The sequence below is a fragment of the Desulfosporosinus meridiei DSM 13257 genome, assembly GCF_000231385.2.
In the GTDB taxonomy this organism is placed as follows: Bacteria; Bacillota; Desulfitobacteriia; order Desulfitobacteriales; family Desulfitobacteriaceae; genus Desulfosporosinus; species Desulfosporosinus meridiei.
On the sequence record NC_018515.1, the window covers coordinates 373187 to 488529 of the forward strand.

Consider the following 115343-nt stretch of genomic DNA (forward strand, 5'->3'; position numbering starts at 1 on the left):
AGTCCAAGCAATATTATCTGGTGGCTTATGATGAAAAGAATGACCTGGAAATCCTTCGTCATGCTGTCGTCATGGATATTGCCTTTGGAGATGACTTTGGGTTTAACCTATAAGGCGGTGATAATGTGAGCGAATTAGAAATGGGAATTAAAAACGTTTCAGAACTGTTGGAAAAGCTGAAAACACATTTTTCCGGGAAGATTGTCCGTAAAGATCTGACCAAGAAAATCAAAGAAGGGGCCAACGTTCCGGTTTATGTTTTGGAATACTTGCTGGGGATGTATTGCTCTTCGATGGATCAAGAGGAAATCGACGCTGGGGTTCAGAACGTAAAGCAGATACTGGCCGAGAATTATGTGCGCCCAGATGAAGCCCAAAAGATTATTTCCAAGCTTCGAGAAAGAGGCAGCTATACGGTTATTGATAAAGTATCAGTGAAACTGAATTATAAGAACGATATTTATGAATCTGAGTTTTCCAATCTCGGCATAAAAAATGTCCCGCTTGCCGAGAAGTACGTATCTGATTTTGAACGACTGCTCTGCGGCGGTATATGGTGTATCGTACAGATGGAATATTTCTATGATGAGGCCGATAAAAACCGCTGTCCGTTTATCATCCGCAAGCTAACCCCGATCCAGATGCCCAGTTTGGATATTGATGAAGTTAAGTCTGCCAGAGCGAATTTCTCAGATGAGGAATGGATCGACCTGGTGCTAAGAAGCACCGGGATGGAACCGTCCCAGTTTGATAAGCGAGTTAAATGGCTGCACCTAGCCCGTTTGATCCCCTTGATTGAGAACAACTACAACTTCTGCGAATTGGGGCCGAGAGGAACCGGTAAGTCCCATATTTATAAGGAGATCAGCCCGAATAGCATTCTCGTTTCCGGCGGTCAGACAACAGTGGCTAACCTGTTTTACAACATGGGCAGCAAGACGGTTGGACTCGTGGGCTTATGGGATTGCGTAGCCTTCGATGAGGTTGCCGGGATCAAGTTCAAGGATCAAGACGGAGTACAGATCATGAAGGATTATATGGCTTCTGGTTCTTTTTCGCGCGGAAAGGAAGAAAAGAACGCCTATGCTTCGATGGTGTTCGTCGGAAATATCAATCAAAGTGTGGATGTTCTTTTAAAAACGTCCCACCTCTTTGATCCATTTCCAGAGGCGATGTCTAATGACTCGGCCTTCTTGGATCGATTACACTGTTATTTACCTGGCTGGGAGATTCCCAAATATCGGCCGGAATATTTCACCGACGACTACGGCTTTATTACGGACTATTTCTCGGAAATTATGCGAGAGTTGAGAAAAATATCCTATGCCGATGCCTATGATAAATACTTCAAGCTGGGGAACAACCTGAACCAGCGGGATGTCATTGCTGTGAAAAAAACAGTATCTGGGCTGGTTAAGTTGATCCACCCAGATGGCCAGTTTACGAAAGAAAATGTCGAAGAAATTCTGCGCTTTGCGCTGGAAATGCGTCGTCGTGTCAAGGAACAACTGAAGAAGATCGGAGGCATGGAGTTCTATGACGTAAACTTCTCTTATATTGACCATGAAACATTCAATGAGGACTATGTTTCTGTTCCTGAGCAAGGCGGGGGCAAATTGATTCCAGAAGGTATGGGAAAACCTGGTCATATTTATACGGTTTCTCGTGGCAAATCCGGTATGATCGGCGTTTACAAACTGGAAATGCAGATGACTGCCGGTAATGGTAAGTTTGAGAGAACTGGTATTGGATCGGATCGGGAAGCGAAGGAGGCTGTCGATACAGCCTATCGTTATCTCAAAGCCAATGGTAAAAATATCAGTGGTTCCATTAGCACGACGACTAAAGATTATCTCATGCACGTTCAGGATTTGAATGGTATCGGCATGACCAAGCGTTTGACCTTGCCAACTGTTGTGGCTATATGCTCAATAGCTTTGCATAAGCCGGCTTTGAGTAGTGCGGTCATACTTGGAGATCTTAGTATTGGCGGCACAATTATAAAAGTTGAAGAGTTGGCCAACACTTTGCAGGTTTGTTTGGACAGTGGAGCCAAAAAGGTTCTGATTCCTATTACCTCTGCTGTCGATCTTGGAACCGTGCCTTCGGAACTGATTGGCTGCTTTAATATCATCTTCTACCAGAGTGCCGAGGACGCAGTGTTTAAAGCATTGGGAGTAGATTAGGGGATAGAGAATGATGTAGTGATGCAAGACATCAAAACAAAAGAACAACCCTGTATACACTGCTTTGTTCCTGAAGTAGTATAGTAGTAGTAGCTTCCAAGAATACAGTATATTACAAAACGGGACAACACAGTTAGTATCGCTCGGTCAGATTCGATATTCCCTAATAAAGTTTACTTTGACGCTTGAAAAAGGCGTCAATTTTTATGAATTACAATTAAATGTCTGCCAGCAATGTTATGCTAGTTATCAAAGATAGAATTGAAGAAAGGAGTTAGGTGTTAAGTACAAATAAGTTGGAGCAAATTACCTATGTTATTAGGTAGGTATTTTGTAGTTTTATCGCGAATCTAGCTAACGGATAATATATTTCAGCATTACCTTTTGAATGAAGGAATTACACTGCCAGTTTCTATGTCGATAATATGATTGGATCAGGATTAAAGGTGATCCCCAAGTTTGGAAGGAGATTAAGATTATGGATGAATTAATTGCTATTATGAGTGAAATAAGAGATCAGCTGGTCGAATTAAATAGTAAGATTGATAGTTTAACCGGGTATGGAATAAATGATATTTCAGATATTATAAATGCAGTGGATGGAATTAAAGGAGCTCTTGGTTATGACCTAACCGATGTATGTAGCAAACTCGATCAAATCGATAGTTCCCTAGGTTCAATAGATTCTACAATAATGATGAAAGACTGATTTATACCGATATGAGAGAGTTGTTTGATGATTAAGAAGGAATATTTATATAAAGTGTTGACTATTAAATAAGCGCGGGCAAATTCAAAATACATTTTTAGTCTGAGAATAAGTTATTAGGAATGACAAGTTGTTTGGATTTGATTTGTGTGGGGGCGGTAGGACATGGAGAAAACGCTACAAAAACTTAAAGATAGGCTAAGCGATTTAAGTAAACGCAACCGATCATTAAGACTTTTAAAGTTATACGATAAGTGGACCTTTGACCTGGCTCAGCTTAATTCAAAAGAAATTTTAGATAAGTTAATTCATAGCCAAGGTCCTATTTACCTTGTCTCAAATCAGTCTTCAGATGAAAAAGAGCAAAGACTAGCTCATCGTTTGCAGTCACTTTATAGAAATGTTACTGCCCTTGAAGAAGAAACGGGTTCATACAATGTCTATGTGGGCTACCCTTTTCTAACCGGAAGGTTTCCTGATGACACTTATATTCAGGCCCCGGTGTTTCTCTTCCCTGTAAGATTAGAAAAAAGAACAGATCGAAGCCCTGGATGGGTTTTAATCGTAGATTCTAATGATGATATTACTATAAACAAAACGCTGCTCTTAGCAATGAGGAAGTATGCCCAAATATCGGTCGATGAACAGATTAATGATGATGCTAAACAAATTCCGCAAAGTGGATTTGCGGACTGGACTTGCCGCTTATTCAATAAATACGGTGTAAAATGTTCCATGAATTCCGATAAGTTAGCACCCTTACCTCAATTTACCCAAAAGGAGATACCCAACTGTCCAAAAGGTAATCTAGAGATTAAGGAACACCTGGTGCTGGGCCACTTCCCACAAAGCAATTCTGCGCTATTGAAGGATTATGAGGATCTGGTGGGGATTTATCAGGAATCAGGTGAACTGGGTTTGGTCAATGATATTTTGCTAGAAACGGAAGAGGATTCGAGTCAAACAGAAGGAGTCTGGGATGAACCTATTGATTTAGACTTGGTCCCGCAGGCAAAGACCTTTAACATCTTAGACCTTGATGCTTCGCAGGAAGAGGTTATCCACTCGGCAGAGATGCAAAAAGGAATTGTTGTTCATGGACCTCCCGGTACAGGGAAATCGCAGGTTATTGTGAACCTTATAAGCAATGCCATGGCTAAAGAAAAGAAGGTTTTAGTGGTCTGCCAAAAAAGAGCTGCGCTATCTGTAGTCTACCAGAGATTAGACGCTCTTTCGCTGACTACTCAAGTCGCCCTAGTTCATGACGCAGCAATGGACCGAAAAAATCTCTATTTCAAAATATCGAATATTATGGATAACCAGTTTATCTCTCAAACCAGACAGGAGGAGTCTGAATACGAAAATCTTTCCCAAGAACTTGATCAAAAGACAAAGTACCTCAATAAAATTGCGTCAGGACTCTGGACTAAACAAAAATGTGGTTTAACAGCATTTGAACTTTACACCCGATCTAAAAGTTTAAAGACAAATGAAATTCTACTCAACCTTGGTTCAATTCCGGAAAAAGTCGATTACACGCATATGCTTAAGCTGCTTCCTATGATTAAGCGGCTAGGTAATTATTTCGGGAAGTTCGGACATGAGGGATATTCATGGGTAGATAGACAAAGTTTTGCAAGGATGGAAAATGCAACTCTTTATGAGTTACGGCAAATGTTGAATAAGGTTATTGGCCAAGCTGAAGTCGCTGCCAATCAAAAAATCCTTAACGGAGGATTTAATCCTTCGGATTGTTGGGCGAATGAAGAAACTTTATCCAAAGGAATTCGTTTTATTGAACGCTACAATCAAAAGGCAATTTTAAGCAATATTAGCTTGTGGTTCTGGACAAAGTTTTCTGGTAAAGATATCCTAGCCAAATTGAGCAATGATGCGGCATCTGTTGGCTTTAAATCCGAACAGTGGAAAGAAATAGAGAAGGCAATTGTCGATATCTATAAATTTGGCACTGATACACAGACACTTAACGCATCATTAGAGGTTTTAGGAAGGTTTCTTAAACCCAACGTTATTAGTAGGCTCAATCAATCCTTGAGCAAAGGCGATATTCCTCTCGACTTTTTGCAGAAACTGCAGAAAGATCTTGATAATGATTTTGATGAGCTGGAAGAAATGGATAGCATTATCGCCCAGTTAAATGACATAGAGTCTGATGTTCTGGCAATTCTACTTCGGGAACTGCCGGTGATTCCTAATCCGACTTTAGGGGATCTTTGGCAAGGGATAGTTGAGAAGTCATTTTATACACGTTGGGTAGACGAATGTGAGAAGGCGTGCCCAGAGATAAAGCAATTGAGCGCAGGTAAATTTGACGAAGTCCTTAACGAATACAAGAAGCTGCTAAAATTGAAAAAGGGACTTACGCCAAAACTTTTAAGTCTGAGGTTAAAACATAAAGTATTAGCTTCTCAGCAAAATCAACCAAAGAACTTTCGTGAATTACGGCACCAAGTTGGAAAGATGCGTCAAGTTTGGCCACTTAGAAAGCTTATGGCAGAGTTCTCACAAAAAGGCTTGTTAGAAATTCTCCCTATTTGGTTGGTGTCACCAGAGACAGTTTCGACAGTCTTTCCCTTAATTAAAGAAATGTTTGACCTAGTAATTTTTGATGAAGCATCCCAATGTCCGGTGGAAAATGGAATACCGTCGTTTTACCGAGCAAAACAAGTTGTGGTCGCAGGAGACGAAAAACAACTCCCTCCTTTTGATCTTTTCAAAGTATCAATCCAGGAACAAGATGAGGAGGAGTATGCTGAAGGAGTAGCTGATTCAGACAGTTTGCTTAATTTAAGTAAACGCTGTTATCCTTCAAAACTTTTAGCATGGCATTATCGCTCTAAATATGAAGAATTAATTAACTTTTCTAATCATGCATATTATGGTGGTCAAGTACAGATAGCTCCCAATGTAACCCCTAATGCTGATCCTCCTGCTATTGAATGGATACCGGTTAATGGATTATGGGAAAACAACTGCAATGTGCAGGAAGCGAAGCAAGTAGTTAGCATACTAAAGCAAATTTTTATAAATTATCCTGAAAAGACTGTTGGAGTAATTACTTTTAACAGCAAGCAGCAAGAAAAGATTCAAGAATATATAGATCTCTTTGCAGAAGATGATGCAGAATTTAATGCGCTTTATAGTCAAGTTATGTCTCGGGAAATCGATGCGCGACTTTTTGTTAAAAATATCGAGAACGTCCAAGGTGATGAAAGAGATATTATCATTTTCTCTATTGCATATGGAAGAAATCTGCAAGGCCGGGTATCGGCTAATTTTGGAACCTTAAATCTTCAAGGTGGTGAAAATCGCTTAAATGTCGCGATATCTCGGGGGAAGGAGAAGGTTATCATAGTATCAAGTATTAAACCCGTAGATATTGAAGTTAGCGGTTCTAAAAATCTTGGGCCAGTTTTGTTCAAACAATACTTGCGCTACGCTTATGCTGTTGCCAATAAAGACCGGGATACGGTTCTGAATGTTTTACAGGAAGTCAATCAGTCTCAACAATTCAGTAATAGGGCGGATAGTCAAGGACTAAATTTTGATAGCCCTTTCGAAGAGGAAGTGTATAAACACCTTAGTGCTAGAGGCTATACAGTTGACACCCAAATTGGTTGTTCGGGTTATAGGATTGATTTGGCTGTTATTCATCCTGATGAATCAACCCGATATGTCCTAGGCATTGAATGTGATGGGGCTATGTATCATAGTGCAAAAAGTGCCAGGGAAAGGGATGTTTATAGGCAACGGTTTCTGGAAAGTAAAGGATGGAATATCACCCGCATTTGGAGTAGGAACTGGTGGCAAAACCCAGAAAAAGAGATTAATAGAATTGAACTTTTGCTCAAGGAATTATGTGGCCGGGAAGATAAGTCGGAGTTTCAAGTAATACAAGCTACAGATGATGAAGTGGGAAATATAGAACTAAATGTGATTTCGAGTAATGTTGATAAACGTGAAGAGTATCCAGAAAAGCTTGATTCAAAGCCTCCTCAAAGAGCAAATAAACCTAAGGAAATTAAAACTCAACATAGAACCAGTCAATCAAGCAAGCCTGCAGAAGTTGTTAAATTTGTGGCTAAGCAGCAAGAATTTAGCGGTTATAAACAAACAGCAAAGACCCATAATCAAGGTGTGAAAATTGTGAGCTTTGGTGACAGGGTGACGATTGAGGATTCTGTAATAAAGGATACATTTGAAGTGAATATTGAAGAAAATCCCTATAACAGGCATTTAATGAAAGAAATTGAGAAAACGCTTTTTGGTAGAGAGGAAGGAAGCATTTTTAGTTTCCAAGGTAATAAATACAAAATATTAATGATTAATAAATCGGGAAAAAGGGCTGAAACTTTACCTACGTAAAAAATATACGAAAGAAATACATTCTCATATTGTTTGTTTTCGCTGTTGAGCAAGACTTAAAGAAGTCTACAATTGAAATGAATCTTAGTACAGATATAAAGAAAAGGCCCCGAACTAAAATATGTTTAGGGCCGTTTTTGAAGCTTTATACCTGTCGATTTCCTTTTGTATACTTCGACTGGATATTAGATGGATTTTAGACAGCATTTAGACGAGAAATACCGCTGCACCAAGGCTTCGGCGTATGTTTATATTTCATTAGCTATATAATACATGGAATCTGGATCTTTTTCCAGGGCCGGTGCCGGAGGTGAGATCACCGGAGTCGCTTCCATCATTCTTAATGGTAATATCAATCAGCCAGTCGAGACGGTTCTTCAGACCTCGCACTTGTTTCAGACTTACAGATCCCGGTTGTGCAAAATTGAGATCAATCTGCAGTAAGCACTTTAGAGTATAGGTAGGTAAACACTGAATGGAAAATCGGAAGTATTGAAGATTGACAAACAAATAGTAATTATCTATTATATATAGTGAATAATTCGAATTGAAGGTAGAGATGCAAATGAATGTTATTCTAAGAGAAGTTAAAAATAATGAATGCGAAAAAAGACCGACTAGGAAAGAATCCTAGTCGGTTTTTTTTATAATGGTACAATACAAACAATTACAAAGGAAAGATTAAATAAAAAGTATTAAAAAGGCTAAGATATCACTTCAGAAGATTCTATTAAAGAATATTTTAATAATATTTTGAATTTTATGTTTTAATTTTAATGAAGGAATTTATTTAATCAAACCGTTTAGTTACAAGAGTTGAAGGGGTACCATTTTTTATTAATCTATGGACTTATTATTTTTAATGGCTCAACTTGAATATTACGGGTCAAGAGAACCGCAGACTTGGCATCCGCACTCCGGAATTATGGCTCAATTTGCTCCGGATTATTCACAACTCTTTACAATCTGTTCCAGAACTTAATTTTGTTTATCCAAACTACCCTTAAAACAATGCGTTTTCTGAAATAAAGATCAATCATGCATTCTAAACGGGGTATTTAGAGTTTTCCATCTTTCGAGGCACGAAAAAAAGTAGGGTCTTACATGAAATGGAAATATAGTTATAGGTCCTTAAAAATGATGTTTTCAGGAATTCACTAAAATTATCAAGAAGTATCGAAATGGAGGACGAACTATGATTCATAATATTAAATTAGAAAAAGCTCATGCAGTGTTATCACACCAGATTCTTTACTTTAAGAATATAATTTATTATCCATACGAAGTTGACGTGTTTGAAGAACAATTAACGACGACAGTTGAGGTGTGGTACGATCCTTATGACTTTTCATATATTTATATCTTCGATTCTAATAATTCAAAGTATATAAAATATATGCATTTAGGATAGGGGGGCCTGGAACAAAAAAAGATTCGAATTTTGACTTTAAAAAAATAGGTTACAATGCACGGTCATTTAAGAGAAGATACTTAGATTTACAAGTTAAAAAAAGGAGTCTAAACATGAGAAGACTTTTAGTTCCTTCCAAAATAAATTCAGGAGAATCACTTACCACTTATTTATTAAGAGCATCTCAAAGAAATTTAGTTAGTATATTAGATATTTATAATATTGTTAAAAATGGAACGGTTTTAAAAAAGTTTAATGTAAGATTCTTTCAACTAGATATTTATCCAAATAAATTAGTAAATATTGAAAAACTAAGTGCATTACTTGGGGTATCCGTTAGCCAAATTGAAAAAATGACACTTACTTCCGTTTTTAATAAGTATATTGAAGAAGAAAGTATACAACCTAGTTCATACAAACTCCTGCTATCTCTAATCAATAATAAGACAAGAAGGTTTTGTCCGGTGTGTCTAAATGAGAATAAATACTTTAAATTGATCTGGCAAGTTAAGGAACTAGAAATATGTGACAAGCACTCGACGAAATTGACAGATATATGCCCAATTTGTGGGTGCATACAACCATATATACATGAAAAGTTAGGACAAATTAAATGTTTAAAATGTAACTCACAACTTGATCAAAGCAATTTGAACTCTGTTAATCAGAATATAGTATCAGAGCAATTATCCAAATATTCCGATTGGTATTTTTTGATGGATAACTCTAGATCATTTCAGAATAAAAAAAACCTAACTAAAGTACAATCTTTAGCATTATCAATACTTTATGTTGCTCAGAATCTTGAACCTGAGTTTTGTTTAGAGAAAATGAATGGACTCAAAAGATATTATGCTCAATCCCTTAGAGCAATGGTAAACGGTGGTGTTCTTCACAGAGTTAATCTGGCCGAACTATTTAAACAGATAAGAAGTCAAAAAATATCTTTGGAAGATTTCAGTAGGGTTGAAGTTAGTGAAGACTTCATAAAGTCACTTTCCAAACCAAAGAACGAACTTGTTTGCAAAGCTCATTGGTGCCCATCATACGGAACTTCAAAGAAAATAGTAGATACAAAGCATAGATCTAGCAAGTATACAAAAATATCGATATGTACTGACTGCGGAATCAAATATGGCATAAGACATCTTAGTAATGAGTGGGAGGATATGGGAAACCATATCATGATAATTGGACAAATATTGATCAATTTAGAAACTGTAGTCAGTGAGACCAAACTCCGAAAAGAAATAGGAATTGATGAGCTAAAATGCAAAAGAATTTTGGGTTATTTAGCATATCACAATTTGTTGCCTAAACGCTGGACTGGGAAATATGTCCCAAAATCAGTTGATAATGACGTATCTGTTATTAGGAAATTCAAGGAAATAACTGATCTTACATGTTCAACTAGGGAAATGCTCAAATATGCAAAAAAAGAGTTTAGCTGGGGGGCAAATGAGTATTTTTTTTACTTAGCATATCGGGAAGTAGAGTTTATGCTAGCAGTTAAGATAAAGAATGGTGGTAATAGGAAAAAAAAATACGCTAAAGATGAATTGCGAAAACAGGTATTTGAGGTGATTAGTAAATTTCACAATGAAGGGGTAAAAATTAATCATGATAATATTTCTGAGCAACTTGGTCTATCGAAGAATATGCTTCGTAGATATGGATTTAGTCCGTTAATCGAATCAGAACGAAAAAATCAAATTATTAATATAAAATCCATTAAAATCAAGAATACGACCCCAAGTTGTAAACTTGAATAAGCAAGTCAATAAGAAATTAATTATTGAAAAAGTAACGTATTTTATTTTAGAAGATTGGAATAATATAATTATTTACTCTTTTATAAGGGTGGTAGTTATTATAAACCGTCTTCTTATAACTCCTAAACCAGTTTTAACTGAATGCCTTACAGGATACATTAGCCGAGTTGCCAGAGCCAATTTTGTATCATCACATGACCTTTGGAGATTATTTTTAGTACCATCATCTCACTATCCTCAGTCGAGTATGTCAATAATCTTAGATACTTATCCAGCTTCAACATTTAACTACATACAATTTGGTGAAATGCTCAATGTAGAACATATAGAACACCTAACTCTTATTCCTGTATTCAAAAAAATAGGAATTACTGATACAGAGATACTGAAGAGTAGGGCTTTAGGGGGGATGATTGAAAAGCATAGGAAGTATTGCCCTAAATGCCTCAAGGAAAATGACTTTTATAAATTAATGTGGCAAGTCGCAGAAGTTAAATGGTGTGATATACATTGTGTCACTTTACTAGAGGAATGTTGGAATTGTCATAAAAGGATTCCATTATTGCCATCCGCAGGTCAAGTCGGTAAGTGCCCTTATTGTGAATGTAATTTGGCAGAAGCCACTACTAAACATGTTAATATTGGGGAAAAAAAAGAAAGAATTTTGAGGGACTGGCAGTACCTCTTAAATCCAGAAATGCCAGGGTTGACACCGGCAGACAATTTATCAAATCAACAACAATTAGCTATCCTGATTATTCTTGCATTACAAAATAATAGTGAAAAAATTAAGATACCAACTTCTATTATGCAATCAGCAAGAAAGAGTCGTGTTTATGAATCGTATACTCATTTAGCGTTATTACTTTCCATTTTAAGAGATGTGCAAATATCTTTAGATGATTTCTTTAAACTTCAGATTTCAGAGGAATTCGTCTATAGGATCTTGACAAGGCCAGCAAAAATAATACATAGGACAGCATGTTTAACTCCTTGGTGTAAAGGTTATTTAAAAACTGGAACGCTTCAGCGTACAGCTACGTCAACTAAAATGGACAAAAATGGAGAGAAATTGAATTATTATATGGTTTGTACTGAATGTGGCATAGAGTATTGTTTAAGTGGCCCTGATAAAGGAATTCGGGAGAGAGGGTATTTTCTGTCATTTGCTTATAACAAAATATTACCACTGTTGCGTAATACCAATTGTATTAAGCAATTAGCAAAAGCAATAAATGAACCGGAAGATAAAATTAGAAGATCAATTATATATCTGGCAGCTAATGGTTTAATAAGGGAAAGTAAACTGCCATTATCGATACCTCCTGAACATGATGAAGAAATAATCAAAGTTATTTTAAACAAGATCCGTATAGGTACCCAGGCTAAGCAAATCCGAAGGGATCTTAATATGAAATATAATGATTTTCTATTTTACTGGTTTGAACCAAGAATTCGTATTGCAAATGTTTTAAATAAACCAATAAATAGACCCCAAAGGATGCAAACCACATCGTCAAAAGACTTGTTAAGGTTACGAGATGCGCTAGCTTACTGCAAGGATAATAATATTCGAATCAGCATAAAGCTTATCTCAAAAATCTTAGAAGTTTGTCCGGAGACTATTCGTTTATGGGGTATGTTGCCCGAAATTAAGCAGGCTAAGGAAGTTCAAAGACTTGCTTTGAAAGAGAACAGGAAGAAAGAGTTATTAAAGAAAGCCGAGGAAATTATTAAGTTTAATAAATCAATAGGAAAATTAATCTCAATTGAACTAGTTTATAAAGAACTGGGGTATCATCGAACAAGTATGTGGAGAGATCATCCTGAAGTTGCAAAACATATCAGCCAACTAGTAAATAGAATTAATGATGATTCGGTGATAGGTTGGTCGGTGCCTTAACATAAAAGGGTTAATGTTGGACTTAAGGAAAGGTGATAGATAATGCCAGTTAGGAAGATTCAAAATACAAGCAGTAAAAAACATACAGGTATATTTCCAAGTGAGAAAAATGGAAGACTAATAGAGTGGGAATCGTTACTCGAAAGAGATTATATATATTTATTGGAATTTGATCGTGGTGTTAAGTCGTACACTGAACAACCATTAACATTAAAGACTAAGCTTAATGGTAAAACTTATAAGTATACTCCTGACGTTTTAGTCGTTAGAGATAACATCAGTATGCTTATTGAGGTTAAGCCTAAAAATAAGCTAATAAAACTTAAGGAAGATGAGAAATTTAGGGCTAAAGTAACCGCAGCAAATAGTTATTGTAAAGAACAGGGTTATAAATTTGTGATTGTAACAGACGAAGATATCAGGACTGGGGAGTTATTAAATAACGTCAAAAGAATGTTTAAATTCTCTAGAATTGTTGTTCCAAGTGCAGATTTTTTAACAATTCGTAACCAACTAATGACTTATGGACCTATGCATATTAAAGAACTATCCCAAAAATTGTATGATAATGAGCGACAACAAAAAAGAATTCAAGCAATGGTTTTTTCGCTTCTCTATTCACAGAAATTAGTATGTGACTTAATGAAGGAAAAAATTAGCCTTGCAACTTACGTAGAACTTCCATGAAATAGGAGGGTTATCTTTGTATAAAGTCAAAATTAAACCTGGACTGAAATTTAAGATAGACCGTATTGAGTATACAATTGTCAAATGTTTAGATGGTGTAAAAATCCAAGTTTTAAGGGAGGGGTATCAGAAAGGGGAAATTTTCACAAAATATGAGATGATCAGTCTTATTGATCAAGGTAGGTTGGAGTTTGAGGTTAAGGGGAAAAATATTCGCCCACCTGATAAAGGTTCGTTTTCAACTTCCTATCTTGTAAATGATTTTGAAAAAGTTCAGCGTAAAGATGAAACGATTTTTCGCTTTAAGGTAATAGAGCCTTTGCTAAAGGGCAGAAGGACTAGATTAGATGTAAAAAATCGAGTTTTGGAGATTAATGAATTAAGTGGAAATCCTAAAAATGCTGAAAAACACTTGCAAATCAGTTTTGTAAAAAGAATTAGTATTGCTAGCGTTTATCGCTGGATTTCAATATACAACGAAAGTGGCGGTGATATTCGATCTTTAACTCCTAGTTACTCAAGTTGTGGCGGCGCTGGCAGTTATAGAATAGATCCAAAAGTTTTGGAAATTATTGAACAATGTATTGAAGATACTTACCTAAATCAGCAGCGTGTTACTATTGATGAACTCCGTTGGGCTGTTCAATCAGAGATTATTAATGAAAATGAATATCGACGGGGTGACAATATTATCTATTGTCCATCCTATTCTACGTTTACCCGCATTGTTTCTAAAATTCCTGAGTTTGAATTAGTATGGAAACGAATGAGCAAACGTAACGCAGAAGTCAAGTTTAATCCCATTGGGCAAGGGGTTAAGGTGAGTTACCCACTTGAACGCGTTGAAATAGATGCAACTGTTCTAGATATAATAATTATCTTTGCAGATGGTACATTTATCGAACGTCCACATTTAGTAATGGCTATAGATAAGTTAACTAGGGATATACCTGGCTTTTGTATTTGTTTTGGCAGTGTAGGTTGGGCGGAGGTTAGTCAATGTCTTCGCCATATCTTAAGTGATAAATCTTATATAAAAGATAAATATCCATTTATCGAAAATGAATGGAATACATTTGGGGTTCCGCAAGCATTGGTAATAGATAATGGTTTAGCTTTTAAGAACCATCCGATGAAAGATGCTTGTTACCAGTTGGGTGTCGTGTTGGAGTATGCGCCTCCTAAAGTGCCTGAATGGAAAGCTTCAATTGAGCGATTCTTGGGCACAACAACAGTCAACTTCGTGCAAAAAAACCCAGGAACAACACGGTCGAATACACAAAAATTAGCAGAAGGGGAAAACCCAAAGGAAAGAGCAAGAATACCATTTAATATTTTCGTTGGTCTTATGCACAAATGGTTAGTTGATGTTTATAGACAAGACATTAATCGAGGAGCAGGAGGTATACCTGCAAAGCTTTGGGAAAAGTATACGGATGACTTCCCGGTCGATTGGCCGAACAGTTCGCATGAATTACCAATTTTGCTTGGAAGAGTTAATGAGCGCATGATTACTAACAAAGGCATCGAGCTTAATAATCTTAGGTATAATAGCATGGATATTAATGGAATTTTGAAAAAGTTCTCTAAACAAAATAAAGGAGCAGAGCAAAAGTTCAAAGTCAAATATGATCCACAAAACATCGGAAGCATTTTTTTATATGACCATATGTTTATACACGACTGGATTAGAGTACAATGTACTAATCCTGATTATGCGGAGGGTCTCTCGGAGTGGGAACATGATGAGGCTATAAAACTTGCAAGAAAAAAATATGGTACTATTGATGTTGTCTCTCTAGCAAAATCAAAAGCCTTTCTTAGGAATAAAGCCTCATTTTGGGAATCGAAAAATAGTCGAGGAAAGGCCGCAAAGCTAAATTCCGATCATGAGATTTTTAGTGATAATACGGGGATTTTCAATAATAGTGAGGTTAAGGTCAATTATAGTTTACCAGAGGCCACGGAAAATATGGGTAAACTAAACAATATTTCAGACATAGGAACTAATTTTGATTTTTCAGAGATACTTCCTCCTTTACCTGTTTCATATTCAGTAAACGACTTTAATGAGGAAGTCAAACCAGTATCAAAGAATAGTAAAGCGAAACAGAAAAATTCTTTTCAAAGTAAATGTGATAAAAGTAGTATACCATCAAATACAATCGATGATACTGACTTCTCCCCTGAGGATCTTGAAGGCTTCGATGTAATATATCGAATAGGAGATTAATTCATAATGAATAATGAGTTATCTGAGAAAATAACTGAAATTCAAAGATCTCCCATAGATAAATCACTGCTAATAAACATGACTCCAGAAGCAAAAGAAAAATATGTTAAAAATATTATGATCGTGCATCCTATGATGAACGTAGCGCTAACTGTTCTTGAAGATTGCAAAAAAAGCTGGAAATCGGCAGAACCTATGTGTGGTTGTATATTTGGTGATACCCGAGCTGGAAAAACTGCAGTTGCTAAGGAGTTTATGCGAAAATTTCCTGAGGTACAACATGAAGATAGGGTAATAAAGCCAGTATTTTATTCAAGTGTTCCAAGCTCGTCTCATATAGGCCCTTTAGTTACGCAATTATTGCGTGACTTTAAAGATCCTTTCTGGGATAAAACCTATCGTAATTATAATATTCCTACTGGAAGGTTTATTGAACTTCTTAAAGAATGTAGAGTAGAACTTATAATTATTGATGAGGTTCAGCAAATTGTTGATAGAGATAAAAAAAGGCTCATTATGGAATCTGCAGATTGGTTTAAAGATCTTTATAATTCAACTAAAATTCCTTTGGTTTTTTTAGGTCTTCCAAATGCATCAGATATATTTCAAGAAAATGAGCAATTGTCTGGACGTGTTTTGAGACGTGAAACTATAGATTGCTTTAAATTTGGGGATAAAGATTTTAGAGCTTTTTTATATACTTTTGATAAACAACTTCCTTTTAAGGAAGTATCAGGATTGGCGAATAAAGATACCTGGGAGAGAATTTTTATTGCTACGAATGGTCGTATGGGCTTCATGAAAGTCCTTATATCCGAGTCAACAAAAATAGCTGCAGAGTCTAATTTACAAGCTATTACGTTTCCGGTATTAGCCCATGCTTATAATGCGGTACTTAAACAGGAGGGTCCAAATCCGTTTTTACCTGGTTTTGATTTGAAAAAAGCGATAGAAGGATTGAAGAAATAAAAAATCTGCGAAATCCTATCATAATACAGAAATTGAAATATTTATCCACACACCTTCCAAGACCAATTTTATTAACTCAACTTTTGCACCGCAGTTGAGCGAATAAAGCCTTGATATAACTGGGCAATTCACCAATCCAGTTATGTAGTTGACTAAGCGATTCTTTGTTCTTGGGTTTATTCGGTAGTAGATCTAGTACAAATGCCATCAATCGACGCAATGCTGTCTTTAAGTCTAAATCCATTACTTCAACCCTTACTCCTTTCCCGTCCTATGACAGAATCATCGACGATAAACGGATACGCTGGTGTGCCAAAGTAAGTGCGTTTTTCAAATTGCCTGACGACCTTGACTAAGTAATTGATAGAAAACCGATAAACGACTTCTTTACCCGGGAGAGATTTTGCTCGGGTGCCTTCTAGTAATCGGTACAAGTTACGGCCCTGGAAAACTAACTGAAATATGATTTGGAAGACAGCGAAGCTTGAGACGCCATAGGATTTGCGGATTCCTGTTGTTCGAAGAAGTTGACTTAATTTGAGAGAGGAAAAAATTGCAGAAAGTTGATTTTAAACCTGTTCAGACAGAGAGTTGTGTTATAACATTTAGATACGCACCTTTCTGGTTGGATTTAATGGTTGTTTTGTCACTTCCATTTTACCAATTGGAAAGGTGCTTTTCTGTCGATAAATAAAAATATTTTGTTCTAACCTAGATTCATACTGGGTTAGAGGTAACTTTCGCTATGCGAAAGTTGAGTTATAAGATATAAATGGAATGAGAAAAACTTCATAATGAGTTAGACTGAATCAGTACTAGGTAATCGCTACAAAATAAAGGAACTCTCAATACCCGTAATTCTTTTTAGGGTATTGAGGGTTCCTTTATTGTCACGAATACTCTTCCGTATTTTCAATTTTCGTTGTATAGATAACAACATATATGTTGTTATAAATTTAATAGTTTATACAATTCATAAAAACTTTATTCATGATATTTTCTAAAATTCCCTTGAAAATGTATTAAATCCATAAATACTGTTAATGCTTTTGGGTGAGCTCATAATAATGGACTTATAAACTGATTGTGGAGGCTGTATATGCAAGCAGTTATGGATCAATTAAGGGAAATCGTTATGAAAAATCCGTTAAGCGAAAAGGTTCTCATATCTCTGAGTTTTTCCGCTGGGCGACAATTGCTTGAAAGAGCAACGCGTCAAGGCTTGACTATCCTTAACTTAAAAACTGAAACCATGAGGAATTTAGCAGAGCAAGTTTGCCAAAAATCACTTTTAAACAGCGGACGCTCAATTATTCCTGATATCTTGGCAATCGAATTTACAATTCAGGTTCTCGAAAGACTTCGTCAGGCAGGCCGGTTGACGTATTTTAACAGTTTGGAAATAACACCTAGCGTAGGTAGCATCATAACTCATTCGATCATAGATCTCAAAATGACTGGAATTGATGTTAATGATATCACTACAGAAATGTTTGTTGATTCCTGTAAGTGCGAAGATATAAAAATTATATGGGCTGAGTATGACAAAGAGTTGCAAATCCGAAAGTACATAGATCAAGCCGATTTACTTCAACTTGCAGCCAGGGAGGTAAACCCGTCACATTGTATCTACATCGTTCCGTCGAATTTAAAAATGCACCCGTTGGAACGCAACTTTTTAGAAGCTCTAACGAAAAACAATTTCCAAGTGATCAATTTTAGTAGACCAAAAGGGATTATCACTCTACAAACATCTCTAGAAAACGAAATATCACCGCTAAGTATCGAGCTTAGTGAACCCTATAGCAGTTTACTTTACCTCAATGACCTAACAAATGCGCCGGTAACTGAACTTCCAATACAAATGTTCCATGCCTACGGGGAATCCAATGAAATACGTCAAGTGTTGCGCAAATTGAAATTGGAAAAAATACCATTTGACCAGACAGTTATTTTTTATACTGTGCAAGATCCTTATAACCATCTCTTATTTGACCTAGCTCAAGGAATCGATCAACTCCCTTTGACCTTTGGCCAGGGAATAGATATTTGTGCCACAAATCCTGGCAGGTTATATTTCGGGTTGTTGTCTTGGGCTGAGAGAGGGTTTAAAGTTTCCGACATAGTTCCACTCATCAGAGACGGAGTGTTTAAGATTCCGGGCGAAAAGTCCCCTCCAAAATCAACCATCACCCACTACTTAAGAACTACAGGAATTGGCTGGGGAAAAGAGCGTTACTTAGAGACCATAGACAATGAAATAATCAATATCAAGAACCAAATTAAAGCTGATGTAGCTTTCGAGGACGACAATGATTCGTATAAAGCAAGATTTGAGAACTTTCTGTGGTTAAAGAAATTTTTTACTCAGCTTTTTACCTCTTTGCCGGACCTAGATTCTGAAGGGCGTATACCCTATGCCCAACTAGCAGCATGGTTAAATACTTTAGTAGATCAATTCAGCTCAGTTGTTAGCCAAGCAGACCATGAAGCAAAAAATGTCATTTGTAGAAATCTAAAACTCATTGAAGATTCGGTTGCTATTCATCTTAAACGAGATGATATATTTGCAAGACTTAAATTTTTAATTAAGGGAATAAGGGTAAGTGTATCGAGCCCGAAACCAGGCCATCTACATATCGATCATTACAACTCTGGATTATGGATATCACGTCAGAATGTATTTATCGTTGGCCTTGATGCTAACCGCTTCCCAGGGACAATGAGAGAAGACCCAATTTTACTGGATATAGAACGTGAAAAAATTGGTCACGGTCTTCCTTTGCTGGGTAATAGGCCAAAAGAAAAAGTACACGACTTGGTACAGTTTTTATCGTCTGTTCAAGGAACCCTTACGGTCAGTTATTCTGCCTTTGATACCTTGGAAAACCGTGCTGTTTTTCCAAGCTCTATCCTTTTGCAAATGTATAGATTGAAAGCTCATGATGAAACGCTGGATTACAGCGATCTTATTGAAACGCTTGGTACTAGGAAAGGCTTCACACCCTCAGATATCGACGAGTCCTTAGATGATCAGGAATGGTGGCTTAGTGTTTTATCAATGGGAAACAAAAAGCCAGATCTTGATACTTTTAAAACCTTGTATCCAGCGCTCCTTGATGGATTAAACGCTGAATCAAATCGCCAGCAAATAGAAGAACTTACGCCGTTTGACGGAAAGGTCAATTTTGACCCATCAATAGTGGACCCTACGGTTAGCAAAGATTTAGTAATGTCCTGCAGTCAACTTGAAATGCTTGGGAAATGCCCGTTTGCGTACTTCTTAAGGTATGTGTTAAAAATTCAGCCCATTGAAGAATTAGTCTTTGACCAAGGCGTATGGTTAAATGCAAAGACAAAAGGGGATCTATATCATGGCATTTTTGAGCGGTTCTATAAGAAACTTGCCAATCAAGGTGAACCTCTTAACGCTGCGAGACATGCACAATTCCTTTATGAAATTGCCGATGAGTTAATGAGTCAGAAAAAAGTGAGTGTGCCACCTCCGAGTGAGTTAGTATACGATTATGAACGCAAATCAATTCTTGATTCCTGCCGTATTTTTTTGAAGTCTGAAGAAATTGAGTCATGTGATGATGTCCCTAAATATTTTGAGTTAACTTTTGGAATGCATCCAGGAGGAACTAAAAACAACGAGAACTTTGAAGCGGTCACGATTGAGTTGCCGAACGATAAACGGTTTCTCCTCAGAGGGAAAATTGATCGGGTCGATGAATCCGCAAATGGGTTAAAGATCTGGGATTATAAAACGGGCAGCACCTTTGGTTATAGTGATAAAGAGTATTTCAAGGGTGGGAGGCAACTCCAACATGGGTTATATGCGTTGGCCATAGAACGTCTCTTTTCAGAGAAAGAACTTCATACCAATCCAAAGGTAATTCTTAGCGGTTACATTTTTCCGACTCGAAAAGGTGAAGGGAAAAGGGTAGTCCGGCTACAAGTCCGGCGGGACAGTTTATATGAAATTCTCAATCGTCTGTTTACGTTATTATCCGAAGGGACGTTTGTCATGACTGACGATGAGAACGACTGCCATTATTGCGACTATCGCGATGCATGTAACCGCCATAGCCGAAGCAAAAAAGGCTTAGATAAGATGATGATCGATATATTTAGGGGGTTAAGAAATTATGCCTAAATTGGCTAATCCACTGGATCATGAGGAAAGACTTAAACTTCAGCAAGAGCTATTCGTAAATTTTTTGGTTGACGCAGGCGCTGGCTCGGGAAAAACAACAACCCTAGTTGGTCGTATGGTAAACCTAGTAAAAAGTGGTTGTGTTACAACCCAACAAATTGCTGCGATTACATTTACACGCAAAGCTGCCTGTGAACTTAGAGAACGATTTCAAACAACTATCGAAAAGGCCTATCGGGAAGAAAAAAATTCATGTATTAAAGAAAAGCTTCAACAGTCACTGGTTGATTTAGACCAGTGTTTCCTAGGAACCATCCATTCCTTTTGTGCGTCTCTTTTGACGGAACGACCAGTTGAGGCAGGGCTTGATCCGGAATTTGAAGAGCTCGCTCCCGTTGAAGAAATCGTTCTTCAACAGGAGGCCTGGGAAAGTTATTTAATGGATGTTAAATTGAATTCTTCTCATTTGCAGGAAACGTTAGATGATATCGGCGTACCAACCGGTGAATTAAAAGAAGCCTTTATAACTCTTTCTCAATATCCTGACGTAACTATGGTTTGTACAGAGGTACCTAAACCAGACTTAAAGCCTGCCGTGGAAACTCTGAAAAACTTAGTTGAGCGAGCGATAAATGATATTCCCAATGAAGAACCTGAAAAAGGATGGGATCATCTTCAAAAAGCCATTCTCAAGGCAAGTCGCTTTTTTAAGTTTTTTGACCTTAACAAAGACGTTAATATTGTCAATTTGCTAAAGGCATTTGATAAAGAATTTAGTGTTACTCAAAACCGCTGGATTAGTAAGGATGAAGCAAAGCGGTATAGAGATGAGTTTAACGAGTTCGCGGTTAATATTTTAAGCCCTATGCTGCAAACATGGAGAGAATATTGTCATTACATATTAATGGAGTTTACGATTCCTGCTGTGAAGTTTTATGAACAGGTCAGGTTTAAACAATCTAAACTCAATTTCCAAGACCTGTTGTTGAAAACGCGCAACATGCTGCGTGATCACCCTGAGGTCAGGGCTTACTTCCAAAGTAAGTATCCAAGGTTATTGATAGATGAGTTTCAAGATACCGACCCGATTCAGGCGGAGATCTTGTTCTACTTAACGGGTCAGGACATCTATCAAAAAGATTGGCACATACTGATTCCTTATCCCGGTTCCCTCTTTGTGGTTGGCGATGCCAAACAATCAATTTACCGTTTTCGTAGAGCAGATATAGATACCTATAACCTCGTAAAAAACCTTATTATTCAGAGCGGGGGAGAAGTTGTTCAACTCACGACCAATTTCCGGTCGGTTAATGCGTTGGGCCATTGGATCAACCCCATCTTTGAAACGATCTTTCCGGTGCAAGAATCATCCTACCAAGCGGAATTTAGTCCGCTTCGAACCATAAGACCAAATGGTAAAGGGTCTGATTATGGCGTTAAAGTTTTAAATATCCCCGCAGAGTTCACGAAAAAGGACGAGATTCTAAATGCTGATGCAGAAATGATTGCCCAGTTTATTCGTTGGTCGCTGGATGGAAACTTAAAACTTACGCATCCAAGTGATCAAACGAATAAAGAGGAAATTCGTCAAGCACAACCTGAGGACTTTATGATTTTACTGCGATTTAAAGATGGAATGGATCTTTATGCACGTGCGCTCGAAAAATTCAAAATTCCGTTTAGCATGACTGGAGGTAGTTCGTTAGGAGACTCTCTAGAATTAGCAGAGCTTTATAAACTGCTTCGATTATTGTCTGACCCGGACGATCAACTACTAATGGTAGGTGTACTAAGGGGATTGTTCTTTGGCATAAGTGACGATGACCTTTTTCAGATCAAGCAGGCCGGCGGTTACTTTAGAATTTATAGTAATGTACCAGAAGGACTACACGAAGATTTAGAAACACGCTACGGAAAGGCATTAGACAAGCTCAAAAAATACCTGCAATGGGCCGGAAAAATGATGCCTTCGGTTGCCATCGAAAAGATAATTGCAGATCTCGGCATGATCCCTTATGTTTTAGGGTTCGCGAAAAGCGAAAGCGGAGCTTCCTATTTCTATCAGGTATTAGAGTTTTTGAGAGAAGCTGAAAGAAATGGTAAAACACGCTTCGATCAGATTGTTACAGAGTTTAATATGATCATGAGTAGCTCGATTGAAGAAGAACTGAGTCTTACGTCAAAGGAAAAAAATGTTGTTCGTCTAATGAATGTACATAAAGCCAAAGGTCTTGAGTCATCTGTGGTTTTTCTTGCTCAGCCGTTTAAAGAAGTCTCTCAGAAGGCTGATATTCATATTCGCCGTCACGGAACTGAACCAGAGGGATACTATGTATTCAATCGTAAGCTGGGTTATCACTCAGAGTGTATTGCACAACCTGACAGATGGAGTGTTTATGAAAACGAAGAGTTGCGATATCTGCAAGAAGAGGAATGTCGATTAGTTTACGTTGCGGGGACTAGAAGTAAAAACTTACTTATTATAAGCCGAAGTCTCAAAGATAGGGACTTAAGAAAAAATCCCTGGGCATTGTTGCTGCATGGTTCTTCTGTTGAGAACGAACTTAATGCATCCGAGATTGATATAGTCGGTGTAAATATTCCTGATGATATCGGAACCTATGTTAAACCGCAAGAACTTATTGCTGCTCGTGAGCATTTTTCCGAGTGGGTGTCTGATTTGGCAAAACCTAGCTACCAAATCGTATCAACTACAGGCTTAAAAGAACAGGTAATCGATTTAAGTGTTAAACGTGGAGCAGGAGGTGGTAAAGCTTGGGGAACTGTCATTCATCAAGTATTTGAAGAACTTATCAAGGGTAATGATGATATTGATTCTGTAATAACCCTAGCTCTACAAGAAAATGAGGAATCTCTTGAGCGCAAAGAAGAAGTTTATACGGTCGTCGAAGAATTTTGCAGAACCGATTTGTGGCAAAGAATTACTCAGGCTGAATCAAAATATACTGAGGTACCATTTTCGTTGCAAATTGACAATGGTCATCCACTCAATGTTTATGTTAAAGGAGAAAATGAAAAACCAATTATTCTATCAGGTATTATAGACTTGGCCTTTAAGGAAAATGGCGAATGGGTGATTGTTGATTATAAGACGGACCGAGTCAACGAAGAAAGTGATTTGGATCGATTAAGAGAATTTTATGAACCACAGGTGAAGATGTATTGTGAAGTTTGGGATTCTATCATTGGCGAAAGTTGCCAGGAGGGTCAACTATATTTCGTGGAGAAAAATCAAATCAAAAATGCCTTCTCTTAATTTAAGCGTAATGGTTTTACCTTTCAGAAATTCAGTCATTATTTCACTCACTTAAGATTGAGGTAACTCAATGAATTAATGTGGTGTTTATAATGGCTACTCGTTATATATACTGGGTTAGGGGTGAAGTTTCGCTATGCGAAAGTTGCGTTATTAATAATACTTAACGGAGAATAAGCAAAAGTTTCTTGGCCATTATTATTCAAAGCCGTCACAAAAGAGAATATATTGAGTGGACCTTGGTGTGATGACAGACAGCGGATATTGTATTTCAGAGGTGTAAATGTAAAATTTACTTAATGAATCAGAGTAAATTGAACATTATTCCGGAACACGAGCCAGTGTTCCGGATTTTTGAGCTATCTGTAGGGATGGAGAGCCACTATGATATACCGATAAGGTCAACCTATCACTCTAAGTAAATATAACGACAGAAAAAGAACAGTAAATAATTACTATACGTTTTTTGGACACTTGATATGATATAATCTTAGCATAAAATGGTATTGTTGTGATTTTTGCGTAACAGCATACTGATACATACGGAATAACAGCGCATTCTTTGCGAAACTGAAAAGGCTTCAAGAATTAAAGGGGGTGAAGACAGGTGGTCAACAAAACAGAAGAAATCAGAAAGTACATCTTACGCATTCTGCAACAGGCCAAGGAAGATGGATATGCAACAAAGGATATTCGTGCTGGAGATATCAAAAAGGAAATGGGCTTGGGCAACATACCCCAATCGATTTGTAATGCAATGCGTAGCATCCACTGTTTTTCAAAATATGATGTGCTGGTTACACCCCCAAGCGGAAACAGCACCACATTGGAACTCAGGTACTACTTGGACAATGAAGCCCCCACGCAGCCAGAGTGCCCAGCAATTTTTACAAAAGGACGAGTTGATTATCGAACGATTGCAGGTCATAAATCAAAGCTGTGGGAGCAAGTTGATATCGCCTTTCTCCTGAATAATGCACTTGAATACCATAATAAGCTGGCCAAAATAGAGAACCACAGATATCGGTCATGGGAGCACTGCTATTCATTTTTTACCAAGCATCAATCCACAACTGACGACGAAGTCATCGACTTAATGTGTTTGCATCTCTCTAACTATTTGGCAAGTTGGGGAATGTTCCGAGGCGCAGCATTCCTGCTTCAAAAGGATTATAAGGTGCATCTTGAGGTTGTGCATTTAATGCTTAACGAGCGATTTCGCATTTTAAGAAGCACAAACATACGAGAAATTACACACAATGACGAGTACATAAATCGTATATTTGAACTCAACCAAAAAATCCCGGAAATTTATCGCAGAAAAACAACTGATTTCGAAAATGAAAATGGTCGAAACTCCTCCGATACGTTGATCACAAAGATATTGCTGGGAGTGTTTGGCTGTGTACCGGCGTATGACCGGTATTTCAAAAATGGACTTAGCAGCACAGGGGTTTCCTCTGCGCAGTTTTCCAAGCGTTCTTTCGTAGGACTGCTGCAGTTCTATGAGCATTATTATGATGACTTTGAAGCTGTACGCCTGAAGATAAGTGAACACGGTGTGGAGTACTCACCGATGAAAATGATTGATATGTGCTTTTGGCAAATTGGCTTTGACGGCGATACACAAAAGGTAGAATCAGAGCAGGAGTGATCGCCATGCCTAAGTCATCGAATCAAAAGTTAAAATTACTATATCTCCACAAAATTTTGCAAAAGAAAACAGATGAGCAGCACACCATGACAGTACAGCAAATGATCGCTGAACTTGCTGCACTTGGAATTAAAGCAGAGCGCAAAACCATTTATGATGACCTCGAAGCCCTTCGGCTATTCGGGGTTGATTTGATGTGCAGAAAAAGTAAAACCCATGATTATTATGTGAACGGAAAAACCTTCGAGTTCCCGGAACTGAAACTGCTGGTAGATGCGGTTGCGTCCGCTAAGTTTATTACAGAGAAAAAGTCCGGCGAGCTGATTAAAAAGATTGAAACTCTTGCAAGCGAATACGAAGCAAAAGACCTGCGCAGGCAGGTACTAATTTCAGGTCGGACAAAAACCGAAAATGAAAAAATATACTACAATGTAGATGTTCTGCATCGGGCAATCGCTGATGGAAAGCAGATCTCATTCCGTTATTTTGACATCGGTGTGGACAAGAAGAAACATTACCGTGACGGACACAGAACCGCCTCACCCTATGCCCTGTCATGGGAAAATGAAAAATACTATTTAATTGCGTTTTATGAAAAGTATGATGGTATTTCTCACTTTCGAGTGGAACGCATGGAGGAAATTGCGATCCTCGAAAGCGATATCCTCCAGCCGCCTGAAGGTTTTAGCCTGAGAGAATATTCGAAAAGAGTGTTTTCCATGTTTGGCGGAGAGGAGCATGAGATAACTTTGTGCTTTGACAACAGTTTAGTTGGCGTTGTTTACGATAAGTTTGGTCAAGACGTGGCGATCAAAAGTCCTGGCAAAGATAATTTCAAAATAACTGTAAGGGTAGCAGTCAGTCCGTCCTTTTATGCGTGGTTGTTCCAGTTCGGAAATTTAGTAAAGATTGAGGCACCAGCATGGGCAAGACAAGAACTGATTGGCATGGCTTCAGATATTGTCAGTGAGGTGTAAAGATAAAAATTTTATTTTGCAACATCGCCTATATGAAATATTACAAAGGCATCATTAAAAATGTGGACGAGCCGCGCTATAGCGGCTAAATATTCTGCGAACGGTGATGCCCATGAAAAATATAACTTTATGCCTCATGATACACAGGATGGCGAGCTTTGCTTAGGTTTTTTTGAAACTAAGAGCACTAACGGCGAGTTTTCCAAACAGCTTCACATCGAAAAGATTGAAGGGATTTCCAGACGTGATGAGCTTGCGGAAAATGTGTTGGTTGTTTGGTACGCCAAGTTTCATGACAATAGAACTGTCTTTGTGGGATGATACAGGAACGCTACCGTTTACAGGTATTATGAAAGCTTTGAAGTCAACTTGGAAGATGGCAGCTTATAAACCCAAAACTTTAACATAGAAGCCGCATTGGATGATTGTGTTCTGCTGTCTGAAGGCCAAAGAAACGTCCATATCTGGCAAGTCCCCCGAAAAACAAAACTCGTTCCTATGGTTTTGGACAAGCAAATGTTTGGTTTGCGTCCGAGGAATCTGCTGCGGGCTATGTAAAGAAGATCGAAACGCAAATCGAAAATTTTGATGGTGAAAACTGGCTTAGAAAATATCCAGATATAGAAATGGGGTTAGACTAGGTGCAAATCGGCTTTATCGATTTTTCTAAAGAAGAAAGAAATAAAATACTGGCTACGCTGAAGCTGCTCGGAACACAAACAGCATTGGATGAGCTTGGCATCGGAGTCATTCGGGATGCCTATGCAGATATTCTCTTCCCTGGTATTTCTACCATCCAAACAAGGGCAAAGTACTTTGTGCTCATTCCATACCTGTTTAAAAGAGCAGCAAACCAGAAACTATCTAGCGGTAGAGCGGTTCATAAATGGCTAACTGCCAATGAAGATAAAATGGTGGAGACGCTAGTACGCAATAGCGACAGCAAGGAAACCGGCATTATCGGAAAGAATGCATTAAAACAAAAACGGGCGGTCAAGATGAAGCCATCCAGCATTTATTGGAACGGCCTGCGAACCTTTGAAATTGTACGCAGTGCAGGTATTTCATTCAGTGCGGCCTGCAATGTCACTTGGTCGTCCGCTCAGAAGAAAAATGAAGCTGAACCTAAAACCGATGGTGATAGCTTTGATGATATGACAGCAGGACAAGGAAATTCCGTTTTATTTTCTCCTATCCTGCCGGATTACGATTTTGAGAAAACAGCCGCTATTACACTCACGCGCAAAGAAGCAGAGTTTTTAGCGGATAAAATTACAAAAGCCTTACTGTCCCAAAATACACTGTTTGCATTTTTAATCGAGCATAAACTTAACTGCAACAGCTTTGATGAGATTCCAGTGGATATTCTGGCGCATGAAATGAGGCATGATTATCTACTGGCAAAAGATTTTTCCGATTTTATCATTGGTGCGCACATCCGCTACAACATTATTTTCTCCAATTATCAGGATGAGGAAATGGTGGATGAGTTTAATTCCTGGAGAACTATGTTTGTAAATCGCGATTTTGATCTTGCTGCCGTTTTGGATCGCATTTCGTGTAACTATGCAACCGTAAAGTTCTGCGCAGACTTTCTTGATAGTGTTTATAAAAATGACTTGCAGGCGATGGATGAAATGATTATTGCAAGGGAAAAAGCCGTCAAGGGCGACCGCGCCAAGCTCTGCAAGCCAAATGAGTATCAGTATAACTTTGACAGGCCGGTGCATTTTTACAGGCTCGATTTTCGTTTTGGTACAGCCAAAACCATCATAGACGACATCATCAAAGGATTGGAGGGATAAGCATGGCAATGTTTGATACAGCACACAATAGATTAAGTTACGGAGAGCTTCTGCAACCGGAGTTGGGATATAAGCTTGATTTCGCTGTTGGCCTTACCTATTCCCTTGATCTCGAAGCTTTACTCGGCGTCCCCGTGTCGTTGGGCCTGCTGGATGAAGCAGATTCGGAACTAATGCGAAGCCCCTTCTACTTGCTGGAAGCAATTCGCAAAAGCAGTGACAGCCTCGCAATCTTCTGTAATGCGGGAGGCATTGCTTTACCGCAAAAAATACAGAGTATTTATTCGCTTTTAGAAAACAGTGTGTTTGAAATAAAACTTTCGAACAGACAGAACTTTCATCCAAAGCTATGGTTTATTAAATACACAAATGATGACGGTCACTCTTACATAAGGCTCCTTGTGCTCAGCCGTAATTTGACCTTTGATAACAGTATCGACCAATGTGTTGCGATGCAGGGTGAGATTACACGGACAAAACGCAATAAGAACAAGCCCCTCGCTGACATGTTGACCTTCGTTGGCGGGTATGCAGATAAAACAAAGAAGCAGAAAATTGCAAAGCTTGCAGATGATATTTTGCATGTTAAGGCGTTTGATATAGAACATCCCTTTGAAGATTATGAGTTCCTGCCTCTCGGCATAAGTGGGTACGATAAGGAAAAAACCAAACTGTTTAACAGCAAATATGATATTTTCGTTGTCTCTCCGTTTTTGAGTGACAATGTAATTAACGAGCTGTCAAAATGCCCCTACAACAAGGTGTTGGTAACGAGAAAAGCATCGGTTAGTCCATCGGTAATCAATAGTTTTAACAGCGTTTACATCACAAAGGATATTCTAAATGACAACGAATTTGGTGTAAAACAGGACATTCATGCTAAGCTCTATTTCACCATAACCAATGAAGGAAATTTCTTATACATAGGTTCAGCCAATGCCTCTCATAATGCGTTTCACAAAAATGTAGAGTTTCTGCTTAAGCTCAAATATAAGCCGAATTGCGTTGGATTCAAAACCTTTTTTAGTGACTTTATTCATGATGAAAACTGCCCGTATGAAAAAATCGAAGCTGCGCCCGAAAAGATACCAGCGGATGCGGTGCAGGATGCGATTGATAAAGCGTTCAAAGAAGCCATCTATGCCTTGAAAGGCGCAAAGGTAGTTGTAAGCGGCGACTCTTATGACATCCAAGTGGACTCAAAGGAGCTGAAAACAGAAGAAGCGGTGAAAATTGCTCCGCTGCAGCGGCAGGATCTGCTTCAGTCGCTTCTGCCGCAAACGCTGTTTAAAGGGATGTTACTCAGAGAACTGAGTGAATTTTATATTTTGTGGGTGCAAGGGCAAAAGATCGTCATAAAAATTGAAACCAAGGGCATTCCGACAGAGCGTGACAATGCGATATACAAAAGTATTATCAATACCGAGACAAAGTTTTTATCCTATGTGTCGTTTATGCTCTCTGAAGATTACGCTGCTGGGGTGCTGGAGGAATCGGAGTATCTGCGTCTGATGCAGAGTGACGAAAATGAATCGGCAAATGCACCTTTCTTTGCTGCTGTATATGAAAAGATGCTCAAAGTGGTTCATCAAAACCCAGCTCGGCTAAAAGAGGTTGCAGACGTGATAAAACGACTTGATAAGGACATCGTAGGCAATGAGTTTTTAGAGATGTACAAGCAGTTTGAACTTGCGGCAAGGAGGCTAAAAAATGATACCAAAGGATTTTCAAAAGGCTACCGCCAATCGGATACTAGCAGTGTTTCGAGGCGGTCAAAACAGAATACTGCTTGCCGATGAGGTTGGACTTGGAAAAACCATCATTGCCAGTGATGTCATAAGACAGGTTTCGGACTGGCATAGGCATGAGAAAAACGATGATCACTTTAAGGTGATTTATATCTGTTCTAATATTAATATCGCCAATCAAAATGCGAGGAAGCTTGGCATCAGAGACTTGATGAATGTTTCTGAAAGCCGCTTGTCCATGCAGCACCTCAAAATCTATCAAAACAGAGGGCGAGATCGCAGTTATGAGCAGCTCATTCCGCTGACGCCGGCCACCTCCTTTTCTATGACCTCCGGCTGCGGCAATCAAGAGGAACGTGCTTTGATGTACGCTCACCTCAAGCGACTGATTATGTTTAAGGGATACACAGCAAAACTGTTTCAGTTTCTTGCTTATGATGCGGAAAAGTATTGGCAATGGTATGTGGATACATATGAAGAAAGGGTGCAGCAGTGCGACAGCAACGGCAGCAGTTATCTCTATGAAATAGGCATGGAGCTTACGAAACGGCTTGAAGCTGATAGCGAGCTTGTAGATAACATCCTTTCAAACTGCACATCGAGAAGCCCGTCCAAAAAGTACGAGAGTAGATCACTGATCAACGCTCTTCGGAGGATCTTTGCTCAAATCAGCCTTGATAAGCTGGAGCCTGATCTGGTTGTCATGGATGAGTTTCAACGCTTCCGCGATTTGATTGTCCCCACCGATGATGAACAAGGAATGCTTACTCGGCAGTTTCTGCAAAATACCGACACCAAGGTACTGCTGCTGTCGGCAACGCCCTACAAGCCGTACTCTACATTGGAAGAAATTAGTGCCGATGAAAATGCGGAACATTACAAAGAATTTATGGACGTAATGCGGTTTCTTTTTTATGATGACGAAGCGCATCAAAGCTTTCAGAAGGTGTGGCAGGATTACTCCAGCTCTCTTTGCGAAATCTCGAAAGGTGATTTTACGGTACTGCTTGCAAGGAAGAATACTGCTGAAGATGCGCTTTATAAAAGCATCTGCAGGACAGAGCGTTTTAACAGCGGGATTATCGATGACAGCGATGCAAGGGAGGTTTCAATCTCAGACGGGGATATCCTGTCTTACAGTGAGATACAATCCCTTTTAGATGAAATCAGTGCCCGAAGCAAGCGACCCCTTCGTTATCGCAATGTTCCCATGGATTATGTAAAATCCTCACCCTACTTGCTCTCGTTCATGGAAAGCTATCAGCTCAAAAAACAAATTACAGATTATTTTTCTAAATATCATGACTTTGGACTGGTAAAAGGCCCGAATTCCAAGTGCCTGCTTCTGAAGAAAAGCACCATACATAACTATCAGCCTATAGCTGCAAATAACGCACGACTGGTAAAGCTAAAGGATGTTGTATTTGAAGGCGGTAAAAACAGTACTGAAAATTTGCTTTGGATTCCACCATCAAAGTCGTACTACAGAACAGGAAGTATATTTGATAAAAACAAAGACTATTCAAAGATACTCGTATTTTCCTCATGGGAAATGGTGCCGCGAATGGTATCGGTTATGCTTTCTTATGAAGCGGAACGGCTGACGATCGGCAAGCTCTTTCATAACGCAAAACTGAAGCGTGGCAGAGGATACTTTGCGACTAGGGAAGAACGTCGTTTTGGTATTACAAGGCTTAAAAACGAGACGGAAGATATTGTTTGCCATGTATCCGGCACTCTTGCACGGCTTTATAATCCAGATGAGCACATCGGCAAGGATATTAAGCAAATCAGGAGAGAGCTTGCCGAAAAGCTTCAGCCAAAGCTGAATGCAGTCAAAGCTAAATACAAGCTTTCCGAAAGCGGAGCTGCCGGCGCAAAGTCGCTGATAGAGCTCATAAAAGCACTGGACAGCAATCCATCAGCGACACCTTCGACTATCCCAGCTGGAGCTGTTGGCATATTAGTCAACATGGCAATTGGTTCACCTGCCATTTGTGCGTACAGGCTTTTTAATTCTAACGAGGTGATAACCAGGGCGCTTGCTAAAAAAGTATTTGTCAGCTTATTTAATAAAGCCGAAAGCTCGGCTGTTCTTGACTTGCTGTATGGCAGCAAGGGCGACGATTCCTATTACGAAAATGTCTTTCGATATTGTGTGGATGGTAATCTGCAGGCCATGCTGGATGAATACGCTCATATACTTGGCGAACATGGAGAAGCTCTTGCGGATGCGATGATCGATGCCTTTTCGGATACGGCCTCTCTGCAGGCAGATACGCTGGAATCCTTTACAGGAGCAGAAAAAGAAAAGCCGCGTCTGCGCACGCACTTTGCTGTTGGATATTTCAATGCTCGCGTTAGCAACGAAAATGTGCAGAGAACTGAAAAAATCCGCAAAGCGTTTAATTCACCATTCCGTCCGTTTGTGTTGTCTACTACATCAATCGGGCAGGAAGGATTGGATTTTCACTTCTACTGCCGCAAGGTCATGCACTGGAACTTACCGTCAAACCCTATAGACCTGGAGCAGCGTGAGGGACGTATTAATCGGTACAAGTGCCTTGCGGTGCGCCAGAATATTGCACACAAGTACAGCAGTGAAAAAACATGGGATGCTATGTTTGAAAAAGCCGCACAAACAGAAAAGGGAGATCTGCCGGATCTTGTTCCGTATTGGTGTTTGACGGATGGAGAAGCAGCTCCTGTCAAGATTGAACGTATCGTTCCGATGTATCCGTTGAGCCAGGACCGCTTGCGATACAATCGCTTGATTAAAATACTGTCGTTATATCGACTGACATTAGGCCAGCCGAGACAAGAGGAGTTAATTGAGGTAATTAGCAGAGAAATTGCCGGCAAAATCGACAATCAGCTATTTATTAATTTAAGTCCATTTTACAAATAGAAATATAAATGTGTACAAGTTGTTTTATTAGTGGTATTTTGCACCGAGGTCAGATGTCAATGACTTCAGTCAATGATATATGTGCCATCCTCCCAGCTCAGTGCAAGTGGCAATAATAAACGTCCCGGAAAATGGTTCTATAAAAATAAAGAATAACTTAAATTTAAAAAATCTACAAAGGCTAGGGGAGAGATAGAATGAATAACCCAACTTCAATGGAAAAAATAAAGGCTTATCATAGCATTAAGAACTTTCTTGATGAAGAACAACAGAAACAAATAGCGGAAATGTTAAAATTAACATCACTCGATATTGAGAAAAGATTATGGGGAAAAGATAATGAGGTTGAATTTATTTTAATGATATATCTATTGCAATGGTGTAAAAATATTGTAGGATTTGAAGAAGGTATTGCTAAATTGACTGATACCGTTGCATCTGACTTGTATATAGAATTAATTTCAGGTGAAAAGATTGTTGTTGAAATAAAATCCTCCGAGGACTCGAAGTATAAAATTTCTGAGAATATATTTAATAGGAAAGAAGAATTCGCAAAGAAATTTAATGCAAAACTCTACTTTGCAATAAAACTTGCAGGCTATTGGACTTTATATAGTAGTGATTACTTGAAAAGCCAAAATCGCAAAATTACTATAGAACAAGATTTTTCAAATTCGGAGTTCAATAAAATATTCGGCGATAGAACATTCATATTTCCTAAAGGTCTCAAGATAATAAGTTTATATTCAAAACAGGCAACTGAGCACATGGGTATTACTAATGATAATTTCGGTAACCTTATTAAATATAGAATTGAATATTTAGGTCGAAAAATATTAACCGTTAACAGTCCTAAGAATGATAAGTATTTTATGGTTTTTCTGTATGAGAATTTACAAGATATAATGTCTAATGATAAACAAACTATTTATCAGATTGATTCTGATAGAACCATGATAGAAGAGGAATTTACCAATGAGGCAATGATGAACTTATCGGGGTTTATTTTATCACCTATAAAACATATGATGAGTGAGCTCGGACATGCTTATAACTTTAGTGAATATCTTACAAATCTTATTGACAGCAAGGAACATTTCTTAACACGGCAACATATTTTATATGCATTAAGTTACTTAGCTGAATATGATTACCCTATCATGGAAAAAAGAGAAAATGAAATATACTTGTTCAAAGATATGATAATATAACAAAAATCTAATTAGAACGGTATAAAATAAAACCCACCGTATGAGTAGCAACTTCAAATGGTGTACCGTTACCAATGCCCCTTACTTACAAATTGTAGAAAATAAACCTTTTGTTGACTTTGAAAGAGTTAAATATGAGTGGGTAATCGTAGTGGTGTTTAATAGATTTTTCTTGTGGTTATACCGACTGAGAATATAGGCCATGGTTTGAAACGACTATTATTACTTTTAGAGCTAAAAAATTGACATGAGATAGTCTCAATTTACTTGAAAAATAATGAGATAGTCTCAATTTATTTGAAAGCTAGTCTCAATCCTTATAAAAATTTTCAACGAAATAATAGGCTTTTTTCTGTTTTCAGTCTCAAACTATTTGAGAGCTCACATCCAGTAAGAAGAAAAAGAACTGTTTTCAAGATTTAATTTATATAAGAATTAAAGATACCGTAGAATAAGTGAATTTTTCTTTACTTGAATATTTTTAGGCTTTTAGGGGCTATTTCCATAACAATGTTTTGGAATAGCTCCTTTTGCATTAGGTTAAGAAAGGATCGGTTCCCGCACTTGCCAGAAGAGTAATTCTTGATGAGTTAAAGAGAAAAAGGAAATAACTAATTTTTCAATTAGAGAAGGTTGGGGATCTTTATTCCAGGCAAATAGATAAATTTATAAATGATCAGGACTAGCGTTTATTTTTTCAACACATTATGTTAAAGTAATTTTGCTATACTTTAGGGTTTTCTACAAAATACTTGGCGATAGGAGATTGGATTAATGGAAAACGAACTACAAAAAAAATATGGTCTAATGACAGCAATAGCAATGGTTATTGGTATTGTAATTGGCAGCGGAGTATTTTTTAAAGCGGAGAAAGTATTGACCGCTACTGGCGGAAATCTTCCACAAGGTATCTTGGCGTGGATTATTGGTGGAATTATAATGATTGTCTGTGCTTACGTTTTCGCAACCATGGCCACCAGATATGAGAAAGTTAATGGTGTCGTTGACTATGCCGAGGCTGCTCTCGGCAGTACGTACGGTTATTTTGTAGGATGGTTCATGGCAGCTATTTATTATCCAACTCTAACTTCAGTACTGGCTTGGGTATCAGCCAGATACACTTGTGTTTTGCTGGGATGGAATATAGTTGGCGGTGAAGCTATGGCCATTGCTGGATTCTTTCTGGTTGGAAGTTATGCCTTAAACGCCCTCTCACCAAATCTTGCTGGTAAGTTCCAAGTCTCCACAACTGTGATCAAAATTATTCCGTTAGCCTTGATGGCGGTAGTCGGAACAATCGTTGGTCTAAGCAACGGAATATTGGTTAGTAACTTTACTAGTGGTGTTATTGCTGAAGTGACTAGTAATAATCCACTCTTTACCGCTGTTGTGGCTACTGCCTTTGCTTATGAAGGATGGATAATTGCAACTAGTATTAATGCTGAATTAAAGGATGCCAAGAAAAACCTGCCCTTAGCACTAACATTTGGAACACTGTTTGTTGCCCTCCTTTACATCCTCTACTACACAGGTTTAGCAGGGGCTGTCAGTAACAGCGTTATGATGAAAGGCGGCGAAGCGGGGGCAAAGCTTGCATTTTCAACAGTCTTCTCTAACCTAGGAGGTACTGTTCTGTTTGTTTTTGTTGTAATCTCTTGCTTGGGGACGTTAAATGGTTTAATGATGGGCTGTACACGTGGTTTCTACTCTTTGGCAGCTAGAGATATGGGTCCGGCACCAAAGGTTTTAAAATGTATTGATGTAAACACAAATATGCCGACCAACTCCTCTATTTTAGGCGTTCTGCTAAGTGGCGTTTGGTTACTATACTTTTTTGGTGCGAATTTGACCCCAGTCCCTTGGTTCGGTCCTTTTAGTTTCGATAGTTCAGAACTTCCGATTGTTACCATCTATGCTATGTATATTCCCATTTTTATTATGATAATGGCAAAAGAAAAATCTCTGCACTTCGTTAAACGTTTTATTATGCCATTTCTCGCCATTTGTGCCTGTGTCTTCATGGTTATTGCCGCAATTTATGCACATGGTAAAGCAGTACTCTTTTACCTTATTATTTTCTGTGTCATTATGATATTTGGAATGATGGTTAACTCCAAAAAGAAATAGTATTTTCTGTTCCTCAATCATATTTAAAGTTGAAAAAGTGCATAATCTAAGAGAGGAGAGATGAAAACAAAAGTAGAAAAAGGAGATGCAATGAAAAACCTTACAACAGCTAGAGAAACTGGATGGAAATTTGATAACAGTTATAGCCGACTGCCAAAAATTTTTTTTACTCAACTAGATCCAACCTCTGTAGGCTCCCCAAAGTTAATCGTTCTTAATAATAAGTTAGCAACGTCCTTAGGGCTGAATACGGAAGAGCTGCAAAGCAAAGATGGGATAGAGGTGCTTGCCGGCAATCAGGTTCCTAAAGGTGCCTCACCACTTGCTCAAGCCTACGCTGGGCATCAATTCGGGCATTTTGCCATGTTAGGGGATGGACGGGCTCTATTGCTTGGAGAACATCTTACTCCTCAAGGTGAGCGGGTAGATATTCAGCTTAAGGGCTCAGGGCGAACGCCATTCTCGCGTCGTGGGGATGGTCGTGCAGCGCTTGGACCGATGCTCCGTGAATACATCATCAGCGAAGCAATGCATGCACTTGGCATTCCTACCACACGCAGCTTAGCGGTAGTGACAACCGGAGAGTCAGTAATTCGGGAAACTAAACTTCCGGGTGCAGTTTTGACTCGTGTAGCTGCCAGTCATTTGCGAGTTGGTACCTTTGAATATGTAGCTAAATGGGGAACAGTTGAGGATCTCCGAGTGATTGCTGATTATACATTGCAACGACATTTTCCAAATGTTAGCGATGGGGAGAATCGCTACCTTTTGCTCCTTTATGAAGTAATTAAACGTCAAGCTTTATTAATTGCTAAATGGCAATTAGTTGGATTTATTCATGGGGTTTTGAACACTGATAACGTTACTCTAAGTGGAGAAACCATTGATTATGGCCCTTGCGCCTTTATGGATACCTATGACCCTGCAACAGTGTTCAGTTCCATCGACCTTAATGGACGCTATGCCTATGGAAATCAACCACCTATTACTGAGTGGAATCTTGCGCGATTTGCTGAAACCCTATTACCGCTCTTACATGAGGATCAAGTGCAGGCAGTCAAATTAGCTGAGGATGCGCTTTCTAATTTTGTTAAACAGTTTCACAGCAATTGGCTCACGGGAATGCGAGCTAAACTAGGAATAGCTAATGAAGAAATAGAAGATGAGTCTCTAATAGAAGACCTGTTAAAAATGATGGAAAAATATCGGGCAGATTACACTAATACCTTTCGTGCTTTGACCTTCGATACTCCTGAAGATACGGCGTTATTCGGTGCCCAAGAATTTAAAGAGTGGCGTATGGCCTGGCAGGCAAGGTTAGAAAGACAGAAAGAACCAAAGGCTGCCATCCTTGAGTTAATGCGAAAATCTAATCCTGCTCTAATCCCTCGCAACCATCGTGTAGAAGCTGCTTTGGAAGCTGCAGTAAAACAAGAAGACTATAATGTGATGCAAAAGCTTCTTACTGTTCTTTCAAATCCCTACGAACACTCCGCAGAACAAGTCGAATACTCGAAGCTACCTGAGTCAGCAAACTGTTCTTATCGAACCTTTTGTGGTACCTGATAGGGAACTCTATTCTGCTATATTGAACAAATTGATTTAGAAACCTCTCGCTTTTGTACCAATATATTAAAAATCATTGATTTATGAAGCAACGATGGTATTAAATCAAATCCATGAATAATAAATTAATATTTAAATAAAATAATAGTTGACATTATATCTTAAAAGGTGTAATCTAACAAAGCGCCAACACGACGCACTGATTGAAGTAAGAAACGCCTCAAAGGCTTTTAAATGACAATCAAAAAAAACAAATCTTCTTATTGACAACGCAAGTTGAAAATGCTAAGATGTGATTCCGGCCCAAACGGGTCAAACAAAATCCATGGTCTTTGAAAACTAAACAACAAGGACAGCCAATGAGAGAAACTCTTAGGAGTTTCAAAATAAATCATGAGTCAATCATCTTCTTCTAATGAGAAGTTTGAAATAACTTTTTTTGGAGAGTTTGATCCTGGCTCAGGACGAACGCTGGCGGCGTGCCTAACACATGCAAGTCGAACGGAGAATTTTGAAAAGTTTACTTTGAAAAATTCTTAGTGGCGGACGGGTGAGTAACGCGTGGGTAACCTACCCATAAATCCGGGACAACCCTTGGAAACGAGGGCTAATACCGGATAATCTTAGAGCCTGGCATCAGGTTTTAAGGAAAGATGGCCTCTGAAGATGCTATCGATTATGGATGGACCCGCGTCTGATTAGCTAGTTGGTGGGGTAAAGGCCTACCAAGGCGACGATCAGTAGCCGGCCTGAGAGGGTGAACGGCCACACTGGGACTGAGACACGGCCCAGACTCCTACGGGAGGCAGCAGTGGGGAATCTTCCGCAATGGACGAAAGTCTGACGGAGCAACGCCGCGTGTATGATGAAGGTCTTCGGATTGTAAAGTACTGTCTTTGGGGAAGAACGGTGGCTTTGAAAATATTGAGGCCACATGACGGTACCCAAGGAGGAAGCCCCGGCTAACTACGTGCCAGCAGCCGCGGTAATACGTAGGGGGCAAGCGTTGTCCGGAATTATTGGGCGTAAAGGGCGCGTAGGCGGATTTTTAAGTCCGGTGTGAAAGATCAGGGCTCAACCCTGAGAGTGCATCGGAAACTGGGAATCTTGAGGACAGGAGAGGAAAGTGGAATTCCACGTGTAGCGGTGAAATGCGTAGATATGTGGAGGAACACCGGTGGCGAAGGCGACTTTCTGGACTGTAACTGACGCTGAGGCGCGAAAGCGTGGGGAGCAAACAGGATTAGATACCCTGGTAGTCCACGCCGTAAACGATGAGTGCTAGGTGTAGAGGGTATCGACCCCTTCTGTGCCGCAGTTAACACAATAAGCACTCCGCCTGGGGAGTACGGCCGCAAGGTTGAAACTCAAAGGAATTGACGGGGGCCCGCACAAGCGGTGGAGCATGTGGTTTAATTCGACGCAACGCGAAGAACCTTACCAAGGCTTGACATCCTACGAATCTTTAGGAAACTAGGGAGTGCCCTTCGGGGAGCGTAGAGACAGGTGGTGCATGGTTGTCGTCAGCTCGTGTCGTGAGATGTTGGGTTAAGTCCCGCAACGAGCGCAACCCCTGTATTTAGTTGCTAACAAGTAAGGTTGAGCACTCTAAATAGACTGCCGGTGATAAACCGGAGGAAGGTGGGGATGACGTCAAATCATCATGCCCCTTATGTCTTGGGCTACACACGTGCTACAATGGCCGGTACAGACGGAAGCGAAGCCGCGAGGTGAAGCAAATCCGAGAAAGCCGGTCTCAGTTCGGATTGCAGGCTGCAACTCGCCTGCATGAAGTCGGAATCGCTAGTAATCGCAGGTCAGCATACTGCGGTGAATACGTTCCCGGGCCTTGTACACACCGCCCGTCACACCACGAAAGTCTGCAACACCCGAAGCCGGTGAGGTAACCCGAAAGGGGGCTAGCCGTCGAAGGTGGGGCCGATAATTGGGGTGAAGTCGTAACAAGGTAGCCGTATCGGAAGGTGCGGCTGGATCACCTCCTTTCTAAGGAGAACGGTTTAGAGCTTAGGCTTTAGACGAACATCCTAGTGGTCGATTCTTTCAGAGGACGAGGTTGAAAACCAAATCGACTGTAAAGATCAATAACGAGTCGCAAGACTCACGCCGAGGGATCGGCAACTCATTGGAAACAGCTGTTGTTTAGTTTTGAGAGACCAGGAAACATCGAAGGAATTCGATGAATTATGGAACCTCACTCACAAAGGATTGAGGAAAGGCAGTTATGCCTGACTAATATCCTATATTTTTGACGGGTAAGAGTCTTAACAGACTTAAACCAGAACTGTTCTTTGAAAACTGCATAGAGAAAACTAGTAAAGTCGAACGAATTCACATCAATACGGACGTATTGAGTAAACCTAAAAGTAGCGACCAATAGGTCAAGCTATTAAGGGCGTACGGTGGATGCCTAGGCGCTAAGAGTCGAAGAAGGGCGCGGTTAACAGCGAAATGCCATGGGGAGTCGTAAGCAGGCTTTGATCCATGGATACCCGAATGGGGCAACCCAACCGGAGTCATGTCCGGTTATCCTCAACTGAATACATAGGTTGAAGAAGACAACCCGGGGAACTGAAACATCTAAGTACCCGGAGGAAAAGAAAGAATCATCGATTCCCTGAGTAGCGGCGAGCGAAACGGGAAGAGCCCAAACCGAATCCTTCGGGATTCGGGGTTGTAGGACCCTCTTTTAAGAATGGAATTCTAGTCGAACAGATCTGGAAAGGTCGAGCAAAGAAGGTAACACTCCTGTAGACGAAAGAAGGACATTCTGTGAGGGAATCCTGAGTACCGCGGGACACGTGAAACCCCGTGGGAAGCAGGGAGGACCACCTCCCAAGGCTAAATACTACTTAGCGACCGATAGCGAACCAGTACCGTGAGGGAAAGGTGAAAAGCACCTCGGAAGAGGAGTGAAAAAGAACCTGAAACCGTACGCTTACAAGCAGTTACAGCACAGTTATGTGTAGTAGCGTGCCTTTTGTAGAATGAACCGGCGAGTTACGGTATGTAGCAAGGTTAAGGCGAGAAGCCGGAGCCGAAGCGAAAGCGAGTCTGAAAAGGGCGAAAGTTACATGCTGTAGACCCGAAACCGTGTGATCTACCCATGGCCAGGGTGAAGGTGGGGTAAAACCCACTGGAGGCCCGAACTCACTGTCGTTGAAAAGGCAGGGGATGAGCTGTGGGTAGGGGTGAAATGCCAATCGAACACGGAGATAGCTGGTTCTCCCCGAAATAGCTTTAGGGCTAGCCTCAATTGATGATCGATGGCGGTAGAGCACTGAATAGGCTAGGGGCCTTACCAGGTTACCGAACCTTATCAAACTCCGAATGCCATCAGATTTAGATTGGGAGTCAGACTGTGGGGGATAAGCTTCATAGTCGAAAGGGAAACAGCCCAGACCATCAGCTAAGGTCCCCAAGTATACACTAAGTGGGAAAGGATGTGGAATTGCACAGACAACCAGGATGTTGGCTCAGAAGCAGCCACCATTTAAAGAGTGCGTAATAGCTCACTGGTCGAGTGGTTCTGCGCCGAAAATGTAACGGGGCTCAAGTGTATCACCGAAGCTATGGCTTGCGCTTCATGCGCAGGGGTAGGGGAGCGTTCTATCAGCAGAGAAGTCATTTCGTAAGGAATGGTGGAGTGGATAGAAGTGAGAATGCCGGTATGAGTATGCGAAAAGGAAGGTGAGAATCCTTCCCGCCGAAAATCTAAGGATTCCTGGGGAAGGCTCGTCCGCCCAGGGTAAGTCGGGACCTAAGCCGAGGCCGAAAGGCGTAGGTGATGGACAACTGGTTGAGATTCCAGTACCACCTAGAAATGTTTGAGCAATGGGGTGACACAGAAGGATAGGTTAAGCCAACCGTTGGTTGAGTTGGCCCAAGCGAGTAGGAGGTAGGGTAGGCAAATCCGCCCTGCGAGACTCTGAGACGTGATGGGGAGCGAAAATTAGTAGCGAAGTAACCGACTCCAAGCTGTCAAGAAAAACCTCTAGTGAGTGACTAGGTGCCCGTACCGTAAACCGACACAGGTAGATGGGGTGAGAATCCTAAGGCGCGCGAGAAAACCCTCGTTAAGGAACTCGGCAAAATAGCCCCGTAACTTCGGGAGAAGGGGCGCTCTTAGCAATAAGAGCCGCAGAGAAATGGTCCAGGCGACTGTTTAACAAAAACACAGGTCCCTGCTAATCCGAAAGGAGATGTATAGGGGCTGACACCTGCCCGGTGCTGGAAGGTTAAGAGGAGAGGTTAGGGGCAACCCGAAGCTTTGAATTGAAGCCCCAGTAAACGGCGGCCGTAACTATAACGGTCCTAAGGTAGCGAAATTCCTTGTCAGGTAAGTTCTGACCCGCACGAAAGGTGTAACGATCTGGACACTGTCTCAACGAGGGACTCGGCGAAATTGTAATACCCGTGAAGATGCGGGTTACCTGCGACAGGACAGAAAGACCCCATGGAGCTTTACTGTAGCTTGACATTGGATTTTGGTATAAAATGTACAGGATAGGTGGGAGACTAAGAAGCTAGGGCGCCAGCCTTGGTGGAGTCAACGGTGGGATACCACTCTTTTTGTACTGAAATTCTAACTAGGTCCCCTGAATCGGGGATTAGGACAGTATCAGGTGGGCAGTTTGACTGGGGCGGTCGCCTCCTAAAGAGTAACGGAGGCGCCCAAAGGTTCCCTCAGCGCGGTTGGAAATCGCGCGAAGAGTGTAAAGGCAAAAGGGAGCTTGACTGCGAGACCTACAAGTCGAGCAGGGACGAAAGTCGGGCTTAGTGATCCGGTGGTACCGAGTGGAAGGGCCATCGCTCAACGGATAAAAGCTACCCTGGGGATAACAGGCTTATCTCCCCCAAGAGTCCATATCGACGGGGAGGTTTGGCACCTCGATGTCGGCTCATCGCATCCTGGGGCTGTAGTAGGTCCCAAGGGTTGGGCTGTTCGCCCATTAAAGCGGTACGTGAGCTGGGTTCAGAACGTCGTGAGACAGTTCGGTCCCTATCCGTCGCAGGCGCAGGAAATTTGAGAGGATCTGTCCCTAGTACGAGAGGACCGGGATGGACGAATCCCTGGTGTACCAGTTGTCTCGCCAGAGGCATAGCTGGGTAGCTATATTCGGAGCGGATAAGCGCTGAAAGCATCTAAGCGCGAAACCGACCTCAAGATGAGATTTCCCACAGCGAAAGCTGGTAAGACCCCTGAAAGATGATCAGGTTGATAGGCCAGGTGTGGAAGCACGGTGACGTGTGGAGCTGACTGGTACTAATCGGTCGAGGGCTTGACCTAAATCGAGACGCTAGGTGAGTGGCTCAAATTCTTAGACAATACTAGATAGACTCTGTGCAGTTTTGAGAGAACAGCAATCGAAAGAAAGCGATATCTCAGACATCTGGTGATTATGCCGGAGGGGTTCCACCCGTTCCCATACCGAACACGGAAGTTAAGACCTCCAGGGCCGATGATACTTGGGGCATAGCCCCTGGGAAAGTAGGTTATCGCCAGGTAAAACAAGCGAAAGATCATCTCGTTAGAGGTGGTCTTTCTTTATGTTCATCCTTCCACCTCATCTGGGGTGTCTTAAATTCGCCCACGTGGGCGAATTTGGGGAGCCGGGGTTCCACCGGTTCGAGATCCACACTGCAGGAGAATGCGTCACGGGACGCAGTGTGGCGAAAGGCTCATTCCTTCGCCGCTAAGGCGATACTGTCCACCGGACACTATCGTGCTTTTCGTATACCGAACACGGAAGTTAAGAATCCACACTGCAGGAGTGTGCGTTACGAGTCGCAGTGTGGCGAAAGGCTCATCCGCCTTTCGTATCGCTAGGTAAACAAACGACGGATTATCTCTAACGAGATAGTCCGTCGTTTGTTTTTTACCATAATAAAATTTTTTGCAATCTTCGAACGGAATGTAACATCTCTTCACATGAAACCTTATTTCTCATATCTTATAGAGGAGGTGGAGAAATGCCTAATGGAGAACAACTAACGGGCCCTGTAACTCAATGTGTGTCTCGAATTAACAGTGTTGACGGGTTTTTGAATGCTGTAGATAAAGTGTTCCAGAGAATTTGTCCTATTGGAAGATGTGAATTATGGTATCGTGGTCAAAACCAACCTGCGAATCCAACTGGATTTAATCTAACACCAAGTATTGCTCGATCTGGCCGCAATCCGCTGATGGAGATTATCTATCTATCAAAGTTTAAATCCTATGCTATTCCTAGTGTTCAGGGATTACCCTCCTTTCCTATACCGAATGGCTCGGATGCCTATTGGCACTGGCTCTTTATGATGCAGCATTATGGGGTACCAACCCGGTTATTGGATTGGAGCCGTGATGCACTAACTGCGCTATTCTTTGCTTTAGATGGTCGAGGGCCTAATGATGCCGGAAAAGATGCTGCGGTTTGGATTCTTAATCCTGTTCGGCTCAATGAAGCCTTTTCCTTTCATAGTTTTGTGAACCCAGGATATATTCCTAATGTCAATGAAAGAATTGTTAATCTATACTTTGGTCCAAATGCTGAAATCCCTTCGAATAAGAAACCGGCTGCAGTAATCGGACCTCTGAACAACACCCACATTGTTGCTCAACGTGGAGTTTTTACTCTATTTCCTCATGATAAGGAGATTAAATCTTTAAATCTCTTCTCAGACGCATCCAATTATCTTGTTGAGATTTGTATCGCTGCTGAAAGCATTTCCTTAATTTCTGAGCAGTTAAAACGATACGGAGTCACACGGTTTACGCTTTACCCAGATATCACGGAGGTCAGAAATCAAATTGCTCTTGAAGGCGAAGAGGAGGGACAGCTTCCCGTTGCAGCTCCTGATACTACTCAGGAAATTGCAACACAATCAGTAAAGATTAACCAAGGGAAGCCACATTTCACTGGTAGTGCATTCAATGAGACAGGGTCTTCCTTTCTTTCTGTAAAAAGTCACGAATGAAAAGATTAAATGATTAAAGGCAAACTCTAGCATAGAGCTAGAGAGTTCATGGGAGATATGTGAGGAGTTATGCCGTCTTCTTATGAAGTTCATAGGTATATTCACAACTTAGGAGCCTCATAAAGACTATGCGAGGATCATATCTTAATCATAGAGGTGCTTATGGTATGGTAATAATCTTGTCTAGTCTTTTTAGCAGCACTGTAAACAATTTTTTGATTTCCTTTGGGGTAGTAGTTGGAGCTAGCATTTTTGGCGGAATAGGGGCTGTCATAACGAATGATCCACCACTTAAGGCTATGCTTGATATCGCTAGTTCTATTAAAATATGGGCCGTGGCAGTGACCTTGGGAGGTACATTTGATTCTTTCGCGGTAATTGAAAAAGGCTTATTTGAAGGAGAATTTAGATCCATCATAAAGCAAGCGATATATGTTTTGACCGCTCTCTTAGGGGCCAATATGGGCTATAAAATTATTAAGTTAATCCAAAGGTGTAGCGAATGAATCCATTGAATAATAAAGGATTAAATGGAAAATCCTGTTTTTTTACTGGGATAATCATTGGAATACTAGTTGGTGCGGCGGCCTTTAATATTATGGTAAGTTATAGATTGGATTCATTATATAAAAGAATTGCCTACTTTGAACAGATTATTGATGATAAGAACGCTGTACTTGAAAAATTCGAAAAGAATATAAATACTAGAAGTCTTCGAATTAAGCGTATTGAAGTAGCATTAGTTTTCGATGGAGATGAAATTGATCAAATTAACATCGAAAAGAGCGTTAAGGATAGGTATAGCGAGCTATTAGGTAAAGAAGTTAATAAAGTTGATTCTGATTTAATTGTTGAAGTAGTTGATAAAAGAATTTTAAAAATTGAAGATAAGGAATTTAAACTAAAGGTTAACAAACTAATTCTTACAGAGGTAATGAAAATATGGATTAGTGTTGAACCAGTAAGTCAATAATGAGGATTATTTCGTAGTAAAGAATCCTTGAACTTTACTGCCAGAACTGCTATAGTTCTGGCAGTTTTAAATACTTTTGAGCATTGCTTTTGTGTAATTTTAAGTTTGATTATGTTCTAAGAGAATGTATGGTAGTTTTACCATTTTTTGAACCGGTTGATAAATGAAAAAACTGATAGGCTTGTACTTTAGCATCAAAATGGAGTATCAAGCCTATCAGTTTTTCATGGAACTTTTGTGTGAATTTGTCAAAAGTACTATAATGATTAGAGAGAATCATAGGGCGGGAAGGGATAACCCATGCAAAGTATACAAATAGATCCTACTCTTTATAACACAAAACCTGACGAGGCAGACCGTACCCGAAAAGAAATGGATACTTACGACCAATTAGATAAGTTAGGTATTTCCTATTTCCGGTTAGACCATGAAGAAACACCATCTATTGAGGCTTGTGATGAAATAGAGAAGCTATTAGGAATTGAAATCTGCAAAAATCTATTTCTTTGTAACACCCAAAAAACAAGGTTTTATCTGCTAATGATGCCGGGCCGCAAGAAGTTTAGAACGAAGGATTTATCCAGACAAATTAATTCTTCCAGATTATCCTTTGCTGAGGCGGATGATATGGAGAAGTACCTAAACATAGTTCCAGGATCAGTCAGCGTATTAGGTCTTATGAACGATGTAAACAAATGTGTAACTCTGTTAATTGATAAAGATGTATTACGGGATGAATTTCTTGGATGCCATCCCTGTGTCAACACATCAAGCTTAAAAATCAAGACTGCAGACCTTTTATCCAAGTTTTTGCCTTATACCGGACATGAACCTACTCTCGTAGAATTGTGATAAGGCAAGCCCTTAAACCTCTTTAAGTAAAATCTGGCTTAACTCGATTCGAGGGCGAGCATTTGGGTCTTGGTCAGGGTAGCCGACAGGCAGTAAGGCTACAACATTGTAGTTCTCGCCTAGTCCTAAAATCTGCTTTACCTTTTCTTGATCGAACATCATAACCCAGCACGTGCCAAGGCCCAGGTCGACAGCACGCAATGTAATATGATCGATAGCAATGGCGGCATTTAAGCGTAAGTAGGCTTCGGCAGTGGCTTGATCCATCGGTCGGCGTTTGGCATAGCTTTCGGTGTCCATTTTTTCGAGGGGAGTATCTTTAAAGGCTCCTGCCTCCATGAGTTCGCGTGCGCGGGTTCCTATGCCACTAAGGGATTCTGTGTCTATACAGCAGGCGATGATAACTGGTGCCTGACTTACAAAGGGTAAGGGAGTAGCTTCGCTTAATTGTGCACGAGCGGTTTCACTTTTAATCACGACAAAGCGGGTGGGTTGTAGATTACTGCCAGAAGGAGCTAGTCTTGCAGATTCAATAAGTTGAGTAATCTGAGATTCTGGGATTGGGTCTGATTTGAATTTACGAATACTACGTCTGGCTTTCATTGCTTCTAGTAATTCCATTTTAACAACCTCATTTTTCACAAAAATTTAAGAATTTATTATGGGGTTAAGAATATGGTCTGAGCATAACGGTAGTAGTCACTGCCGGTTCAAAGATAGTATGAGAAATGAAATGTTTCTTATACCCTCTTATTAAATATAATTTACCATAACGTTATTGTATCAAATTTCTTATCAGTATTGACATTAGGGGCTAGAAGAATATATATTTAGAACAAAAGACAACATGTGTATATACACATGTTAGTGCTACTAGAATTTATCTAGCTAAGGAAGGCGATAGTGCCATGACGCAGCAGCTTAATTACAATTCGAAATCTCCCAGCCCTTGTCACTGCTTAAATATAAGGAGGGCGTCCAGGTCGGTAACCCAATTTTATGAGAGGGTGCTAGAACCGAGTGGGTTAAAGGTTACTCAGTATTCATTATTGCGAAATCTTGAATGGGCTAAGTTAGTTAGTATGACTGAGCTGGCCAGAATTATGCGCATTGATCGGACTACCTTGAATCGTAATATAAAGCCCCTGGTGAAAGCAGGTTTAATAGAAGTTAATGCTTCGGGAGAAGACTCACGTTCAAGAAATGTGACGCTCACCGAGGCAGGGAAGGTTACCTTAGCTAATGCCGGGGTGTTGTGGAGGGAGGCCCAAGAAGCTATAGAAGAATATTTGGGAATTGAGGAATTAGATACTCTTAGGAATTTACTTTCGAAGCTTGAGGCTTTGGTTTAATTGGCTAAGGATATATTAAATATACTATTAGTAAATTTAAACTTAGTGAATTTAAACTTAGTGAATTTAAACGAAAATAAGTGTATATACACATTTGTATGAACAATAGAGGGGTGAGCACGTTGAAAATATAACGGGTTTGGTGAAGGGTTATAAATCGAATACACCTTAGTGGTTTAGAGAGGAGAGATTGGGAATGTCTTTAACAACCCAAATAAAGGAGTTTGCCTTGGATATAGGCTATAGCAAAGTTGGGATTATACCTGCTGAAAGCTTTCCGGAATACATAGCTGATTTAACTAATCGACAGGAGATGTATTCATTCTATATCAAGGGAGCCTATCGTCCGTTGCTTGGAGCAGAACCACGTTCACTGATGCCCAAGGCAAAGTCGATCATTACAACAGTCTATGATTATTCGCAAAAGAACTTCCCAAAGGAATTGACGGAAAAAGTTGGCAGAGTATATCAAGCTAGGTGTTATAATGCTCCTCCTGAGCGGATCAATGGAGCCAGGCCACAATTGATGAAGAATTTTCTGCGTCAACTAGGATGCGAAGTTGGAGAAAAAATCAGTTTGCCGGAAAGATTAGTCGCTGCCAAAGCAGGCATCGTGAATTACGGAAGGAATAATTTTGCTTATGCAGAAGGTATAGGCTCTTTCATCTATCTTACTTCTTTCGTAGTCGATAAGGAGCTGGACTATGATAGCCCTAGTTTTGTGGTGGGTTGCCCGGAAGGCTGTTCAGCCTGCATGAAAGCTTGTCCGACCCAAGCCATTTATGAACCTTTAAAATTGAACCCCCGCCGTTGTATCGCCTTTAATACCTTCATAACTCAAGATCGTATGGCAGGAAGTTACATTGAACCAGAGATTCGTGATAAAATGGGCACAAAGATTCATGGGTGTGACATCTGTCAAGAGGTCTGTCCCCGAAATCAGGCAAGGTTAAAGGAAAAACTTCTCGAAGATGAGTTTTTGGTTAAAGTGGCTCAGGATTTTAGTCTCGCGAAAATCCTTAATATGACAGACAATCTTTATTTATCGAGAATACAACCATTAATGTACAATTATATAAAAGAGAAGAAATATTTTCAGCGTAATGCAGCCATTGCCCTTGGGAACCTAGGTGATCCGGCATTTATACCTGATCTGTCAGTTGCCATGCATGATCCGGAAGAGCTGGTACGTGGTTATGCAGCTTGGGCTTTAGGGAAAATTGGCGGCCAGTTAGCCAAAGGAATTCTTACGGAAGGTAACCGCAGGGAAACATCCGAATTTGCCAAGAGAGAGATTAGAGATGCCTTATTGAGGATTGAATAGGAGGGTAAATGATGGAAACAAATTACCGAATTGCCTATAATAAATACTGGCAGGACTTAAAAAAGATGGTTCCAGAAGAAATTGCCACACACCTGGCGGTGACCTATTCTAGCGATACTCAACAATTCATTGTAAGCTTCTTCAATTCAGAGTATATAGTAGATTATAGTACCGAAAGAATCTACAGGAAATCAGACGGACATGTACCTGAGATAAACGCCTCAATAATAATGCTTAACTACCTGGCCTATGCTAAAAAGCCTCAAGACATGCCTAGAAAATGGGTTAGCCTCAAAGAGCTTCCGAAGGGTGGAATGTTGTTCTATCCTGCCTTTCATAAAGATTCGATCTTAGGTCTTGTTAAATCCTTCGGGCAACAGCCCAAAGGATTGTTAGAGTGCGCTGCTGCCTTAGGTGGAGTTCCGGCATCCTTTGGTGATGCGTCAGCTGTTTTTCAAGCCTTTCCCGAAATCCCTCTATGTGTAATAGTTTGGGAAGGGGACGAAGAAGTTCAGGCAAATGCTACCATCCTATTCGAGCCTTCTATTGAACATCTACTGCATATTGAGAGTGCAATTGGGTTGGGGATGTATCTGGCAAGTAAATTAAGGCGGGAAGCAAAATCCTTTTTATAACATAGGAAGTTACAAATAATAGATATACACATTAGGAATAATCTGAGGACTGAAGAAGAGGAATATTACTTAAGGAATAAAAGCAATAATATAATCTAGTAGACTTTAGATGTCTCCCGTTTACTTAATACACAGGTAATTCGCCTGTGTTTTTTGTTTATCTGAATATGGGCAGAAAGCAGGTCTCCATTGTCCTTCCTCCCTTTACTGGACATTGGTATAAATTCAGTGTAGTTTACAAGTGGTATGTTGAATGTCTATACTTCAAATCCTAAAGAAGTTAAGAAGTTCTTAAGAATTGGGTTAAGATTATTGTAAGATTTAGTTGATATCATTCCTTTAGAGCAAAATAATAAAGGGTGTGATATTAATTGTCTAGATTTATATGTAGGAGTGATACATCTTGAATATCTTAGTTTGTGACGATGATAAAGAAATATCGGATGCCATAAAAATTTATTTAGAAAATGAAGGGTATCAAATATTTAAAGCTTCTAATGGCCTAGAAGCGTTGGAAGTCATAGATGAAATTGAAGTACATCTGGTAATTATGGATATTATGATGCCCCGAATGGATGGTTTAAGAGCTACTCTGAAGATCAGAGAAGATAAGAATATACCTGTAATAATGCTCTCAGCAAAATCTGAGGATACTGACAAGATAATTGGGTTAAATATGGGAGCTGACGATTATATCACTAAGCCATTTAACCCTTTGGAATTAATTGCCAGGGTGAAGTCGCAGCTTAGAAGATACACAACTCTGGGAAGTCTGGAAACCAAAACTAATGTCTATAAAACAGGTGGGCTTGTAATAGATGATGAGTTGAAGACAGTAACAGTTGATGGCGATGAAGTAAAATTAACTCCTGTTCAATACAAAATGCTGAAACTGTTGACTGCTAATGCTGGAAGAGTGTTTTCCATTGATGAAATATATGAAAAGGTATGGAAAGAAACGGCCTTTTGTCCGGAAAATACTGTGGCAGTTCATATCAGAAAAATTAGAGAAAAGATAGAAATAAATCCTAAAGAACCTAAATACTTAAAGGTGGTGTGGGGAATTGGATATAAAGTGGAGAAACTATAGTCATTCAGTGGTAGCTAAGGTTGTGGCTTTTATAATCGTGATCCTTTGTTTGACTAGTTCCATAACAATATTTGCAAATATTGAAGTTTTGCATAATGAAGATTTTGATATTGTTTTTGAAGAAAGTTATTATCAAGGTAAGGATTACTTAAGCAACTGCTCAGAAGTCATTGAAAATATCAAGAAGGTGCAAAAATATAAGAGCAAAGAGAACATTTTAAATGGTGGAACTTTGACTGAAAATGTCATAGCAGAGCAAGAAGACAGATTGTTTTGGGATTTTCAATATAACTCAAAAAGCTATAATCCTAATTTAACGCCTGAGGAGAATCATAAGATATTTAAAGAAGTATACGCTGATAAACTTGTGCAAGCAAAGAATAGTCAAATCAAACAGGATCTTAATGATTTTAATATGGCCTTGCAAAGATTAGCAGGATACGAAGGCCTTGTTTATTATGCTAAGAATGGTGAAACGGAATTCTCTAACAGCACAGATAAAGCTAAAGAATACTTCAAAACTTTTCCAGCTTATATGATATTTGAGGGCTATGAAAATGAAGTATTTCCTCAAGAAGTGAACCAAAATACGCGGTATTACTGGCTTTCATCAAGTACAAATAATATAGAGCAACAAGATGCTATTTATATCGCTTTTACTCAGGATTATTTGAATCCCAGAATTGTCGAATGGCAAGACAATAAGCTGTTGATAACAGATAGTCTCTATCAAATAGCTGCCTTGTTAATAGTATTAATTGTCGCTTTCATATATTTAATAGTTGTAGTAGGAAGGAAACCCTATGACAATCAGGTGCAGCTGAATTTCTTCAGCAGAATCTTTAATGATTTCAACTTAGTTATGTGCATTTTGCTGGTCGCTATATGGGCAATTGTCATCTCTGAATCAGAGCAGTTTAAAAGCCTTAACCTTATATTCCTAATAACTTTATTTGCTGCAAGTTTAAGTCTATTATTGGTTCTTTCTTTAGTGACGCATTTTAAAAACCGGACTTTAATGAAGAATACCTTGATCTACAAAATATTTCATAGACTATTTAGCTTCTTCAGAGATATCTATAACAGTGGAAGTGTAGGTTTAAAGGTTGTCTTAATCGTTATAGGCTATCCAATAATCGTAGCCATAACATTTTTTATGTTTCCGATAACTCTTGGAGCTGCAGCCTGGATAGCGCATAAGAAGGTTAAGGAATTTAACGCTATAAAAGAAGGGGTGAAAAAAGTAAAAGACGGGGATCTCCACTTCAGCATAAACGCCTCCGGAGATGGAGAGTTTGCCAAGCTGGCGGCAGATATTAACAGTATCGCAGACGGGCTATCTAAAGCTGTTGAAAACGAGATCAAAAGTGAACGGTTAAAAACAGAATTAATTACTAATGTCTCCCATGACATTCGAACTCCCTTAACTTCAATCATTACCTATGTTGACTTATTGAAACACGAAAAAGATCAATCAAAGGTAGATAATTATTTAGAAATAATCGATCAGAAGTCACAACGGTTAAAAGTACTAACAGAGGATTTGTTTGAAGCTGCTAAAGCATCAAGTGGGAATATTCAAGTTAATTTAGAAGCAATTGATCTTATGTCTTTAATAACCCAAGGGTTAGGCGAGCTTGACGACAAAATCCAGGAGAGTGAGTTAGATTTCAAAATCAGTCATCCAAAGGATAGACTGGTCGTTAAAGCTGATGGGAAGTTATTGTGGCGAGCTATCGAGAATTTGTTATCAAATATATTTAAATACGCCCTGCAAGGGTCAAGAGTCTATATCGATGTTACCAATGTAGGAACTGTAGCAACACTAACTATTAAAAATATTTCAGCCTATGAACTAAATATCTCTTCTGACGAGCTTATGGAGCGATTCAAGAGAGGGGATGAATCTAGAAGCAGTCAAGGCAGCGGGTTGGGATTATCAATTGCTAAGAGTTTGCTAGAAATTCAAAGAGGCAGTTTTAATATTGAGATAGATGGAGATTTATTTAAAGCAATAATTCAAATGCCCCTTGTACAGACAAATTAGACAAAGAGATTATTAAAAAGACAATATTAAGTAGAGGGCAGCAAACTGAAGTTTGCTGCCCTCTACTTAATAAGGGTTATAGACAACAATTGTAAAACTCTGATTTTAGCAGAAAAGAATCGGAATAATATAGCTTGTGCTCAAAAAAAGGATTACTTATGTGTGGGGATATTACAACCAGTGTCATATATTTTAAGTTTGAAATCAATAATTTTCAGGTTTTCTCTTAAATCAGCCATTTGCTTTAGAACCTCTTTGCGGTGATCGAGAAACAATTGCCGACGAATTTCTAACGTCTCATCACCTTGCAGACACCATTCGATATATTGCTTAATTTGTTTTAAAGGCATTCCGGTATTTTTTAAACAACAAATGAGTTTTAACCACTCGAGGTCACTATCCGAAAACTCTCTGCTTCCAGATTTGCTACGCTCAACAAAAGGAAGCAGCCCCTCCTTGTCATAATAGCGTATTGTGTGTGCAGTTAAATCAAATTTCTCAGCTACTTGACTGATGGTGTAACTCATAGCAATTCTCCTCTAAGGTTCCTCAATAACAAAAAAATTTAACCTAGAGCTAAACTTGAAGTTTTTTTCAGTATAAACTACTTAATATTGAATTACAATCAGTTTAGTAATACAGTGATAGAAGCCGGGTCAATAAACAAAATTAAATTAATGCTTTTATGAAGGGGTCAGGGGATTGATTTGAAGAATATCGATGCTGAACAAAATCATTTTGAATTAAGAAGTTCTTTGGTGTTAATAATGGCTATAGCCAGCGGTATAACTGTGGCTAATTTATATTATAGTCAACCGTTACTTGTAGAAATTGCGGAAAGCTTTCATGTAACTCAGGTTAGTGTTGGTATTGTAGCTATGCTTACTCAGATCGGATATGCCCTAGGTATGCTGAGTATTTTACCTTTAGCGGATATTAAGGAAAAAAGGTTTTTAATTGTTTTTATGCTCCTGTGTTCTGCTTGTGCATTGTTAGCTATGTATTTTTCTTTTAATATAACTGTGATTTCCATTGCATCCTTTGCTGTTGGCTTTACCTCTGTGGTTCCTCAGCTAATTGTTCCCTTTGCTGCACAGTTAGCCAATCCCCAAGAGAGAGGAAAGATCATTGGAACTGTCATGAGTGGCCTTTTTATAGGCATTTTGGTCTCTCGTACCTTTAGTGGTCTTGTAGGTGAATATTGGGGGTGGAGAAGTGTTTATTTAATTGCAGCTGTTTTAATGATTATTCTAGCCGTTTTCTTAAGCAAATTGCTGCCATTATGTCCACCGACTTCGAGTATGAAATATCAAGAATTGTTCAAATCTATGGTGAGTTTGACCAAAGGTCTTCCGGTATTAAGGGAGGCATCTTTGAATGGAGCACTGATGTTCGCCTCCTTCAGTGCCTTTTGGACATCTTTGGTTTTCTTGCTCGAGAGTTCACACTATAATATGGGAGCTGATGCTGCCGGTCTCTTTGGATTAGTTGGTGTGACGGGCGCTATGGCTGCTCCGATCGTTGGCAGGATAGCGGACAAACGAAGCCCGAAATTCACAGTAGTAATCGGCATGATCTCAGTAACAATGGCTTATATTTGTTTTATTACTTTAGGCTTTAAACTATGGGGATTGATTATTGGAGTGGTATTTCTTGATTTAGGGGTTCAATCTTGTCAGATTTCCAATCAGGCTAGAGTGCATTCTCTTAACGATGAAGCGCGTAACAGACTAAATACAGTTTACATGGTCTCATACTTTAGCGGAGGTGCCCTGGGATCCTATCTGGGATCATACAGCTATGCCCATTTTGGGTGGTATGGAGTTTGCAGTTTAGGACTACTAACTCAACTAATAGCCTTTATAGCTCTCAAGACCTATAAAGCAAAGCCACATATCTAAATGCAATACTTAGTTGGTTCGTTAATCGTTCAAAGTGTTTTGTTATAGCAACAGAAACAACACTAGAAATCATAATATTTGTAACAGTTAGAGAGTTTTTCAGAAATCCCCCATGGTCATAAAGGAAAGGCTCAGCGGAAAAAGTGTACCGCTGAGCCTTCTATCGGTTTATAGGGAGTTTTTATTTAAATTGTAATTAACTCATAGTCCTTAGTGCCTAGCCCCATTTCAACGGCGTAGTCAATTGCCACTTTCCAGTCGGTGGTTGGGCTGACAGCGGTAAAATGATCATGATGCCCTGGGGAATTTTTGTCTAAGATACTGCCGGCCATAACAGGCTGAGAGTTTACAGCATCTGCACAGGCTGCATCGAGGGCTACCGGGTCAAAGGAGGCAAACATACCTACATTTGGAACAATCGGGACATCGTTCTCAGAATGACAGTCGCAGAAAGGGGATACATCAATTACTAAACTGATGTGGAAATGGGGGCGCCCCTTCAGTACGGCCCAGGTGTATTCAGCAATCTTTTTATTCAATATTTCATTGGACTCGCCCCAATCAGCTTGAACTGCATCCGTTGGACATACGCCAATACAGCGTCCGCAGCCTACACAGTTTAGATGATTTATGTTAGCTTTGTGTTCTGTCACGGTTATGGCATTATGGGCGCAGATTTTTGTACATACACCACAGCCAATGCATTTCTTCTGAAAAACTTGGGGTTTTCCGCTGCTGTGCATTTCCATTTTGCCGGCGCGAGACCCGCAGCCCATTCCAATATTTTTTAAGGCACCGCCAAAACCGGTCAGTTCATGGCCCTTGAAATGGTTTAGAGAAATGAATACATCGGCATCCATAATAGCTTGCCCAATCTTTGCTTCTTTCACATAGTTACCGCCTTCAACGGGAATTAATGCCTCGTCGGTACCTTTCAAGCCATCGGCAATCAGGACATGACAACCTGTAGAAAAAGGAGAAAAGCCATTGAGGTAAGCTGAATCCAGATGGTCAAGAGCATTCTTTCTGCCACCGACATATAAGGTATTACAATCAGTCAGAAAGGGTTTTCCGCCTAGTTCCTTCACAATATCCACGACAGTTTTGGCGAAATTTGGTCGTAGGTAGGATAAGTTTCCCGGTTCGCCAAAATGAATTTTAATTGCGGCGTATTTTTTCTTAAAATCAATTTGATTCATTCCTGCAGTTTTGATCAGCCGGCTTAACTTCTGCTGCAAATTTTCTTTCATGGTCACGTGCATATCCGCATAATACACCTTTGATTTTTCCAACTTAATAACCTCCAAGAAATTTGATTAGTTAAGTGTACCTAAAGAAAGGATTAATCATTGAATTAGATTAATGGGATAATCATATGTCATCCTTATTTTAGCATAAACCCTTGAGCATACTTTAAGTCAAGTAGAAATTTTCTTGAAAATAAACCTAAACATTATACCATTCAACGATATTATTCTTAGAGTTAATGAGTGATTCTCTTATTTGTGAGAGTAAACATTAGAATTTTAAATATATTTAGTAAGAGCAAGAGATCTCGCGTTGAAGGTGAGGGACTTCTTGCTCTTTTCTCTACGTATCAATCCAAAATATAACAATTACCGACAGATTTACCGAAGGAGATTGAACGATAAATGTTGAATCACTACACTAAAGTAAAGAAGTAGGCAGCATTGGATCTTTTTATTCTTGCAGGAAGGAATCAGAGCAATGAAACTTAAATCAAAGCTATCTCTGGGTTTTGCTTCAGTATTATTAATCGTTGCAATTTTTTTTGGGATATCTATTTACTCTATTGCCCAAGTAAATAAAAGTATTGAAAAAAACCAGCAAGATCGATATCGCAAACTTAAATATTGTGAAACCGTTGAGGAAGAGCTGAACAATATCAGCAGGTACTTAAGAGATCTGACCTTTCTCGATGTCGATTATGATTATTTTCAGAAAATACAATCAGTCCATGCTTCTAGAAAAGAGATAGAATTTGCTTTAAATTCACTAGAGGCAACAGCGATTCGTGACGAAACAAAAAATCTACTTCGCCAGATAAAAGCCGAAAATCTTGTCTACATTGAGCTGCAGGAGAAAATCATAGCATTGGCCACTTCCGGTCAGGAAGAGAAGTTTGAGCAGGCTATCAATGATGGAGCCTTTGAGCGGGGGCAAATTTTCAAGTACGTTGAAGAGTTAGATAGACTTGAAGATAAATCCATGAATGAATTATTGCAATCATCCTCAAGTGTCTATCATTATGCCTTAATATCCTTTTTTATATCACTACTACTTACAATATTAGTCGGAACAGGAATAACTGTCTGGATTACACGCAAGGTTACTGGAGACATACGTTGTATCACTGACATTATGAATAGCATTCCTTCGATCCGTGATCATGTCAATTTACCACGAATTGATATTCGTTCAAATGACGAGGTTGGCGAAATTGCAGCGTCCTTTAATGAAATGGCTGGTTTTTTAGAAGAACATGCTAGGCAGGAGAAAGAATTTATCGGTAAAATACAGGATCGTGATTGGTTGAAAACTGAAGTCCTAGAAATTACGACTTTATGTCAAGGGCTTCAGGATATGAAAACACTGGCTGATCTTATCATTACAAAGGTTACTCCCATGATCCAAGGAAGTTATGGAGTTTTTTATGTCCTAGAACGTCAAGGGGATAAGGAGTTCTTAAAGAAACAGGCGGTTTATGCAGAAAGTTCCCATGACCCTGCAAGAGAGATCATTCCTATCGGGGAAGGATTAGCAGGCCAGAGTGCACTAGAAAATCGAACAATCATTCTGGACAAGGTACCAGAAGGTTATATAAAGATTTCCTCCGGATTGGGGGAAACCTTACCCCAAATGATTATCATACTTCCTTTAACGTTTAAGGAGCAGGTTCTGGCAGTCATGGAGTTGGCATCTCATCATTCGTATACGGCTATACAGTTAGAGCTGCTGGAATTTATTTCGAAGTACATCGGAACGACTATAAACCGTGTTCAAGGTCGGATGGAGATTGAAAGACTGCTGGAGGAATCACAAGTTTTAACCGAAGAACTCCAGTCCCAATCTGAAGAACTTCAATTGCAGCAGGAGGAGCTAAAAACCTTTAATGAGAACCTGGAGGAACAGTATAATGAGTCCGAAAAGAGAGCGACGGAATTAAAGGCCTTAAAGGAAGCCTTTGAAGAAAAAGCTCGTCAGCTCGAAGAAAGTTCGAATTATAAGTCCGAGTTTTTATCCAATATCTCACATGAGCTAAGAACGCCTTTGAATAGTTTGCTTATTCTTTCCCAAATGCTGATTGAAAATAAGGAAGGAAACTTGACTTCAAATCAGATTGAATACGCTAAAACAATTTTTTCTTCCGGAAATGAACTCTTAATCTTAATTAATGATATTTTAGATCTATCGAAAATAGAGTCCGGGAAAATTACTCTCCATTCTGAAGTGATAAAATTAGCCGATATACTGGACTATGTCAGACAGTATTTTCTTCCAATGGCTAGTCAAAAGAACCTAGAGTTTACCGTAGAGATGGATAAGACTCTGCCAATGACTATCTGTATTGATGAACATAAGCTATTGCAGATTCTCAAGAATTTATTATCTAATGCCTTTAAATTTACGGATAAGGGAAGGGTTTCCTTACGAGTCAGTAATGCAGCAGAACATGTAGTTATGGATAATGGAATAGGTAAAGAGGCAGAGTGGGTATTAGCATTTTCTGTTATAGACACTGGTATTGGTATGCCAAAGAGTAAGCATGAGATTGTCTTTGAGGCCTTTCAACAGGCTAATGGGTCAACTGCCAGGAAGTACGGCGGTACGGGCCTGGGTCTTACAATCAGCCAGAAGCTTGCCGGATTATTAGGAGGATTTATCGATATAGACAGTGTTGAAGGTCAAGGAAGTACATTTACTCTCTATTTGCCGGGCCACCCTGCTCAAAAAGAGGCTTTCCTTGAACCATTCTCTGAAGTAGCGGCTACAAGATTTACCGATTATGATGATTCTTCTGCTCTCGGAGTTAAAAAGGATGAAGATAATTGTGATAGTATCTATCAAGCCGATGATGCTCAACAAAATGAGAATAGAAATGTGAGCTTAGAAGGCAAGAAAATTTTGGTAGTAGATGATGACATGAGAAATGTCTTTGCACTTACCACGGCACTTGAAAATCATAAGATTAAGGCAGTATTTGCCGAGAATGGTAGAGAGGCTATCGAAGTTTTATCTGAGAATCCGGATACGGACTTACTACTAATGGACATCATGATGCCGGAAATGGATGGATATGAAGCTATCCAACGTATTCGGCAAATTCCTGAATATGCGAACTTACCGATTATTGCCTTGACGGCTAAGGCTATGAAAAATGACCGTGAAAAGTGTATTGATGCGGGGGCCTCAGATTATATTAGCAAGCCGGTGAATCTAGAGCAGTTATTTACTTTAATAAAGATTTGGTTATATAGATAGAGCTGGGTTAAAGGGGGGGGGGCAAAGAGTTAGACTATGGCTGATTTAGGCAATCAGGAGGAAATAGAGAAAATTGAAATTGAACTTCTATTAGAAGGAATATACCGTTTCTATGGTTTTGATTTCAGAAATTATGTTTCTGCTTCAATAAGGCGCAGAATCTGGAATCGTATCCGGGCTGAACGTTTGAAAAATGTTTCAAGCCTACAGGAGAAAGTTCTCCATGATCCAGGTGCTATGGCTCGGCTCATTGCAGATTTTTCTATCCATGTCTCTGAGATGTTTCGAGATCCCTCTTTCTTTAAGACGTTTAGAGAGGAAGTAATTCCAATTCTTAAAGACATACCGTTTATTAGAATTTGGCATGCCGGTTGTTCCTCAGGAGAAGAGGTTTACTCTATGGCCATGATCTTATATGAAGAAGGTTTATACCATAAGACGAAAATTTATGCGACAGATATGAATGAAGATTTATTAGAAAAGGCTAGAAAAGGTGAATATCCATTAAACAAAATGCCATGTTACAAAGATAATTATCTTGCCGCAGGGGGAAAACAAGATTTTTCGATGTTCTTTAATGTATGTCAGGATAAAGCTTGCTTTCATAGATTTCTTACCCATAATGTAGTATTTGCTCAACACAATTTGGCGACAGATCATTCCTTTAATGAGTTTCATGTCATAATTTGCAGAAATGTAATGATTTACTTTGATAAGATTCTGCAAAACCGAGTGCATCAGCTGTTCTATGAGAGTTTGTGTATGAGAGGATTCTTAGGGCTAGGTGGCAAGGAGGATATAGCCTTTAATGATTATTCTCAATACTATGAAGTCCTTAGTACTCGGCAGAAGCTGTATTGTAAGGTGAAGTGACTACTCAGGAATGTGATATTCATTAAGAGAGAAAGACAAAGTATCTTAGGGTACCGAGGATGTTAAAAAGTATGAAGATCTTAATTGTAGATGACCGCCGTGATAATTTGCTGGCTTTGGAAGCTGTACTTGAATCACCTGATTATCATCTGGTTTTGGCTATGTCTGGAGAAGAAGCTTTAAAATGCTTACTGAAAGATGATTTTGCCGTAATTCTACTAGATGTTCAGATGCCGGGAATGGATGGATTTGAAACTGCTAAGCTCATCAGGGCGCGGAAAAAGAACGAGGAGACTCCTATAATTTTCATTACAGCAATCTATCAGTCTACAGAAAATATTACTAAAGGGTACTCATTAGGGGCAATTGATTATTTGTTCAAACCCTTCAATCCTGAAATGCTGAAATTCAAGATAGACGGGTTTATTAAGATACACATGCATAAGAAAAAGATAAAGCATCAGAATGATTTGCTAAAGCAGCATGCCCTTGATCTAGAAATTATTAATAACAGCCTGGAACGCACGACTGGGGATTTGCGGAGAGCAGAAGCTTTGGCTCGCATCATCGGAGAAACTTCAACAGATACAGTGATTACCATGGATACTATGGGCAGAATTATTAACACGAATCCAGCAATTAAAACTATGTTTGGGTATGAACATGAGGATTTGCTGGGGGAAAATGTTGAAGTTCTTTTGCCGGATAACAACTTTCCGTTTCATAATTCCCTTAATAACTTTGTTCTTTGTCAAAGTAGTAAGATACTGAATGCCACGGCTAAACACAAAACCGGGAGGGTTTTTCCCGTAGAGATTCAAGTGGGAGTTGCCAGCATAGATGAGCAGGAGATTTTAGTATGGTCTGTTAGAGATATCTCAGAGCGGAAGCAGCTGGAGAAAGAGAGAATAGACCGTTATAGAACGCTTGAAAAGTTAGTCTTGGAGAGAACGGGTGAACTGTTCCGTACGAACCAGAAGTTAAAGGAAGAAATATTTAAACGCAACAAAATAGGCGAGGAACTTAGGAAGACCAGTCTAAGGCTTAATAATATCCTGGAAAGTATAACGGATGTTTTCTTTACCCTAGACCACCATTGGGAGTTTATTTTTGTCAATGAAGAGGCGGAAAAATATTGGCTCAAGGGGCGGGATGAGCTAATTGGAAAAAATATTTGGGATCTCTTCCCGGAAGCACTTTTAGAGTATTATCCTTTATTTAGAAAAGCGAAATTAAAGAAAGAAGCTATACATTTTGAAATAAAAGGACTGTATTCCGAGACACCTTACGAAGCTCATGTTTATCCTTCCGAAGAAGGATTAACCATTTATTACCATAATATTATGGAGCGGAAAATGTTCGAAAAAGAAATGGCCCGTCTCGATCGTCTAAACCTTGTGGGACAAATGGCCGCTGGAATCGGTCATGAGGTGAGAAACCCTCTTACGACAATTCGAGGTTTTCTTCAGCTAATGGAAGGGAAAGATGAATTCGCAAAGTCCAAGGGTTATATCAAGTTGATGATTGAGGAACTTGATAGAGCTAATTTAATTATTTCAGAATTTCTAAGTTTGGCCAAGAATAAGACAGTCGATCTTCGGCCCTTAAACTTGAACACGCTTATAGAAAACTTATTTCCCTTGTTACAGGCAGATGCCATGGTTAGTGACAAGAATATTAAAACAGAATTACAGGACATAGAAGTCTTATCTTTGGATGAGAAGGAAATTCGCCAGCTTATTTTGAATCTTGTCCGGAATGGAATGGAGGCCATGAGTCGCAACGGCACATTAACACTAAATACTTTCATGGATGGGGATAGGGTTGTTCTGGCAGTACAGGATGAAGGGTGTGGAATCAAGGATCAGGACATTGAGAAGCTTGGAACCCCGTTTTTCACGACTAAAGAGAGCGGAACGGGTTTAGGGTTGGCTACTTGTTACAGCATCTCTGCTCGGCATAATGCTCAAATAGATATTGAGACGGGGAATTCGGGAACAACCTTTTATGTGAAGTTTAAGACTAAGCAGAAATATTGAAACACGAGAAGGGATGGGCTTCATGAGAAACCTGTCCCTTTTCGTGTTTCAATATTTCTGCTTCTATAAATGGGATAAATTTCTTATAAATGCTTATATAATAATTAAAGTCGGGTACATTAAGGGAAATGCTATCAAGGGGTTGAATACGTAAAATGAATCAACAAAGTAAAGCTAACTCTACCTTGCAGAATCCCCCAAAGTCTTTTTGGATTGCCTCTACTCCAAAGACAGATTATCCGACCTTAAACGAAGATCTAAAAGTGGATGTCGCTATTATTGGCGGGGGAATGGTCGGTATTACGACAGCTTACTTACTTGCAGAAGAAGGGCTGAAGGTTGCCGTTTTAGAAGCGGATCGTATTTTGCTGGGTGCGACGGCTCATACCACTGCAAAACTTACCTCTCAGCACGGGTTAATCTATGAGCAGATAAAACATCAGATGGGTTTAGAAAAAGCAAAGCAATATGCAGATGCTAATGAAACTGCAATTAAATTTGTCGCCAAGTTAATCGAAGAGAAAAAGATTGACTGTGATTTTAGTTGGCAGTCAGCCTATGTATATACCCAATCCAATGAATATATTCAGAAACTTCAAGATGAGCTGACTGTGGCGGAGGAATTAGGCATTAAAGCATCTTATCAAACTGAATTAGAGATACCAATCCCAATTAAAGGTGCGTTGAGGTTTGATAATCAAGCCCAATTTCATCCTCGCAAGTATTTACTGACCCTTGCTAAAATGCTTGAAGACAAAGGGGGGGGGATTTATGAACAATCTAGGGTTGTGGATCTTCAGGGAGAAGGCCCTTATGACGTGATAACCCTTAAAGGAAAGAGGGTCACAGCCAGTCATGTTATTATGTCATCCCACTACCCTTGTCATAACTTTCCGGGACTCTACTTCTCAAGATTGTATACGGAAAGAGCCTATGCGGTGGTGGCAAAGGTTAAGGAGCCATTCCCCGGCGGAATGTACATAAATGCTGAAACTCCTACTCGATCACTTCGATCCCTGCCCACGGAAGATGGAGAAAGAGTTCTGATTGTCGGAGAAAAACATAAGACTGGCCACGGTGAGAATTTAGTTCAGCATTATCTAAATCTGATGAATTTTGCTGAAGAGCTCTTCACAGTGGAGGATTTCCCATATCGTTGGTCAACTCAGGATTGTACTACGCTGGATGATATTCCGTACATAGGTCAGATGACATCTGATCGGCCAAATCTCTATATTGCAAGTGGATTTAGAAAATGGGGGATGACCCATAGCACAGTATCAGGACTAATCCTGCGAGATTTAATTGTCAAAGGGGAATCACCATGGCAAGAAGTCTATCATCCCTCTCGTTTTAATTCCGCTTCTGCGGTTGAGTTTGTTGTTCAGAATACAGATGTGGGGATAAACTTTGTATCCGGAAAACTCAAACCGGTTCAAGATGAGCTCACAGTCAATCCTGGGGAGGCTATAGTTGCCGATGTCCAAGGGCATAGAGCAGGAGTATATAAGGATTCAGAAAACCAGCTGCATATTGTAGATACAACATGTACACACCTGGGCTGCGAAGTACAGTGGAATGACGCTGAACACTCTTGGGATTGCCCTTGCCATGGCTCAAGATTTACGATTGATGGCAAGATTTTGGAAGGGCCAGCGATGCAGGAGCTTGAGACATTATAGCTCTTAAACGAGATTTACCCATATAAATAAGTAAAGATGCTGGATATTTGGACAGGTTCTTTATTAAAGTGGAGAGCCTGTTCATTGGGTACGTAATAGTTTTGGCAGCCACTTAAAAACAATAATTATAGCAAATATGCAATTTGTCTAATTTAATAATGACTTTTGCATATTTTTTAATGACTTAAGTCACTCCCTAAATGTTACAGATAGGATTAAGATTTGTATAAGAAAAATTTTTCTGTTTTATCTAGTCTATATGAGAAAACTTATCAAGTTCCATAACTAAATATCAAGTCAAGAGGGGTGTGACAAATTAACAAATAAACAATCTGCTCTAACAGAAAATATCGAACAAATAAATTGATGAGGAGAAATAGTTATGAAAAGTATTAAGATAAAAATGATTGTCTATATCGGGGCGCTCTTACTAACTGTTTGTGGTGGATTGGGACTTATATCGTATATTGCTGCTTCTAACTCCATTTCTGATCAGGTTGACCAAAACCTCCCTCTGATAGCAAATGAAGGTGCAAAGGTTGTGTCTGTAAGAATGGCTGCAGTCTTAGATAACCTTGAAACGGTTGCTAACATGGAAGAAGTAAAAAACAGCATTGGCGTCCGTTCAGAGGCTATAACTAAATTATTTGAAGATGAAGCAAAAAGATTAGGGCATAAACAGATGTTTACTCTTGGCCTAGATGGCTTAATAGTATCTGGCCAAACTGGAAAAGATGTTAACTTGAAAGAAAGAGCATACTTCCAGAAAGCAATTACAGGTGAAAGAACAATATCTGAACCGATTGTCAACAAAGATGACGGATCGATGATCATTGTCTATGCTGTTCCGATAAAAAAGGACGGAGCCATAGTTGGGGTGTTAGTTGCAATGAGAGAGGGGTCAGAATTAATTAAAATTACGAATGACATTACCTATGGCAAATCTGGTAAAGCATTTATGATTGATAATAAGGGGATAAAGGTTGCCCATAGTAACCCTGATCTTGTTATGAATATGGATAATGATCTGGAAAACGTCAAGGAGGATCCTAAATTAGAATCTTTGGTAAATATCGAGAGACAAATGATCGAAGGCAAGACCGGAGTCGGAGAGTACGAATATAACGGAATCGTAAAATATCTTGGCTATGTACCGGTACCGGGTACAACTTGGTCCTTAGCGGTGGCTGCTCCTAAAGATGAGGTTATGGCAGGGGTACATACAATGGGCAGATCCGTTTTTATCGCTTCAGTAATTTTTTTACTGCTTAGCATAGGTGCAGCTTACTTAGTTGCGAGGCTAATCGCAAATCCGATTATGTCAGCTGCAGAACACCTAAAGATTATTTCCTCAGGAGACTTTACCCACTCCTCCCCCAAGGAACTTTTAGAGAGAAAGGATGAAATTGGTTTATTAAGTAAAGCAATTGACACTATGCAGAAGTCAGTAAAAGAGCTGGTTAAAGGTGTAATCACTGAGTCCCACAATGTAAGGAACACAGTCATAGCAACTGGTAAGGCAATCTCGGAGTTGACTTCTCAGATTGGAGAAGTCTCTGCTACGACTGAGGAACTGTCTGCGGGAATGGAAGAGACTGCCGCTTCAGGTGAGGAAATGAGTGCATCTGTTACAGAGATCGAGAGAGCGGTAGGCTCAATCGCCAGTAAAGCAGAAGCGGGAGCTGTCTCGGCGGGGGAGATAAGTAATAGAGCAAGCGCCCTTAATCGAAACACCATTGCTTCCCAAAGCAATGCTCAGACGATCTATTTAACCACCCAAGAAAAAATGGTCAAGGCTATTGAAGAATCCAAAGCCGTTGATCAGATTAATATACTTTCGGACTCAATATTACAGATCACTTCCCAAACGAATCTACTTGCCTTAAATGCAGCCATAGAGGCAGCAAGAGCCGGAGAAGCAGGCAGGGGTTTTGCAGTTGTAGCCGATGAGATAAGGAAGCTGGCAGAAAGCTCTAAAGAAACGGTTAATGAAATACAGAATGTGACTAAGACTGTTGTCTCGGCGGTAGGTAATCTGGCTGAGAGCTCTGCCAGTATTTTGGAATTCATAGATAAAGAGGTTCGTAAAGAATTTGACAATATGCTTGAAATCAGTGAGCAATACAATGAGGATGCTAAGTTGGTTGATAACCTGGTAAGTGATTTCAGTGCAACTGCGGAAGAACTTACCGCTTCTATGCAGGAAATGGCTAAGGTTATCGAGGAAATTGCCGTAGCTGCAAATCAAGGAGCTGAAGGAGCAACGGTAATTGCAGAGAAAAGCATAACCGTTATGGAAAATTCCAATGAGGTTATGAAGCAGGCGGATTTATCAAAGCAGAGTTCTGATAATCTTATGAAGATAGTATCGAGCTTCAAGGTTGAATAATATAAGCTATATTAAGGAGTAGTAAAAGAGTTGTAAAGACTCGATTACTACTCCTTGTCTGTAATTTTATGGCTTATGGTTGTCAGAGCTTTTCCGAGATTCTCGGCTTTCCCGGGTCGCAGGGAGGACTCTTAACATCGGAAACACAGGAAAGTTTTATTAAATAGTAGCATTCCTCTCGCAGCATGTGATCTGGTATTAAAGGGTCAATGATACCTAACGCAGTATTACTAAGGAGCATTTCTTGCAGCTGTATCAAAAATTGATTAAACTGTTGGATCTGGCTTGCTGCTTCATGATTGAACTCAGCTAACTCTGGAAAATTCTTTAATGATCTCGCAAGGCCAACCATTTCAATAGCTTTCTGATAAGACGATTCAAAATCTCTAGTAAATCGCTGACCTTGCATTCGTAAGGATTTTTCGACAGCGTCGAGAGTGGTTGCAATTGAGTTAGCATGTCCGATGGCATCAAGCAGCCACAACAAATGATAGTGAGTAGGATGGAGTAACGGAACATCTTCCCCCTTGAGCAGAAAGCCTAACACTAATAGATACTCTTCTAGCTCATTGACCATATGGCTTATAAATGAAGGAGGGAGAGATAATCCGATTTGACCTGTGAGATGTCTCTGAATCAAATGCAATTTAAACTCTTTTAATTGTTGAACTCGCTGCCAAATAAGTTGATTGATACTACTTAGTTCCTCCCTATTTAAATTCTGCCGGGTTTGAGTGAGTAAATTATCAAATTCCTGAATAAAGTAAAGTGCCCGGCTGATTTCCTCCTTTTCTGAAGGGCTTAAGGCTTTATAGATGAAACGGGAATGATCCCCAAGAACCTGTAACCAAAAACGGTGCTCATATAAAGCAGATGTGATATAGCCAGAGCTCATGGAAAAACCTCCTCTTTAACCATTGCTAGTTAATGATATTCGCCCATAAATGAGTTATACCATGAGATAAGCAATACCCTGCGTCGATTGTTCAATGGAAATAGGGCTTGGTCAAATTGTTTTTGACCAAGCCCTATTTCTTAATCAATTGGGATTTTTCGGGAAGTATGGAAATTGTCGCCTGACCTATCTGTAGACGAAGCTTATTGAAAAATATCTTAATCATTGTATGGTTACTTAAGAAATGAGAATCCTAATTCATAAGTTGATAAAGAAAAAGGTGATTATTAATGAAATCTGCCAATAAGGGCTTAATGCTTACTGGACTTGTAGTAATAGTACTATTATATACAGTTTATAGAGTAAGCTATTCTTGGTTTGGTAATCCATTGACATGTCTAAGATGTCATGAAGTGGAACCCTATGCAGTGTCATGGAAAAAGTCCCCTCACAGCAGTGTGGACTGCCGGTCATGCCATGAAAATAGAGGAATTTTTCGTAGAATGGATTTCACTGCTCGTGGTGTTAGAGATATTGGAATACATATTAAGGGTGACTACTCATTCCCAATGAAAGCCGTGGTTTATGAGTCGAATTGTATTACTTGCCATTTAGGTGATTTTAAGCCGGAATTAGAGGCACCTCCCATGCCTAAAGGGCATGCCAAACATATTAAGAATGGTGTAGGCTGCAACAATTGCCATAGAGATACGGGGCATAAGAATGGCCTTATGGTAGACGAGAGGTTTGAATAGTCACAACGGAAAATGATAGTAATTTAGAAACCAGTAGATCATGGAGCAAGACTTTCGCGTTCGGAGATTAGGATTGAAGAGACATCGTAAAATTTTTACTAGACTTCTGCGATGATCTCACCCATTTGAGATATGTCATACCCTCCAATTCCCTGTACTTCATTTCGAAATGCGGAGGATCTTAAGATGCTGATTAATGCCTGGAAATGTGGGCGTTCCACATCTTCCAAGCGCATTACTAAATCATAGCGTTCTTTATGAAGGGGGATAAAATCAAGATTAGCAAATTGCATAGCAACCTTTTCAATCCCCAAACCAACGTCTGCTTCACCGCGGGCAACTTTGCTGGCGACGGCCAAGTGGGTTAACTCTTCTTCTCCGTAGCCAAGAATGTCTTGGCGCTTAATTCCCGAGATCCTCAGTTGTTCATCTAACAATACTCTTGCCCCTGAGCCTCTTTCTCTGTTTACATAACGAACTTCAGGTTTGACTAAGTCTCCCCAAGTGGTTATGTTTTTGGGATTTCCCTTAGCAACATAGAATCCTTCCATTCGATAGACTAAGTTAATGACACAGGTTTGGTGACCAGGCATTAGTCTTCGTACATACGGGGTGTTGTATTCGTTAGTATCGCTATCCCATAAATGGGCAGTGACAACGTTGGCCAACCCGCGATATAAGGCCATCAGCCCATCAATACTACCGATATAGCGGCGTAAGAAGTGAACCTGGGGAAATTGCTTCTCTAAATACCGGGTCAAAATGTCCAAAACAATATCTTGGCCGCAGATAACTAAGCTTTCGTCACTGGTTAAACGATGGCGATGAACTAATTCCTCGTTAATGGCTGAGGGGTCTAGAGGAGGGGTAGATGTGCTTAGGCCCTTAGATTTTTGCTTATAAGCCTCAAGATCAGCACCCTCTACACGGACTTTACGACCAATGCGATAAGCAGTAAGCTCACCTCTTTTGATCAGCTCATATACTGTAAATTTCGAAATCTTTAAGATCTTGGCAATTTCTTCGGGCGTATAGGAAATATCAGTGGACATAGCTAAGCTCCTGTCTCTTATAAGTATGCAAATGTACTGTATACTTTGCTGAATGTACTTGCTAATGTATTATAACACATAGTATAATGTCAGTGTAATTCAGTCTTGTTAGGTTTTGTTTGTTTATGAATGGTTGTAGAAGTTATTATTGACCAACATTAGCTAATACAACCTAACATGAATGGAGTAGTCGAGAAAAAGTGCTTGAGGAGGAGTGGAAAGTGAAAAAAATATCATGGTTATTAGTATTAAGTTTTAGTTTGTTGATCATCTTATCTAGTGTAGGTTGTAATGCGAATAATCCCGCCCAATCGCCAGAAAAAACTACTCAGGTAGAATCTACAGAAATCATGGTATCGGCTGCGGCAAGTCTGCAAAATTCGCTAACTGAACTGCAAAAGGACTATGCTCAGAAAAAACCCGAAGTGAAGCTTACTTTTAACTTTGGAAGTTCAGGAACTCTCCAACAACAGATTGAACAGGGTGCACCGGCTGATCTTTTTATTTCTGCAGGTAAATCTCAAATGGATGCTTTGGGGCAAAAAAATTTGCTGGTTAAAGAAAGCAGAATTGATTTACTGGGGAATGACTTAGTTCTTGTTACAGGAAAGCAAAACAACAAGGTAACCTCGCTAGCAGACCTGGCTAAAGCTGATGTAGGGAAAATTAGTATCGGCACTCCTGAGTCTGTGCCTGCCGGAAAATATGCGCAGGAAGCTTTGACAAGCCTCAAGCTTTGGGAGCAATTAACGCCTAAGTTTGTCTTGGCTAAGGATGTAACCCAAGTCTTAAATTATGTCGAAACAGGCAACGTGGACGCGGGCCTGGTATACCAATCCGATGCTCAGGGCTCAGATAAGGTGAAAGTTGTTATGGCTCTTCCTGAGAGCAGCCACAAGCCTATTGTTTACCCTGCGGCAATTATCTCAGCTACCAAAAATCAACAAGCTGCAGAAGAGTTTTTAAAGTACTTACAGAGTTCGGATGCTCAGAAAATCTTTACCCAATACGGATTTAAGTCGATAGCAAAGTAAAGTTGTTCAGGGGATCGCCTTCCTGAAGAACTTACCCATAATTATTAAGCAGGAGCCCTGAAAACTGGACGAAGTGCGGTGAGCCTTATGGATTTTAGCTTTATTCCAATTATCTTGTCCCTAAAAGTTGCCTTCGCAGCCGTTATCATTGTAACTTGTACTTCCATACCACTAGCTGGTTTGATGGCCAAGAGGGAGTTTCTGGGCAAGGATGTCGTCGAGTCAATTATTACCTTACCTTTGGTATTACCGCCCTCGGTTATTGGTTTTATGCTGCTTTTTGTTTTTGGCAAGAATGGTCCTCTGGGAAAGCTGTTAGAACAATGGTTCCACACCAGAATAGTCTTTACCTTGGCAGGAGCTGTTGTTGCGGCTGCCGTTGTCGCTTTGCCGTTAATGTATCAATCAGTGAAGGTAGCAATGGAGAATGTGGACCCCAACCTTGAAAAGGCTGCCCGTACATTGGGGGCAAAGGAGCTAAGAATATTCTTCACTATCACTCTGCCTTTGGCTTGGAATGGAATTGTGGCAGGCTTGGTATTAGCCTTCGCCCGATCTCTGGGCGAATTTGGAGCAACGTTGATGATTGCTGGGAATATCCCGGGTAAGACTCAAACAATGCCGTTGGCTATCTACTTTGCCAATGAATCAGGAGATACAAGGCAAGCAAGTATATTGGTTATCATTATGACAGTGTTTAGTTTTATGGTGATTTATGGGCTAAACCGTTGGGGGAAAGGCTCTCAGAAGGATAGGAAAGGGGGCGGGGATCATGCTTAAGGCACATTTTGAAAAAAAGTTGCCCTCTTTTGATCTGGAAGCAGACATTTCTTTGAGTAACGGAATCCTTGCTTTGGTCGGTCCCTCCGGGGCTGGCAAAACCACGATCCTGCAGTGCATCGCGGGCCTGCAGACCCCTTCTCAAGGCGAGATTAAGATCAATGATAAAGCCGTTTTCTCTACTGAAGAGGGCATAAATGTTCCTATCAGAAATCGGCGTATAGGGTATGTTTTTCAGGACTATGCTCTCTTTCCCCACATGACTGTTGAAAAGAATGTAATGTACGGTATGCCCAAAAAGGATAATAGCCCTAACAAGGTTTTAACCGTTTCCAATGTATTAGAAATGCTGAAGATTGAACATCTCCGGCAGCGCTATCCCAACCAGATTTCTGGGGGGGAAAAACAAAGAGTGGCTTTAGCTCGTGCCTTAATGACTGAGCCAGAACTCTTACTACTGGATGAGCCACTTTCAGCACTTGATCAGGACACGCGAAGAACGCTTCAACAAGAACTGCTTAGGCTGCAAGCCCAATGGCAGATTCCCTTCATTTTAGTCACCCATGATCCACAGGAAGCAGAAATGCTTGGAGATCAGATTATTAAGCTGGATCGGGGTAAGCAAGAGACGATTAAGATGTCAGATAAGTTAAATGAAACAAGTCTTAGGAAAATTAAATAGTAAATCTCCGAGCCAGTCTGACCTAAGGATCAAAGTCTACGGTCGCTGGACAGGACTTTAGATCCTCAGGGTATTCTTGGAAACAGGTATGCCTTCACTTTTTGAAAAGGAGTACAGGTGTAATGCTAGGCTACTAGTTTACTCAGGGCTCCCTTTTCGGGGAGCCCTATTGTTTTGCCTCTATGCTAAGGCCAGGATTTCTAACCTATTAACTATGACTAACTCTGTAAGGGGGTTAATGTGTCTTTTGATTTGATGGAGATTGACTTTGTTCCGCTAATTATATCTTTAAGAGCTGCAACCATGGCCACTATTGTTACTTTCTTTTTAGGTATTGCTGCAGCGTGTTTTGTTTCAGGGTATCGGGGAAAATTTAAGGGATTGATTGACGGTGTCCTTACTCTTCCCTTGGTATTGCCACCAACTGTTTTAGGCTTTTTGTTGCTTGTTTTGTTTGGTAAGAATGGGCCCCTTGGAAAATTTCTCACAGCCATTGGAACGACGGTCATATTCTCTTGGCAGGCTACTGTTATTGCAGCCTCAGTCGTGGCCTTTCCTTTAATGTATCGAACAGTAAGAAGTTCTTTTGAACAGATTGATCAAAATATTATTTATGCTGCACGCACACTAGGTGTCTCGGAGTGGAAGATATTCTGGAAGATTACAATTCCGCTCTCTTGGCCGGGAGTTGCCGCAGGAATGGTCTTGGCCTTTGCACGAGCTCTGGGAGATTTTGGTGCCACACTGATGATAGGGGGCAACATACCGGGTAAAACATTGACCATCCCTGCGGCTATCTTCTTTGCTGCCGAAAGTGGAGATATGAATAAGGCTTTACTCTGGGTGATACTAATCTTTATTATTTCACTGATTGTTATGACGTTAATGAACTATTGGACGGATTACCAGCGTAAGTTAATAATTTCAGCAGGCAGGAAATAGCATGGAACTATTGGTAGATATTCGAAAAAAGCTTCTAGGGTTTGAGCTGGATGTGAGTTTTGAAGCGAGTAAGAATATTCTTGGACTTTTAGGCGCTTCAGGCTCAGGTAAAAGTATGACCTTGCGCTGCATCGCGGGAATTGATACTCCTGATCAGGGCAGAATTGTCCTTAACGGCAGGACATTATTTGACTCTAAGAAAGGAATAAATCTCCCCTGTCGCAAGCGGAAACTTGGATATTTGTTTCAAAACTACGCTTTATTCCCTAATATGACGGTGGAGGAGAACATTGGCTTTGGAATTGGAGATAAAAACAGGGAGGACAGATTGGCAATTATCAGTGAAAAGGTGAAGTTGATTCAACTGGAAGGCTTAGAAAAACGCTACCCCAATCAGCTTTCCGGAGGACAGCAGCAGCGAGTTGCTTTAGCCAGGGCTTTAGCGGTTGAGCCCGAGGCGCTGCTCTTGGATGAGCCCTTTTCAGCCCTGGATGATTATCTAAGAGGCCAGGTGGTTAACCAATTGACAGATAATTTAGCGGATTATCAAGGAGTTACTCTGTTTGTGACCCATAACATGGACGAAGTTTATAGGATTTGTGATCAGTTAGTGGTGCTGTCAATGGGGAAAATTGAAGCTAAAGGGGGAAAAGAGGAAGTCTTCAAGTGTCCCCCTTCCCTTGTAGCAGCCCAGTTAACTGGTTGTAAGAATTTTTCTCAAGCAAAATACATATCACCCTTTGAATTAGATGCCCTTGAATGGGGGATACGCCTAAAGACCAAGGGTACAATTCCAAAGCAAATCAAACATGTAGGTGTTCATGCCCATATGCTCGAAATTGCCCGAGACGAAAAAGAGGATAATGTCTTCAGGTGTTGGCTGAAATTTGCCAGCGAGACCCCATCTCGTACGATAGTATATCTAGTTACAGAAAGGGATCATCAAAAGCAGAACCACGGTACTCTTCAATGGGAGATAGCAAAACAAACTTGGTTAGAGTTGAAGGATAAGCCTCAGCCTTGGACCCTAAGAATAAACCCTGTTGATTTAATAATTGTGTAGAGGAGAGAGTGTGAACTATGAAATTACTTAGTACCAAAGCTTGCGAACCTCAAAAAGCTTGTAAAGCCAAAGTCTCCTATACTCTGATAGCTGCTTTGCTAGGATTAATAGTCCTGTTAATGTCCGGCTGTTCAAGTGCAGTTAATGAAACTCCAAAAACTGAGGGCAGTCAAACTGAGCAAGTTAAACCTATCGAACTCTTAGTATCCACTGCGCCAAGCTTGAAAGGTTCGCTTGAAGAAATCAAGGGGCTCTATACAGCGAAGAATGCTCAAGTCAAACTGGTTTACAATTATGGACCATCGGGATCACTTCAAAACCAAATTGAACAAGGCGCCGCTGCGGACATCTTTATCTCTCAGGGCAAACCGCAAATGGATGCCTTAGAGCAAAAAGGGCTGATTAAGCAAGGGACTAGGATAAATCTATTGGGAGACGAGCTAGTGCTGGTTGTTAATAAGAACAATACTAGGATTAAGAGTTTTGAAGATCTAACAAACGAAGAGGTCAAGAAAATAGGGATTGGTGAAGCAGAATCAGTTCCTGCGGCCAAAACAACAAAGGAAACCCTAGAGACCCTGAAATTATGGGACAAGTTACAACCAAAGTTTGTGATCGGTAAGGATTTAATGCAAATAATGACTTATGTGGAAACGGAGAATGCTGAGGCAGGTTTTGTTTGGGATACTATAGCGATCACCTCAGATAAGGTTAGGATTGTAGCGCCTGCTCCAGCTAACTCGCATAAGCCAGTGACCTTGCCGGCGGCAGTAGTTGCATCCTCTAAAAACGGTGATGAAGCCTCAAAGTTTTTAGAATACCTGCAGAGTGATGAAGCGATGAAGATCTTTGAGAAAAATGGATTTATCAGGGGGGAATAAGCTAGACCCGTTCGTTCTTTTGTGGTGTTAGGTGTGGTTACAACAGTAAAATTGGAGGTGTAAGGATGCTTTATATTAGCGATGAGACTATTGAGAGATGGATCAAAGAGGATGTTCCGTATATTGATTTGACAACCTTGACACTTGGCATAGGTGGAATGAAGGGAAGAATTTCGTTTAAGGCCAGGGAATTTACGGTTTTATCCGGGGTTGAGGAGGTATTAAGGATTTTTCGTAAACTGGGAGTAACCGAGCTGCAGTCCTTACCATCAGGTACTATCGTCAATCCAGGAGATACCTTTATAATAGCTGAAGGTTTGGCAGAAAACCTGCACATGGCCTGGAAAGTATCTCTGAATATTCTTGAATACTGTTCAGGTATTGCCACTAGAACAAAAAGGATGGTAGATAAAGCCAAGGCAATAGACCCGCATTCCACCGTCGTTGCTACCAGAAAATCATTTCCAGGCACCAAGGAGCTCTCCATCAAATCGATTATTGCTGGAGGTGCTTATCCTCATCGTTTAGGTCTATCTGAAACTATCTTAATTTTCAAGCAGCATGTCAATTTTCTGGGAGATATCCATAATCTGGCCGAGATGATTAAGGTAATCAAAGGAAAGGCCTGTGAAAAGAAAATTATCGTAGAGGTAGAAAGCATTGAGGATGCTCGCCTCTTAATCGAATCGGGTGTTGATGGATTACAATTTGATAAAGTCCCGGCCAAGGATCTAAGGATCATCGTCGCTGAAATTCACAACCTTAACCCTAATATTACGCTGCTGGGAGCGGGTGGGATTAATGAAGGGAATATTGAAGAGTATGCTCGAACAGGTATCGATGGGATTGTAACAACTTCCATGTATTTTGGTAAACCCTCTGATATTGGAGTGACGATGGAGAATATCCAAACTCCTTGATTCACTGAAGCAGAGAAGTATTTGTAAAAACTTTATAATTTACTATCTCCGAGCCGAACCACCTAAAGAGTAAATTATGGTATTTCGGCCAGGGTTTTAGCCCTCGGGCATGTCTGGAAACGGATCTGCCTTCACTATTGAAAAGGAGGTGGCGGGCCTGCAAAGGGTATATTTTGTGTGGGCTCCACTCTCTATGAGTGGAGCTATTTTTATAGATAAGATTCAGTTGAAGAACATATTGACAGAAAAGGATATCCAGGAAGTCATGAGATCCTAATTAACCGGGATTTGCTATATTGAGAAAAGAGAGGCAGGGGTTAGGGGGCAAGGTTTTATGGATAAAGATGTTTTTCTGGGGCTAGTAAGGGTATTTGACCAAAGCCTGGAGGCGGCCTTGATAACTGTGACCAGTGCCCTCGGATCGACTCCTTGCAAACCTGGGGCTAAGATGTTGGTCTACATTGACGGCACTACGACTGGTACCCTCGGCGGTGGATGCGGTGAGGATGAGGCCAGGCAGGAAGCTTTCAAGGTTATTGCGACACACACTTCAAAGATCTATTATCTAAATATGATTGCAGATGATATTCAAGAAGAGGGAATGGTTTGTGGGGGTATCATGGGTTTATTCATAGATTATTTAGGTTTTCAAAACCCCTTAAAGCAAATAAATCTTAATAAGCACTATCTCTCAGCTTTAATGAGCGACAATCCCACACTTGTAACTGTAATCGAAGCACTCGACGAACAGTTAATCGGAAAAAAGCTATTTACCAGAAGTACCGGGGATGCATTAGGGGATCTAGGCTCGGAGAAATTGAACAAAGCTGCCCTAGAGAAAGCTATGGCAGGTGGGGAAAAATTACATCCGCAGTTAATTAGTATGGATTCTGAGTTTGAGATATGTGAGCCTTCCCTGTCGAAGGCTTGCTTGCGGTTATTTATTGAGCCTCCAACAACTACTCTGCATCTGGTGATTGTAGGGGCAGGTTATATCGCCCAACCACTGGTGGCTATGGCTAAAGTTCTGGGGTACCAGGTGACAGTTTTAGATGACCGCCCAGCACTTGCTAATTCTGCCCGCCTTTGCTTGGCGGATAGGATTATTTGTGATGATCTTGAACGCGGATTAGATACTCTAAGTATCAATCCACAGACGTTCATTGTGCTTGTTACCAGAGGAACTTATTCTGACAAGGTATGTCTTCGGAAAGTGATTAACCAACCAACCAGGTATATTGGAATGACTGGCAGTTATAGAAAGGTCAAAGCCCTAAAAGCAGAGTTGGAGAAAGAAGGAATCCAGAGCGAGTCATTACAAAAATTGTATTCTCCGATTGGTTTGAAAATAAGAGCTGAGACTCCGGCAGAAATTGCTGTAGGTATTCTTGGTCAGGTAATAAAAGTACAGAAGCAGTTGGCCTGAGAAAAGCAGATAAATTGACAAATCTTAAACATTCTTATAACGAGATCAAACTAAATATCTAAGGAGGACTTCGTTGATGCAAGAACCAGCCGATTCAGTATTTAAGCTCAAGCCCGAAGGCCAAGGGTTATCACTTGTTGTTATAAATTATGATACGCAGAAAATAGTAGAATTCACGGATTTTATCATGGTAGGATTTTCAGATGAAAGGGAATATGTAGCAAATAACTGCACCCTTCAACAGGTAGCTCAAGGTCTATCAAGACTTCATGACCTCTACGACGAGCTTGTTGCTGAGGTTCAAGCCAGAGATAAGCCTAAACTTAGGATGCTTGCGAAATAGTCATGTAAAAAATAGAAATAAGCCGATATGTAACAAGCTCAAAAAAGAGTTTTAATGATGTAGTAAAATAAACAATTTATAGTTAAGGAGTGAAACACATGGAGAGCCTTACTTTAACCATCGACGGACGAAAAGTCAGTGTCCCGAAAGGTACAACTGTACTTGAGGCCTGTCGCCTGAATAATATTCCAATTCCTACCTTGTGTCATGACCCAGCGCTTACTCCCTCCGGCGCTTGCCGCTTATGTGTTGTTCAAATCGAAGGAATGCGTAATCTTTCTCCATCTTGTGCTATTCAAGCAGCTGAAGGCATGAAGGTAGAAACGCAGAATCCAAAAGTTAGGAATGCACGTAAAACAATTCTTAATCTGTTGGTCGCCAATCATCCCTTAGACTGCATGACCTGTCAAAAGCTGGGGGAATGTTCATTGGCAGACTATGCCTATGAATATGGTGTAAACGGAAAAGTTTACAATGGGGAAAAACGCCGGCTTCCCATTGATGATACAAACCCATATATCTTAAGAGATCTCAACAAATGCATATTATGCGGAAAATGTGTTGCTACTTGTGAGGAAGTAGCGGAACGCAGTGTAATTAGTTTTGCAAATCGTGGATTTGAGACTAAGATTTCAACTTTTATGGACACCGACTTAAAGGATTCGGCTTGTGTTTATTGCAATAGATGCGTAGCAATCTGTCCAGTGGGAGCTCTTGTGGATAAGAGTATGGTAGGTAAAGGCAGAGTGTGGGAGTTTACGACAGAAGAAGTAACCTGTACATTTTGCGATTACGGCTGTAAATTTGTTATTAACTCAAAACATGGCAAAGTTGTTGGGGTTATAGCAAAATCGGCTGCCAATGGCCGACCGCTTTGTCTTAAAGGGCGTATGGGCGCTGATTTTAGTTATAACCCTCACCGGACGGAGTTGCCTTTCATCAATCAAGATGGTGAGTTTATTCAAGTTAGCTGGGCGGAGTTTCTAGGTTTAGGCAATATACTAGAAAAGATAAATATGCTGGAAAAATAGGCCTTTACTAAGTGGTTTCTGTCTTGCTTGTAGCAGACACTTGACCGAGGGTCGCCTTTATGATAAGTTTAGTTTGCCAATTTATATAGATAAGCAAGAGATTTTTCTTACTGAAAAATTGTAACAGGGAAGTCGGTTGAAATCCGACGCGGTCCCGCCACTGTAATGGGGAGTTACTGCCACATCCACTGAGGAAACTTGAGAAGGAGGCAGTTTACGAGGAACCTGAGCCAGGAGACCTGATTGCTTATGCTTTACTCACGGAAGATGGGTGGAGGGACTTGCTGTTTAGCCCTTCATTTCTGGAGGGCTTCATTTATTACAGGGAGCTGCTCTACCAATGCAATTAGAGAGCGGAGGAATGTACTGCATAATTGCCGTAGGGTCAGATAGACAATTAAAAACTAATAGATTTAGGTACTAAAGTTTGAGAACTTTGGTTTAAAAGGGAAGCAGGTGTAATTCCTGCATGGTCCCGCCGCTGTGATGGGGAAATGGTTCAGTTATGCCACTGGTTAAGACTGGGAAGGTGTGAATCATTGATGACCTGAAGTCAGAAGACCTGCCTAAAGCTCTATGCCACAAATCCACGAGCGATGGAGGAGGTTTTATTTGTGCTGAGCAATATTTTTCAGCGTTTAGCCTCTCGACTATCGGTTGAGAGGTTTTTTATTGTCGAATCTTTTAGTGAGTACAGTAGATAAGAACCACTGGAGGAGGGAGTTCTTATGCAACTACTTCAAGTTCCTGGATTGGAGGAAAGTGATCCGAAGGAATCGGAAAAATTCAGTATATCTATGTTTGACAGGTATTCACAATACCTTATTGATCTTACGTTTCGGCAAAGGAGGGAAAAGAAGATAAATCAAGTAAATATTATTGGGTATACCCCTCTAAGTCTGGGCGAAGAATCCCATTTTTTCGAAATCATTGACGAACTGGGTAAACTAGGTTTGGAAATCAATTGCTCGCCCTTAGAGAAAATTGGCTTGGAGACCTATAGAAAAATGTCCTCAGCAGCCTTAAACCTTGTCGTATCCCATGAGGGGCTAGGTCTTGCTCGGTATATGGAAATAGAATATTCGATACCTTATAGTTTGAATGTACCGGTAGGTTTATGGGGTATGCGGCAGTTGTTTAAAGTTTTGGGTGAGATCCCAGGCCTTCCGCAAAGCTTAACAAGTCAGGAAAGATATGCCCCCACCAGGAAGCCACAGTCTGGACAAAGCGCCGTCGTGATAGGTGAACCCCTCTTTGCTTCTTGCATGGCTGCTTGTCTGCTTAATGACTTTGGGCTTAACTATGTTAAAACAGCCAGCCTGATAAAAATGGATAGGCGAATGGAGAAAGTTTATCAGGAAAAGTCGCTTTCCCATGTCCACTTGTTTGAAGACAAGGAAGCCCTTGCCCGGTGGATCGAAATAATACGGCCGGATATCATTGTTGGTGACCCGCTTTATCAGAGACTCCTGGGCCCAGGCTCTGCCCAATATGTGTCTATTCCACAAGTAGGCTTGAGCGGATCTATCTATACTGGGATGGATTACGAGTATATCGGAAAAAGAGGCTATGACTATTTAGCTTCTTTTATCGCAGGATAACTTTTAATATTGGAGGAGCGTACCTTACAAGGGCGAGAATATCAAATTCTTTGTTGTATTGGGGTACCACTCCGCCTTGTAGAAGTAGAGTCTCATGATTGGACAAGTTTTAAGTACTAAGTCAAAAGAAGGGAGACAAAAGCATGGAACAAGGACTTATCCATATTTATACCGGTGCTGGAAAGGGTAAGACCACGGCAGCAATTGGGTTAGGAATCAGAGCCTATGGGCAGGGACTTAAGGTTAATATGGTTCAATTTTTAAAAGGATGGGATACCGGAGAAATGAAAGTTATCGCCGCCTTAGAACCCCACTTTCAAATCTTTCGTTACAAAGAAAATGACAAATTTGTTTGGGAAATGAGCGATGAAGAAACAGGTAGTTTGAAAAGAGAAATGCGGGTTTGTCTGAATTATGCTATTGAGGCAATCATGAGCGAGGAGTGGGACATGGTCATCCTGGATGAGATTATGGCTGCTGTGAATTATCGTTTTCTACCGCTGGCGGAAGTAGTTGAGGCAGTAAAGAACAAACCTAAAAAACTCGAACTGATTTTGACAGGGAGAGATGCTCCAGTAAAGTTAATCGAATTAGCGGATTATGTCTCAGAAATAACCTCTCTCAAACATCCCATGGAAAAGGGCATAATGGCGCGAGTGGGAATTGAATATTAAAATTTGTCTGTGCCTAATAAAGATCGTGGGGCGGTAAAAAGCTTGTTTTTCAAGCTCTTTAGCGCCCCACTTTAATCAAAGCCGTTAAAAACATTAGAGGTTACGCCTCGATTTTTACAAGAGTCGGATTTGCTGTCCGCAGTATTTTTCTATATTATCAAATAGAATGCGATCTTTATTTTTTTTTTATGCTCTTTACTTAAATTTTTACATCATTTATATGTACAAAAGCACTATAATTAAGGCTGCATTTAGTATGTTTGTTTAAGTTTGTCAGACAATAATGATCTAGACCGTAAATAATGAGGGTGATAAGGATGCCAAAGGGAAAACTTACAATATTCTTAGGAGCAGCATACGGGGTTGGAAAAACTTATGCCATGTTAGAAGCGGCTATAGGAAGGTTGTCAGAAGGTATAGATGTCGTTGTGGGTTTCGTTGAGACTCACAGTAGAACAGATACTGAGGCAATGGTTCAGAAATTAACGGTCATTCCCACAAGATATCTGAACTATAAGGGTAAGATTTCTCGAGAAATGGATCTGGAAGCTGTCTTGACAAGGCATCCACAACTTGTCTTAATTGATGAATTGGCTCATACGAACGCAGAGGGATCACGGCATAAAAAACGTTATATGGATGTCAAAGAATTATTGTCAGAAGGCATCAATGTATATACGACAATGAATATTCAGGACTTAGAAACCCTGAATGATATCGTAGCTCAAATTACTGGGGTAACTGTAGGAGAGACAGTACCTGACCAGATGCTAGAAATAGCCTCCCAAATTCAGTTGATCGATATTCCCCCCGAGGAGTTAATTCAAAGGCTAAAAGATGGTAAGGTGCATGTTCCCGATCAGGAAACAGAGGGCTTTAAAAATTTCTTTCGGATGGGCAATATTAACGCTTTGAGAGAATTAGCTCTCCGCTATACTGCGCAACGCGTAGATCGTCAGCTGGAATCTTATCGGAGAGTCCACGGGATAGCCGTACCCTGGCCTACAGGAGAGAAGATTTTGGTCTGCATAAGTGCCAGTCCCTTTTCAGCGCAGTTAATTCGGATAGCTAAAAGAATGACAGAGAAAGTACAAGGGGAGTTATTAGCCGTCCATGTGGAAACTCTGCGCCGCTTCCCCAGTAGTGAGGCAGAAAAAGATTCTATGGCTAAAAATCTCCGTTTGGCGGAGGAATTAGGTGCGGAAATTATTGGTTTAACAGGGAACGGTGTTGCTGAGGCAATTCTAGAAGCAGCCAAAAAACGCAATGTATCCCAGATAATTATTGGCAAGCCCGAGCATACCCGTTTTTGGGAGATCTTGCATGGATCCGTCGTGGACAAGGTAATTCGACAAAGTCAAGGAATTAGCATCCATGTTATCCCTGGGAATAAGCAGGAGGTAGGCCTGTCGCAAATTCATAGATTGAAGAAAAACGAAGATACTGGAGCTAAGACTCAGCAGAGGATTTTTCCACAGATTATTCCTTATTTGGTCTCAGGCCTGATGATTACTCTCATGACCTTATTTTTTAGGGGATTAAGTCCTTTTTTTGGCCTGGTTAATATTTCCTTAGCTTACGTACTTCCTATTCTAATCAGTGCTGCTCGCTGGGGGACTCTGCCAGCCATTGCAACGGCCTTAATGGGAACGATTGCCTTTGATCTCTTCTTTGTCCCTCCAATTTTTAAGTTTACGGTGGCAGACCTTCGTTATCTCATTAGCTTTGCTATTTTCCTGTGGGTAGGTGTGATTACGGGAACTCTATCAGACCGCTTAAAAAAGCAAGTAAACTATTCCCGGCAAAGGCAGAACAGCATTTCTGCACTTTATTCTCTAAGCCGGGATATAGCCGCTGTCGATGACCTAGAAGCCGTGTTAGACAGTATCGTCAGTAATGTCTCGAAAACCCTAGAGGGACAAGTAATGTTGCTTTTGCCCAATGAACAGGCCCAACTTGCCTTAAGAAAGAATTCCGGATCCGATGATTTCTTAGATCGGCAGGAACTTTCAGTTGCCACTTGGGTCTATGAAAGGGGACTAAAAGCAGGCAGCGGAACGGAGACTTTGGGAACTGCTAAGGCCTTATACCTGCCACTGCGCACAGAGCAGGGAATGCAAGGAGTTCTGGGAATATATAGCAGTGACCGAAAGGCGAATTTAGATCCTGAAAGATTTCGCTTATTAGAAGCCTTTACAGGATTAGCTGCTATGGCCATCAATCGAGTCAAATTGGCGGAGCAGGCCAGAGAATCTCTTTCCTTAATTGAATCTGAACGCTTACGCACGGCACTTTTTAATTCCCTTTCTCATGATTTGCGCACACCTCTGGCTTCTATTATCGGAGGAGTCACAGGGTTGTTAGAAGATCAAAATCTCGTCTATAGCCCCGAGGTTCGCAAAGAGTTGCTAAAAACCATTCTTCATGGAGCTGAACGAATGAATCGTTTTATTAGTAACTTGTTAGATATGGCACGGTTAGAAAGTGGGATGCTGCGCTTAAAGAAAGATTGGTGTGATCTTCAAGATATTGTCGGAGTGGCAATTAAGAGATTGGGAGACACCTTAACTCGACGACCTCTGGACATTAATATCCAGGAAAATCTGCCCTTAGTCCAGGCAGATGGAATCTTGATCGAGCAGGTGTTGGTCAACCTGCTGGATAATGCCCTTAAGTACTCTGAAGCAGCAAGTAAAATTAAGGTATCCATCCGGCAACAAGAAAATCATCTGGAAATTGTGGTCTCTAACCGGGGTCAAAGCATTCCTGAAACAGATTTAAGCAAGGTTTTTGATAAGTTTTATCGGCTCAGTTCCCCGCTGCAAGTAAGTGGAACTGGGCTTGGACTGGCCATTTGTAAAGGATTCATCGAAGCACATGGCGGAAACATTTGGGCCGAAAACAATACACTCGGCGGGGTGACAATTACCTTTACTTTGCCATTAACCAACCAATTTTTGGGGATCGTACCCGAGATGGATGAAGGGGAGTAAGATGGAAAACAAAGGTCAGCGGATTCTGATTATTGATGATGAAACCCAAATCAGGAAATTTTTAAGAGTGGCCTTAACCAGTCATGGATATGTGGTCAAAGATGCTAAGACGGGTAAAGAGGGTCTTGAGGAAGTTGCTATTTTCAGTCCGGATTTAGTAGTTCTGGATTTAGGGTTGCCTGATCTTGACGGGATAGAGGTAGTGCGTATACTGCGAGAATGGACAAAAGTACCTATTATCATTTTATCGGTCAATGAACAAGAGAATGATAAGATTACCGCTCTGGATGTTGGGGCAGATGATTATGTGACGAAACCCTTTGGCATGGGTGAATTACTGGCTCGAATTCGAGCGGCAATGCGTCACAGCAAAGGAGTAGAGGAACAGCCGGTTTTGCATTTTGCTGACTTGTCCATCGATTTTTTGCATCGCCGGGTTACCAGAGATGATCAAGAGATCAAGCTTACCTTGACAGAATATGAAATTGTTAAGAATTTGGCGATTAATGCTGGAAAGGTATTAACCCACAGCTATCTACTGCGCACGGTATGGGGACCCTCCTATGAGAAGGAAGTACAGTATTTACGGGTTTATATTGGCCAGATTAGGAGAAAGTTGGAACTTGATCCATCCCGTCCACAGCATATTATCACTGAATCAGGGGTAGGATATCGTTTGTTGTAATAGACTCACTTGGAGGGAATAGGAATTGAACGCATTGGGAAAATTTATGTCACCGTCTAGAGTTTTAGTTTTTGGATTTGCTCTTCTAATTCTGTTTGGGGCCTTATTGCTGACTTTGCCACAAGCAACTCAGGATGGATTGGGTTTGCCTTTTTTAAATGCAGCGTTTACAGCGACTTCGGCCGTTTGTGTGACAGGATTAGTGGTTGTGGATACGGGGACGACATTTTCGATTTTTGGGCAATGGATCATCCTGTTCCTGATTCAAGTGGGTGGACTGGGATTTATGACCTTTGCAACTTTGTTTGCCATGATTTTGGGAAAAAGAATTACTCTTAAGGAACGATTGTTATTGCAGGAGGCCTTAAACCAGTTTTCCGTCGAAGGGATTGTTCGCTTAACTAAGTCTGTCTTGCAGATTTCCTTTGCCATTGAGGCCATTGGCGCAGTCATTCTCACCTTACGGTGGCATTCGGATTATGGTTGGAGTAAAGCATTATATTATGGTGTGTTTCATTCAATTTCTGCGTTTAATAACGCGGGTATCGATCTTTTTGGCAATTTCTCTAGCTTAACAGCTTTTGTGGGCGACCCGATAGTTAATATTACCATCATGCTTTTGATAATTTGCGGAGGCTTGGGTTTTATTGTTTTGGCAGAAATACTGCAACATCGGAAAAAGTTTAGACTTCATACAAAAATCGTCCTTCAGGTTTCCGGGGCGCTGATCTTATTAGGGGCAGTGTTTATTTTTATTATGGAGTACTCAAATCCTATGACTTTAGGGCCCCTTCCTTTAGGGACAAAGGTACTGGCAGCCTTCTTTCAATCCGTATCTCCTCGGACAGCGGGCTTTAACACCATCAATCTGGCAGGTATGTATGACACAACCTTACTCTCTGTGATTGTACTCATGTTTATTGGAGCTTCTCCGGGGGGGACAGGGGGCGGAATTAAAACTACGACCTTTATTTCCATCGTTTTATCCGTATTAAGCACCTATCGCAGTGATCCTCATGTAGTTTTAGAGGGGCGGACTTTGCCTAGGGATGTGATTCAAAAGGCTTGGGCAATTACAACTACAGCAGTAATTCTGGTTTTCGTAATCTTATCAATTCTATCCTACACGGAGAACTCAGATTTGCTGACCGTCCTTTTTGAGGTGACTTCTGCCTTTGGAACTGTGGGTCTATCTTTGGGTATTACCCCCACTCTTTCCTCTGTCGGCAAAGTGGCGATTATTTTAACCATGTTTATCGGCCGGGTTGGGCCCTTAACCTTGGCATTTGTACTTTCCCAGAAAAAGAACCAACAGGCCGGACATGTTAAGTACCCAGACGAACGGATTTTAATTGGGTAGGAGGAGAAAAGTTTTGCGCAAACAATTTGTAGTTATTGGCTTAGGTAGATTCGGAACCAGTGTTGCTAAAACTCTTACTGCTTTGGGGCATGAGGTTCTTGCCTTAGATAAGAACGAACAGGCTGTTCAGTCTGTCATGCAGGATGTGACCCAAGCAGTCCAGGCTGATGGGCGTGAGGAGGATACCCTCAGGGGACTTGGCGTGCGAAATTTAGATGTCGCGATTGTTGCAATCGGTGATGATCTGGAGGCAAATATTCTAATTACCCTAATGCTCAAAGAAATGGGCATACCCTATGTTGTAGCTAAGGCTCAGTCCGTACAACATGGCAAGGTGTTAGAGAAAATAGGGGCAGATAAAATTGTTTATCCGGAACAAGATATGGGGATTCGCTTGGCCAACAATTTTATCCGAACCAATGTCATGGATTTTATAGAGTTATCCTTAGACTACAGCATTTTTGAAATAATTGCCCCCTCAAAGTTTGTGAATCAAACTCTCGGAAAATTGAACTTAAGAGCTGTCTATAAGATTAATGTGATGGCCATCAAAAAAAGTAAAGAGGAAATTGTGATTGCTCCAGGGGCCAATGCCCTGGTGGAAGAAAAAGATGTTTTAGTAATTGTTTGCAACAAAAAAGCTCTTTCCAAGTTGCCGGACTAATAACTAATTATTTTATAAGTAGCCTAATCTCCGATTTAAGAGAATGGGTTATAGCGTTAGTTAACAAAAGATCCACTTTGATCAAACAAAATCTTAGAATTTTTTAATAAGCCTTTCACTTAATTGTGAGAGGCTCTTATCATTGCATTGAGGGGGCAAAGTCCGGCCTTTTTTACTAATCTCGATCCAGTGGCGTTTCAATTTATTCAAACGCTTTCAAGAATAAAGAATGAAGTAGTTAGAATTTTCGAAAATAGCATAAATGTAGTAAAAGGAGCATCTTTGTAGCAATTTAGTTATAGAGAAAGATGTTAATATAAGAATATAATATGAAGTTTGAATTAATAATTTTATTCGGAGGCGTAAGAATGGGTGGAAAAAAGAGTTATCTTGGCAAAATTGATCGTCCCATCTTTGCAACTTCTGTGATGATCATGGCTATGTTTGTTTTCTTCACACTAATTCAGCCTAAAGAGGCGGGTGAACTGTTCAGTACGGTACAGAAATGTATTACTGAGTATTTCGGCTGGAGTTATTTGCTGGGAGTAGCTTTCTTCCTGTTTTTTGCACTGTTTATTGCTTTGAGCAAATACGGGAGTATTATTTTAGGCAAAGATGGCGAGGATCCAGAGTATAGTACTATAAGTTGGTTTGCTATGCTCTTTGCGGCTGGTATGGGAATTGGGTTGGTTTTTTGGGGAGTAGCTGAACCAATGAATCACTATACTAATCCACCTTTTGGTCAACCCTCTACGGTTGAATCAGCTCAGATAGCCATGCGCTACACGTTTTTTCACTGGGGTTTGCATCCGTGGAGTGTTTTTGCGGTTGTAGGTTTAGCAATGGCCTATTTTCAGTTCCGAAAAGGTTTACCTGCTTTAGTGAGTTCTACTCTATATCCGCTAATTGGAGAAAAGGGAATTAAGGGTTGGGTTGGAAAGTTAGTCGATACTTTGGCGGTATTCGCGACAATATTTGGTGTGGCAACTTCACTGGGATTAGGCGCTATGCAGATTGGTACTGGGCTCAATTATGCTTATGGTCTTCCGACAGGAACTACGACAACGGTTGCTATTATTGTAGTTATTACCGTATTATTTATAACATCTGCAGTAACTGGAATAGAACGAGGCATTAAATTTCTCAGCAATGCAAACATAATTCTACTCCTAATAATTTTAGCTTTTATGCTAATCATGGGGCCGACTAAGTTTGTACTTAATGGTATTACAGAAACAATTGGATCCTATGCTCAAAACATTCTTCAAATGAGTTTTTGGGCTGATACCTACGAAACTAATCCGGGTTGGTTAGAGGGCTGGACCATCTTCTACTGGGCATGGTGGATTGCTTGGGGGCCGTTCGTGGGTGCATTTATTGCCCGTATTTCTAGAGGTCGGTCAGTAAGAGAATTTATATTCGGTGTGGTAATTGCACCGACCTTGATGAGCTTCATGTGGTTAGGAATCATGGGCAACAGCGCACTGTATATTGATGTTGTTCAACATGGCACTATAGGGGCTCAAGTCGCTAAAGATATAAGTACAGCTATTTTTGCTATGTTCCATTATTATCCCCTGTCAGGTGTTCTGACAATCCTGACGACATTAATCATAGCGGTCTTCTTTATTACATCTGCGGATTCTGCAACCTTTGTTATGGCTATGTTCACCTCAGGCGGGGACTTGAATCCTAAAGCCGGATTGAAGATTATCTGGGGACTCATTGAAGGCGCCGTTGCTATTGCTTTGATGATCGCCGGTGGACTGAGTGCGCTGCAGACAGCCTCGATTACTTCATCATTTCCATTTATGTTTGTGATCTTGGCCATGGCTGTGTCAATTATTAAGGCCTTTCGAGAAGAAATGACGAATAACCTTCGTGAATAGGAGTTTCAGGCAGATCTGAAAAGTGATAGCCGCTAAGAAATTTGATAAAAAGGCAACAAGCCCGCAAGAAACCTTGCGAGCTTGTTGCCTTTTTATAACAGGTTTTAATCTTTTAAAACTATACAATTGAAAAATATCATTAAATGTGAAAATACTAGCAAAAATCAAATAATCGGAATTTTCATTTTTGGCCTCAAATGTGGTAAAACGAGCATAAATGTAGTGTTAATACGCTAGATGTATAGTGTTATGATAAATACATAGAACATAGCCTAAGAAATTGTTTAGGCAACTAGCATGTAAAGGGGGCTACTTGAGATAAAGACGTGCGCTTGAATCATGTAAGTTCGTATCTCGATATACCAATTTACTTCGTCGTTCCACAAACAAAATAATGGAGGGATTTAAATGCTCAAGTATGATACAGAACAACATGTTTATGATATCAATGGAGTGAAAGTAGGTGGACAGCCGGGACAATATCCTACTGTGCTTATCGGCAGTATCTTTTATCGGGGACATAAAATAGTCCAAGATGATAAGAAGGGGATTTTTGATGAAGCAGCTGCTAAAGCTCTGCTGGATCGAGAAGCTGAGCTGAGTGCTGAAACTGGCAATCCCTTTATTCTGGATGTCTTAGGGGAATCCGTAGAAGCTTTAACTAAATACGTAGAATTTGTCATGAAAAATTCCCAGGCTCCCTTTTTGTTAGACAGTATCAGTCCGGCAGTGCGAATTGGTGCCTTGAAAGAGCTAGGCAAGGATCCTGAAATCCGAAAACGATTGATCTACAACTCCATTGAGGAACATTATTCGGAGGAAGAGTTAGCCGTGATAAAAGATAGCGGAATCAAAACCGCCGTCATTTTGGCCTTTAGTAATAAAGCTTTAAAGCCCCAAGCCAGAATTAAGCTTTTGAGGGGGGATGGGCAAAAAGAAGGTTTAATTGATGCCGCTAAGAGAGCAGGAATTGAGCAGTTTTTGGTTGATCCTGGTGTATTGGACGTTCCTAGTGCCAGCTGGACAAGTGAGGCTATTCATGTGGTTAATCAAGAATTTGGTTATCCCGGAGGATGCGCCCCTTCTAACGCAGTTTATTTGTGGAAAAAGATGCGATCCAAAGGAACTCCGTTTTTCGAAGTAGCCGGGGCTGCCGTCTTTACCTATCCAGTAACTCAGGGTGCCAGCTTCATTCTCTACGGCCCCATGATCAACGCACCTTGGGTGTATAGGGCCATGGCAACCACAGATGCGATGATGGCCTATAATAATAAGCTGACCGGAGTTAAGCTGGGGACGTCCGAGCATCCATTATTGAAGATCTTTTAGAAAGTCAGCAAAGGCTAATTTTCATCCTCTGACGGTGCCGCCTAAAGCAGGGGCAGGGAGGTCTACCCTAATAATTATCAAACTTTAAAGGGGTGTTTAAACTATGTTACCAAAATATAATGTTTTGACTGAAGAGCAGGTTCAGATTATCCATAATGAATCCATTAAGATTCTTGAAGAGATTGGTCTGGATTTTGAATATGAACCAGCTTTGGAAGTCTTTAGAAGCCAAGGGCTGAAAGTAGAAGGAAACCGAGTTTATTTTACGAGAGCATTCATTGAGGAAAAGGTAAAACTGGCACCTGCCCACTTTACCCTCCATGCACGAAATCCTGAGCACAATTTAGTCTGCGGCGGCGAAAATATTATTTATATGCCAGGGTATGGGGCACCTTTTATCCAACTGGCCGACGGTACTCGCCGCAAGAGTACGATGGAGGACTACGATAATATTGTTAAATTAGCCGGAGCTAGTAAAAACATGCATATGACAGGGGGCACGGTGGCTGAGCCCCAAGATATTCCCGATGAAATCAGGCATTTAAAAATGATTTATAGCTCTATCAAGAATTCAGATAAGTGTTTTATGGGCAGCGCTGAAGGACGGGAACGGGCCCAGGACTCTGTGGAGATGGCAGCCTTGCTTTTTGGTGGCAAAGATGTCATCAAAGAAAAACCGGTACTCATTTCCTTGATTAATTCCCTGACTCCGTTGAAATATGATGAGAGAATGTTAGGAGCCCTGATGGCCTATGCGGAAGCAGGGCAGGCGGTTGTGATTGCTTCTCTGGTCATGGCCGGCTCTACAGGACCGGCAGCCTTGGTTGGAACCTTAGCACTGCAAAATGCTGAAGTCTTGGCTGGGATAGCCTTAGCTCAAAGTATTAATCCCGGCACACCTGTAGTGTATGGTTCAACCTCAGCTCTCAGTGATATGCGCACTGGCAGTCTTTCTATCGGCAGTCCGGAAACAGCCTTGTTTATTTCAGCAAGTGCTCAAATTGCTCGTTTCTACGGTATCCCTAGTCGATCGGGCGGTGGCCTGAATGATTCTAAGATTGTAGATGCCCAAGCCGGTTACGAATCTATGATGACCTTGATGGCAGCTAGTATAACAGGTATTAACTTTGTACTGCATGCGGCGGGGATTTTACAATATTTCATGGCCATATCTTACGAGAAGTTTATGATGGATGATGAAATGGCTGGGATGCTTTTGCACTATCTGAAAGGGTTCAACTTTGATGAAGAGGGTTTAGCCTACGATGCGATTGCTAAAGTAGGACCGGGCGGACACTTCCTTACCCAAAAACACACTCGAAGAAATCATAAGAAAGAATTCCGTTCTCCTCAATTAAGTGATCGTTCTGCCTTTGATGCATGGTCAAGAGACAAACTAGACACCAACCAAAGGGCTCATAAACAATGGCAAGAGGTTTTGGCCAATTACGTACCGCCTGTGCTAGATGAGTCGATTGATAAAAAATTACTGGACTTTATTGCTGAACGATCATAATCAACTCGTTAAAGCACTGACATCCTAATTTCCGTTGACAAGTACTCCGCTTTGGAGAAGGGATAGCGCCCTAAAAATATTAAACTAACTGAGAGAAATGGAGGATAAAACAAATGAGTGAACTATTTGCAGGATTAAAGCAAGCCATTATCGATGGTGATGAAGATATCGTAGAAGAGCTTTCCCAAAAGGCTATTGAGGAATCAATCAATCCCGTTGACGCTGTGCAGCAAGGCTTAATTAAAGGAATTGAAGTTGTAGGGGAGCTATGGAAAGCAGGGGAAGTTTTTTTACCGGATGTAATGATGTCCGCTGAGGCGATGAAGGTCGGTCTGGGTATTCTTGAACCTGAAATTGCTAAATTAGGTATGAGCGAAGGAGAAAATAAGGGCAAGATTGTCTTAGGAACAGTAGAAGGTGACATTCATGATATCGGCAAAAATATAACCGGGGCGATGTTCACGGCAGCCGGATATAAGGTATTTGATGTTGGAACGGATATAAAGGCTGCAGAGTTCGTTGCAAAAGCTCAAGAAGTTGGAGCAGACATTATTGGAGCAAGCGCTCTCTTGACGACAACTATGAGTGCCCAAAAGGATATCATCGATTATTTGAAAGAGCATAACCTCAGAGATCAATTCAAAGTTTTTATTGGCGGTGGTCCTACCAGTCAAGCCTATGCTGATGAAATAGGGGCTGACGGTTGGGCAGAATCTGCGGACGAAGCAGTAGCACTTGCCGATAGAATGTTAGCAAAATAAATATAGTAGTTTATACAGTTTCAAAAATAGGGTTTATTTATTGTAATTGAATCCTAGGGGCCTTAATAATACACAACTTTTAAAGTCCCTAGGATTTTTTTGGCTAAAAAGGGGGGATAGGTATTTACTTACTTCTAGTTAAGAAGTTGGAGCTTTAGAGCTATTCGCCGTTAAAACAACCAGTTCAAGTCCCTCTTAAAAGTTTATTGGCCACGCATTTAAACCAGAAAAATACAACAATTAATTATGGTTAGAGAGGAGTAATGCTATTTATGACAAATAGTAAGGAGACAACGACAAGTCGTTCTGTTATGTATATTTCTTCTGTCATAATCGTATTGTTCGTGTTATTCGGAATGTTTCTCCCCGAACAAATGGGTAAAGTCGCCAGTGCTTCATTTGCATTTTTAACAACTGATTTTGGCTGGCTATATTTGTTAGCCGTAGGCTTTTTTACAGTTTTCGTTTATGCCGTTGCCTTTAGCCGTTTTGGTCAAATTAAGTTAGGTAAAGATGACGATAAGCCTGAGTTTAGTAACTTTCAGTGGTTTTCAATGTTGTTCGGCGGAGGGATGGGTATCGGCCTCGTCTTCTGGTCAGTTGCTGAGCCCATGATGCATTATTTGGCACCTCCGGTAGGTGAGGCTGCCACCCCGGAAGCTATGCGTACAGCAATGCGAATTGTTTTCTTTCATTGGGGAATCCATCCTTGGGTAATCTTTGCCATTGGCGGCTTAGCTCTGGCTTACTTCCAATTTCGTAAGGGGCTGCCCTTCCTCGTCAGCTCAGCTTTCTATCCCTTAATCGGTGAGCGGATTTACGGACCGATTGGAAAAGCCATTGACATCTTGTCTGTGTTCGCCACGGTCTTCGGTGTGGCCACAAGCTTAGGTCTAGGCTCCAATCAGATTGCCACAGGGCTGCAATATATCTGGGGTATCCAGGCCACACCGATGACTGTTTCCGTAATTATTGCCGTGATGACCCTACTCTTCACCCTGGCAACCATCTCCGGGCTGCATAAAGCTATGCAGATTGCCGCAGATATTAAGGTGTGGCTTTCCATTGGATTTATGGTATTCATCTTCTTGTTTGGTGGTATGGTTTTAATTCTAAACAACTTTACGGATACTCTGGGCGCTTACTTGCAGAACTTTGTTGGCCAAACCTTGTGGATGGGCAACATGGATTGGCTAAAAGGATGGACTGTTTTCTACTGGGCTTGGTGGATTGCCTGGGCTCCATTCGTCGGACAATTTGTTGCCCGGGTTTCTAAGGGACGGACCATCCGAGAATTTGTCTTGGCAGTAACACTTCTTCCGTCAGGATTCTCTATGATTTGGTTGTCAATTTACGGTGGTGCAGCCTTTAACTTGGATAAGCTCTCCAACGGAGCTATTCAAGCCGCTGTTAACGCGGATTATACAACTGCCTTTTTTGCGACACTCCAACAGCTGCCCTTGTACTCAATAACGGCTCCTTTAGCTATCCTGTTGATCGTGGCTTCCTTTGTAGGGGCTGCCAACTCGGCAACCTATGTATTGGCCATGCTGACCTCTAATGGAGACATGAACCCAGGCAAGCAAATACGCAGTTTTTGGGGGATTATTCAAGGGGCTTTCACCATCATCCTAATCCTAGTTGGAGGTGGAACGGCGGCATTATCAGTCTTGCAGACAGTTTCTATTGTCGCGGCATTCCCTTTCATGTTGATCATGGTGGCCATGTGCTTTAGCATTTATAAAGCCCTGGCGCAGGAGAAGTAATAAGCCAAAATCCTGATATCATCTCATTAAGACACCCAGGTTGTGCAGGCCTGGGTGTTTTTTGCAACAGAGCGGTCAGAATAATCAAAGGGAGGTCGCAGGAACAGAATTGTTCCTTGTGACCTCCCTTTGAAATGTTGCCATTGGTTTCTGAAGACGAGTTGTTAAGGAGCATTACTCGTGGATAGATCGGCTTTTACGAGCTGGCCCTTTGGAAACTAACAATTTGTTTAAATTGTCGTTAAGAAAATTTCGAAACTGGATGGCATCTTCAAAGGTATAATCTGCCCCTATTTCTTTAGCAAAGGCATCAGTTATCGGTGCTCCGCCTACAATGATTTTTAGTCCCTGACGTAATCCCTGAGCTTCCAACTCATCAATCACATCTTTCATAACTGACATAGTGGTGGTCAGTAAGGCTGAGATCATCAAAATATTGGGTTTTTCCTTGCGGACGGCACTGGCAAATTTCTTAGGGGTGACATTAACCCCTAGATCAATAACCTTTGCACCCGTTGCCATGGCCATGGTTTTAATAATACTGAGGCCAATATCATGTAAGTCTCCGGCTACCGTACCTAAGATGATTTTGCCGAGTTCCTTTTTGGCGGGTGTACTTAAGATCGGCTCAATAACGGATAGGCCGGCATGCATTGACTGGGTAGCCATTAAGACTTCTGGGACATTAACCTTTTCAGTGCGGTATTTTTCAGCAATGATATCCATACCTTTGATAAGTCCTTTTTCAAGAATAGAAGAAGCAGAATATCCTTGTGCTAAGGCTTGTTTGGTTAATTCTATGGTATCCTCAGATTCACCTTCGGCAATTGAATGAATAATATCGTCAAAGATCAATTAAATCGCCCCTAAAATAAGCTGTTTTTATAGACCAAGGGAGTAACACCAATATATTTTCGGAATACTTCAGCAAAGTAACTTTGATTTTTAAAACCAATTGCTTTAGAAACCTGTTCAACACTAAACTCTGGTTTCTTCATTAGTTCTACAGCTTTTTCTACGCGAACCCTAGTAAGATAATCATTAAAGGTACAATCTAATTCTAAGCGAAATAAACGAGATAAATGGGAAGGACTAATAAAAAGATGGTCAGCGGTTGCTTTTAGGGTAAGGGGTTTGTGATAGTTTTCCATAATGAAGTTTCGGGCGTTATTAACTAAACTTAGATGCTTCTTGTCAGCCAGTTTGAAAATCCCATCCAGAAATTCTGCGATTATTTTATGCACTTTGAAAAAGAATTCTTCGATACGCTCAATGCTATTAACCTCATTATTAAAATCCTGAAGCTTGACCATGACTTGTTCGGCATCTGCGCCCCCTTCGACAGCAGCCCTCGACGATAGGGAGGCTAATTCTAGAACCCGTATTTTAATGGTAGCTTTGTCACCTGCGGTTTTAGTTAAGAGGTCAGTTAATAAATTTTTCAAAGTACTTTCAGCTCTGGTTTTATCTCCCAGCCTTATATAGCTAAGGAAACGTCTTTCGTTTTTTAAATAGGTAGCATAATCTGTGAACTCGGTGGTGTTCTTTTTCTTTCTATTCTCGAGATCGGTCTTTATTTGTAGGCGTTGTAAATGATAGGCATGCTCTTTCTCCATGGTATGAAGGTTGCGTTTGACTAAGTGATTTACGACAACAAACAGCATATCTGCCGCGGCTTGGGATTGTTCTGGTGAAGACATGGAAACGCTTGTAACCTTTTCTTTTAAAGTTTCAAAGTCTAGATTGGGGTTGCTCTTTTTTAATTGCTTAAGAAAGAATTCATCGGGCTTCCACAATAGTACTTGCCCGCAAATAATACTTCCCAAAAATACATTATCAACAATAATTGGGACGGCCCAAATTACAATTCCGGCATGACAACGGAAGAAATAAGGCTCATTCCATTTAGCCGCCTCTACCGTGGCCTCTCTATAGGAAGTTAAACACCTCTTTTCGCCTTTACTATTACTACGGATATACTGACAAAAATCACTTCTGTTTTTATTGCCTAAGATCGCAAGAGTTTCCCCTTTGCGATTAACGGCTTCAATGTGTAACCCAGTGGCCTTGGAAAAACTAGCAAGAATTTCCTCCAAATACTTAGGATCAAGGAAGTTTTCCATACCTTTCTTAGACATATTTGTCCCTTTCCAATGCAATTTAAAACAGTGGCTTTTTTTGAAGCTAACTAAAAGAGTCGTAATTAGATATTTCGTCGGAAAGGGATTAATTCCTTTTGAATAAATCAAATTTAGATTATTTTTCGATAATTACCCGAACAACAAGGCGCCTTAGAACTACTCATTCTCGGCGCCTTGTTGTTCGGGTATAGTTTATAGATTTACTGAGCCTTAGCGTAACTCTTGCGATTAAAGGATATTACAGCAGCTGTAAAGGCAATAGCCATAGCTACTAACATAACATAATGGTAAGCAGACATGAAAGCGTCAATTTGAGAAGGATTTGGTGAGGCGACCCCGCCTAAGGCATCAAATAAGGATACAGACCAAGCAATGCCAATGACCATACCTAAATTGCGAACTAAACTGTTAATTCCTCCGGCAACCCCCAGCTTTTGAGGAGGAACTGAACTCATAACGCTGCTATTGTTGGGAGATTGGAACATTCCCGCTCCTAACCCGGTAAGTATGGCACCTGGAATTATATGATAGAAGCTAGCTGATGCTGAAAGGGTAGAAAAATAGAGCAAGCCCACACCAGTAATAGTCAAACCCGTTGTGGTCAAGAATACAGGGCCGAATTTATCTGAGGCATTACCGCTTATTGGTGCTGTGATGGCCATTGTGATGGGAAAGATCATTAAGAGCATACCTGCTTGAGCCGGATCGTAGTTTAAAACACCTTGTAGATAAAAAGGCAAAATCATATTGTTAGCAAACATAGCGATAAAGGATAACCCACCTGCCAGGTTACCGATCAGGAAGGGACGATTGCGAAATAGAGATAAATTAATCATAGGATGGGTTACTTTGCGCTCAGTTAGAATGAATGAGATTAATAGTATGATTCCAATAATAATACTCATGAGTACCGGTAAACTTGACCAACCCCAATCTTCTCCATTGGTAATTCCGAGAAGCAGAAAGATCATTCCAAGGGTAAAGGATAAAGCACCGAGATAATCAAAGGGCTCTTTTTCTTTATTAGGTACGTCTTTGGGAAGGACTAGGAGTACAGCAGCGAAACCAAGAAGCCCTATCGGGACATTAATGTAAAAAATAGAGCGCCAGCCCGCTAATTTAATAAGTATACCACCCAAGGCTGGTCCTGTCAGAGAGCCCAGAGCTACGACGGTTCCCGTCAGACCTAAGGCCTTTCCTCGCTCCTTTGGGGGAAATATTGCGGTGATAATAGCTGGGCTGTTTGACATAAGCATTGCGGCGCCTAGGGCTTGCACCACTCGAGTAGCTACTAAAAACCAGATGTTTTGAGCCAATCCACAGAGGGCGGATCCAAGAATAAAAACTAAAAAGCCATAGCCGAAGACCTTTTTGCGTCCCATTAAATCGGCAAGACGCCCGAAGACCGGCAGTAAGCTGGTAATGGTTAAAAGGTAGGCGGTAACCACCCATTGTAATGTAGAAAGATTGGAGTTCAGTTGATGAGAAATTGTGGGTAAGGCTACATTTACGATGCTTCCGTCTAAGGTTGCCATAAAGGTTCCTACAGCGACCGTCGCCAAGACATACCAACGATAATTCGGCGAATTCTTGATATTGTCAAACATGGTTATCCTCCTAATCGATATTAGCACTAATTCTGTTCATTAAATTGGTAAGTTGAGACCTTTCTTCTTCTGATAGTCCACGTAAGGCGTGTTCCAAGGCCTTACGAGCCAGAGGTTTGAGAGAGGCCTCGATTTCTTGGCCTTCCTTTGTCAGGTAAATTAGAGAAACCCGTCTGTCCCCGGAATCAGCTTGACGACGAATCAACCCGCGTTGCTCCAGTTTATCGAGAATTCTAGTGATCGTAGGTTGATCCTTATAACTTCGCTCAGCTAATTCCCTTTGAGAAATGCCATCCTCTACCCACAACCATTTCAGTAATGGCCATTGCTCGTGTGTAACATTATAGGGTTTTAATGCTCTAGCAAGGTTATTCTTCATTTTTGAGTTAGTTTTGCCGATAATAAATCCTAAATTCTCTTCGAAAATGTGAATTCCTCCTCAATTAATATTGTCACAACAATATTTTTGTTTATCAAATATTGTTGTGACAATTATCTTTGTAGTCTATCACCCTTAATGAAAGTAAGCAAGAGATTGAAGAGAAGGAGATCCTTGTAAGAAATCGTTTGAACTATATAAAAGGCAATCCCCTAACAAGGTTTCGTTAGGGGAGGCCAAACTTTTTGGCGTGAATAGTTCTTTATGAAGCTAATTAACGAATACCGGTATTTGAGGAAGAAGATTTGCTAATCTCAATTAACTTTACTATCCCCCAGGCAATAATAGCGTATACAATCATGGCAATAATGGTGGTTGGCTCTAAAATTGACTGAGTTTCAATTCCTTTGGTAACAGCAGGTGGGAAAATACCATTAAAGGGAACTAAGAAGGCTTGAGATACTGAATATATAAATGAAACAAAGGGGCTTTTTGGATTTGCTCCCAGAAGCTTAAAAACTAGGCGGAAGGCAAATAAGACCTCCAGGACACCTAAGATATAATAAACAATATTCTTAGCCTTTAAATAATCGGGGTTAGTTTTTATATCCGTACCTTCGTTCATTAGGAACCCTCCAATAATCAGTTTTATAGTGTTTTTAGCTTTCCATTTTTAAATACTTACTATTACATATAGAGTAGATTTACTGAAAAAAATATGAAGTAGACGATAACACTACCCCATTGACTTGGTATACAAACAAGTAGAACCAGTACATAAATAGGGTGTTTAATGGGCAAAATTTTTTTAGTAATGATAGAAGGGAGATAGGAAATGACGGAAACTATCCAAGAGAGAACTGAAGGGCGATTGAGTTACCATGACTCAGTAGAAGAGATGATGCCGCGTATCCGTGAGGATGGAATGTCTAATGTCTTTGACCGCTGGGTACAGCAGGAGAAAATCCGTTGTAAATTTTGTTTGCAAGGATTAACCTGTCAACAATGTTCTCAAGGTCCCTGTCGCATTAGTGAAAAAGGAGGGCAGGATAAAGGGGTCTGTGGCATTGGCCCAGATGCTATGGCTATGAGAAAACTGCTTCTCCAAAACATAATGGGAGCAGGAACTTATAGCCATCATGCTTATGAAGCATTTAGAACTTTACGGGCAACGGGAGAAGGAAAAACCCCTTTTAAAGTTACAGATGTTAATAAGCTTAAATGGATGTGTGAAAAACTTGGACTCAATACGAATCAGGATACTAACCAGATGGCCATACAATTAGCAGATCTGCTTAATACCCAAATGAGTATTGGAGCGGATGAACCTAATCTGATGGTTGAAGCCTTTGCTCCTAAAAAACGCAAACAGGTATGGAAAGATCTACATATCTATCCTGCTGGGGTTAACCATGAAGAACAAAATTCGGTTGCCAGCTGCTTGACTAATGTTGATGGGGATCATGTTTCTTTGGCCCTTAAAGCAATGCGCTTAGGCTTGGCCACCATTTATAATGCTCAGATCGGTTTGGAAATGACCCAAGATATCTTGTTCGGTACCCCTAAACCTCATGAGGTCAATGTTGATTTAGGAATTATGGATCCGGACTATGTCAACATTGTCTTTAATGGGCATCAGCCTTGGCCAGGTGTTGCCACCATTCAAAAGGCTAAAATGCCGGAAATTCAAGCAAGAGCGAAAGCAGCCGGCGCTAAAGGACTTAGAGTGGTGGGATCTATTGAAACAGGACAAGAACTGGTGCAAAGATTTGGCATGGACGAGGTATTTGTCGGCATGATGGGGAATTGGCTGACCATTGAGCCTCTCTTGGCAACAGGAACAGTGGATGTCTTAGCTATGGATGAAAACTGTTCTCCGCCAGCTATAGACATGTATGCCGAGCAATATCAAATTTCCTTGGTCAGCGTCAGTACAATTATCGGTGTCCCTGGGCTCCAACATAAGATCCCCTATCATCCGGAACAAGTGGATACAATGGTTGATCAACTTATTGAGATTGCTATTGAGAACTTCAAAAAGCGAAAAGGGAAGGTTACACCAAAGGTTCCGCAAATAACCCAAAAAGCAATGGCCGGATTTTCCACTGAAGCTGTTTTGGAGGCCCTAGGCAATAAGCTCGATCCGCTTGTGGATGTGATTGCAGCCGGGAAAATAAAAGGTGTTGTAGCCTTGGTCAGTTGTTCGACAATAAGAAATGGCCCTCAGGATTGGAACACAATCAACTTGGCTAAAGAACTGATTAAGAGAGATATCCTGGTGGTTGCCGGAGGGTGTGGAAATCACGCTTTAGAGGTCGCGGGGCTGTGCAACATGGATGCTGTTAAACAGGCCGGTGCCGGGCTAAGCGAAATTTGCGGTGCCTTAAAAATCCCTCCCGTGCTAAGCTTCGGAACATGTACGGATACAGGGAGAATTTCCATGCTCGTTACGGCATTAGCAGACCATCTGGATGTTGACGTACCTCAACTGCCCATTGCGGTCACTGCCCCGGAATGGATGGAGCAGAAAGCGACCATTGATGGAATTTTTGCAGTAGCCTATGGAGCCTATACTCATCTATCCCCAACACCCTTTGTCACCGGTGCTCCTCAACTTGTCCAATTACTGACCCAAGATGTGGAGGGATTGACCGGAGGAAAGGTTGCTCTCGGAGATGACCCTGTAGAAGTGGCCAATAATATTGAAGCGCATATAGTGTCTAAGCGGAAAGGTTTGGGGTTAAGCTCCTAACCCAGCGGCCAGGTAAAATAAACTCCTCGACTTCGTGTTAAAACGATGGCGAGGAGTTTTAGCTTAGATGTGACAAAGGGATAAGCATTAATTCTAGGTTGTTTAACGTGCCCCTAAATCGTAGGGGGTCTCTTGATAGACGTAGTAATTCAGCCAGTTTTGAAAAAGCAAGTTAGTATGGGAACGCCAGTTATGAATAGGGGTTTTGGTGGGGTCATCCTTGGGAAAATATGCTTTAGGCAAAGCTATAGATAACCCCTTGGCGATGTCCCGGTCGTACTCCTCCTTTAAAGTTAAGGTATCGTACTCTGAGTGCCCTGTTACAAATACTTGCCGTCCATCTTTGGAGACAACAAGGTAAAGACCTGCTTCACTCGATTCTGATAGAATTTCTAATTCAGGGTGTGCTTCAAGGTCTGAGCGCCTAACTTCTGTATGACGAGAGTGGGGAACATAAAATTCATCATCAAAACCACGGAGGAGCTGCATGCCGTTTAGGCCGCTTTTGTTGACATTATGCCTGAAGATCCCGAACATTTTCTCAGCCAGAGGGTACTTAGGAATTCCGTAGTGATGATATAGACCGGCCTGAGCTGCCCAGCAAATGTGAATCGTTGAAGTTACATGAGTAGTTGTCCAGTCGAGAATAGTTTGGAATTCTTCCCAGTAAGTTACCTCCTCAAAGTCTAAGTGCTCCACCGGTGCTCCGGTTATAATCATGCCGTCAAACTTTTGGGCCTTGATCTCACTAAAACTTTTATAGAATGAATCTAGATGCTCTTGGGCGGTATTTTTAGAGACATGGCTTTCGATATGCAAAAGTACAATGTCTACTTGTAAAGGCGAATTGCCCAGTAATCTTAATAGCTGTATTTCAGTAGCCTGTTTAAGAGGCATGAGGTTGAGGATTACAATTTTCAAAGGACGGATATCTTGGTGAAAGGCGCGTTCTTCTCCCATGACGAAGATGTTTTCTTGGTGTAAAATATTAAGTGCCGGCAGATTCTCAGGTATTTTGATAGGCATAAGATAACTCCTTTCAGGCGCGAGGGTTGATGGGGAAGTTCAAAGCTTAATAACTATCCCATCAGCGGTTGGCGCAATTTATATTAGAAAAAGATCAAAACCTTCTAGTAAATAAAAGGATCGTTTCTAAGTTGCGTGCCCCAAGTTGCTGGGACTTTCCTAAGGGCAAAGTGTTAGGGACGCTGACTTGCCAGGAGGGCCTGATCTAAATCATCCAACAGGTCAGCAATTGTCTCGATTCCAATGGACAGTCTGATCATATCCGGTGAGACCCCTGCGCTGCGTTGGGATTCTTCATCAAGCTGTTGATGAGTGGTGCTGGCCGGATGAATGACTAAGGATTTAGCATCCCCGATATTAGCTAAGTGAGAGAAGAGTTGAAGGTTGTTAATGAATTTTTTTCCTTCGTTAAGGCCGCCTTTGAGGCCGAAGGTAAAGATTGATCCCGACCCTCTGGGTAGATATTTTTTAGCAAGTGTATGGTAGGGGCTCTTTTTAAGACCAGGATAGTTCACCCAAGTTACTAATTCATGCTGATCTAAGAATTCTGCTACTTTTTGGGCGTTTTCAACATGACGTTCCATACGCAAGGGAAGCGTTTCTAATCCTTGCAGGAATAGGAAGGCGTTAAAGGGAGAGAGGCAGGCTCCTGTATCTCTAAGCAGGGAGACTCTAGCCTTTGTAATATAAGCGGCATTTCCACAGGCTTCTGTAAAGACAATATCGTGGTAACTGGGATCGGGTTGGCTAAGCCCCGGGAACTTTCCGTTGTTCCAGTTGAATTTTCCGGAGTCGATAATCGCTCCTCCGATTGAAGTACCGTGTCCGCCAATAAATTTTGTTGCTGAATGAACTACAATGTCTGCTCCGTGTTCGATGGGGCGACATAAATAAGGTGAGGCAAAGGTGTTGTCAACAATTAGGGGAATGCCGTTCTCGTGAGCGATATCGGAAATTATCTCTAGATCCGCAATGTTAATAAGCGGATTCCCGATGGTTTCAGTATATAGAGCCTTGGTTTTAGCCGTGATTTTTGAGCGATATTCCTCCGGTTTGTCAACATCTACGAAATGAACCTTGATGCCCAGTTTGGCGAATGTGTAGTTGAACAACGTGAAAGTACCGCCGTAAAGAGAGCTGGAAGCAACTATCTCGTCTCCGGCTTGAACAATATTTAAAAGGGCATAGGTAATTGCAGCTTGGCCGGAAGCAGTAGCGAGAGCGCCGATACCTCCTTCCAGAAGAGCTAGGCGTTGTTCGAAAACATCTTGGGTAGGATTCGTAATTCGAGTGTAAATATTGCCGGATTCTTTGAGAGCAAATAAATTGGCTGCATGATCAGTGTCATTGAAGACAAAGGAAGATGTCTGGTAGATTGGAACAGCCCTCGAATTTGTGGCGGAATCAGGGCTTTGCCCTCCATGTAAGGAAATTGTTTCGATACCCAGTTGTCGTTTTTCAGTCATGCTAACTCCTCCTTAATAAATAGAAACGACCACTTCAAGAGAAGCGGTCGTATATTATTTACACGCTACTCTCATCTCTCAGAACCTAAGGTTCTGCTGGAATTAGCACCTTATAGCTTACGCTATCGGTTGCCGGGCATCATCGGGCCAGTCCCTCCGCCACTCTTGATAAGAGAATTCAATATTTAATTGTCTTACTTGGAATATAGCTTACTATAAAACAAAAAATAATTCGTGTCAACAGAGGGCTGTCTGCCAATTTGTGACAAAAAATTATTGAGAAAGGCAAGCTAGGCACAGACTGAACTGTAGACACGGAAATTCAGCCAAGAGGATCGCTTCCGAGTCTAGAAGGGCTTAGAATAAACGAGCTAGGTTTACTCCTAAAGCAACTCCGGAAAAACCAACGACAATGCTGAGTATGACATACAATCCGGCTGTGATTAAACTTCCCCCTTCAAGTAAGGAAATTACTTCAAAACCAAATGTGGAGAAAGTGGTAAAGGCCCCCAAAAAACCAACACCAATTCCCAAACGCCAGAAAGGACTTACATTAAGTCGTTCAACAAATAATATATGCAAGAAACCCAGGAGAAAGGCTCCCGAGATATTTATAAGAAAGGTGTGCAGGGGAAAGCTGCTATTCCATTTGTTGGAGATCCATACTCCAAGACTATAGCGGGAGAGGGCACCGAGAGCCCCTCCCACAGCAATGACTAAGGCAGTTTGCATTGTTTTCAACCTCTAATTCTGAAAATTTAGGATCAACGAATAAAAATTTAGATCAGTAAAGGGAATCAACTAGAATCTTATATATAATAATATATTGGTTGAGTGTTAACCACAAGGAGTTAAAGCCTGAATAGTTTCAAACGTCAAGGTTAGATGGTCTGTGTAAGTTGGCTGACGTTGTGAAATTTTGAGAAAAGAAGTATTATTATACAAAAACTACAAAATAAAAGTTTTGGCATAAATTAAACAGTTTTAAAAATAAGAGGGTGTAATCGTGATTATTGATCCATTGAGAATTTTCGTTACTATAGTTGAGAACAAACATTCTTCTCTTGCAGCTGAAGAACTTTATTTAACTCACCCGGATGTGAATTCTCAGATTCAAAGTTTAGAAGAGGAATTAGGCTCAAAGCTTATAGATAATACATCGAAGCATTTAACCCTTACGCAGTCCGGTGAAATTTACTATGGATATGCAAAGCAAATATTGCTTTTGCAGGATAAGGCCAAACAGGAAATCAAGCAGTTATCGAATGTGGTTACAGGGGATTTAAGGGTTGGAGCGAGTTATACCATTGGAGAATATATTCTACCCTCTGTAGTGGCAGAATTTGCAGCCAGATATCCAAAAGTAGAGATTGATACCGCTATTGCTAATACGCAAGAGATAATTCATGCAGTACAAGAAAACTATTTAGACATTGCTCTTGTCGAAGGAGAAGTCGATAATTCAGATATTATGATTCGTCCAATCATGGAGGATGAAATTATTTTAGTAGTACCTAATCAACATCCTTTGGCAAGGCTCCCTATAGTTACTTCGGAGCATCTCCAAGACCAAGTATGGATTCTTAGAGAAAGTGGTTCAGGAACTCGTGCGTTCAGTGATAAGCTTATAAAAGAATGGGGAATAGAGGTTAGGAAAACCTATGTTTTTGGAAGTGGTCAAGCAGTTAAACAGGCTGTAACAGCAGGTTTAGGAATCGCCTTAGTCTCCCGTTGTATTGTAAAAAAAGAGTTGAATGCCAAGGAATTGAAGTCAATCAGAATTAAAGGAAAGCGATTAACCCGTTCTTTTTATTTAATCGGGTCTAAAGACCAAGAAACGGCCTCAGAGGCTATAAAGGCTTTTATGGAACACCTATTTGCCCTAGAGGCTACTTCGTGGAAGAAAATCGGAAAGAAAGGTCTGGATATTTAAACCCACAGGGTATTTTTGCTGAGGATATAAGAATAAGTCTGAGAGTGGTAGAGAGGAAGGGTGACAAATATGAAAGATGTTGTTGAATTAGTTTTTCATCCAACACCATCTATCGAACGTCTTTACTTAGAATTGACCAACCGATGTAATTTGTCATGTGAAATGTGTTATCGTCAAAAGTGGCAGGAACCTTTGGGAGACATGTCTAAAGAAATGCTGAATTCAATTGCGCAAGAGGCAACTCAATTCCCGGATCTTAAAGAAGTAATCCTTGGCGGAATTGGAGAACCCACAATTGCCTATAATTTTCGTCAAGCAATAGAACTTTTCTCTTCCCGGTATGAAGTGACTGTAACCACAAATGGAACTACCTTGGACACAGAATTGATTGACTTTCTCGTTTCTCATAAAGTAGCAAGGATTGTTTTGTCGATTGACACAACTGATGTAGATACATTTGATACAATTCGTCATCAAAATATTCAAGGGATTTTAGAGAGCACACGTTATATTGCTGAGCAAAGACCTCAGGGAGGGCCGGAGATAGTATGGGAATTTGTTGTCATGAAGAATACTCTCCCTTTTTTAGTGGAAACAGTTCGACAAGCGGGACAATTGGGAGTAACCAGGATTTTTGTTTCTCATGTTATTCCTATGAGAGAAGAAATGATCTCAGAGACTCTTTATGGTCCTACAAAGTCCACGGAAGTAGATAAGTTTTTTCAAGCAGCTTTAATAGCAGGTTTGACCAGAGGGGTAGAGGTGGTCCTGCCGAAAAGTGAGATAACTACGGAACGGTACTGCAAATTCATAGAAACTCAAAGTGCCGTCGTGCGTTGGGATGGTCATGTATCCTCCTGTTATCGTTTTTTGCACTCCTACCCGGAATATGTTTTTGGGAGATATAAGCAGATTGAAGCTCATAGTTTTGGATCTCTCCAAGAGAAATCCTTGCTTGAAATCTGGACTTCTCTTGAATTCATGAGATATCGCTATAATGTTCATCATAGTGAATATGCTTCATGTCCGGATTGTAAGTGGGTTGAAGGGTGTGATATGGTTCTCCGGTCAGATATGGATTGTCTAGGCCATGCCCCGTCTTGTGGGGATTGTCTTTGGGGACGAGGGATAAGTGTTTGTCCTTAAGTTCATCTGGAAAGTTGGTCTTTAGAACCCGGATCTTGCGGTTGAACGTCAATATCTTTTATGTCCACTGCCTCGTTACTCACCACGACTAATCCAGTGTTGCCGGTAAGTTGTGGATCATAAATCATCGTGTAGGATTTATCAACTTGACGGGCTAATTTTATATACTTATCAATCAATTGAGGGCTCAGAGTGCCATTTATAAGCATTTTTGAGCTCTTTTCGTGTTTCAATGCTTCCTCTATTTCAGTATAAACAAATGTGTCAGCAACTTGTTTTTTGGTTAAGCGTCGAATAATGCGCTCGCGAAATTCACCCAGGTAGTTCAGCTTCTCGTCGCGTTTTAATTCTGGTGCCCCATGTATACCTAGAGATATTCTTTGTAAGGTCAGATCCTGATCGACTGAGGGCAGAGTATCATTATAAGTATCAGATTCCATGGAGACTCCTCCTTTGAGTGTGATACTGATATGATCTGCCTTTATCTTGAGGATATACATTAGGGGTTTATATGATACGACAGGTTGCATTTATAGTCTAAAAGTTGCCTTAAGACGGTTAGTCTCCAGGAGTAAACCGAAGGCCTCTTCTATGGCATTAACAACTAAATCAGCGGATAAAAGAGCCTGCACAGAGGCACCTTCGCCGCCAATGACAGCAATCCCTAATTGGGCTTGCTGAAGCATTAATTGATCATTTGCTCCATTCCCGATGGCCACAACTTCACGAGGCCTAAAGCTTAGAACATAATCCCCCTTTTCTTTAATGTGTTCTGCGCTTTCTAATACTTTAACCTGTACGGGCAACCCTTCACATTGTTGGAGGACGGAACCAAAGGTGTCTGAGGTAATAATATGGATCTCTAGATAAGGTGATAAGCGCTTAAGATTTTCTTGAACAGAATCCAACATTCTACCATCTAAGGCTAAAGTGCCATTATAGTCTAAGACTAGAATTTCCAGATTAATATTTCCACGACCGGGTATATACGTTTGAATCATAAGATCGTCTCCTATCTGAATATCATTAACTTATCCATGGGAAACATGGGTCTTTTGCTTTGATTGTACCACTAATATGATTGTGATAATTGTCTTACTTTGAAAAATAGTAATTGGATCTATCCGTGACAATGCCATATTAAAAAGGTAGAATAAAAGGAAGAGAGAATAAATACTGAGCGGAAAATGGAGGAGAGTATGGAACTGATTTTTATTATTATAGGGATAAATGTAGTCTACGTATCCTTATACACTCTGCGGACGATTTTCGTAATTAAAGGGCAGAAAGGCTTAGCGTCCGCTCTATCCATAGTTGAGGTTTTCGTTTATATGACAGGGCTGGGAATAGTTCTGCAAAACCTTGATAATCACTGGAATCTAGCAGCCTATTGTATCGGTTACGGTCTAGGAGTCTATACTGGAAGTCGGATTGAAGAGTATTTAGCCCTAGGTTATGTTACTGTTCAAGTAACAGTGGATTGCGTTGAAATAGAAATACCTACAAAGCTCAGAGAATACGGCTATGGTGTAACTTCTTGGTTAGCTGATGGCAAGGATGGACAACGTCTCATGATGCAAGTCCTGGCAAAGAGGAGTAATGAACGTAAATTAATTGACATTCTTGATAAACTTTGTCCTAAAGCCTTTGTTGTCTCTTACGAACCTAAAAACTTTAAGGGTGGATTTTGGAAAAAAAGAATGCCTAAGTCTTTTGAATAGTAATTGATAATAGCCAGAATAGATAAAAGGCATCAAACTTAGGGTTCAGTTCTAAAAAAGTGAGAAAAGATTACGGTCATAGAAGTGGAGTTAACAAAGAATTAAGGGCAACTAGGCTTTGTATAAATACCATTTACATGTATTTAGCTCATATTTGAGTTCGTAAACCCTTAATTGTCCACTAACTTCACTTTGGCAGCGAAAAATAATCATGCGATTGCCGGCAAGCTTTTCCTCAGAGCGGGTAACGATTCGGTCAACTTTAACCACTGCCTTGGAGGCGTCAGATGAAGCAATCTTATATCGAATGGGATTAGGGATTCCTTCTAGGTTGAACCAAGCAATCATCTCAATGGGTTGCATTAAAATCCTCAACACATATCACCTTGCCTAATTAGAAATTGATTTTCGCGAATCTGATTCATTGATAAATACTTTAACAGAACAAGCGTTCCGTGTAAAGGGTATGCGCGTTTCCTTGTAATTATTCATAGCCAAAATCAGAGGTTAAGCTTATGGTTTTAAAGAGCAATTATTATTTAGGATTCAAATGAATTAGATGGCATTATATAGTATAATAGGAACTAGGAAGAAAAATTTAATTGTTAGGAGCTGAGTGAATGTTTAAAAAGATATTAGTAGCTACGGATGCCTCGGAATATTCTCGTCGGGCTTTAATAACTGCTTTAGAAATTGCCCAAAAATATGATGCGGAAATTGAGCTTTTGTTCGTCAGTTATATCAGGGAGGCCTATTGGGGCAATAACGTTGCTTACGGAATCCTGATTCCCCAAGAACAAATTGATGAAGCAGGAGAACAAGCCTTAGAAGCAACCCTTCAAGGAATCGATGTAGGAAATATTTCCGTGAAGAAGAAAATAGTACAGGGCTATCCGTCAACAATGATCTTAGAAGAAGCTAAGAAACTGGAGGCAGATTTGGTGGTTATGGGAAGCCATGGCTACGGTCCAATTACAGGTTCTCTGTTAGGAAGTGTAAGTCAGCGCGTCCTTCCACGAGCAGAATGCCCGGTACTTATTGTTAAGTAAAAGATTTTGAAATAGGTAAAATTAATTGAAGCTATATGTAAGTAATATTGACTTCTTAGATACAAAGTGATAATCTGCAAGCAAGGAAAATATAGCCTGTTTTTACAAAACTTAAGATTATCCTAGGAACAGAAGCCCCGTAGTAGACAGATCATTAATGATGGTGGTGGTAAAGATCTGATATAGTAGGAGGGTGAAGTATGTTTAAAAGGATATTGGTGGCCACAGATGCCTCGGAGTACTCACGTCGAGGGTTTAAAACTGCCTTAGAGTTTGCCCAGAAGTTTCAGGCTGAAATTGTCCTTTTGTTTGTAGCTTATACTCCGGAAGCATATTGGGGTTATAATTCAGCGTATTCGATACAAATTACTCTTGAGGAAATTGAAGAAAGAGGGAGGCTGACCATAGAAGCCACTCTTGAAGGAATCAATACTCAGAATATCCCTGTCAAGAAAAAAGTGATCCAAGGGCACCCCTCGACCATAATTTTAGAAGAGATTGTTACTGAGAATATTGATTTAGTGGTTATGGGAAGCCACGGCTATGGACCAATAGCCGGAGCGGTATTAGGAAGCGTAAGCCAGCGTGTTCTTCGAAGAGCAACTTGCCCCGTTCTCATCGTCAAATAAAGTTAGTAAAAACTCTCAATAAAGTAATAGAAGGCCGTTGACTGTCAACGGCCTTTTACATATAATTCGGACTCTCATACCTCAAGCGAAATTGAATAACGAAGTATAAGTTGTCAAGAATAAAGGGGCTAAAAGGGAAGTCCTATGCGACGAATCAGGGCAAAGCCTGCTCGCTTGGCGAGAGGAAAAAAGACTTTGCGTACCAGAGGCAGCCCGACCCGTCGTGCCAGGGGGATTCCCACTCTTTGTGCTAAAGGAGGGCCTAGGTGTTGGGCAAGGGGAAGGCCTACTTTTCGTGCCAAAGGGGGGCCGATTTGCTTCATTAGAGATGGGCCATATTGCTTGATAAGAGCTCCAGCCTGTTCTTGCCAAGGGTTTAGAGACTCTGCTGCTGCTGAAGAGGAGCGAGGGTCTGGTAACGGTGTTTGCTTCTGAATAGCAGACGCGGAGGGTGTTATTGGTGGTGATACAGGCTGACTTACCGGCTTAGGTGCCGGTTGAGAATTAGACGATTGATTTGGGGATGGTTCTGGCCCTTGCTGAGAAGCAGGTCTTGATTCCTGCCTCTGAATGGGGGAGAATCTGTTGTATTGCGTTGGGGAATAACCCCGTTGCCCCATCAAGGATTTCATGGGAAAGCCCCCTTATATTAACGTTTGAATTATTTTGTTCATAATACACGGTATGCATCTAATTGATAAAAGTTACAATAATGTAAATAAAAGGGAATAAAGTGTAAGCAGTACTTTGAGGGACTCTCATACGATTAAAGGAGGAGGATTCGTTCAACACAATTATTGTGTTGAAAGAACCCTCCTCCTCTATGCATGCTGTATAAGTAAGTTTCCTTTCCTTAAGAAGCTTCATCCAGGGGTTTTCCTTTAGTTTCCTCTCCAAGGATTATTACATTGAGGGCCGTTAGAATAAGTACTGTGGCAAACATCAGGAATACAGTTTCTGAAGGTAACTTATAAGTCCCTATCATTAACCCCACCACTATAGGAGCCAAGATCCCGCCGATTCTTCCAAACCCTGCGGCCCAACCGGATCCGGTAGCTCGAGCATGGGTAGGATAAAGCTCCGGAGTATAAGTATAGACAATTCCCCACGCACCCAGGTTAAAGAAGGACATCAGAGATCCCATTATAAGTATAGTTTGAACATCTGTGCTTAATCCAAAGAAATAAGCAGAAATTGCTGTGCCGATGAGATATAGAGCTAGGGTTGGTTTTCGACCAATCTTATCCACTAAATAGGCAGCGCTAAAATAACCAGGAATTTGGGCAAGAGTCATCGTCATTACATATTGGAAGCTTTTGGTTAAGGCGAACCCCTTTAAGGCCAGTATCGAAGGAAGCCAAGTAAAGATTCCGTAATAAGCAAAGACAATGCCAAACCAGAGCAGCCAGAGAAAGACAGTTCTCTTGAGAAATTTTGCTGAAAAAAGTTCGGTTACTGCCATTCTTGGCAGAGTCTTCTGCTGCAAGTGCTGCTTCGTGTTAGAACGCTGAACCCCGGCTTGAGTTTCAATGTCCTTTACAATCTCCTCCGCTTCAGAGAATCTTCCCTTTGAGGCTAAGTAGCGAGGAGACTCAGGGATGGACTTCCAAAGATAGAATACATACAGGGCGGGAAGGGCACCAATGTAAAAGGCGGATTGCCATCCTAACCAGGGAATAATCACATATGAAACAAGAGCAGCTAAGAGCCATCCTATGGCCCAAAAACTTTCTAAGAGAACGAGGAATTTACCACGATGTTTAGCAGGAGAAAATTCACTTACTAGGGTTACAGCTACAGGAAGTTGCCCCCCTAAACCGAAGCCAACTAAAAAACGAAAGAATAATAGAGATTCATAATTCCAAGACAGACCACACAATCCTGTAGCCAAACTATAGATAATAAGGGTTGAGGCAAACACTTTCTTTCGGCCAATGACATCAGCGATAGTTCCCGAAAGTATGGCCCCGATTGCCATACCTACAAGTCCAATGCTCCCGATTGTACCGACTTGTTCTGGGCTGAGGCTCCAAGCCTTCATTAACACTGGGAGTACAAAGGAAATAATTCCGGTGTCCATAGAGTCAAACATCCAACCTAGGCCAGCTGAGATTAACAGAAGATAATGAAATTTAAATACAGGTAATGTTTCTAAGCGTTCGGTTAGGGTCATATCCTTCGTCCTTTCTAGCATGCTAATAAGATCTAAAGTTTAAATAGTTATGTTATTAGATAGTATAGTACATATTCTCCACTCCATTATGCAAATACCTCCAAAAGTTATGGTATTTGGATAAAAATTTATGAAATAAAGTAATTTGAAAAGGTTCCTAAATTCGCAAGTTGAATTTAGGAACCTTTTTTAAAAACGTTTTATTCAGCGAGAGCGATTGCTTCGATTTCTACAATGGCATCTTTAGGTAATTTTGCAACTTGTACAGCAGATCTGGCAGGTGGATTACTCGGGAAATAGGTGGCATAAACTGCATTCATTGCTGCAAAATCGTTCATGTCTCTTAAGAAAACCACTGTCTTGACGATTTTGTCCATTGAAGAACCGGAGGATTCTAAGATTGCCTTAACATTATCTAAGGATTGCTTGGTAGCTCCTTCAATATCAGTAACTAATTCTCCACTCTGAGTGTTAATAGGCAATTGCCCTGAGGTAAAGATTAGGTTACCTACTTTGACTCCTTGTGAATATGGACCAATAGCCGCAGGGGCATTTTGAGTATTAAGGGTTTGTTTATTCATGGTAAGATCTACCTCCTTGAATTTTGTCATGCAAATATCTCAGAAAGAGAACTCTGTCTGAATTAATTCTTCTATGCTATGACTTATTAAGTATAGCCCAGTTTAGGGGAATAACCAAGCAAGAAATTAGGATTTTAGGTTGGTTGAAAATAGTTTTCCCTTATCAGGAGTTTTTATCCGGTTTTAAAACTTCAGCGGTTTTGGGTTTTAGTATCGTTTTGTTTCTGGGGGACAGGGATAGTTTGCTAACGGAACTGTTCCCCAGGATTAAGCTATAATTGTTTGCTAAATTGAGAAACCTATTTAGCAAACAACTACTCCTCGTTAAGAGTTGATTCTTAATTGACAAAGGAGAAAGCCGTTGTCAAACTGTTGTTAAATGATTCCATCAAGGGAGTGTTGAATATGAGCTTAGTTTATACAATTTTTGTTCCCCATCCTCCTCTTCTGGTTCCTGAAGTTGGTAAAGGAGAGGAAAGAAAATGTCAAGCAAGCTTAGATTCCTATCGAGAGATTTCAAATCGAATAGCTCAAGCGGGGGTTGAAACGGTAATCTTAGTTTCACCCCACGCGCCTCTTGTCAAGGATGGCATGACTCTTGTCGTTGATGACAATATTCAAGGAAGTTTTGCGCAATTTGGAGCCCCTCAGGTCAGCTTGTCTTTTGCAACTGACCCTCTGGTTAGAGAACAATTTCAAAACCTTTCAGGAGTTATTCCGATCCAGGGTTCCATTGATCATGGTGCTTTTGTACCTCTTTATTTCTTGCAAAAGGCAGGGTGGAAGGGCCAGGTGGTTCTGTTAGGGATGCCCTTGAAGCAACCTGAGGATTACGGGCTGCGGATCGGTCAGATTCTTGAGGAATTGCCAGGACGCTATGCCCTTATAGCAAGTGGGGATCTCTCTCATCGTTTGAGAGAGGACGGGCCCTATGGCTTTGCTTCTGCCGGGCCGGAGTTCGACCAATTTATAGTTAAGACCCTCCAGAGAGATACGAGAAAAATCGCTGATCTGCCGGCTGACCTTGTTGAACAAGCCGCTGAATGCGGTTACCGAAGCCTGCTCTTGGCCTTGGCCGCTAAAGAGGGAGCACCTGAAGTCCTTTCCTATGAAGGGCCTTTTGGCGTAGGGTATCTCGTTGCTGATCTCTATCATTCTTCACCTTTGCCACAGTGGGCGCGACGTTGTCTGGGCACTTATTTAGAGAAAGGTGACCAGGGGGTATTAGATTTGCCTGCGCCGTTAACATCGGAGTTCTCTGTGCGCAGAGGATGTTTTGTCACCCTGAAACAAGGGGGGAATTTACGAGGATGTATTGGGACAACTGAACCATGGCAGGAAAATTTAGCATTGGAAATCCAGCATAATGCAATCGCCGCCGGGACACAGGATCCGCGTTTTCGCCCAGTTCGGGCGGAGGAATTGGATTCCCTAAGCTTTACGGTAGATGTACTTGGAGAACTTGAGAAGATCGACGGGCCTGAAGAGTTGGATCCCTGGAGATATGGAGTTGTTGTTCGACAACGAGGAAAAAGCGGACTTTTGCTCCCCCATTTGGAAGGGGTAGATACGGTGGCCGAGCAAATTAGTATTGCTCAGCAAAAGGCGGGCATCTACGAAGGCTCCGTAGAACTTTGGAGATTTGAGGTTAAAAGGCATTATGAGTAATCACAGCTATAAAGCCAGCTGTCTGCTCTGTCCTCAGCATTGTCAATTAAGTCATGGACAATCAGGCAGATGCCATGCTCGAGAAAACCGAGAAGGGGAAGTTGTATCTCGAACCTATGGTGAAGTAGCGTCCTGGAATATGGACCCCATTGAAAAGAAGCCTCTTTATCATTTTTATCCTGGATCATGGATTTTTTCTGTCGGAGGTTTTGGTTGTAATCTAAGCTGTTCCTTTTGCCAAAATCATGAGATTTCTCAGCAACATCAAGTTGGAAAAAAGGTTTCTCCCTCAAAGCTGGCAGAGCTCTCTATGCAGGAGCGGGAATCAATAGGGCTTTGTTTTACATATTCAGAGCCCAGCGTGTGGTTTGAGATGATTAGAGATACTGCTCCCTTGGTTCGTGCTCGAGGGGGGAAGGTGGTTTTGGTAAGCAATGGAACTATTGCGCCGCACTTTCTTGAGGAAGTGATTCCTTGGCTGGATGCAGTTAATATTGATATAAAAGCCTTTACAGAAAGTTTTTATCAGCATTATTGTGGCAGCAAGTTAGCCTGGGTATTAGATAATGTAGAGCGATTAGTGGGGAGAGTTCATTTGGAAATCACAACTCTGCTTATTCAAGGGGCAAATGATAATCCCCAAGAGCTAAAAGAATTAGCAAAATGGCTGCGCCAACTTAATATCCCACTGGCCTGGCATCTAAGTGCCTATCATCCGGCTTATAAGCTTGCTGTTCCGCCCACGGACAGAAAATCTTTAGAAAGAGCCTGGGATATTGGCAAAGAGTATCTGCCTTATGTCTATTTGGGGAATGTAGGAGGGGGAGGCACGACCTATTGTCCACAGTGCGGGAAAGCTGTTATTGAGCGTCAACCCCACCTTATTAACTACTTGGATCAAGGATGTTGCCCAAAATGTGGGAAGGGTATTTTTGGAGTTGGGATGACGATGTAATGAAAGGAGATTCCTAACAGTGCATCTCTTGTTCCTAATGATAAGTGATGTAACCCTTACAACAGATACATTGTTGCCAGCACACCTGTAATAGACATAACGACGGTGTAGGGCAGAGCCAATTTCACCATTTCCATATAAGACAGGCGAATCAGGGGAGCAAGGGCAGAGGTCAACAGGAACAGGAACGCCGCCTGACCGTTTGGTGTAGCAACGGAAGGAATGTTTGTCCCCATGTTGATGGAAACTGCCAGCTTGTTGTATTGCTCCAGAGCAATCCCTCCGGCTTCAAAGGCTTTCTGCGTTTCGCTCATATAGACGGTAGCCACAAATACGTTGTCACTGATTGCCGAAAGGATACCGTTGGCGGCAAAGAAAGCAACAAGCTGATCCTGTCCTTTCAGGTGCAGTACCCACTGAATGATTGGTGTAAACAGATGTTGGTCATGAATCACCGCCACGATGGAGAAAAATACGATCAGCAGCGCAGTAAAGGGCAGTGCTTCTTCAAAGGCATGACCGATGCGTCCTTCTTCAATAACCCCGTTAAAAGCGGTAAGCAGGATAATAATCATCAGACCAATAATGCCGACTTCTGCCAGGTGCAACGCCAGGGAAAAGATCAGCACAACGCCGCATACAGCCATAATAATTAGGCGTACACGTCCGCGTGTATCCATCGCTTCATCTTTGGCCTTTACGTCATCTTCAATAACCTTTCGAACAGACTCGGGAAGTTGATAACCGTA

Annotated in this window: 87 protein-coding genes, 3 rRNA genes, 1 pseudogene and 5 riboswitches (2 of these 96 running past the window's edge); of the genes and pseudogenes, 70 read left to right on the forward strand and 21 right to left on the reverse strand. The window is 40.7% G+C overall.

Annotation, left to right across the window (positions count from 1 at the left end):
• The 11 genes from pglZ to DESMER_RS01870 all read left to right on the forward strand — a co-directional run.
• Window positions 1-113 carry the end of a BREX-1 system phosphatase PglZ type A gene (pglZ, locus tag DESMER_RS01825; protein ID WP_014901358.1) on the forward strand. The gene continues 2404 nt to the left of window position 1, outside the view, so the window shows 113 of its 2517 coding nt (coding positions 2405-2517); its start codon lies beyond the left edge, outside the window; it ends in the stop codon at window positions 111-113.
• 27 nt (window positions 114-140) lie between these two features.
• Window positions 141-2186, forward strand: a complete 2046-nt coding sequence (brxL, locus tag DESMER_RS01830) for a protease Lon-related BREX system protein BrxL (RefSeq protein WP_042334183.1) — start codon at window positions 141-143, stop codon at window positions 2184-2186.
• A gap of 478 nt (window positions 2187-2664) precedes the next feature.
• The gene (locus DESMER_RS01835) at window positions 2665-2895 is read left to right on the forward strand and encodes a hypothetical protein (protein WP_014901360.1); all 231 of its coding nucleotides are present in this window, start codon (window positions 2665-2667) and stop codon (window positions 2893-2895) included.
• Window positions 2896-3060: 165 nt separating this feature from the next.
• On the forward strand, window positions 3061-7281 hold the full coding sequence (locus DESMER_RS01840) for an AAA domain-containing protein (RefSeq protein WP_014901361.1): 4221 nt from the start codon (window positions 3061-3063) through the stop codon (window positions 7279-7281).
• A gap of 273 nt (window positions 7282-7554) precedes the next feature.
• Window positions 7555-7725, forward strand: coding sequence for a BREX system Lon protease-like protein BrxL (locus DESMER_RS23435; RefSeq protein ID WP_242831030.1), 171 nt, complete (start codon window positions 7555-7557; stop codon window positions 7723-7725).
• Between the two features lie 751 nt (window positions 7726-8476).
• Window positions 8477-8692 (forward strand): Mu transposase C-terminal domain-containing protein, encoded by a 216-nt coding sequence (locus DESMER_RS24880; protein WP_014901362.1) that lies wholly within the window; start codon window positions 8477-8479, stop codon window positions 8690-8692.
• A 113-nt stretch (window positions 8693-8805) separates the two neighbouring features.
• On the forward strand, window positions 8806-10464 hold the full coding sequence (locus DESMER_RS01850) for a TniQ family protein (RefSeq protein ID WP_014901363.1): 1659 nt from the start codon (window positions 8806-8808) through the stop codon (window positions 10462-10464).
• A complete protein-coding gene (locus DESMER_RS01855) occupies window positions 10457-12367 on the forward strand; it encodes a TniQ family protein (protein ID WP_014901364.1) in 1911 nt (636 codons plus the stop codon). Before DESMER_RS01850 ends, DESMER_RS01855 begins: the two co-directional genes overlap by 8 nt.
• A 42-nt stretch (window positions 12368-12409) precedes the next feature.
• The gene (locus DESMER_RS01860) at window positions 12410-13054 is read left to right on the forward strand and encodes a TnsA endonuclease N-terminal domain-containing protein (RefSeq protein WP_014901365.1); all 645 of its coding nucleotides are present in this window, start codon (window positions 12410-12412) and stop codon (window positions 13052-13054) included.
• 16 nt (window positions 13055-13070) lie between these two features.
• On the forward strand, window positions 13071-15287 hold the full coding sequence (locus tag DESMER_RS01865; RefSeq protein ID WP_014901366.1) for a Mu transposase C-terminal domain-containing protein: 2217 nt from the start codon (window positions 13071-13073) through the stop codon (window positions 15285-15287).
• 6 nt (window positions 15288-15293) lie between these two features.
• Window positions 15294-16256, forward strand: coding sequence for a TniB family NTP-binding protein (locus DESMER_RS01870; protein ID WP_014901367.1), 963 nt, complete (start codon window positions 15294-15296; stop codon window positions 16254-16256).
• Window positions 16257-16510: 254 nt separating this feature from the next.
• Here DESMER_RS01870 and DESMER_RS22795 read toward each other — a convergent pair.
• Window positions 16511-16810, reverse strand: a pseudogene (locus DESMER_RS22795) (IS4 family transposase); the annotation flags it as partial.
• Between the two features lie 641 nt (window positions 16811-17451).
• On the opposite strand from DESMER_RS22795, the gene DESMER_RS01875 reads away from it, so the two are divergent.
• The 18 genes from DESMER_RS01875 (at window position 17452) to DESMER_RS01960 (ending at window position 46491) form a co-directional block, all read left to right on the forward strand.
• Entirely contained in the window at window positions 17452-20415 is a 2964-nt protein-coding gene (locus tag DESMER_RS01875; RefSeq protein ID WP_242831031.1) for a PD-(D/E)XK nuclease family protein, read from the forward strand.
• Entirely contained in the window at window positions 20408-23692 is a 3285-nt protein-coding gene (locus tag DESMER_RS01880; RefSeq protein ID WP_014901369.1) for a UvrD-helicase domain-containing protein, read from the forward strand. The genes DESMER_RS01875 and DESMER_RS01880 overlap by 8 nt, the downstream gene beginning before the upstream one ends.
• A gap of 607 nt (window positions 23693-24299) precedes the next feature.
• Window positions 24300-25346, forward strand: a complete 1047-nt coding sequence (locus DESMER_RS01885; protein WP_014901370.1) for a hypothetical protein — start codon at window positions 24300-24302, stop codon at window positions 25344-25346.
• 5 nt (window positions 25347-25351) lie between these two features.
• Window positions 25352-26323 carry a helix-turn-helix transcriptional regulator gene (locus DESMER_RS01890; protein WP_014901371.1) on the forward strand — a complete coding sequence of 324 codons (972 nt, stop codon included), beginning with the start codon at window positions 25352-25354 and terminating at the stop codon, window positions 26321-26323.
• Window positions 26324-26383: 60 nt separating this feature from the next.
• Complete coding sequence (locus tag DESMER_RS24215) at window positions 26384-26644, forward strand: hypothetical protein (RefSeq protein WP_014901372.1); 261 nt, start codon at window positions 26384-26386, stop codon at window positions 26642-26644.
• 320 nt (window positions 26645-26964) lie between these two features.
• The gene (locus DESMER_RS01900; protein ID WP_014901373.1) at window positions 26965-28128 is read left to right on the forward strand and encodes a DUF6361 family protein; all 1164 of its coding nucleotides are present in this window, start codon (window positions 26965-26967) and stop codon (window positions 28126-28128) included.
• Between the two features lie 2 nt (window positions 28129-28130).
• On the forward strand, window positions 28131-29927 hold the full coding sequence (locus DESMER_RS01905) for a phospholipase D family protein (protein WP_014901374.1): 1797 nt from the start codon (window positions 28131-28133) through the stop codon (window positions 29925-29927).
• Window positions 29839-32784 (forward strand): DEAD/DEAH box helicase, encoded by a 2946-nt coding sequence (locus tag DESMER_RS01910; RefSeq protein ID WP_014901375.1) that lies wholly within the window; start codon window positions 29839-29841, stop codon window positions 32782-32784. The genes DESMER_RS01905 and DESMER_RS01910 overlap by 89 nt, the downstream gene beginning before the upstream one ends.
• A 197-nt stretch (window positions 32785-32981) precedes the next feature.
• Window positions 32982-33995, forward strand: coding sequence for a PDDEXK family nuclease (locus DESMER_RS01915; protein ID WP_014901376.1), 1014 nt, complete (start codon window positions 32982-32984; stop codon window positions 33993-33995).
• 774 nt (window positions 33996-34769) lie between these two features.
• Window positions 34770-36122: an APC family permease gene (locus DESMER_RS01920; protein WP_014901377.1), complete on the forward strand. Its 1353-nt coding sequence runs from the start codon at window positions 34770-34772 to the stop codon at window positions 36120-36122.
• A 90-nt stretch (window positions 36123-36212) separates the two neighbouring features.
• Window positions 36213-37688 carry a protein adenylyltransferase SelO gene (locus tag DESMER_RS01925; protein WP_014901378.1) on the forward strand — a complete coding sequence of 492 codons (1476 nt, stop codon included), beginning with the start codon at window positions 36213-36215 and terminating at the stop codon, window positions 37686-37688.
• A 436-nt stretch (window positions 37689-38124) separates the two neighbouring features.
• Window positions 38125-39692 (forward strand): 16S ribosomal RNA (locus DESMER_RS01930).
• A gap of 393 nt (window positions 39693-40085) precedes the next feature.
• Window positions 40086-42996 (forward strand): 23S ribosomal RNA (locus DESMER_RS01935).
• A 102-nt stretch (window positions 42997-43098) separates the two neighbouring features.
• Window positions 43099-43214, forward strand: a 5S ribosomal RNA gene (gene rrf / locus DESMER_RS01940).
• Together the 16S, 23S and 5S rRNA genes form the textbook arrangement of a ribosomal RNA operon.
• Before the next feature lie 465 nt (window positions 43215-43679).
• On the forward strand, window positions 43680-44666 hold the full coding sequence (locus tag DESMER_RS01945) for an FRG domain-containing protein (RefSeq protein ID WP_014901380.1): 987 nt from the start codon (window positions 43680-43682) through the stop codon (window positions 44664-44666).
• A 128-nt stretch (window positions 44667-44794) separates the two neighbouring features.
• Window positions 44795-45172 carry a YtrH family sporulation protein gene (locus tag DESMER_RS01950; RefSeq protein WP_014901381.1) on the forward strand — a complete coding sequence of 126 codons (378 nt, stop codon included), beginning with the start codon at window positions 44795-44797 and terminating at the stop codon, window positions 45170-45172.
• Window positions 45169-45639, forward strand: coding sequence for a sporulation membrane protein YtrI (locus DESMER_RS01955; protein WP_014901382.1), 471 nt, complete (start codon window positions 45169-45171; stop codon window positions 45637-45639). The genes DESMER_RS01950 and DESMER_RS01955 overlap by 4 nt, the downstream gene beginning before the upstream one ends.
• 300 nt (window positions 45640-45939) lie before the next feature.
• Complete coding sequence (locus DESMER_RS01960; RefSeq protein ID WP_014901383.1) at window positions 45940-46491, forward strand: prolyl-tRNA synthetase associated domain-containing protein; 552 nt, start codon at window positions 45940-45942, stop codon at window positions 46489-46491.
• A 12-nt stretch (window positions 46492-46503) separates the two neighbouring features.
• Here DESMER_RS01960 and DESMER_RS01965 read toward each other — a convergent pair whose 3' ends face one another.
• Window positions 46504-47112 (reverse strand): nitroreductase family protein, encoded by a 609-nt coding sequence (locus DESMER_RS01965; protein ID WP_014901384.1) that lies wholly within the window; start codon window positions 47110-47112, stop codon window positions 46504-46506.
• Between the two features lie 386 nt (window positions 47113-47498).
• Here DESMER_RS01965 and DESMER_RS01970 point away from each other — a divergent pair, with 386 nt between their 5' ends.
• The 5 genes from DESMER_RS01970 (at window position 47499) to DESMER_RS01990 (ending at window position 52939) form a co-directional block, all read left to right on the forward strand.
• Window positions 47499-47843, forward strand: coding sequence for a MarR family winged helix-turn-helix transcriptional regulator (locus tag DESMER_RS01970; protein ID WP_242831032.1), 345 nt, complete (start codon window positions 47499-47501; stop codon window positions 47841-47843).
• 196 nt (window positions 47844-48039) lie between these two features.
• Entirely contained in the window at window positions 48040-49167 is a 1128-nt protein-coding gene (locus DESMER_RS01975; RefSeq protein WP_014901386.1) for an epoxyqueuosine reductase, read from the forward strand.
• A gap of 11 nt (window positions 49168-49178) precedes the next feature.
• Window positions 49179-49802 (forward strand): DUF3786 domain-containing protein, encoded by a 624-nt coding sequence (locus tag DESMER_RS01980; protein WP_014901387.1) that lies wholly within the window; start codon window positions 49179-49181, stop codon window positions 49800-49802.
• 403 nt (window positions 49803-50205) lie between these two features.
• Entirely contained in the window at window positions 50206-50892 is a 687-nt protein-coding gene (locus DESMER_RS01985; RefSeq protein WP_014901388.1) for a response regulator transcription factor, read from the forward strand.
• The gene (locus DESMER_RS01990; protein ID WP_014901389.1) at window positions 50867-52939 is read left to right on the forward strand and encodes a sensor histidine kinase; all 2073 of its coding nucleotides are present in this window, start codon (window positions 50867-50869) and stop codon (window positions 52937-52939) included. Before DESMER_RS01985 ends, DESMER_RS01990 begins: the two co-directional genes overlap by 26 nt.
• A 152-nt stretch (window positions 52940-53091) precedes the next feature.
• On the opposite strand, the gene DESMER_RS01995 is transcribed toward DESMER_RS01990, so the two are convergent.
• Complete coding sequence (locus DESMER_RS01995) at window positions 53092-53466, reverse strand: MerR family transcriptional regulator (protein WP_014901390.1); 375 nt, start codon at window positions 53464-53466, stop codon at window positions 53092-53094.
• A gap of 180 nt (window positions 53467-53646) precedes the next feature.
• Here DESMER_RS01995 and DESMER_RS02000 point away from each other — a divergent pair, with 180 nt between their 5' ends.
• The gene (locus DESMER_RS02000; RefSeq protein WP_014901391.1) at window positions 53647-54840 is read left to right on the forward strand and encodes an MFS transporter; all 1194 of its coding nucleotides are present in this window, start codon (window positions 53647-53649) and stop codon (window positions 54838-54840) included.
• Between the two features lie 185 nt (window positions 54841-55025).
• On the opposite strand, the gene DESMER_RS02005 is transcribed toward DESMER_RS02000, so the two are convergent.
• On the reverse strand, window positions 55026-56132 hold the full coding sequence (locus tag DESMER_RS02005; RefSeq protein WP_014901392.1) for a DUF362 domain-containing protein: 1107 nt from the start codon (window positions 56130-56132) through the stop codon (window positions 55026-55028).
• 436 nt (window positions 56133-56568) lie between these two features.
• Between DESMER_RS02005 and DESMER_RS02010 the strand changes: the two genes are divergently transcribed.
• From DESMER_RS02010 to DESMER_RS02030, 5 genes are all read left to right on the forward strand, one after another.
• The gene (locus DESMER_RS02010) at window positions 56569-59343 is read left to right on the forward strand and encodes a response regulator (protein ID WP_014901393.1); all 2775 of its coding nucleotides are present in this window, start codon (window positions 56569-56571) and stop codon (window positions 59341-59343) included.
• A gap of 36 nt (window positions 59344-59379) precedes the next feature.
• Window positions 59380-60216, forward strand: coding sequence for a CheR family methyltransferase (locus tag DESMER_RS02015; protein ID WP_014901394.1), 837 nt, complete (start codon window positions 59380-59382; stop codon window positions 60214-60216).
• 71 nt (window positions 60217-60287) lie between these two features.
• Window positions 60288-62255: a PAS domain S-box protein gene (locus DESMER_RS02020; RefSeq protein ID WP_014901395.1), complete on the forward strand. Its 1968-nt coding sequence runs from the start codon at window positions 60288-60290 to the stop codon at window positions 62253-62255.
• 155 nt (window positions 62256-62410) lie between these two features.
• Complete coding sequence (locus DESMER_RS02025; protein WP_014901397.1) at window positions 62411-63937, forward strand: FAD-dependent oxidoreductase; 1527 nt, start codon at window positions 62411-62413, stop codon at window positions 63935-63937.
• Window positions 63938-64319: 382 nt separating this feature from the next.
• Window positions 64320-66326: a methyl-accepting chemotaxis protein gene (locus DESMER_RS02030; RefSeq protein ID WP_014901398.1), complete on the forward strand. Its 2007-nt coding sequence runs from the start codon at window positions 64320-64322 to the stop codon at window positions 66324-66326.
• Window positions 66327-66408: 82 nt separating this feature from the next.
• Here the strand turns inward: DESMER_RS02030 and DESMER_RS02035 are convergent, their stop codons facing one another.
• The gene (locus DESMER_RS02035; RefSeq protein ID WP_014901399.1) at window positions 66409-67221 is read right to left on the reverse strand and encodes a DUF2935 domain-containing protein; all 813 of its coding nucleotides are present in this window, start codon (window positions 67219-67221) and stop codon (window positions 66409-66411) included.
• Between the two features lie 290 nt (window positions 67222-67511).
• Between DESMER_RS02035 and DESMER_RS02040 the strand changes: the two genes are divergently transcribed.
• Complete coding sequence (locus tag DESMER_RS02040) at window positions 67512-67976, forward strand: NapC/NirT family cytochrome c (protein ID WP_014901400.1); 465 nt, start codon at window positions 67512-67514, stop codon at window positions 67974-67976.
• Window positions 67977-68074: 98 nt separating this feature from the next.
• Here the strand turns inward: DESMER_RS02040 and DESMER_RS02045 are convergent, their stop codons facing one another.
• Window positions 68075-69028: a helix-turn-helix transcriptional regulator gene (locus tag DESMER_RS02045; protein WP_014901401.1), complete on the reverse strand. Its 954-nt coding sequence runs from the start codon at window positions 69026-69028 to the stop codon at window positions 68075-68077.
• A gap of 221 nt (window positions 69029-69249) precedes the next feature.
• Here DESMER_RS02045 and modA (DESMER_RS02050) point away from each other — a divergent pair, with 221 nt between their 5' ends.
• The 21 genes from modA (DESMER_RS02050) to DESMER_RS02150 all read left to right on the forward strand — a co-directional run bounded on the left by modA (DESMER_RS02050) (window position 69250) and on the right by DESMER_RS02150 (window position 93368).
• A complete protein-coding gene (gene modA / locus DESMER_RS02050; protein WP_014901402.1) occupies window positions 69250-70062 on the forward strand; it encodes a molybdate ABC transporter substrate-binding protein in 813 nt (270 codons plus the stop codon).
• Between the two features lie 87 nt (window positions 70063-70149).
• On the forward strand, window positions 70150-70842 hold the full coding sequence (gene modB / locus DESMER_RS02055; RefSeq protein ID WP_042333279.1) for a molybdate ABC transporter permease subunit: 693 nt from the start codon (window positions 70150-70152) through the stop codon (window positions 70840-70842).
• Window positions 70835-71524 (forward strand): ATP-binding cassette domain-containing protein, encoded by a 690-nt coding sequence (locus DESMER_RS02060; protein WP_014901404.1) that lies wholly within the window; start codon window positions 70835-70837, stop codon window positions 71522-71524. Before modB (DESMER_RS02055) ends, DESMER_RS02060 begins: the two co-directional genes overlap by 8 nt.
• A riboswitch (molybdenum cofactor riboswitch) is annotated at window positions 71518-71652 on the forward strand. (Overlaps the previous gene by 7 nt.)
• A gap of 127 nt (window positions 71653-71779) precedes the next feature.
• Entirely contained in the window at window positions 71780-72466 is a 687-nt protein-coding gene (gene modB, locus DESMER_RS02065) for a molybdate ABC transporter permease subunit (protein ID WP_042334194.1), read from the forward strand.
• Window position 72467: 1 nt separating this feature from the next.
• Window positions 72468-73529, forward strand: coding sequence for a sulfate/molybdate ABC transporter ATP-binding protein (locus tag DESMER_RS02070; RefSeq protein WP_014901406.1), 1062 nt, complete (start codon window positions 72468-72470; stop codon window positions 73527-73529).
• A 17-nt stretch (window positions 73530-73546) separates the two neighbouring features.
• Window positions 73547-74410, forward strand: coding sequence for a molybdate ABC transporter substrate-binding protein (modA, locus tag DESMER_RS02075; RefSeq protein ID WP_014901407.1), 864 nt, complete (start codon window positions 73547-73549; stop codon window positions 74408-74410).
• A gap of 65 nt (window positions 74411-74475) precedes the next feature.
• Entirely contained in the window at window positions 74476-75330 is an 855-nt protein-coding gene (gene modD, locus DESMER_RS02080) for a ModD protein (protein ID WP_014901408.1), read from the forward strand.
• A gap of 34 nt (window positions 75331-75364) precedes the next feature.
• A riboswitch (molybdenum cofactor riboswitch) is annotated at window positions 75365-75494 on the forward strand.
• A gap of 170 nt (window positions 75495-75664) precedes the next feature.
• A complete protein-coding gene (locus DESMER_RS02085; protein ID WP_014901409.1) occupies window positions 75665-76756 on the forward strand; it encodes an XdhC family protein in 1092 nt (363 codons plus the stop codon).
• A gap of 76 nt (window positions 76757-76832) precedes the next feature.
• Window positions 76833-77099, forward strand: a complete 267-nt coding sequence (locus tag DESMER_RS02090) for a hypothetical protein (RefSeq protein WP_014901410.1) — start codon at window positions 76833-76835, stop codon at window positions 77097-77099.
• Window positions 77100-77197: 98 nt separating this feature from the next.
• Window positions 77198-78130: an NADH-quinone oxidoreductase subunit G gene (locus DESMER_RS02095; protein ID WP_014901411.1), complete on the forward strand. Its 933-nt coding sequence runs from the start codon at window positions 77198-77200 to the stop codon at window positions 78128-78130.
• Window positions 78131-78208: 78 nt separating this feature from the next.
• Window positions 78209-78391: riboswitch (cobalamin riboswitch) on the forward strand.
• Window positions 78392-78528: 137 nt separating this feature from the next.
• Window positions 78529-78714, forward strand: a riboswitch (cobalamin riboswitch).
• 144 nt (window positions 78715-78858) lie between these two features.
• Window positions 78859-79731: a nitrogenase component 1 gene (locus tag DESMER_RS02100; protein WP_042333283.1), complete on the forward strand. Its 873-nt coding sequence runs from the start codon at window positions 78859-78861 to the stop codon at window positions 79729-79731.
• 143 nt (window positions 79732-79874) lie between these two features.
• Window positions 79875-80405 (forward strand): cob(I)yrinic acid a,c-diamide adenosyltransferase, encoded by a 531-nt coding sequence (cobO, locus tag DESMER_RS02105; protein ID WP_014901412.1) that lies wholly within the window; start codon window positions 79875-79877, stop codon window positions 80403-80405.
• A 317-nt stretch (window positions 80406-80722) separates the two neighbouring features.
• Window positions 80723-83398: a sensor histidine kinase gene (locus DESMER_RS02110; RefSeq protein WP_014901413.1), complete on the forward strand. Its 2676-nt coding sequence runs from the start codon at window positions 80723-80725 to the stop codon at window positions 83396-83398.
• 1 nt (window position 83399) lies between these two features.
• Window positions 83400-84083, forward strand: coding sequence for a response regulator (locus DESMER_RS02115; protein ID WP_014901414.1), 684 nt, complete (start codon window positions 83400-83402; stop codon window positions 84081-84083).
• 25 nt (window positions 84084-84108) lie between these two features.
• Window positions 84109-85443 carry a TrkH family potassium uptake protein gene (locus tag DESMER_RS02120; protein ID WP_014901415.1) on the forward strand — a complete coding sequence of 445 codons (1335 nt, stop codon included), beginning with the start codon at window positions 84109-84111 and terminating at the stop codon, window positions 85441-85443.
• A 13-nt stretch (window positions 85444-85456) separates the two neighbouring features.
• Window positions 85457-86107 carry a potassium channel family protein gene (locus DESMER_RS02125; protein ID WP_014901416.1) on the forward strand — a complete coding sequence of 217 codons (651 nt, stop codon included), beginning with the start codon at window positions 85457-85459 and terminating at the stop codon, window positions 86105-86107.
• Between the two features lie 368 nt (window positions 86108-86475).
• Window positions 86476-87996 (forward strand): glycine betaine uptake BCCT transporter, encoded by a 1521-nt coding sequence (locus DESMER_RS02130; protein WP_014901417.1) that lies wholly within the window; start codon window positions 86476-86478, stop codon window positions 87994-87996.
• A gap of 408 nt (window positions 87997-88404) precedes the next feature.
• Window positions 88405-89325: a [methyl-Co(III) glycine betaine-specific corrinoid protein]--tetrahydrofolate methyltransferase MtgA gene (gene mtgA / locus DESMER_RS02135; protein WP_014901418.1), complete on the forward strand. Its 921-nt coding sequence runs from the start codon at window positions 88405-88407 to the stop codon at window positions 89323-89325.
• 103 nt (window positions 89326-89428) lie between these two features.
• Window positions 89429-90841 (forward strand): glycine betaine--corrinoid protein methyltransferase, encoded by a 1413-nt coding sequence (gene mtgB, locus DESMER_RS02140; RefSeq protein ID WP_014901419.1) that lies wholly within the window; start codon window positions 89429-89431, stop codon window positions 90839-90841.
• A gap of 113 nt (window positions 90842-90954) precedes the next feature.
• On the forward strand, window positions 90955-91602 hold the full coding sequence (mtgC, locus tag DESMER_RS02145) for a glycine betaine-specific corrinoid protein MtgC (protein ID WP_014901420.1): 648 nt from the start codon (window positions 90955-90957) through the stop codon (window positions 91600-91602).
• A gap of 272 nt (window positions 91603-91874) precedes the next feature.
• Window positions 91875-93368, forward strand: coding sequence for a glycine betaine uptake BCCT transporter (locus DESMER_RS02150; protein ID WP_014901421.1), 1494 nt, complete (start codon window positions 91875-91877; stop codon window positions 93366-93368).
• 174 nt (window positions 93369-93542) lie between these two features.
• On the opposite strand, the gene DESMER_RS02155 is transcribed toward DESMER_RS02150, so the two are convergent.
• The 5 genes from DESMER_RS02155 to DESMER_RS02175 form a co-directional block, all read right to left on the reverse strand.
• Entirely contained in the window at window positions 93543-94223 is a 681-nt protein-coding gene (locus DESMER_RS02155; protein ID WP_014901422.1) for a corrinoid protein, read from the reverse strand.
• 11 nt (window positions 94224-94234) lie between these two features.
• The gene (locus DESMER_RS02160; RefSeq protein WP_014901423.1) at window positions 94235-95506 is read right to left on the reverse strand and encodes a PocR ligand-binding domain-containing protein; all 1272 of its coding nucleotides are present in this window, start codon (window positions 95504-95506) and stop codon (window positions 94235-94237) included.
• A gap of 203 nt (window positions 95507-95709) precedes the next feature.
• Window positions 95710-97116 carry an MFS transporter gene (locus tag DESMER_RS02165; protein ID WP_014901424.1) on the reverse strand — a complete coding sequence of 469 codons (1407 nt, stop codon included), beginning with the start codon at window positions 97114-97116 and terminating at the stop codon, window positions 95710-95712.
• Window positions 97117-97126: 10 nt separating this feature from the next.
• Entirely contained in the window at window positions 97127-97495 is a 369-nt protein-coding gene (locus tag DESMER_RS02170; protein WP_042333289.1) for a MarR family winged helix-turn-helix transcriptional regulator, read from the reverse strand.
• 274 nt (window positions 97496-97769) lie between these two features.
• Window positions 97770-98120 carry a YggT family protein gene (locus DESMER_RS02175; protein ID WP_014901426.1) on the reverse strand — a complete coding sequence of 117 codons (351 nt, stop codon included), beginning with the start codon at window positions 98118-98120 and terminating at the stop codon, window positions 97770-97772.
• Window positions 98121-98330: 210 nt separating this feature from the next.
• Between DESMER_RS02175 and cooS the strand changes: the two genes are divergently transcribed.
• On the forward strand, window positions 98331-100247 hold the full coding sequence (gene cooS / locus DESMER_RS02180; RefSeq protein ID WP_014901427.1) for an anaerobic carbon-monoxide dehydrogenase catalytic subunit: 1917 nt from the start codon (window positions 98331-98333) through the stop codon (window positions 100245-100247).
• A gap of 102 nt (window positions 100248-100349) precedes the next feature.
• Here cooS and metA read toward each other — a convergent pair whose 3' ends face one another.
• The 3 genes from metA to crcB form a co-directional block, all read right to left on the reverse strand.
• Window positions 100350-101273, reverse strand: a complete 924-nt coding sequence (gene metA, locus DESMER_RS02185) for a homoserine O-acetyltransferase MetA (protein ID WP_014901428.1) — start codon at window positions 101271-101273, stop codon at window positions 100350-100352.
• A gap of 173 nt (window positions 101274-101446) precedes the next feature.
• On the reverse strand, window positions 101447-102739 hold the full coding sequence (locus DESMER_RS02190; protein ID WP_014901429.1) for a homocysteine synthase: 1293 nt from the start codon (window positions 102737-102739) through the stop codon (window positions 101447-101449).
• Window positions 102740-102807: 68 nt separating this feature from the next.
• A riboswitch (SAM riboswitch) is annotated at window positions 102808-102914 on the reverse strand.
• Window positions 102915-103096: 182 nt separating this feature from the next.
• Window positions 103097-103471 carry a fluoride efflux transporter CrcB gene (gene crcB, locus DESMER_RS02195; protein WP_014901430.1) on the reverse strand — a complete coding sequence of 125 codons (375 nt, stop codon included), beginning with the start codon at window positions 103469-103471 and terminating at the stop codon, window positions 103097-103099.
• Window positions 103472-103745: 274 nt separating this feature from the next.
• Between crcB and DESMER_RS02200 the strand changes: the two genes are divergently transcribed.
• Both DESMER_RS02200 and DESMER_RS02205 read left to right on the forward strand, forming a co-directional pair.
• On the forward strand, window positions 103746-104672 hold the full coding sequence (locus DESMER_RS02200) for a LysR family transcriptional regulator (RefSeq protein ID WP_014901431.1): 927 nt from the start codon (window positions 103746-103748) through the stop codon (window positions 104670-104672).
• A 69-nt stretch (window positions 104673-104741) separates the two neighbouring features.
• The gene (locus DESMER_RS02205) at window positions 104742-105818 is read left to right on the forward strand and encodes a radical SAM/SPASM domain-containing protein (RefSeq protein ID WP_014901432.1); all 1077 of its coding nucleotides are present in this window, start codon (window positions 104742-104744) and stop codon (window positions 105816-105818) included.
• A gap of 2 nt (window positions 105819-105820) precedes the next feature.
• Here the strand turns inward: DESMER_RS02205 and DESMER_RS02210 are convergent, their stop codons facing one another.
• Both DESMER_RS02210 and DESMER_RS02215 read right to left on the reverse strand, forming a co-directional pair.
• The gene (locus DESMER_RS02210) at window positions 105821-106258 is read right to left on the reverse strand and encodes a YueI family protein (RefSeq protein WP_014901433.1); all 438 of its coding nucleotides are present in this window, start codon (window positions 106256-106258) and stop codon (window positions 105821-105823) included.
• 90 nt (window positions 106259-106348) lie between these two features.
• Window positions 106349-106819, reverse strand: coding sequence for an HAD family hydrolase (locus DESMER_RS02215; protein WP_014901434.1), 471 nt, complete (start codon window positions 106817-106819; stop codon window positions 106349-106351).
• A 186-nt stretch (window positions 106820-107005) separates the two neighbouring features.
• On the opposite strand from DESMER_RS02215, the gene DESMER_RS02220 reads away from it, so the two are divergent.
• Window positions 107006-107539 carry a DUF2179 domain-containing protein gene (locus tag DESMER_RS02220; RefSeq protein WP_042333291.1) on the forward strand — a complete coding sequence of 178 codons (534 nt, stop codon included), beginning with the start codon at window positions 107006-107008 and terminating at the stop codon, window positions 107537-107539.
• Window positions 107540-107650: 111 nt separating this feature from the next.
• Here DESMER_RS02220 and DESMER_RS02225 read toward each other — a convergent pair whose 3' ends face one another.
• Window positions 107651-107902 (reverse strand): hypothetical protein, encoded by a 252-nt coding sequence (locus DESMER_RS02225; RefSeq protein ID WP_014901436.1) that lies wholly within the window; start codon window positions 107900-107902, stop codon window positions 107651-107653.
• Window positions 107903-108159: 257 nt separating this feature from the next.
• Here DESMER_RS02225 and DESMER_RS02230 point away from each other — a divergent pair, with 257 nt between their 5' ends.
• Together DESMER_RS02230 and DESMER_RS02235 are read left to right on the forward strand one after the other, a co-directional pair.
• A complete protein-coding gene (locus DESMER_RS02230) occupies window positions 108160-108588 on the forward strand; it encodes a universal stress protein (protein WP_014901437.1) in 429 nt (142 codons plus the stop codon).
• Between the two features lie 200 nt (window positions 108589-108788).
• Entirely contained in the window at window positions 108789-109217 is a 429-nt protein-coding gene (locus tag DESMER_RS02235) for a universal stress protein (protein WP_014901438.1), read from the forward strand.
• Window positions 109218-109345: 128 nt separating this feature from the next.
• Here DESMER_RS02235 and DESMER_RS02240 read toward each other — a convergent pair whose 3' ends face one another.
• From DESMER_RS02240 to DESMER_RS02250, 3 genes are all read right to left on the reverse strand, one after another.
• Entirely contained in the window at window positions 109346-109849 is a 504-nt protein-coding gene (locus tag DESMER_RS02240; protein ID WP_014901439.1) for a hypothetical protein, read from the reverse strand.
• 221 nt (window positions 109850-110070) lie between these two features.
• The gene (locus tag DESMER_RS02245; RefSeq protein ID WP_014901441.1) at window positions 110071-111390 is read right to left on the reverse strand and encodes an MFS transporter; all 1320 of its coding nucleotides are present in this window, start codon (window positions 111388-111390) and stop codon (window positions 110071-110073) included.
• Window positions 111391-111590: 200 nt separating this feature from the next.
• Window positions 111591-111971 carry a RidA family protein gene (locus DESMER_RS02250; RefSeq protein ID WP_014901442.1) on the reverse strand — a complete coding sequence of 127 codons (381 nt, stop codon included), beginning with the start codon at window positions 111969-111971 and terminating at the stop codon, window positions 111591-111593.
• A 405-nt stretch (window positions 111972-112376) separates the two neighbouring features.
• On the opposite strand from DESMER_RS02250, the gene amrA reads away from it, so the two are divergent.
• Both amrA and amrS read left to right on the forward strand, forming a co-directional pair.
• Complete coding sequence (amrA, locus tag DESMER_RS02255; protein WP_014901443.1) at window positions 112377-113639, forward strand: AmmeMemoRadiSam system protein A; 1263 nt, start codon at window positions 112377-112379, stop codon at window positions 113637-113639.
• Window positions 113632-114594 (forward strand): AmmeMemoRadiSam system radical SAM enzyme, encoded by a 963-nt coding sequence (gene amrS, locus DESMER_RS02260; RefSeq protein ID WP_014901444.1) that lies wholly within the window; start codon window positions 113632-113634, stop codon window positions 114592-114594. Before amrA ends, amrS begins: the two co-directional genes overlap by 8 nt.
• A gap of 56 nt (window positions 114595-114650) precedes the next feature.
• Here amrS and nhaB read toward each other — a convergent pair whose 3' ends face one another.
• Window positions 114651-115343, reverse strand: partial view of a sodium/proton antiporter NhaB gene (gene nhaB, locus DESMER_RS02265; RefSeq protein WP_014901445.1) — the final stretch only. It continues 837 nt past the right edge of the window; 693 of the gene's 1530 nt are visible here — the last part of the coding sequence; its start codon lies beyond the right edge, outside the window; it ends in the stop codon at window positions 114651-114653.

Bases quoted from the DNA above. Each gene is read 5' to 3' on its own strand.
- brxL (WP_042334183.1), top strand. From the start codon at position 141: ATGGGAATTAAAAACGTTTCAGAACTGTTGGAAAAGCTGAAAACACAT.
- DESMER_RS01835 (WP_014901360.1), top strand. From the start codon at position 2,665: ATGGATGAATTAATTGCTATTATGAGTGAAATAAGAGATCAGCTGGTC.
- DESMER_RS01840 (WP_014901361.1), top strand. From the start codon at position 3,061: ATGGAGAAAACGCTACAAAAACTTAAAGATAGGCTAAGCGATTTAAGT.
- DESMER_RS23435 (WP_242831030.1), top strand. From the start codon at position 7,555: ATGGAATCTGGATCTTTTTCCAGGGCCGGTGCCGGAGGTGAGATCACC.
- DESMER_RS24880 (WP_014901362.1), top strand. From the start codon at position 8,477: ATGATTCATAATATTAAATTAGAAAAAGCTCATGCAGTGTTATCACAC.
- DESMER_RS01850 (WP_014901363.1), top strand. From the start codon at position 8,806: ATGAGAAGACTTTTAGTTCCTTCCAAAATAAATTCAGGAGAATCACTT.
- DESMER_RS01860 (WP_014901365.1), top strand. From the start codon at position 12,410: ATGCCAGTTAGGAAGATTCAAAATACAAGCAGTAAAAAACATACAGGT.
- DESMER_RS01870 (WP_014901367.1), top strand. From the start codon at position 15,294: ATGAATAATGAGTTATCTGAGAAAATAACTGAAATTCAAAGATCTCCC.
- DESMER_RS01880 (WP_014901369.1), top strand. From the start codon at position 20,408: ATGCCTAAATTGGCTAATCCACTGGATCATGAGGAAAGACTTAAACTT.
- DESMER_RS01890 (WP_014901371.1), top strand. From the start codon at position 25,352: ATGCCTAAGTCATCGAATCAAAAGTTAAAATTACTATATCTCCACAAA.
- DESMER_RS24215 (WP_014901372.1), top strand. From the start codon at position 26,384: ATGTGGACGAGCCGCGCTATAGCGGCTAAATATTCTGCGAACGGTGAT.
- DESMER_RS01905 (WP_014901374.1), top strand. From the start codon at position 28,131: ATGGCAATGTTTGATACAGCACACAATAGATTAAGTTACGGAGAGCTT.
- DESMER_RS01910 (WP_014901375.1), top strand. From the start codon at position 29,839: ATGATACCAAAGGATTTTCAAAAGGCTACCGCCAATCGGATACTAGCA.
- DESMER_RS01915 (WP_014901376.1), top strand. From the start codon at position 32,982: ATGAATAACCCAACTTCAATGGAAAAAATAAAGGCTTATCATAGCATT.
- DESMER_RS01920 (WP_014901377.1), top strand. From the start codon at position 34,770: ATGGAAAACGAACTACAAAAAAAATATGGTCTAATGACAGCAATAGCA.
- DESMER_RS01925 (WP_014901378.1), top strand. From the start codon at position 36,213: ATGAAAAACCTTACAACAGCTAGAGAAACTGGATGGAAATTTGATAAC.
- DESMER_RS01945 (WP_014901380.1), top strand. From the start codon at position 43,680: ATGCCTAATGGAGAACAACTAACGGGCCCTGTAACTCAATGTGTGTCT.
- DESMER_RS01950 (WP_014901381.1), top strand. From the start codon at position 44,795: ATGCGAGGATCATATCTTAATCATAGAGGTGCTTATGGTATGGTAATA.
- DESMER_RS01955 (WP_014901382.1), top strand. From the start codon at position 45,169: ATGAATCCATTGAATAATAAAGGATTAAATGGAAAATCCTGTTTTTTT.
- DESMER_RS01960 (WP_014901383.1), top strand. From the start codon at position 45,940: ATGCAAAGTATACAAATAGATCCTACTCTTTATAACACAAAACCTGAC.
- DESMER_RS01965 (WP_014901384.1), bottom strand. From the start codon at position 47,112: ATGGAATTACTAGAAGCAATGAAAGCCAGACGTAGTATTCGTAAATTC.
- DESMER_RS01975 (WP_014901386.1), top strand. From the start codon at position 48,040: ATGTCTTTAACAACCCAAATAAAGGAGTTTGCCTTGGATATAGGCTAT.
- DESMER_RS01980 (WP_014901387.1), top strand. From the start codon at position 49,179: ATGGAAACAAATTACCGAATTGCCTATAATAAATACTGGCAGGACTTA.
- DESMER_RS01995 (WP_014901390.1), bottom strand. From the start codon at position 53,466: ATGAGTTACACCATCAGTCAAGTAGCTGAGAAATTTGATTTAACTGCA.
- DESMER_RS02010 (WP_014901393.1), top strand. From the start codon at position 56,569: ATGAAACTTAAATCAAAGCTATCTCTGGGTTTTGCTTCAGTATTATTA.
- DESMER_RS02015 (WP_014901394.1), top strand. From the start codon at position 59,380: ATGGCTGATTTAGGCAATCAGGAGGAAATAGAGAAAATTGAAATTGAA.
- DESMER_RS02020 (WP_014901395.1), top strand. From the start codon at position 60,288: ATGAAGATCTTAATTGTAGATGACCGCCGTGATAATTTGCTGGCTTTG.
- DESMER_RS02025 (WP_014901397.1), top strand. From the start codon at position 62,411: ATGAATCAACAAAGTAAAGCTAACTCTACCTTGCAGAATCCCCCAAAG.
- DESMER_RS02030 (WP_014901398.1), top strand. From the start codon at position 64,320: ATGAAAAGTATTAAGATAAAAATGATTGTCTATATCGGGGCGCTCTTA.
- DESMER_RS02035 (WP_014901399.1), bottom strand. From the start codon at position 67,221: ATGAGCTCTGGCTATATCACATCTGCTTTATATGAGCACCGTTTTTGG.
- DESMER_RS02040 (WP_014901400.1), top strand. From the start codon at position 67,512: ATGAAATCTGCCAATAAGGGCTTAATGCTTACTGGACTTGTAGTAATA.
- DESMER_RS02045 (WP_014901401.1), bottom strand. From the start codon at position 69,028: ATGTCCACTGATATTTCCTATACGCCCGAAGAAATTGCCAAGATCTTA.
- modB (WP_042333279.1), top strand. From the start codon at position 70,150: ATGGATTTTAGCTTTATTCCAATTATCTTGTCCCTAAAAGTTGCCTTC.
- DESMER_RS02060 (WP_014901404.1), top strand. From the start codon at position 70,835: ATGCTTAAGGCACATTTTGAAAAAAAGTTGCCCTCTTTTGATCTGGAA.
- modB (WP_042334194.1), top strand. From the start codon at position 71,780: ATGGAGATTGACTTTGTTCCGCTAATTATATCTTTAAGAGCTGCAACC.
- DESMER_RS02070 (WP_014901406.1), top strand. From the start codon at position 72,468: ATGGAACTATTGGTAGATATTCGAAAAAAGCTTCTAGGGTTTGAGCTG.
- modA (WP_014901407.1), top strand. From the start codon at position 73,547: ATGAAATTACTTAGTACCAAAGCTTGCGAACCTCAAAAAGCTTGTAAA.
- modD (WP_014901408.1), top strand. From the start codon at position 74,476: ATGCTTTATATTAGCGATGAGACTATTGAGAGATGGATCAAAGAGGAT.
- DESMER_RS02085 (WP_014901409.1), top strand. From the start codon at position 75,665: ATGGATAAAGATGTTTTTCTGGGGCTAGTAAGGGTATTTGACCAAAGC.
- DESMER_RS02090 (WP_014901410.1), top strand. From the start codon at position 76,833: ATGCAAGAACCAGCCGATTCAGTATTTAAGCTCAAGCCCGAAGGCCAA.
- DESMER_RS02095 (WP_014901411.1), top strand. From the start codon at position 77,198: ATGGAGAGCCTTACTTTAACCATCGACGGACGAAAAGTCAGTGTCCCG.
- DESMER_RS02100 (WP_042333283.1), top strand. From the start codon at position 78,859: ATGCAACTACTTCAAGTTCCTGGATTGGAGGAAAGTGATCCGAAGGAA.
- cobO (WP_014901412.1), top strand. From the start codon at position 79,875: ATGGAACAAGGACTTATCCATATTTATACCGGTGCTGGAAAGGGTAAG.
- DESMER_RS02110 (WP_014901413.1), top strand. From the start codon at position 80,723: ATGCCAAAGGGAAAACTTACAATATTCTTAGGAGCAGCATACGGGGTT.
- DESMER_RS02115 (WP_014901414.1), top strand. From the start codon at position 83,400: ATGGAAAACAAAGGTCAGCGGATTCTGATTATTGATGATGAAACCCAA.
- DESMER_RS02130 (WP_014901417.1), top strand. From the start codon at position 86,476: ATGGGTGGAAAAAAGAGTTATCTTGGCAAAATTGATCGTCCCATCTTT.
- mtgA (WP_014901418.1), top strand. From the start codon at position 88,405: ATGCTCAAGTATGATACAGAACAACATGTTTATGATATCAATGGAGTG.
- mtgB (WP_014901419.1), top strand. From the start codon at position 89,429: ATGTTACCAAAATATAATGTTTTGACTGAAGAGCAGGTTCAGATTATC.
- mtgC (WP_014901420.1), top strand. From the start codon at position 90,955: ATGAGTGAACTATTTGCAGGATTAAAGCAAGCCATTATCGATGGTGAT.
- DESMER_RS02150 (WP_014901421.1), top strand. From the start codon at position 91,875: ATGACAAATAGTAAGGAGACAACGACAAGTCGTTCTGTTATGTATATT.
- DESMER_RS02160 (WP_014901423.1), bottom strand. From the start codon at position 95,506: ATGTCTAAGAAAGGTATGGAAAACTTCCTTGATCCTAAGTATTTGGAG.
- DESMER_RS02165 (WP_014901424.1), bottom strand. From the start codon at position 97,116: ATGTTTGACAATATCAAGAATTCGCCGAATTATCGTTGGTATGTCTTG.
- DESMER_RS02170 (WP_042333289.1), bottom strand. From the start codon at position 97,495: ATGAAGAATAACCTTGCTAGAGCATTAAAACCCTATAATGTTACACAC.
- DESMER_RS02175 (WP_014901426.1), bottom strand. From the start codon at position 98,120: ATGAACGAAGGTACGGATATAAAAACTAACCCCGATTATTTAAAGGCT.
- cooS (WP_014901427.1), top strand. From the start codon at position 98,331: ATGACGGAAACTATCCAAGAGAGAACTGAAGGGCGATTGAGTTACCAT.
- metA (WP_014901428.1), bottom strand. From the start codon at position 101,273: ATGCCTATCAAAATACCTGAGAATCTGCCGGCACTTAATATTTTACAC.
- DESMER_RS02190 (WP_014901429.1), bottom strand. From the start codon at position 102,739: ATGACTGAAAAACGACAACTGGGTATCGAAACAATTTCCTTACATGGA.
- crcB (WP_014901430.1), bottom strand. From the start codon at position 103,471: ATGCAAACTGCCTTAGTCATTGCTGTGGGAGGGGCTCTCGGTGCCCTC.
- DESMER_RS02205 (WP_014901432.1), top strand. From the start codon at position 104,742: ATGAAAGATGTTGTTGAATTAGTTTTTCATCCAACACCATCTATCGAA.
- DESMER_RS02210 (WP_014901433.1), bottom strand. From the start codon at position 106,258: ATGGAATCTGATACTTATAATGATACTCTGCCCTCAGTCGATCAGGAT.
- DESMER_RS02215 (WP_014901434.1), bottom strand. From the start codon at position 106,819: ATGATTCAAACGTATATACCCGGTCGTGGAAATATTAATCTGGAAATT.
- DESMER_RS02220 (WP_042333291.1), top strand. From the start codon at position 107,006: ATGGAGGAGAGTATGGAACTGATTTTTATTATTATAGGGATAAATGTA.
- DESMER_RS02225 (WP_014901436.1), bottom strand. From the start codon at position 107,902: ATGCAACCCATTGAGATGATTGCTTGGTTCAACCTAGAAGGAATCCCT.
- DESMER_RS02230 (WP_014901437.1), top strand. From the start codon at position 108,160: ATGTTTAAAAAGATATTAGTAGCTACGGATGCCTCGGAATATTCTCGT.
- DESMER_RS02235 (WP_014901438.1), top strand. From the start codon at position 108,789: ATGTTTAAAAGGATATTGGTGGCCACAGATGCCTCGGAGTACTCACGT.
- DESMER_RS02240 (WP_014901439.1), bottom strand. From the start codon at position 109,849: ATGAAATCCTTGATGGGGCAACGGGGTTATTCCCCAACGCAATACAAC.
- DESMER_RS02245 (WP_014901441.1), bottom strand. From the start codon at position 111,390: ATGACCCTAACCGAACGCTTAGAAACATTACCTGTATTTAAATTTCAT.
- DESMER_RS02250 (WP_014901442.1), bottom strand. From the start codon at position 111,971: ATGAATAAACAAACCCTTAATACTCAAAATGCCCCTGCGGCTATTGGT.
- amrA (WP_014901443.1), top strand. From the start codon at position 112,377: ATGAGCTTAGTTTATACAATTTTTGTTCCCCATCCTCCTCTTCTGGTT.
- amrS (WP_014901444.1), top strand. From the start codon at position 113,632: ATGAGTAATCACAGCTATAAAGCCAGCTGTCTGCTCTGTCCTCAGCAT.